The organism is Actinomadura rupiterrae, from assembly GCF_024172125.1.
In the GTDB taxonomy this organism is placed as follows: Bacteria; Actinomycetota; Actinomycetes; order Streptosporangiales; family Streptosporangiaceae; genus Spirillospora; species Spirillospora rupiterrae.
The window spans coordinates 628,790-744,132 of sequence record NZ_JAMZEA010000001.1; the positions used below are offsets into that span (position 1 = coordinate 628,790).

Annotated in this window: 87 protein-coding genes (1 of these 87 cut by a window edge); 29 read left to right on the forward strand and 58 right to left on the reverse strand. The window is 72.0% G+C overall.

Annotated features, from left to right (window positions below; genetic code table 11):
* Positions 1 to 585: 585 nt before the first annotated feature.
* Positions 586 to 2,238 carry a serine/threonine protein kinase gene (locus tag FHU30_RS02895; protein ID WP_253871104.1) on the reverse strand — a complete coding sequence of 551 codons (1,653 nt, stop codon included), beginning with the start codon at positions 2,236 to 2,238 and terminating at the stop codon, positions 586 to 588.
* A 389-nt stretch (positions 2,239 to 2,627) separates the two neighbouring features.
* Between FHU30_RS02895 and FHU30_RS02900 the strand changes: the two genes are divergently transcribed.
* Together FHU30_RS02900 and FHU30_RS02905 are read left to right on the forward strand one after the other, a co-directional pair.
* Positions 2,628 to 3,608 (forward strand): C40 family peptidase, encoded by a 981-nt coding sequence (locus FHU30_RS02900; protein ID WP_253871106.1) that lies wholly within the window; start codon positions 2,628 to 2,630, stop codon positions 3,606 to 3,608.
* A 79-nt stretch (positions 3,609 to 3,687) separates the two neighbouring features.
* A complete protein-coding gene (locus FHU30_RS02905; RefSeq protein WP_253871108.1) occupies positions 3,688 to 4,293 on the forward strand; it encodes a hypothetical protein in 606 nt (201 codons plus the stop codon).
* A 97-nt stretch (positions 4,294 to 4,390) separates the two neighbouring features.
* Here FHU30_RS02905 and FHU30_RS02910 read toward each other — a convergent pair whose 3' ends face one another.
* From FHU30_RS02910 to FHU30_RS02950, 9 genes are all read right to left on the reverse strand, one after another.
* Complete coding sequence (locus FHU30_RS02910; protein ID WP_253871110.1) at positions 4,391 to 6,349, reverse strand: acetoacetate--CoA ligase; 1,959 nt, start codon at positions 6,347 to 6,349, stop codon at positions 4,391 to 4,393.
* Between the two features lie 209 nt (positions 6,350 to 6,558).
* Positions 6,559 to 7,281 (reverse strand): HAD family hydrolase, encoded by a 723-nt coding sequence (locus FHU30_RS02915; protein WP_253871112.1) that lies wholly within the window; start codon positions 7,279 to 7,281, stop codon positions 6,559 to 6,561.
* A 10-nt stretch (positions 7,282 to 7,291) separates the two neighbouring features.
* Positions 7,292 to 7,825, reverse strand: a complete 534-nt coding sequence (locus tag FHU30_RS02920; RefSeq protein WP_253871114.1) for a hypothetical protein — start codon at positions 7,823 to 7,825, stop codon at positions 7,292 to 7,294.
* Between the two features lie 62 nt (positions 7,826 to 7,887).
* Complete coding sequence (gene pruA / locus FHU30_RS02925) at positions 7,888 to 9,519, reverse strand: L-glutamate gamma-semialdehyde dehydrogenase (protein WP_253871122.1); 1,632 nt, start codon at positions 9,517 to 9,519, stop codon at positions 7,888 to 7,890.
* Between the two features lie 140 nt (positions 9,520 to 9,659).
* Complete coding sequence (locus tag FHU30_RS02930; RefSeq protein WP_253871124.1) at positions 9,660 to 10,151, reverse strand: DUF6912 family protein; 492 nt, start codon at positions 10,149 to 10,151, stop codon at positions 9,660 to 9,662.
* A 57-nt stretch (positions 10,152 to 10,208) separates the two neighbouring features.
* A complete protein-coding gene (locus FHU30_RS02935) occupies positions 10,209 to 10,844 on the reverse strand; it encodes an HAD family hydrolase (protein WP_253871126.1) in 636 nt (211 codons plus the stop codon).
* Positions 10,841 to 12,349 (reverse strand): hypothetical protein, encoded by a 1,509-nt coding sequence (locus FHU30_RS02940; protein ID WP_253871136.1) that lies wholly within the window; start codon positions 12,347 to 12,349, stop codon positions 10,841 to 10,843. Before FHU30_RS02940 ends, FHU30_RS02935 begins: the two co-directional genes overlap by 4 nt.
* 920 nt (positions 12,350 to 13,269) lie before the next feature.
* Entirely contained in the window at positions 13,270 to 14,166 is an 897-nt protein-coding gene (locus FHU30_RS02945; RefSeq protein WP_253871138.1) for an N-acetylmuramic acid 6-phosphate etherase, read from the reverse strand.
* Positions 14,163 to 15,128 (reverse strand): MurR/RpiR family transcriptional regulator, encoded by a 966-nt coding sequence (locus FHU30_RS02950; RefSeq protein WP_301322540.1) that lies wholly within the window; start codon positions 15,126 to 15,128, stop codon positions 14,163 to 14,165. The genes FHU30_RS02945 and FHU30_RS02950 overlap by 4 nt, the downstream gene beginning before the upstream one ends.
* Positions 15,129 to 15,279: 151 nt before the next feature.
* Here FHU30_RS02950 and FHU30_RS02955 point away from each other — a divergent pair, with 151 nt between their 5' ends.
* Together FHU30_RS02955 and FHU30_RS45790 are read left to right on the forward strand one after the other, a co-directional pair.
* The gene (locus tag FHU30_RS02955; RefSeq protein ID WP_253871140.1) at positions 15,280 to 16,302 is read left to right on the forward strand and encodes an N-acetylglucosamine kinase; all 1,023 of its coding nucleotides are present in this window, start codon (positions 15,280 to 15,282) and stop codon (positions 16,300 to 16,302) included.
* 549 nt (positions 16,303 to 16,851) lie between these two features.
* Positions 16,852 to 18,453 (forward strand): glycoside hydrolase family 3 protein, encoded by a 1,602-nt coding sequence (locus tag FHU30_RS45790; RefSeq protein ID WP_308211162.1) that lies wholly within the window; start codon positions 16,852 to 16,854, stop codon positions 18,451 to 18,453.
* Positions 18,454 to 19,368: 915 nt separating this feature from the next.
* On the opposite strand, the gene ptsP is transcribed toward FHU30_RS45790, so the two are convergent.
* The 7 genes from ptsP to nagA form a co-directional block, all read right to left on the reverse strand.
* Positions 19,369 to 21,039, reverse strand: coding sequence for a phosphoenolpyruvate--protein phosphotransferase (ptsP, locus tag FHU30_RS02970; protein WP_253871872.1), 1,671 nt, complete (start codon positions 21,037 to 21,039; stop codon positions 19,369 to 19,371).
* A gap of 115 nt (positions 21,040 to 21,154) precedes the next feature.
* Positions 21,155 to 21,427: an HPr family phosphocarrier protein gene (locus FHU30_RS02975; protein ID WP_253871142.1), complete on the reverse strand. Its 273-nt coding sequence runs from the start codon at positions 21,425 to 21,427 to the stop codon at positions 21,155 to 21,157.
* 4 nt (positions 21,428 to 21,431) lie between these two features.
* Positions 21,432 to 22,115 (reverse strand): HAD family hydrolase, encoded by a 684-nt coding sequence (locus FHU30_RS02980; RefSeq protein WP_253871143.1) that lies wholly within the window; start codon positions 22,113 to 22,115, stop codon positions 21,432 to 21,434.
* The gene (locus FHU30_RS02985; RefSeq protein WP_253871145.1) at positions 22,106 to 22,555 is read right to left on the reverse strand and encodes a PTS sugar transporter subunit IIA; all 450 of its coding nucleotides are present in this window, start codon (positions 22,553 to 22,555) and stop codon (positions 22,106 to 22,108) included. Before FHU30_RS02985 ends, FHU30_RS02980 begins: the two co-directional genes overlap by 10 nt.
* Positions 22,556 to 22,572: 17 nt before the next feature.
* A complete protein-coding gene (locus FHU30_RS02990; protein ID WP_301322541.1) occupies positions 22,573 to 22,872 on the reverse strand; it encodes a PTS sugar transporter subunit IIB in 300 nt (99 codons plus the stop codon).
* A 100-nt stretch (positions 22,873 to 22,972) separates the two neighbouring features.
* Positions 22,973 to 24,016: an SIS domain-containing protein gene (locus FHU30_RS02995; RefSeq protein WP_253871148.1), complete on the reverse strand. Its 1,044-nt coding sequence runs from the start codon at positions 24,014 to 24,016 to the stop codon at positions 22,973 to 22,975.
* Positions 24,013 to 25,125 (reverse strand): N-acetylglucosamine-6-phosphate deacetylase, encoded by a 1,113-nt coding sequence (gene nagA, locus FHU30_RS03000; RefSeq protein WP_253871150.1) that lies wholly within the window; start codon positions 25,123 to 25,125, stop codon positions 24,013 to 24,015. Before nagA ends, FHU30_RS02995 begins: the two co-directional genes overlap by 4 nt.
* A gap of 192 nt (positions 25,126 to 25,317) precedes the next feature.
* Here nagA and FHU30_RS03005 point away from each other — a divergent pair, with 192 nt between their 5' ends.
* The 3 genes from FHU30_RS03005 (at position 25,318) to FHU30_RS03015 (ending at position 29,247) form a co-directional block, all read left to right on the forward strand.
* The gene (locus tag FHU30_RS03005; RefSeq protein ID WP_372503837.1) at positions 25,318 to 26,616 is read left to right on the forward strand and encodes a PTS transporter subunit EIIC; all 1,299 of its coding nucleotides are present in this window, start codon (positions 25,318 to 25,320) and stop codon (positions 26,614 to 26,616) included.
* Between the two features lie 343 nt (positions 26,617 to 26,959).
* Entirely contained in the window at positions 26,960 to 27,700 is a 741-nt protein-coding gene (locus tag FHU30_RS03010) for a GntR family transcriptional regulator (RefSeq protein WP_253871152.1), read from the forward strand.
* Between the two features lie 137 nt (positions 27,701 to 27,837).
* The gene (locus tag FHU30_RS03015; RefSeq protein ID WP_253871154.1) at positions 27,838 to 29,247 is read left to right on the forward strand and encodes a PTS transporter subunit EIIC; all 1,410 of its coding nucleotides are present in this window, start codon (positions 27,838 to 27,840) and stop codon (positions 29,245 to 29,247) included.
* Positions 29,248 to 29,877: 630 nt separating this feature from the next.
* Here the strand turns inward: FHU30_RS03015 and secA are convergent.
* On the reverse strand, positions 29,878 to 32,724 hold the full coding sequence (gene secA, locus FHU30_RS03020; protein ID WP_253871156.1) for a preprotein translocase subunit SecA: 2,847 nt from the start codon (positions 32,722 to 32,724) through the stop codon (positions 29,878 to 29,880).
* A gap of 188 nt (positions 32,725 to 32,912) precedes the next feature.
* On the opposite strand from secA, the gene FHU30_RS03025 reads away from it, so the two are divergent.
* Positions 32,913 to 33,248: an HGxxPAAW family protein gene (locus tag FHU30_RS03025; RefSeq protein WP_253871158.1), complete on the forward strand. Its 336-nt coding sequence runs from the start codon at positions 32,913 to 32,915 to the stop codon at positions 33,246 to 33,248.
* 344 nt (positions 33,249 to 33,592) lie between these two features.
* Here the strand turns inward: FHU30_RS03025 and FHU30_RS03030 are convergent, their stop codons facing one another.
* The 8 genes from FHU30_RS03030 to mtrA all read right to left on the reverse strand — a co-directional run bounded on the left by FHU30_RS03030 (position 33,593) and on the right by mtrA (position 45,775).
* Positions 33,593 to 34,111, reverse strand: coding sequence for a hypothetical protein (locus FHU30_RS03030; protein WP_253871160.1), 519 nt, complete (start codon positions 34,109 to 34,111; stop codon positions 33,593 to 33,595).
* 5 nt (positions 34,112 to 34,116) lie between these two features.
* Positions 34,117 to 35,352: a winged helix-turn-helix domain-containing protein gene (locus FHU30_RS03035; protein ID WP_253871162.1), complete on the reverse strand. Its 1,236-nt coding sequence runs from the start codon at positions 35,350 to 35,352 to the stop codon at positions 34,117 to 34,119.
* A gap of 413 nt (positions 35,353 to 35,765) precedes the next feature.
* Complete coding sequence (locus FHU30_RS03040; protein WP_122193060.1) at positions 35,766 to 36,434, reverse strand: response regulator; 669 nt, start codon at positions 36,432 to 36,434, stop codon at positions 35,766 to 35,768.
* Positions 36,435 to 38,256: 1,822 nt separating this feature from the next.
* Positions 38,257 to 38,934, reverse strand: a complete 678-nt coding sequence (gene hpf, locus FHU30_RS03045; protein ID WP_253871164.1) for a ribosome hibernation-promoting factor, HPF/YfiA family — start codon at positions 38,932 to 38,934, stop codon at positions 38,257 to 38,259.
* A 690-nt stretch (positions 38,935 to 39,624) separates the two neighbouring features.
* Positions 39,625 to 41,340 carry a phosphoribosyltransferase family protein gene (locus tag FHU30_RS45795; protein ID WP_301322543.1) on the reverse strand — a complete coding sequence of 572 codons (1,716 nt, stop codon included), beginning with the start codon at positions 41,338 to 41,340 and terminating at the stop codon, positions 39,625 to 39,627.
* Between the two features lie 115 nt (positions 41,341 to 41,455).
* On the reverse strand, positions 41,456 to 43,279 hold the full coding sequence (locus FHU30_RS03055; protein WP_253871166.1) for an LpqB family beta-propeller domain-containing protein: 1,824 nt from the start codon (positions 43,277 to 43,279) through the stop codon (positions 41,456 to 41,458).
* A 113-nt stretch (positions 43,280 to 43,392) separates the two neighbouring features.
* Positions 43,393 to 45,084, reverse strand: a complete 1,692-nt coding sequence (gene mtrB, locus FHU30_RS03060) for an MtrAB system histidine kinase MtrB (RefSeq protein ID WP_253871174.1) — start codon at positions 45,082 to 45,084, stop codon at positions 43,393 to 43,395.
* 13 nt (positions 45,085 to 45,097) lie between these two features.
* Positions 45,098 to 45,775, reverse strand: a complete 678-nt coding sequence (gene mtrA, locus FHU30_RS03065) for an MtrAB system response regulator MtrA (RefSeq protein WP_253871190.1) — start codon at positions 45,773 to 45,775, stop codon at positions 45,098 to 45,100.
* Between the two features lie 418 nt (positions 45,776 to 46,193).
* On the opposite strand from mtrA, the gene FHU30_RS03070 reads away from it, so the two are divergent.
* The 5 genes from FHU30_RS03070 to FHU30_RS03090 are packed head-to-tail and all read left to right on the forward strand — an operon-like array spanning position 46,194 to position 51,634.
* Positions 46,194 to 47,279 (forward strand): hypothetical protein, encoded by a 1,086-nt coding sequence (locus tag FHU30_RS03070; protein ID WP_253871192.1) that lies wholly within the window; start codon positions 46,194 to 46,196, stop codon positions 47,277 to 47,279.
* A 5-nt stretch (positions 47,280 to 47,284) separates the two neighbouring features.
* The gene (locus FHU30_RS03075) at positions 47,285 to 47,962 is read left to right on the forward strand and encodes a DUF4129 domain-containing protein (protein WP_253871876.1); all 678 of its coding nucleotides are present in this window, start codon (positions 47,285 to 47,287) and stop codon (positions 47,960 to 47,962) included.
* The gene (locus FHU30_RS03080) at positions 47,956 to 49,212 is read left to right on the forward strand and encodes a DUF4350 domain-containing protein (protein ID WP_253871194.1); all 1,257 of its coding nucleotides are present in this window, start codon (positions 47,956 to 47,958) and stop codon (positions 49,210 to 49,212) included. Before FHU30_RS03075 ends, FHU30_RS03080 begins: the two co-directional genes overlap by 7 nt.
* A complete protein-coding gene (locus FHU30_RS03085) occupies positions 49,209 to 50,342 on the forward strand; it encodes an AAA family ATPase (RefSeq protein ID WP_253871196.1) in 1,134 nt (377 codons plus the stop codon). The genes FHU30_RS03080 and FHU30_RS03085 overlap by 4 nt, the downstream gene beginning before the upstream one ends.
* Entirely contained in the window at positions 50,342 to 51,634 is a 1,293-nt protein-coding gene (locus FHU30_RS03090; RefSeq protein ID WP_253871198.1) for a DUF58 domain-containing protein, read from the forward strand. The genes FHU30_RS03085 and FHU30_RS03090 overlap by 1 nt, the downstream gene beginning before the upstream one ends.
* Positions 51,635 to 51,778: 144 nt before the next feature.
* Here FHU30_RS03090 and FHU30_RS03095 read toward each other — a convergent pair whose 3' ends face one another.
* Positions 51,779 to 52,774 carry a stage II sporulation protein M gene (locus FHU30_RS03095; RefSeq protein ID WP_253871200.1) on the reverse strand — a complete coding sequence of 332 codons (996 nt, stop codon included), beginning with the start codon at positions 52,772 to 52,774 and terminating at the stop codon, positions 51,779 to 51,781.
* Positions 52,775 to 52,866: 92 nt separating this feature from the next.
* On the opposite strand from FHU30_RS03095, the gene FHU30_RS03100 reads away from it, so the two are divergent.
* Positions 52,867 to 53,895 carry an RDD family protein gene (locus tag FHU30_RS03100; protein ID WP_253871202.1) on the forward strand — a complete coding sequence of 343 codons (1,029 nt, stop codon included), beginning with the start codon at positions 52,867 to 52,869 and terminating at the stop codon, positions 53,893 to 53,895.
* 258 nt (positions 53,896 to 54,153) lie between these two features.
* Positions 54,154 to 55,683, forward strand: coding sequence for a cellulase family glycosylhydrolase (locus FHU30_RS03105; protein WP_253871204.1), 1,530 nt, complete (start codon positions 54,154 to 54,156; stop codon positions 55,681 to 55,683).
* A gap of 12 nt (positions 55,684 to 55,695) precedes the next feature.
* On the opposite strand, the gene FHU30_RS03110 is transcribed toward FHU30_RS03105, so the two are convergent.
* From FHU30_RS03110 to ahcY (FHU30_RS03120), 3 genes are all read right to left on the reverse strand, one after another.
* On the reverse strand, positions 55,696 to 55,944 hold the full coding sequence (locus FHU30_RS03110) for a hypothetical protein (protein WP_253871206.1): 249 nt from the start codon (positions 55,942 to 55,944) through the stop codon (positions 55,696 to 55,698).
* Positions 55,945 to 57,783: 1,839 nt separating this feature from the next.
* Positions 57,784 to 59,043, reverse strand: coding sequence for an adenosylhomocysteinase (gene ahcY / locus FHU30_RS03115; protein WP_253871208.1), 1,260 nt, complete (start codon positions 59,041 to 59,043; stop codon positions 57,784 to 57,786).
* Positions 59,044 to 59,382: 339 nt separating this feature from the next.
* Positions 59,383 to 60,813, reverse strand: a complete 1,431-nt coding sequence (gene ahcY / locus FHU30_RS03120) for an adenosylhomocysteinase (RefSeq protein WP_253871210.1) — start codon at positions 60,811 to 60,813, stop codon at positions 59,383 to 59,385.
* A gap of 123 nt (positions 60,814 to 60,936) precedes the next feature.
* Between ahcY (FHU30_RS03120) and FHU30_RS03125 the strand changes: the two genes are divergently transcribed.
* On the forward strand, positions 60,937 to 61,302 hold the full coding sequence (locus FHU30_RS03125) for a MerR family transcriptional regulator (RefSeq protein WP_253871212.1): 366 nt from the start codon (positions 60,937 to 60,939) through the stop codon (positions 61,300 to 61,302).
* A gap of 324 nt (positions 61,303 to 61,626) precedes the next feature.
* Positions 61,627 to 61,947 (forward strand): hypothetical protein, encoded by a 321-nt coding sequence (locus FHU30_RS03130; protein WP_253871214.1) that lies wholly within the window; start codon positions 61,627 to 61,629, stop codon positions 61,945 to 61,947.
* A 626-nt stretch (positions 61,948 to 62,573) separates the two neighbouring features.
* Here the strand turns inward: FHU30_RS03130 and FHU30_RS03140 are convergent.
* Together FHU30_RS03140 and FHU30_RS46870 are read right to left on the reverse strand one after the other, a co-directional pair.
* Positions 62,574 to 63,251: a response regulator transcription factor gene (locus FHU30_RS03140; protein ID WP_253871878.1), complete on the reverse strand. Its 678-nt coding sequence runs from the start codon at positions 63,249 to 63,251 to the stop codon at positions 62,574 to 62,576.
* Positions 63,252 to 63,272: 21 nt separating this feature from the next.
* Positions 63,273 to 64,628: a sensor histidine kinase gene (locus FHU30_RS46870; protein ID WP_253871216.1), complete on the reverse strand. Its 1,356-nt coding sequence runs from the start codon at positions 64,626 to 64,628 to the stop codon at positions 63,273 to 63,275.
* A gap of 1,189 nt (positions 64,629 to 65,817) precedes the next feature.
* On the opposite strand from FHU30_RS46870, the gene FHU30_RS03150 reads away from it, so the two are divergent.
* Positions 65,818 to 67,365 (forward strand): hypothetical protein, encoded by a 1,548-nt coding sequence (locus FHU30_RS03150; protein WP_253871219.1) that lies wholly within the window; start codon positions 65,818 to 65,820, stop codon positions 67,363 to 67,365.
* A gap of 678 nt (positions 67,366 to 68,043) precedes the next feature.
* Here FHU30_RS03150 and FHU30_RS03155 read toward each other — a convergent pair.
* The 5 genes from FHU30_RS03155 to FHU30_RS03175 form a co-directional block, all read right to left on the reverse strand.
* Complete coding sequence (locus tag FHU30_RS03155) at positions 68,044 to 68,979, reverse strand: cation diffusion facilitator family transporter (RefSeq protein ID WP_253871221.1); 936 nt, start codon at positions 68,977 to 68,979, stop codon at positions 68,044 to 68,046.
* Entirely contained in the window at positions 68,976 to 70,154 is a 1,179-nt protein-coding gene (locus FHU30_RS03160) for a bifunctional phosphoglucose/phosphomannose isomerase (protein WP_253871224.1), read from the reverse strand. The genes FHU30_RS03155 and FHU30_RS03160 overlap by 4 nt, the downstream gene beginning before the upstream one ends.
* Entirely contained in the window at positions 70,151 to 70,333 is a 183-nt protein-coding gene (locus tag FHU30_RS03165; RefSeq protein WP_253871880.1) for a Trm112 family protein, read from the reverse strand. Before FHU30_RS03165 ends, FHU30_RS03160 begins: the two co-directional genes overlap by 4 nt.
* Positions 70,330 to 71,679 carry a phosphomannomutase/phosphoglucomutase gene (locus tag FHU30_RS03170; RefSeq protein ID WP_253871227.1) on the reverse strand — a complete coding sequence of 450 codons (1,350 nt, stop codon included), beginning with the start codon at positions 71,677 to 71,679 and terminating at the stop codon, positions 70,330 to 70,332. The genes FHU30_RS03165 and FHU30_RS03170 overlap by 4 nt, the downstream gene beginning before the upstream one ends.
* A 236-nt stretch (positions 71,680 to 71,915) precedes the next feature.
* On the reverse strand, positions 71,916 to 72,275 hold the full coding sequence (locus tag FHU30_RS03175; RefSeq protein WP_253871229.1) for a DUF3499 domain-containing protein: 360 nt from the start codon (positions 72,273 to 72,275) through the stop codon (positions 71,916 to 71,918).
* Between the two features lie 148 nt (positions 72,276 to 72,423).
* On the opposite strand from FHU30_RS03175, the gene FHU30_RS03180 reads away from it, so the two are divergent.
* Positions 72,424 to 72,870 carry a metallopeptidase family protein gene (locus tag FHU30_RS03180; protein ID WP_253871231.1) on the forward strand — a complete coding sequence of 149 codons (447 nt, stop codon included), beginning with the start codon at positions 72,424 to 72,426 and terminating at the stop codon, positions 72,868 to 72,870.
* A gap of 71 nt (positions 72,871 to 72,941) precedes the next feature.
* Here the strand turns inward: FHU30_RS03180 and FHU30_RS03185 are convergent, their stop codons facing one another.
* From FHU30_RS03185 to FHU30_RS03200, 4 genes are all read right to left on the reverse strand, one after another.
* Positions 72,942 to 74,402 carry a DUF5719 family protein gene (locus FHU30_RS03185; RefSeq protein WP_253871233.1) on the reverse strand — a complete coding sequence of 487 codons (1,461 nt, stop codon included), beginning with the start codon at positions 74,400 to 74,402 and terminating at the stop codon, positions 72,942 to 72,944.
* Positions 74,399 to 77,734 (reverse strand): glycosyltransferase family 2 protein, encoded by a 3,336-nt coding sequence (locus FHU30_RS03190; RefSeq protein ID WP_253871235.1) that lies wholly within the window; start codon positions 77,732 to 77,734, stop codon positions 74,399 to 74,401. Before FHU30_RS03190 ends, FHU30_RS03185 begins: the two co-directional genes overlap by 4 nt.
* Before the next feature lie 226 nt (positions 77,735 to 77,960).
* Positions 77,961 to 78,176 (reverse strand): WhiB family transcriptional regulator, encoded by a 216-nt coding sequence (locus FHU30_RS03195; RefSeq protein WP_253871882.1) that lies wholly within the window; start codon positions 78,174 to 78,176, stop codon positions 77,961 to 77,963.
* 306 nt (positions 78,177 to 78,482) lie between these two features.
* Positions 78,483 to 79,568: a hypothetical protein gene (locus tag FHU30_RS03200; protein ID WP_253871237.1), complete on the reverse strand. Its 1,086-nt coding sequence runs from the start codon at positions 79,566 to 79,568 to the stop codon at positions 78,483 to 78,485.
* Positions 79,569 to 79,754: 186 nt separating this feature from the next.
* On the opposite strand from FHU30_RS03200, the gene cofD reads away from it, so the two are divergent.
* Together cofD and FHU30_RS03210 are read left to right on the forward strand one after the other, a co-directional pair.
* A complete protein-coding gene (gene cofD / locus FHU30_RS03205; RefSeq protein ID WP_253871239.1) occupies positions 79,755 to 80,702 on the forward strand; it encodes a 2-phospho-L-lactate transferase in 948 nt (315 codons plus the stop codon).
* Positions 80,699 to 81,985 (forward strand): coenzyme F420-0:L-glutamate ligase, encoded by a 1,287-nt coding sequence (locus FHU30_RS03210; protein ID WP_308211169.1) that lies wholly within the window; start codon positions 80,699 to 80,701, stop codon positions 81,983 to 81,985. Before cofD ends, FHU30_RS03210 begins: the two co-directional genes overlap by 4 nt.
* A gap of 92 nt (positions 81,986 to 82,077) precedes the next feature.
* Here FHU30_RS03210 and FHU30_RS03215 read toward each other — a convergent pair whose 3' ends face one another.
* The 7 genes from FHU30_RS03215 to FHU30_RS03245 form a co-directional block, all read right to left on the reverse strand.
* The gene (locus tag FHU30_RS03215) at positions 82,078 to 84,660 is read right to left on the reverse strand and encodes a bifunctional FO biosynthesis protein CofGH (protein WP_253871241.1); all 2,583 of its coding nucleotides are present in this window, start codon (positions 84,658 to 84,660) and stop codon (positions 82,078 to 82,080) included.
* A 258-nt stretch (positions 84,661 to 84,918) separates the two neighbouring features.
* Positions 84,919 to 85,863, reverse strand: a complete 945-nt coding sequence (locus FHU30_RS03220; RefSeq protein WP_253871243.1) for a LysR family transcriptional regulator — start codon at positions 85,861 to 85,863, stop codon at positions 84,919 to 84,921.
* Positions 85,864 to 86,197: 334 nt separating this feature from the next.
* Positions 86,198 to 87,136 carry a DNA-3-methyladenine glycosylase family protein gene (locus FHU30_RS03225; RefSeq protein ID WP_253871245.1) on the reverse strand — a complete coding sequence of 313 codons (939 nt, stop codon included), beginning with the start codon at positions 87,134 to 87,136 and terminating at the stop codon, positions 86,198 to 86,200.
* Between the two features lie 106 nt (positions 87,137 to 87,242).
* On the reverse strand, positions 87,243 to 88,472 hold the full coding sequence (locus FHU30_RS03230; RefSeq protein WP_253871246.1) for a serine hydrolase domain-containing protein: 1,230 nt from the start codon (positions 88,470 to 88,472) through the stop codon (positions 87,243 to 87,245).
* A gap of 142 nt (positions 88,473 to 88,614) precedes the next feature.
* A complete protein-coding gene (gene manB, locus FHU30_RS03235; protein ID WP_253871249.1) occupies positions 88,615 to 89,682 on the reverse strand; it encodes a mannose-1-phosphate guanylyltransferase in 1,068 nt (355 codons plus the stop codon).
* Positions 89,683 to 89,822: 140 nt separating this feature from the next.
* Complete coding sequence (locus FHU30_RS03240) at positions 89,823 to 90,986, reverse strand: glycosyltransferase family 4 protein (protein WP_253871250.1); 1,164 nt, start codon at positions 90,984 to 90,986, stop codon at positions 89,823 to 89,825.
* Between the two features lie 269 nt (positions 90,987 to 91,255).
* On the reverse strand, positions 91,256 to 91,963 hold the full coding sequence (locus FHU30_RS03245; RefSeq protein WP_253871252.1) for a class I SAM-dependent methyltransferase: 708 nt from the start codon (positions 91,961 to 91,963) through the stop codon (positions 91,256 to 91,258).
* A 134-nt stretch (positions 91,964 to 92,097) separates the two neighbouring features.
* On the opposite strand from FHU30_RS03245, the gene FHU30_RS03250 reads away from it, so the two are divergent.
* Both FHU30_RS03250 and trxA read left to right on the forward strand, forming a co-directional pair.
* Positions 92,098 to 93,141: a lysylphosphatidylglycerol synthase transmembrane domain-containing protein gene (locus FHU30_RS03250; RefSeq protein ID WP_253871254.1), complete on the forward strand. Its 1,044-nt coding sequence runs from the start codon at positions 92,098 to 92,100 to the stop codon at positions 93,139 to 93,141.
* Positions 93,138 to 93,464, forward strand: a complete 327-nt coding sequence (gene trxA, locus FHU30_RS03255) for a thioredoxin (RefSeq protein WP_253871256.1) — start codon at positions 93,138 to 93,140, stop codon at positions 93,462 to 93,464. The genes FHU30_RS03250 and trxA overlap by 4 nt, the downstream gene beginning before the upstream one ends.
* A gap of 45 nt (positions 93,465 to 93,509) precedes the next feature.
* Here the strand turns inward: trxA and FHU30_RS03260 are convergent, their stop codons facing one another.
* From FHU30_RS03260 to FHU30_RS03270, 3 genes are all read right to left on the reverse strand, one after another.
* Positions 93,510 to 94,634 carry a glycosyltransferase family 4 protein gene (locus FHU30_RS03260; RefSeq protein ID WP_253871258.1) on the reverse strand — a complete coding sequence of 375 codons (1,125 nt, stop codon included), beginning with the start codon at positions 94,632 to 94,634 and terminating at the stop codon, positions 93,510 to 93,512.
* A gap of 3 nt (positions 94,635 to 94,637) precedes the next feature.
* Positions 94,638 to 95,516: a glycosyltransferase family 2 protein gene (locus FHU30_RS03265; protein WP_253871886.1), complete on the reverse strand. Its 879-nt coding sequence runs from the start codon at positions 95,514 to 95,516 to the stop codon at positions 94,638 to 94,640.
* Between the two features lie 262 nt (positions 95,517 to 95,778).
* Positions 95,779 to 97,863 (reverse strand): hypothetical protein, encoded by a 2,085-nt coding sequence (locus FHU30_RS03270; RefSeq protein ID WP_253871260.1) that lies wholly within the window; start codon positions 97,861 to 97,863, stop codon positions 95,779 to 95,781.
* 123 nt (positions 97,864 to 97,986) lie between these two features.
* On the opposite strand from FHU30_RS03270, the gene FHU30_RS03275 reads away from it, so the two are divergent.
* The 5 genes from FHU30_RS03275 (at position 97,987) to FHU30_RS03295 (ending at position 106,308) form a co-directional block, all read left to right on the forward strand.
* The gene (locus FHU30_RS03275; protein ID WP_253871262.1) at positions 97,987 to 98,787 is read left to right on the forward strand and encodes a TIGR03089 family protein; all 801 of its coding nucleotides are present in this window, start codon (positions 97,987 to 97,989) and stop codon (positions 98,785 to 98,787) included.
* Positions 98,788 to 98,847: 60 nt separating this feature from the next.
* A complete protein-coding gene (locus FHU30_RS03280; RefSeq protein WP_253871264.1) occupies positions 98,848 to 100,296 on the forward strand; it encodes an LCP family protein in 1,449 nt (482 codons plus the stop codon).
* 142 nt (positions 100,297 to 100,438) lie between these two features.
* A complete protein-coding gene (locus FHU30_RS03285) occupies positions 100,439 to 101,572 on the forward strand; it encodes an acyltransferase family protein (RefSeq protein WP_253871266.1) in 1,134 nt (377 codons plus the stop codon).
* Between the two features lie 60 nt (positions 101,573 to 101,632).
* Positions 101,633 to 105,130: a CDP-glycerol glycerophosphotransferase family protein gene (locus tag FHU30_RS03290; RefSeq protein WP_253871268.1), complete on the forward strand. Its 3,498-nt coding sequence runs from the start codon at positions 101,633 to 101,635 to the stop codon at positions 105,128 to 105,130.
* Between the two features lie 173 nt (positions 105,131 to 105,303).
* Complete coding sequence (locus tag FHU30_RS03295; protein WP_253871270.1) at positions 105,304 to 106,308, forward strand: CDP-alcohol phosphatidyltransferase family protein; 1,005 nt, start codon at positions 105,304 to 105,306, stop codon at positions 106,306 to 106,308.
* A 49-nt stretch (positions 106,309 to 106,357) separates the two neighbouring features.
* Here FHU30_RS03295 and FHU30_RS03300 read toward each other — a convergent pair whose 3' ends face one another.
* Together FHU30_RS03300 and FHU30_RS03305 are read right to left on the reverse strand one after the other, a co-directional pair.
* The gene (locus tag FHU30_RS03300) at positions 106,358 to 108,094 is read right to left on the reverse strand and encodes a hypothetical protein (RefSeq protein WP_253871272.1); all 1,737 of its coding nucleotides are present in this window, start codon (positions 108,092 to 108,094) and stop codon (positions 106,358 to 106,360) included.
* A gap of 100 nt (positions 108,095 to 108,194) precedes the next feature.
* Entirely contained in the window at positions 108,195 to 109,346 is a 1,152-nt protein-coding gene (locus FHU30_RS03305) for a hypothetical protein (RefSeq protein ID WP_253871274.1), read from the reverse strand.
* A gap of 136 nt (positions 109,347 to 109,482) precedes the next feature.
* Between FHU30_RS03305 and FHU30_RS03310 the strand changes: the two genes are divergently transcribed.
* Complete coding sequence (locus FHU30_RS03310; RefSeq protein WP_253871276.1) at positions 109,483 to 109,833, forward strand: VOC family protein; 351 nt, start codon at positions 109,483 to 109,485, stop codon at positions 109,831 to 109,833.
* A gap of 13 nt (positions 109,834 to 109,846) precedes the next feature.
* Here the strand turns inward: FHU30_RS03310 and FHU30_RS03315 are convergent, their stop codons facing one another.
* The 5 genes in view from FHU30_RS03315 to FHU30_RS03335 are tightly spaced (at most 55 nt apart) and all read right to left on the reverse strand, a layout consistent with a single transcriptional unit that may run on beyond the window.
* Positions 109,847 to 110,383, reverse strand: coding sequence for a hypothetical protein (locus FHU30_RS03315; protein ID WP_253871278.1), 537 nt, complete (start codon positions 110,381 to 110,383; stop codon positions 109,847 to 109,849).
* The gene (locus tag FHU30_RS03320; RefSeq protein WP_253871280.1) at positions 110,380 to 111,528 is read right to left on the reverse strand and encodes a glycosyltransferase family 4 protein; all 1,149 of its coding nucleotides are present in this window, start codon (positions 111,526 to 111,528) and stop codon (positions 110,380 to 110,382) included. Before FHU30_RS03320 ends, FHU30_RS03315 begins: the two co-directional genes overlap by 4 nt.
* A complete protein-coding gene (locus tag FHU30_RS03325) occupies positions 111,525 to 112,064 on the reverse strand; it encodes a hypothetical protein (RefSeq protein WP_253871282.1) in 540 nt (179 codons plus the stop codon). The genes FHU30_RS03320 and FHU30_RS03325 overlap by 4 nt, the downstream gene beginning before the upstream one ends.
* A gap of 55 nt (positions 112,065 to 112,119) precedes the next feature.
* Positions 112,120 to 113,649 carry a hypothetical protein gene (locus FHU30_RS03330; protein WP_253871284.1) on the reverse strand — a complete coding sequence of 510 codons (1,530 nt, stop codon included), beginning with the start codon at positions 113,647 to 113,649 and terminating at the stop codon, positions 112,120 to 112,122.
* Positions 113,650 to 113,700: 51 nt separating this feature from the next.
* Positions 113,701 to 115,343, reverse strand: the 3' portion of a protein-coding gene (locus FHU30_RS03335) for a glycosyltransferase (RefSeq protein ID WP_253871888.1). It continues 487 nt past the right edge of the window; the window shows 1,643 of its 2,130 coding nt (coding positions 488–2,130); its start codon lies beyond the right edge, outside the window; it ends in the stop codon at positions 113,701 to 113,703.

Sequence of the window (115,343 nt, forward strand, 5' to 3'; positions counted from 1 at the left end):
AAGAAGAGACCTCGCCACTCCGTTGTGGCGCTGCTCACTTGCGTCAGCGTAGCCAGGAATGACCAAAAAGCCGACTTGGGCGGCGCCGTTCTGACGCGCCGGTCACATGGCGGTCCCATGGCGGAGGTCACGGTGGTTTCCGGCCGGTTTCAGCCGGTCGGGAGAGGGCCCGCGAGGTCGTCGCGAACGCCGTCTCCAGCGGCTTCCAGCCTACGGCGCGGCGTCCCGGCGCGCGGCGGACACGGCCCAACACGCCGGTGCCGGACGGCGCTCCGCGGACCGTCCGGGGAGCGGTCTTCGCAGCGCATGGCCGGGTCCGGCCGGGGCGAACGTGGCGAAGATCACGTTTCGGTCGGCCCCGAACCCGTCACACCCCGCCGTCCCGTCCGCCCCGAACGCCGAAACACCCCGCCGTCCCCGTCCGGCCCGAACGCCGAAACACCCGCCGAGCCGCACTCGACGGGTGACATTCCGGGGTGTCCAGCCGCGGGCCGCAGGTGCCCGAGCTTTGGAGACGGACGGCGCCCGTTCGGAACCGGTCGGCATCCGTTCAGGCTCAGCCGGTGTCCGCGATTCGGAGGGCGGTCACGTTCCCGCGGGGGTGTGGCCGGTGCCGGTGGGCGGGGCGGTCGGGGAGGTGGGCGGGTCCGTCGGCGAGGTCGGCGGGGTGGTGGGGTGCGTCGGGGTGACGCTGTCGCTCGGCGTCGGGTGCGTCTTCGTGGGGGTGTCGGACGGCGTGGGCGAGTCGCTGCCGGACGGGGTGTCGCTGGGGGTGTCGGTCGGCGTCCCGGTGTCGGTCGGACGGTGCCGGGTGGGCGCGGTGGTCGGGCTGTCGGGCTGGGTGTCGGCCGGCAGGGAGGACGTGGGCTGCGGGTCGTTGTCGCCGACCTTCTGCGTCGCCGCGCCCTTGTTCCCTGAGCCCAGCGCGAGGACGGCCGAGACGATGACGACGGCGACCAGCGCGGCGACCGCGCCCGCGAGGGCGGCGGCGCGGCCGGTGCCGAGCCTGCCGACGAGCGAGGAGCGCCGCGGCGGGGCGCCCTTCGGCTGCGTGGTGCGCGCGTCGAGCGGCGAGATGCCGCGGGTGCGCGCGAAGGCGTCGTCGCCGCCCTGCTGCGCGGCGAACTCGGCCGGTGTCGGGAGCCGCCGGGGAGCCTGATCCTGCGCCGGGGAGTGGCCCTGCGCAGCGGCCTGGTTCTGCGCGGCGGCGGCCTGGTTCTGAGCGGCGGCCTGGTCCTGCGCCGCGGGCTGGACCGGGATCGGGGTGGGGTTCGTGCGGCGGCGGCCGAAGCGGCGCCGCTGGCGCTCGTTCTCCTCGACGAAGTCGGCGGCGACGACGCTGCCCGCGGCGAGGATCGAGGTCGCGTCCTCGGCGGGGGCCTGCACGGCCGCCGGGACGGGCGTGGCCTGGGTGCTGTAGTCCTCGTGCCCGAGCAGCCGCATCAGCACCTGGCGGGCGTGCGGCCGGGACGCCGGGTCCTTGGCGAGGCAGTCGGTGACCAGGTCGCGCAGCGGCCCGTCGAGCGCGCCTTCGAGCGCGCCGAGGTCCGGCTCCTCGTGCAGGATCCGGTTGATCACGGCGGGGATGGTGTCCTGGCCGAAGGGCGGCCGGCCGGTCGCGGCGAACACCACGGTCGCGGCCCAGCAGAACACGTCGGCCGGGGTGCCCGCGCCCTCCGCGCGGATCTGCTCGGGCGCCATGTAGGACGGCGTGCCGATCACCTTGCTGGTGAGCGTGGTGGAGCCGCTGATCGCGCGCGCCACCCCGAAGTCGATGACGCGCGGGCCGTCCGGGCCGATCAGCACGTTGTGCGGCTTGAAATCGCGGTGCACGATGTCGCCCTGGTGGATGGCGGCCAGCGCCGTCGCGGTGCCGACCGCGAGCCGCTCCAGCGCCGCGCCCGCGAGCGGGCCCTCGTCCAGGACGAGCTGGTTCAGCGACGGGCCGGGCACGTACTCGCTGACGATGTAGGGCCGGTCGCCGTTCGCGTCGGCGTCGATGACCTGCGCGGTGCAGAACGGCGCGACGCGCTTGGCGACGTCGAGCTCGCGCAGGAACCGCGCGCGGGCCCTGTCGTCGGAGGTGAGGTCGGAGTGCAGCAGCTTGACCGCCACCCGGCGGCCGTCGTCGCCGGCGGCGAGGTAGACGGTGCCCTGGCCGCCCTCGCCGAGCCGGCCGATCAGGGCGTACTGTCCCAGCCGCTCCGGGTCACCGGACCGCAGGGCCCCAACCTCCATGTCGCGCGACCGCCCCTCTCGTGTTGTCGTCGGACCGAACCGCCGCCGCGGCGCCGTCCCCCGCGGAGCCGTCGCGACGTCCCCGTCCGCCTCGGTCGATCACCGGCCGCGACCGCGCGGGGCGGTCCCGGTGACTGTGGGACGCACCAGCGCGCAGGGAGGTTCACCCGTCCCTGCGACCTTACGACGCGATCTGACCCGACACGCCGCATCGGACGGTTTCGGTCCGCTCAAGCCTAGTGGGACGGGCCGCTTCGCGATACCACACAATCCCGGCACTGCCCCACATAATCCCTGGTCAGAGCCTTGTTTTCGGAGAATTTCCGAGTGTGAGCGGTGCGTCGCGGGTATCGGTCCGCCTGACGATCTTGCAAGGAGGTACGACAGGCATGTCCATCCCCTTAAAGGCCGTGACCGGCGCGGTCCCGCTCACCGTGAGCCTGACGCTCGCGCTGGGGACCGGAGTGGCCGAGGCCCGGCCGCTTCCAGTGCGCAGCGCCGCAGGCAGCGGCGAGGCGACCGCGAGTCCGATGCAGGACCCGATGGGAGAAGGAGAGGTTCCGAAGCGAGCCGTCCGGGCGAGGTCCGCGCTGTCCGCGGACGTGGGCCGGGCGCGACGAGCGGAGGCGCAGACCAGGTACACGAAGGCGTCCAGCGCCGTGCGGCCGGCCCGGCCGGCCCGGCGGGCCGGGCGCGCCGAGCGCGGGCGGACGCTGCACACCCGGCTCGGACGAGCCGAGCTCAGCGACCGGATGCGCGCCGCCCAGCGGCAGGCCGTCCGGAGGCAGCGCACCCAGATGGTGCGCCGCTGGGAGGCGCGCGCCGCGCGCGCCGTCCGCTACGCGACGTGGCAGATCGGTACGCCCTACGTGTGGGGCGGGAACGGACGCGGCGGGTTCGACTGCTCGGGGCTGACCCAGCAGGCCTGGCGGCACGCCGGGATCAAGCTGCCGCGCGTCGCGGCCGACCAGTTCCAGCGCACCCGGCCGCACGTGCCGGTGAACCGGCTGCGCCCCGGGGACCTGGTGTTCTTCCACGGTCTCGGGCACGTCGGGATCTACGCCGGGAAGGGGCTGTTCATCCACTCGCCCCACACCGGCAGGACCGTGACGTTCGAGCGGCTGCGCGGCTGGTACCGGACGCATTACGTCGGGGCCGCGCGTCCCGGCTGGGTGCCGCTGCCGGAACTGCCGCCGGCGCCGCCGACCGCTACACGGTCGCAGCCGCGGTCCGAGCCGCCGCCTAGAGTGCGGCCCGGACCACCCGAGGCGCAGCCCGACACTACCGAGGGGCGCCCGAACACGAACGAGACCGGATACGACGCGTCCGAATCGGAGACCGCGTTGTCCGAGATGACCGACCAATCCTGATCGTCCGCCGGCCCGCGCGGGCGGCCGCCACCGAGGAGTCGGCGGCGCGGCGCGGGCCGGTGCTCCGATAATCGAGCCCATGACCTTCCTGGACGGACGACGCGTCTACACCCGCGCCGACCTGATGGCCGAGCGCGGCATCGGGCGCAGCACGCTGGAGAAGTGGTACCGGGAGCGCGCCGACAACGGCCATCCGGAACCCGTCGGGACGGTCGGCTCGCAGAAAGCATGGGACGCCGACGCCTGGGACGCGTGGTACGCCGCGCGCGAGGCCGAGGACATCCCGCCCGGCCTGCTCACCCGCGATGAGCTCGGCGCGAAGCACGGCCTGAGCCGCCACCGGCTGAAGCAGCTGTGGAGCGAACGCGTCGACAATGGGCATCCCGCTCCGGCGCGCCAGGTCGGCAAGGCCCTCTACTGGGACGACGCCGAATGGTCCGCCTGGTACAGCGCGTATGAGGCGAAGGCCGCCGCACCGGACGAGCGTCCGGACGACCTGGTGACGCTCGCCGAAGCGGCCCGCATACTCGGGCTCGCCCAGTCGAGCGCCACCGTCTACGCCAAGCGTCCTCCCGCGGGCTGGCCTACGCCCGCGCACGAGGAACCCCTAGGCGGCGGACGCGTCCGCCGCCTCTACCGCCGAGCCGACATCCTCGCCTACGGCAAGTCCCGCCAAGCCAACTGAGCCACCCGGCAACCCAACTCAGCCATACGCCAAGCCAACTCAGCCACCCGGCAAGCCAACTTCGCCACCCGGCAGGCCACTGAGCCCTACGCGCGGGTCAGTTTTCCGGGGTGTAGTACTTCAGCACTTCGGGGTTGGCCATGGCGCCCGTGTTGGCGGCCTTCTCGATCGGCGTGCCCTGGAGGATCTTCCGGACGGGCACTTCGAGCTTCTTCCCCGACAGCGTGCGCGGGACGCCCGGGACGACATGGAACTCGTCCGGGACGTGCCGGGGCGACAGCGCCGACCGCAGCTCGCGCTTCAACCGGTCGGCCAGCTCGTCGCTGAACTCCGCCCCCTCGGCCATCTGGACGTAGAGCAGGAGGCGGCCCTCCTCGCCGAGGCGCCCGGTGTCGATGACCAGGCTGTCGGCGATCTCGTCGAACGCCTCGACCACGCGGTAGAAGTCGGCGGTGCCCATCCGGATGCCGCCGCGGTTCAGCGTCGAGTCCGAACGGCCGTAGATGACGCAGCCGCCGTCCGGGCGGATCTTGATCCAGTCGCCGTGCCGCCACACGCCGGGGAACATCTCGAAGTAGGACTCGCGGTAGCGGTGCCCGCCCTCGTCCTTCCAGAAGAAGACCGGCATGCACGGCATCGGCTCGGTGAGCACCAGCTCGCCGACCTCGTCGACGACCGGCTCGCCCGCCTCGGAGAACGACTCGATCCTCGCGCCGAGGCCGCGGCACTGGAGCACGCCCGCGTACAGCGGCAGCAGCGGCGACGGCCCGAGGAAGGCGGTGCACACGTCCGTCCCGCCGGACATCGAGCCGACCAGCACGTCCTTGCTGACCGCGTCGTAGACCCAGGCGGCGCCCTCGGGCGGCAGCGGCGAGCCGGTCGAGCCGATCCCGCGCAGCCGGGACAGGTCGTACTTCGCGCCGGGACGGCGGCGCAGCTTCATCGACGCCGTGATGTAGGGCGCGCCGACGCCCATGTAGGTCACGCCGCTGTCGGCGACGAGCTGCCACAGGTCGCCGGGCGCGCCGTCGTACATCACCACCGTCGCGCCGACCAGCAGGCCGCCGACCAGGTAGTTCCACATCATCCAGCCGGTGGTGGTGTACCAGAAGAACACGTCGCCGGGACCGAGGTCCTGGTGGAAGGACAGGCCCTTGAGGTGCTCCAGGACGATCCCGCCGTGCCCGTGCACGATCGGCTTCGGCAGGCCGGTCGTCCCGGACGAGTAGACGACCCACAGCGGGTGCTCGAACGGGACGTCCTCGTACTCCATCGCGTCGGCCGAGCGGGGCAGGTCGGCATAGGAGATGCCGTGGCGCAGGCCGTCCGGCGCCGAGGCCGGGTCGAGGTAGGGGATCAGCACGGTCGTGGACACCGTGGGCAGCGCGGCCTCGATGTCCCGGACGACGTCGCGCCGGTCGAAGCGGCGGTCGTTGTAGGCGTAGCCGTCCACCGCGATCAGGACCTTCGGCTCGATCTGCGCGAACCGGTCGATCACCGAGGACGCCCCGAAGTCCGGCGAGCAGGACGACCAGATCGCGCCGAGCGAGGCCGTCGCGAGGAAGCAGACCAGCGCCTCGGGGATGTTCGGGATGTACGCCGCGACCCGGTCACCGCGTCCGACGCCGAGAGCGACCAGGCCCGCGCGGACCTCGGCGACGTGCGCGGCCAGCGCGCGGCGGCTGATCACGCGGTGCCCGCCCGCCTCCGAGCGGAAGACCACGGCCGCGTCCTCCGGATCGCCGTCCGCGAGCTCCAGGGCGTTGCGCGCGTAGTTCAGGGTCGCGCCCGGGTACCAGCGCAGCCCGTCCACCGGCATCGGCCCGCCCGAGCGGACCGGGCCGTCGCCGCGCTCGCCGAGCACGCCGAAGTACTCCCAGACCGAGTCCCAGAAGGCGTCGATCTCGGTCGTCGACCACTTCCAGAGGTCCGCGTAGGACTCGGTGAGGACGCCCCTGTCCATCAGCCAGTTCTGGTAGTGCGTCACGCGCGCGTTCGCCACCACCTCGTCGGACGGCTCCCACAGCGGAAGACCCTCGGGCACCTGCTGGGACATGCGCAAACTCCCCTTCCAGCCCCGCCACGTCGCGAAGCGTTCCCAGGATCGGACCCGGGAACCGTCCGGCGCAACCCTCGCGACCTCGGACGATCCCGGTCCGCACATGTGGACGGCCCACACATGCCTGCTCAGCCGGCGTCGGTCAGCTCCACGACCGCCCGCCGGCGTCGGTCAGCTCCGTGACCGCCCGCCGGCCTCGGTCAGCTCTACGATGGTCCGTCGGCGTCGGTCTGCTCCTTGACCGCCCGGACGACCGCGTCGGTGTCGGTCAGGTCGGACAGGACGGCGTCCGCGCCCGCCGCGCGCAGCTCGGCGACCGTGGCGCTGCCGGTCGCGACCGCGATGATCGGCGACCGGGCGATGTGCGCGGCCTGGACGTCCCGGGGGTGGTCGGCGATGTAGACGGTCTGCTTCTCGCCGTACACCGCGCTGTGCCGCTCGCCCGCACGCGACCGCGCGACCTCCAGCAGCGCCGCCTTGGAGTAGACGCCGTTCTCGTAGCCGCCCGCCTGGAGGTCCAGGTGCTCGGCGAGGCCCAGCTCGGTCAGCTTCAGCCCGGCGTTCGGCTGGAGCGAACCGGTCAGGACGGACTGCACCGTCCCCGGCAGCCGGGACAGTGCGTCCACGGCCTCGCGCGCGCCCGGCAGGACCCGCCCGTGCATGGCGAGGTCGCCGCGGCGCTCGGCGAACGCGTCGGTCAGGGCTTCCATGAATGCGGGCAGGTGGTCGTCGGTCGTGACGATGTCGTTGAACGCCAGCGTCTCGAAGATGATCTCCGACTCGGTGCGTCCGGGGGTGGGCGCGAGCCGGACCAGCCGGCGGCCCGTCGTCCGCAGGAACGCCTCGGCATAGGCGTCCCGGGTGACCCGCCCGACATCCACGAGGGTGTGGTCCACGTTCCAGAGCACCAGGCGGTTCTTCGTCGGCATGGGCGCGAGATTAGCTGAACGCGGTCACGGTCGGGACGGCCCGCCCCAGCACCTCGAACGACAGCTGGCCGTTCACCCCCGGCGAGACGGCAGCAAGGTAGGTGTTGATCTGCAGGAGGTCCCCGCGGTGCCGCTCCGCGGACGCGACGCCGACCACCTTCACCGAGCGCCGCTCCCCCGTCGCGAGGGCCGGGAAACTGCAGATCACCCGGTCCGTCCGGGCGCAGGACGGGTCGCTCACCGACTCGACGGACAGGCCTGTCCCGGCGCGTCCGCCGACGACCTTCTCGCTGCGCGCCACCAGCCCGCGGACGGGCCGCTTCCCGGCATTGGTCACCGTGAAGCCGTAGCTGAACCGTCCGCCGGGGACCAGCCGGTCGCCGCCGACCGGACGGACCGCCGGATCCGCGGACACCTTCAGATGCGAGGCCGCCTGCGCCGCGTCCACCGGACCGGACTCGTGCTTGCGCCAGGGAGCCGTGACGAGCGCGGCCGCGCCCGCGACCGCCAGCCCGGCGATCGCCGCCCCCACTGCACGCCGCACACGTCCCCCGATCGTGGTCCGGCAGTTCTTCGTGGTCGGTGGTTCTTCGTGGTCGGTGGTGGTCAGCCGGACATGTGCGGGTAGCGGTAGTCGGTCGGCGGCACGAAGGTCTCCTTGATCGCCCGGGCGTTCACCCAGCGGGTCAGGTTGAGCGGCGAGCCCGCCTTGTCGTCGGTGCCGCTCGCCCGCGCCCCGCCGAACGGCTGCTGCCCGACGACCGCTCCGGTCGGCTTGTCGTTGATGTAGAAGTTGCCCGCCGCGAACCGCAGCTTCTCGGTGGCGGCGGCGATCGCGGCGCGGTCCTCGGCGATCACGGCGCCGGTCAGCGCGTAGGGCGCGACGCCCTCCATCTGCCGCAGCATCGCGTCGTAGTCGGCGTCCTGGTACACGTGGACGCCGAGGATCGGGCCGAAGTACTCGGTCGTGAAGACCTCGTCCTCGGGATCGGTGCAGGTCAGGACGGTCGGCTGGACGAACCAGCCCTCCGAGTCGTCCGCCGTCCCGCCGGCCACGACGTCGATGGTGGACGTCGCGCGGGCGCGTTCGAGCGCGGCCTTGTGCTTGGCGAACGCCCGGTCGTCGATCACTGCGCCGAGGAAGAGGTTCAGGTCCTCGGCGACGTTGCCCATCGGCAGGGACTCGACCTCGGCCACCAGGTCGTCCCGCATCCGCGTCCAGAGCGACTGCGGGATGTAGGCGCGCGAGGCCGCCGAGCACTTCTGCCCCTGGTACTCGAACGCGCCCCTGACCAGCGCCGTCTTCAGGACGCCGATGTCGGCGGACGGGTGCGCGACGACGAAGTCCTTGCCGCCCGTCTCCCCGACGATCCGCGGGTAGCCGTGATAGTTCGTGAGATTCTCACCGACCGTCCGCCAGAGGTGCTGGAACGTCCGGGTGGAGCCGGTGAAGTGGATCCCGGCGAGGTCCGGATGGGCCAGCGCGACCTCCGACACGGCCGCGCCGTCCCCGGTGACCAGGTTGATCACGCCCGGCGGCAGCCCGGCCGCCTCCAGCAGCCGCATCGTGTGGTGCGCCGCGAGCTGCTGCGTCGGCGACGGCTTCCACACCACCGTGTTCCCCATCAGCGCGGGCGAGGTCGGCAGGTTCCCCGAGATCGAGGTGAAGTTGAACGGCGTGATCGCCAGGACGAAGCCCTCCAGCGGCCGGTAGTCCATCCGGTTCCACACGCCCGGCGAGCTGATCGGCTGCTGCTCGTACAGCCGCCGCGCGTAGGCCACGTTGAACCGCCAGAAGTCGATCAGCTCGACCGCCGCGTCGATCTCCGCCTGGTGCACCGACTTGGACTGGCCGAGGATCGACGCCGCGTTCAGCGTCGGCCGCCACGGCCCGGACAGCAGGTCGGCCGCCTTGAGGAAGATCGCCGCGCGGTCCTCGAACGCCATCGCCCGCCAGCCGGGCGCGGCCTCCCGCGCCGCGCTCACCGCCTCCCGGACGTCCAGCGGCGTCGCGTTCCCCATCGTGCCGAGCACGTGCGCGCGCCGGTGCGGCTCGACCACCTCGATCGGGTCGCCGCCGCCGAGCCGGCGCTCGCCGCCGATCGTCATGGTCAGCTCGACGGGCTCGCCGGCCAGCTCCTTGATCCTCGCCTCCAGCGCGGCCCGCTCGGGACTGCCCGGAGCATGCCCCTTCACCGGCTCGTTGACCGGATCCGGCACGTTGGTGACGGCGTCCATGGAAAGCTCCCCTGATCTCCGACATCGTCGTCAGGACCGGAGATCTACCCGCCCCAGAGGCCGCTACGCAGCCCCCGACCACACCGGACGTCCTGGGGCGGCTTCCGGCGCATCATCATTGGGGACGCCGGGCGGGTGGTTCAGAGGAGGTGGACGAGTTCCTGGGTGGCGTACCAGAGGAGCTCGTGGCCCTCGGCGCCGTCCACGGTGAAGAGCGCGTCGTCGTCGCCCGCATCGGCCGCGGGGACGGCCGCCACGGCGGCGCGCACGTCGGTCTCGGCCTCCGCGTCGTCCACGTGGCCGGACGCGATCCTCTTCCACGGGACGGCGGCGGTGATCTCCACGCGGGCGGGGTCGTCCTCGTCCCGCGCCGGGCGGACCGCCTCGTCCGGGACCTCGGCGGCCAGCACCACGCGGCGCGGCGCGGCCTCCGGATCGTCCGCCAGCAGCCGCAGCGAGGCGCGGGCCGCGGCCGTCAGCGCCGCGTACTCCAGCTCCTCGGTGTCGCCCGCGGCGTACCACTCGCGCAGCGCCGGCGTGACCGCGTACCCGGTCAGCGGGGCCGGGCCGGCCTCGCGGTCCTTCAGGACCCGCGCGAGGACGGTGAGCGTGGACGGCAGGTAGACGCGCATGATCCCGCCAGTCTGCCACAACCCCAGCTCAGCCCCGCCGACCGAGACGCGCCGGGGTCAGCGGAGGAGGCCGAGGCCGGCGAGGGCCTCGCGGGTCGCGGACGCGGTGGTGTGGTGGACGCCGTGCATGCCCAGAGCCTCGGCGGCGCGCGTGTTGTGGACGATGTCGTCGATGAACACGCATTCGGCGGGCGCGAGGCCGAGCAGGTCCACGGCGTGCCGGAAGATCGCCTCGTCGGGCTTTCGCATGCCGACCTCGCAGGAGATCACCACGGCGTCGAACAGGCCCGTCCAGCGGTCGCGCGGGTAGGCGTTCCCCCACGAGTTGGACAGCAGGGCCGTCCGCGTCCCGCCCGCCCGGACCTCCTTGAGCAGCGCGTACATCTCCTCGACCGGCGCGAACGCGGCGAACATCCGCTCGATGAGGCCGTCCGGGGCGACCGGGCCGCCGTCCACGGTGCGCAGCTCGGCGGCGAGGAGCCGCTCGAACTCGGCGGGCGCGAGCGAGCCGTCCTCCAGCCCGTGGATGGGGTTGGCGCCGGCGCCGTCGTAGGCCTGCTTCACCCAGGCGCGCATGACGGTCCGGTAGCGGTCGGCGTCGATCCGGTCCGCGTCCAGCCAGGCGTCGACGGCGTCGTTGAGGGGCGAGGTCAGCACGCCGCCCCAGTCGGTGATCACTGCGAGGGGGGTCACGGCTTCGATGCTAGGAGACGTCCGATCCGTCCGTTGCGGCGCGTCCCCTCGGCGTCCTCGACCACCTCGGGCGCCTCGGGTTCGGCGGGCTCCTCCGGGACGGGCGGACGCACGGCCAGGACGAACGCCAGGCACATCAACGGCACCGCGGGCAGGACGTACCGGTAGTCGAACTGCGCGGTCAGCGCCGGGACGACCAGCAGGACCGTCCCGATCAGCCCGGGCAGCAGGGCCTCCCAGCGCCGCAGCCGCACCATGAACACGGCCGCGCCGATGATGATCAGGCCCAGCAGCGTCCCCGGCAGGTACGCGACCTTCTGGTAGGCGCCGAGGAACCTCGCATACGGGTTGGACGCCACGGTCGGCTTGTAGTCCGGGTCGTAGGCGCGCACGTACGGCACGGCCTTCGGGTCCGGATTGAACGTCTCGGGGCCGAACAGGTAGTGCTTGTACGTCGTCCGGTCGGGGAAGGTCGGATGGTTCCAGCGGAACGTCCGGCCGAGGTCGGTCGCGGCGACCTTGGCGTAGTCACCGGGCTGCCGGGTGATCGCGCGGACGGCGAAGTCGAACGCGATCCGCTCCCCCTCGGGTGTGAACCCGGTCGCCTCGACGCGGTAGCGCGGCGCGCGCGGCCCCCAGATGTACGACTCGCGGACGGACCGGTGCTTCGGATCGCTCGACAGGCACAGCGGCATCTGCTCGACCGGGACGTCCATCTTCTGGCAGTCGGCGAACGGCGCGACCCGCCCGTACAGGAACACCCCGGTGCTGCGGGTCAGCGAGAACTGCCCGTGGTCGATGCCGAACCACGCCGAGTACGCCACGACCGGGACCGCGCCGGCCGCGAGCATGGCCAGGAGCGGCCGCCAGCCCGTCCGCCGGACGAGCATCACCAGCGCGGCGACCCCGAGCAGCGGCAGCCCCGCCGACCGGGTGATCGTCGCGAGCCCGAGCAGCAGCCCGCCCGCCGCCGCGAGCGCGAGCACCCTGCGCCCCGTCCCGCGCCACAGCAGGACCAGGACGGCCGCCATGACCAGGAAGCCGAACAGCGTGTCCGACATCAACATGTGTTCGAGCTGCACCTGGTTGGCGTCCAGCAGCACGGGGACGGTCGCGAGCGCCGCCAGCCACCGCGGCGCGCGCGCCCGGCGCACCAGCAGGTAGAGCATGACCGCCACCGCGAGCCCCATGAGGTGCTGCAACAGCGACACGACCGCCAGGCTGTGCACCGGCTTGACCAGCCAGAGGAACAGCGAGTACCCGCTGGGACGGACCAGGTTCGGGTTCAGGTTGACGGCCCCGGACAGGTAGTCGTCCGAATCCGGGAACCACATCACCCACCGGTACCCGAGCATCGCCGTCACCCGCAGCAGAGCCCCTGCCACCAGAAGCGACACGAAAACCCAGTGCACCCGGAGCATTCCCAACAGGGCGAGCGCCCGCGCCGAGCGCGCCACAGGCGGCCCGGTCTCCGGAACGCCTTCCCGGCCCGTCAGCTCGGTCATATCCGCCACAGTCTAGGCAGGATCCCCCCTGCCCCGACCCCCTTTCCCCCGAACCCCGTTCTACCAACCCCCCAACCCCCCACCCCCCAAAGGCCCCACACCCCCCAACCTCCACCCACTCCCCGGGCGCGCCGCCCCCACCAGGCCACAACAAACCCCCCAAACCACCACCCGCTCTCACCACGGTCATCCACGGCCCGGCGCAGCACAGCGCGCTCCCGAGGCAACACAGGACGGCACCGGAAGGCACGACCGACCGAAGCGCAGCGCGGCACAGAACGGCCGCGACAGCGGCGCACGGCCGGGGCAGCACGCGCAGAGCGCAACCCAGCACAGCGCGGGCGACGCCCCACCTCAGCCCGACAGAGCACAGCCCGCCGCTGGACGCAGCGCTGCGCGGCCCGGGGCAACGCAGCGCGGAAGCGCAGCGCGGCGCGGCACGGCGGAGCCTGGCACGGCACGGCGCAGCGCGACACGGCGCAGCGCGGCACGGCACGGCACGGCACGGGGCAGCACGCGCAGGCGCAGCACAGCGCGACGCGGGCGACGGGCCAGCTCACCGCGACACGGGCACAGCCCGCCGCTGGACGCAGCGCTACGCGCCCGGGGGAACGCTGCGCATAGCGGCGCGGCGCATAGCGGCGCAGAAGCGCAGCGCGGCGCGGCTCGGCTCGGCTCGGCTCGGCTCGGCTCGCGCAGGCGTAGGTCGGCGCGGCGCGGGCGATGGCCCGGCTCAGCGCGGCACTGGGCTGCGGAGGGCGATTTTGTGGGGGTTGGGTTGGGGTTGGCGGGGTGTGGGGGCGGCGGGCGGGCCGCCGGGCCGGGGGCGCTTGGGTGGCGCGTCCTCGGCCCGGGGCCTTTCGACAACACGGTGTCGCAGCGGGTGCGGGGTCTGCTGCGAACCTGCCCGCGGGGGTGGATCAGGCCGATCTGAGGCGTTGCAGAGCCTCGCGGACGCCGCCGTCGCTCTCCTCCAGGAGCACGGTGGCACGGTCGGCGGGCACCTCGCCGAGCAGGCTGACCAGGGCCACGCGGGTGTTGCCGCCGGCCTCGGCCAGCGCGGCGGCGCAGGAGCGGTCGTCCATTCCGGTCGCCTCGGTGAGGATGCGGACGAGGCGGGTCCGGAGCTTGGAGTTGAGGGCGTTCACGCTGACCATCAGGTTGGAATAGGTGCGCCCCAGCCTGATCATGAGCGTGGTGGAGAACGAGTTGAGCACCAGCTTGGTGGCGGTGCCCGCCTTCATCCTCGTCGAGCCGCTGATCACCTCGGGTCCGGTGGCCAGCGGGATGTGCACGGCGACCTCGTCGCCGTACGGCGCGTTGGGGTTGCAGGAGATGAGGGCGGTGTGCGCCCCGGCCGCCGCGGCCGCGCGGAGCGCGCCGATGACGTAGGGGGTGCGTCCGGACGCGGCGACGCCGATCGCGACGTCGCCGGGCTCGACCGCGGCGGCGTCGGACGCGCCGAGGTCCACGTCGTCCTCCACCTCGGAGACGGCCTGGGTGAACGCGCCGGGGCCGCCCGCGTGGTGGGCGACGACGCGGTTCCACATGCCGAACGTGGGCGGGAGCTCCGCCGCGTCCAGCACGGCCAGGCGCCCCGAGGTCCCGGCGCCGAAGTAGTGCACCCGGCCGCCGCGCCGCAGGGACTCCACGGCGAGGTCGACCAGCTCGGCGAGCTGGGGCAGGACGGCCGCGACGACGGCGGGGACGGTGGCGTCCTCGGCGTTGATCCGGCGCAGGACGTCCAGCGTGGGCAGCGTGTCGACGTCGAGGGTGCGCGGGTTGCGCCCCTCGGTGGGCAGATCACACTCGATCACCGACGCCTCCGGTCGGGTCGCACGGTCCGGCCGCGGACCGCCTCGAACGTGGCCTCAAGGGCTTTTCGGGTGGGGCCGAAGGTGCGCTGCGCGACCCCGACGAACACGCAGTCCACCACCGTCAGCTGCGCCAGCCGGCTGGCCGTCGCCCCCGATCTGAAGGTGGTCTCCCGCGCGGCCGTCGTCAGGATGAGGTCGGCGACGTCGGCGATGGGCGATTTCGGGAAGTTGGTCAGGGCAACCGTGGTGACCCCCTTGCTCTTGGCGACCTCCAGCGCGTCGATGGTCTCCACCGTCGCGCCCGTGTGCGAGATCCCGACCGCGACGTCCCCGGCGCCGAGCAGCGCGGCGCTGGTCAGCATGATGTGGGCGTCGGACCAGGCGTAGCAGACCCTCCCGATGCGATGGAGCTTCTGCTGGAAGTCCAGGGCGACGAAGGCGCTGGCGCCCACCCCGTACACGTCCACGCGGTCGGCGGCCACGATGACGTCGACGACCTGCTCCAGCATCTTGATGTCGAGCTGGGCGGCCGTCTCCTCGACGGCACGGGCGTCGGCGAAGGTGACCTTCTCCACGATCTGCTCAAGGGAGTCGTCCGGACTGATGTCGCTGCCGATGACCCGCCCGCCGGTGGCGCTCTGGGCCCTCCCCGCCTCCGTCGCGAGGGTCAACCGCAGCTCTGGATAACCATGAAACCCGATCGCCCGGCAGAACCTGATGACCGTGGTCTCGGAGGTGCCGCAGTTCTGGGCGAGTTCGGTGATGGTCGAGTTCGCGACCCCCTCGGGGTCGTCGATGACGCGTTGCGCGACTCTGCGCTCCGCCGGTGGAAGCGAGGGCAGCAGCGACCGCACCCGCACCACGGTGCTCAGCGGCGTCTGTGACGCCGCCTCCTCCCGTGCTGTCTCCCGGGTCGCCCCACCCCCACTACTCCCCGACTCTGAGCCGGTGGGTTTCCTCATGGAAGAAATTTTCTTACCCCCGCGATGTCACGTCAACGGTAGAAAAGGCTACGGTCGCCATGTGTTGACCCATTTGGCCGGTCCTTACGTGATCGGCATAGACGCGGGTGGCACGAAGACCCGCTGTGTAGTGCTGACTCTCGGGGGGGCGGTGGCCGGGACCGGAACCGGCCCCGGCGCCAACCCCAATTCCGGCGGCGACACCGCGGGTGCCCTCACCACGGCCTTGAGCGAGGCCCTCGGCGACGTGGACCGGTCGCTCGTCCTCACCGGCGTCTTCGGGATCGCGGGCGCGGGCTCGGCCGGACGTCCCGCGGCGGTCACGGCCGCCCGGCGCGCCTGGCACGCCTGCGGGCTGCGCGGATCCCCGGCCGTCGTGACCGACATCGCCGTGGCGTTCGCGGCCGGCACCAGCGCCCAGAAGGGCATCGTGGTGTTCTCCGGCACCGGCGCGGGCGCCGCGGTGATCAGCGACGGCACGATCGTGCGCCGGGCGGACGGCTACGGCTGGCTCGTCGGGGACGAGGGGTCGGCGGTGTGGCTCGGCCGCGAGGCGGTGCGCGCGGCGCTCGCCGCGCTGGACGGACGCAGCCGCCCGACGCTGCTCACCGAGTCGGTGCCGCGCGCGCTGCTCGGCCAGGCCGTGCTGTCCGAACTGGGCGCCGTGCCCACCCGCCATCCGTGCACCCAGCACCGCCCCGCCCCGGCCCCCGCACCCGCCCTGGCCTTCGCCGGGGCCTCGGTGAACGGGTCGTCGCTCGGCGCGGGCGGCACCACGACGCTGGCCCGCGAGGCGGTCCCGCGCGTCCCCCAGAACCCCGCCCTCGCGCAGGCCATCATCAAGGAGGTCTACGGTCGCCCGCCCGCGGCCCTCGGCAGGCTCGGCCCGGTGGTCGCGGCCGCGGCCGCCGCCGGGGACGCCGTGGCGCGCCGGATCACCGAGGAGGCGGCCGAGTGGCTGCTGCGCGACGTGGACGCGGTCCGCGCCGCGCTGACCGATCCCGCCGCGCCGGTCGTCATGCACGGTTCGGTGCTGCGGGACGGGCCGGTCGCCGACGCCGTCCGGGCGGGCCTGCGGCTGCGCTTCGACGCCGATCCGCGCCGCGCTGGCGACGGCGCCGTGGGAGCCGCGTCCCTGGCGATGCGCCGCCTGGGATTCCCACCGCCGGAATAGCCGTCGCCCCGGCCGCACCCGATCCCACCCCCTCGTCTGGAACGTGCCATCTCCTGCTCTCAGCCCGTGAGTGAATGCTCACTCATCGTCAGTGAGCATTCACTCACCCCTTCTGGCGTCGCGCGTCTCGCAGGCCGCGAAGCGGCGTTGGCGAAGGCCGAGCGGCGGGCTCGCGGGCCGGGGTGAATTTTTAGCGCGCAACGCCCTCCGGGGCGGATTCGAGTTACAAAAGTCTGGCCTCGGAGACAGGGCGGGGACGGTCGCCGGGGTGATCGTCCGGGCCCGCCGTACGGGTTCTGCCCCGCTTCGTCCGGTACGCCGCCCCCTGCGCCGCCTCGCGTCCCGACGCGTCCGCCCCTGTTTTGGACACCGCGCCACGCGCCGACTACCGTCGCCCGGGTCAGATCACGGCCAGGTCACGGCATCGGGAGCACAGTGCGCGCACTACGACCCACCTCCCCACCCGCGCCCCCATCCCCCCTCCCGTCCCCAGGTAGGAGGTCGGGGGTTTCGCGAGAGCTCGCTGGTGTCGGACGGCCGGTCGGGGTGGTGGCCGCGTTCGCGCTCGCGGCTTCGCTGGCCGGGTGCGGCGGCGGGGACGCCCGGGCCGGTCGGCGCAACGCGGAACCGACCCAGAGCTCGTCCGGATCGTCGTCGGCGCGGCCCGACTGGGTGCCCGGCTACGTGGCGAAGCTGAGCACGCCCGAAAAGGTCGGTCAGCTCTTCGTGCCCACGGTCGGCAGCGCGTCGCAGGGCACGGAGATGATCCGCAAGTACCACGTGGGCGGCGTCATCTACTTCCCGGAGAACCTGCGGTCGCCGCGCTCGACGGCCCGGCTGTCCAACGCGCTGCAGAAGGCGTCCAAGATCCCCATGCTGATCGGGGTGGACGAGGAGCAGGGCATCGTGTCGCGGACGCCGTTCGTGACCAGGTTCCCCGGGAACATGACGCTCGGCGCGTCCCGCCGCACGGAGGACGCGCGCGCCGCCGCGCAGGCGACCGGGGCCGAGCTGCGCGCCGTAGGGATCAACCAGGACTACGCCCCGGACGCCGACGTCAACGTCAACCCGGCGAACCCGGTGATCGGCATCCGCTCGTTCGGCGCCGATCCGGGGCTCGTCGCGCGGATGGTCCGCGCGGCCGTCAGCGGCTACCAGCAGGCCGGCGTCGCCGCGACGGCGAAGCATTTCCCCGGCCACGGCGACACCGACACCGACAGCCACACCGGCCTCCCGGTGATCAAGCACGACCGCGCCACCTGGGAGCGCCTGGACGCCCCGCCCTTCGAGACGGCGGGCGCGGACGCGGTGATGTCCGCGCACATCGTCGTCCCGAAACTGGACGGCAGCGGCGACCCGGCGACGCTCTCCAAGAACGTCCTGACCGGGCTGCTACGCAAGAAACTGGGCTTCCAGGGCGTGATCGTCACCGACTCGCTGCAGATGGACGGCGTCCGCGAGAAGTACAGCGACCGGGTCGTCCCGGTCCGCGCGATCAACGCTGGGGCCGACCAGTTGCTCATGCCGCCGAGCCTGCCGGTCGCCTACCAGGCGGTGCTGAACGCCGTGAACTCCGGCAAGATCCCCGCGTCCCGGCTGGACGACGCGGTGGCGCGCATCCTGCGCCTCAAGCAGAACCGCGGCCTTTTCCGCGGCACCCACGTGGACCCCGCCAAAGCCGACGCCCAGGTGGACACCGCGCAGCACCACACCCTGGCCCGTAGCGTCGCCGAACACGGCGTCACGGTCGTCCGCAACGTCGGCGACGTCCTCCCGCTGAAAGGCCGGACGGTCTACGTCACCGGCGCGAAAAGCTCTCAGGTCGGCGCCGCCCTCCGCGCCGCCGGCGTCAAAACGACCGGCACCCTGGGCCAGGCGGACGTCGCGCTGCTCACCACGCTGAACTCCGGCGCGTCCGGCACCGCCGCCCAGACCCGAAGCCTCGCCTCCAAGCCGACCGTCGTCGCCGCACTCGGCGCCCCCTACGACCTGGACAAGGCCGACCGCGCCAAGGCCTTGGTCGCCACTTACTCGTCCACCCCGCCCGCCATCACCGCCCTGGCCCGCATCCTCTCCGGCCAAGCCAAACCCACCGCCAAACTCCCCGTCCCCGTAGCCGGCCAACCCCTAGGCACCGGCCTCACCTACTAACCCTCACCTCCCACACCCCCAATCCCCCCGCCCCCCGGGCCCACTCAGCTCCCGTGCCAGCCCCACTGCTGTCGTGAGTCAGCGGACCATTCCCCCGCCTCCGAACTGGCACGTGCCGCAAACAACCATGGCCACGTCCACCTACCACAGGGCACTCGCCTCCCACAGCGCCCGCGCATGCGAGGGGCGCGCTTGCGTCCAACACCCCGCATGCGTGCGAAGGCACGCGCGTCCGAGGACACGCTGACGTTCGAGAGCGCGCTTGCGGGCGCGGACGCGCCTGGCCGCCGCCGTTCTCGCCGCCGATACCCGGCCGGTCATCCGCCTCTACGGCCCAGCGTGGCTGCCGCACGCGTTCGTGCTCGCCGCGCTCAGCTTGCGGCGCGGCGTACTGGGGGTGGCTGCGCCTCGGTCGGACGGCTCCGGCAGGTCAGACGGGCCCGTGCCGGGCCGCGAGTATGAGGGCCAGGCCCACTGACGTGCTCAGGCGCTTGCACCCAAGGCGCTGACGTGTGCGGACGCGCTTGCGTCCGAGGCGCTGACGTGTGCGGACGCGCTTGCGTCCGAGGCGCTGACGTACGCGGACACGCTCGCACCCGACCCGCTGACATACGCGGACACGCTCGCACCCGACCCGCTGACATACGCGGACACGCTCGTACCCGACGGCGCACTGACGTGCGCAGACGCGCTTGCACCCGAGGCGCTGACGTACGCGGACGCGCTTGCGTCCGAGGCGCTGACGTGCGCGGACGCGCTTGCGTCCGAGGCGCTGACGTGCGCGGGTGCGCTTGCGCCCGACGGCGCGCTGGTGTGCGCGGGTGCGCTTGTCTTGTTGTGGGGTGCGGGCGGGCTGGAGGAGGGGGTGCCCGGGGCGGGGGCGGGCGTGCAGCCGGCCCCCGCCCTTGGGGTGGGTTAGAGGCCCAGGTCGGGGAGGGCCGGGAGGGATTGGCGGGCGGCGTGCTTGGCGTCCGCCGCGGAGCGGGATGCTCGGGCTGCGGACGCGGCGGTCTGGCATTCGTCCAGGGTGTGGCGGGCCAGGGCGGCGCGGACCAGCGGGAGCGACGGCGCGCTCATCGACAGGGACGTGACGCCCAGACCGACCAGGACGCAGGCCAGCACGGGGTCGCCCGCGGCCTCGCCGCAGACGCCGCACGGGATTCCGGCGGACGCGGCGGAGGCGACCAGGTCCAGGACGGCGGGCTGCCACGCGTCCTGGAGGTGGGCGAGGCCGCCGATCTGGCGGTCGGCGGCGCAGGCGTACTGGGTGAGGTCGTTGGTGCCGAGGCTGAAGAACTCCACCTCGGACGCCAGGTCGCGGGCGCGCAGGGCGGCCGCGGGGACCTCGATCATGATCCCGGGGTGCTCGATCCCGGCGTCGCGGCAGGCGGCGGCGAAGTAGGCCGCCTCCTCGGCGTCGGTCACCATCGGGGCCATGACCTGCAGCTTCGCCGTCAGGCCGGACGCGGCCCGGGCCAGCGCGGACAGCTGGGCCGCCAGCACGTCCGGGTGCCGGCGCAGCATCCGCAGGCCGCGCTCGCCGAGGGCCGGGTTCGGCTCCTCGCCGGGAGGCGGCAGGAACGCCAGGGGCTTGTCGGCCCCGGCGTCGAGGGCGCGCACGACGACGCGCCCGTCGGGGAAGGCCTCCAGCACCTCGCGGTAGGCCTGCTCCTGCTCGGCGTCGGACGGCGGGGCGGCGCGGTCGAGGAACAGGAACTCGGTGCGGTACAGCCCGACGCCTTCCGCTCCGTTCGCGACCGCGGCCGGGACGTCCTTGGGCCCGCCGATGTTCGCCAGCAGCGGCACCGGGTGGGCGTCCTTGGTGCGTCCCGGACCGGACGCGCCGGCGAGCGCGGCGGCCCGTGCGGACGCGGCGTCGCGAGCGGCGAGCACCGCCGCGGCGGACGGGTCGACCACGACCGTCCCGGCCGCGCCGTCCACCAGGACGGGCGTGCCGTCGGCGAGTCCGGTCGCGCCGGGCAGCGCAACGACCGCGGGCACGCCCATCGTGCGGGCGAGGATCGCGGTGTGGCTGGTCGGGCCGCCTTCCTCGGTGACGAAGGCGACGACCTTGGCCGGGTCGAGCACGGCCGTGTCGGCGGGCGCGAGGTCCCGCGCGACCAGCACGAACGGCTCGTCCGACTCGGGCACGCCGGGCATCGGCAGGCCGAGCAGGCGCGCGACGGTGCGGTCGCGGATGTCGTCGAGGTCGGTGACGCGGGCGGCGAGGTACTCCCCCGCGCCCGCGAGCATCTCGCGGTACACGCCGAACGACTCGAACACGGCGCGGGCCGCCGAACGGCCCTCGGCCGTCTTGGCCCGGACGCCGTCGGCGAGACCGGGGTCGCGAGCCATGAGGGCCTGCGCGTTCAGCACGTCCTGGCCGTCGCGGTTGCCGACCTCGGCCGCGGCCGTACCGCGGGCCTCCAGGTCGTCGGCGACGGCGGCGAGCGCCTCAAGGGCGGCGGCGGTCTCGGCTTCCGCGTCCCCGGCAGGCGCCGAGTCGGCGGACGGCTCGGGAACGGCCCCCGCGATCCCCCGTACCGGCCCGAACCCGACCCCGGGGCTGACCCCGGCCCCGCGCATCTCGCCGACCACGCCCGTCCCCCCGGACGCGGACGACCCTCCGGACGCGGACGACCCTCCGGCCACCGGCGCAGCGGAGTCGGCGGTGGCGGGGTTTCCGGTGGTTTCGGCGGGCTCAGGCATTCTCGGGCTCGGGCGTGGACAGCAGCGCCTCCAGCTCGGCAAGGAGGGCGTCCGCGCCGTCGAAGTCGGCGGTGATCACGATCTCCTCGCCGTGCCTGGCGTCCAGGCCGAGGACGGCCAGGATGCTCTTGGCGTTCACCGGCTGACCGCCGGGCTTCGCCACGGTGACGTCGCCGGGCGCCTTGGCCGCGGTCTGCACGAACAGCGCGGCCGGGCGCGCGTGCAGCCCCACCTTCGACTCGATCCTGACGTTGCGCTCGCTCACTGGTTCAACTCTCCTCGGTGTCCCGGATCCGCAGCTCGGGTCCGGGAGTCACGGTCACTTGGCGCAGGTCGGCCACCACGTGGTGCGCGGCGCTCAGCGCGCCGGACGGCTGCGTGGTGGTGATCCCCACGACGGTCATACCCGCGTCCCGCGCGGCGGCCACGCCCGCGGGCGCGTCCTCGAAGGCCACGGCCTCGTGCGGCGGGACGCCCAGGCCGCGCGCGGCGGCCAGGAAGCCCTCGGGATCGGGCTTTCCGACGACCACGTCGTCGGCGGTGACGATCAGCTTCAGCAGTTCCCGGACGCCCAGGTCGGCCAGCAGGCCATGGGCGTATCCCCGCATTCCGGACGTCACAACGGCGGTCGGGACGCCGAGCGCGTGCAGCTCGCGGACGAGTTCCACCGCGCCGGGCACGGGGTCGGGAACGGGCAGGTCCGGGTCGTCGCCGTAGCCCAGCACCTCGTGGAACAGCTCCTCGGCCGTCCGGCCGGGGAACAGGTGCAGGTGGTCGACGAGGGCCTCGCGCCCGCGGCGGCCCGCGAAGGAGGCCAGCAGGGCCTCGTCGTGGGGCGCGCCGTGCGCGTCGAACAGCCGCGCCCACATCACGCGGTTGCGCGGTTCGGTGTCGATCAGCGTGCCGTCCAGGTCGAAGACGGCGGCGCGGGCCGGCAGCCGGATCAGCTCCATACGAACAGCTCGGCTCCCTGGACGACGCTGCCGGCCTCCACGACGTCCGACAGCGCCTCGGCGGGCGCGTCCAGCGCGACCACGGCGCAGATCGGCGAGCGTCCGCCCGCCTCCACCGCGGCCGGGTCCCAGGCGACTAGCGGCTGGCCCGCGGTCACCCGGTCGCCCTCGGCGGCCAGCAGCTCGAACCCCTCGCCCTTGAGCTGGACGGTGTCGATGCCGAGGTGCACCAGCACCCCGTGCCCCTCGTCGTCCACGACCACGTAGGCGTGCGGGTGCATCTTGACGATCTTCCCGGACACCGGGGCGATCGCGCGGCCCGGCTCGCGGGCCGGGTCGACGGCGGTGCCCGGGCCGACCATGGCCTGGGCGAACACCGGGTCGGGCACGCCCGCGAGCCCCACGACCCGCCCGCCGACCGGGGACAGTACGCGCGTCATCGGTCCTCCTTGCGAGGTCAGTCGAGGATGTCCTCGATGTCGGTGGCGATCGTGTCGGCCTCGGGGCCCACGACCACCTGGACGACGGTGCCCTGGCGCATGACGCCGAACGCGCCCGCGGCCTTGAGGGCGGGCTCGTTCACGGCGTCCCCGTCCTTGACCTGGGTGCGGAGCCGGGTCGCGCAGGGCTCGATCTCGATGATGTTGTCGGCGCCGCCCAGCGCGGCGACGATGGCCTCGGCCTTGTCCATAGCGGGGTTCCTCTCGTTCTCTTGTTCGCCTTCGGGCCGCTTCGCCTTCGGGCCGCGCCCCGGCAAGCGGGAGCCGGAGCTGGTGCTCCGTCGCGCCGCGTGGAGCGGCCCTGATGCTCTTGTCCGTCCGGGACGGGGCGCGCCGAAGCGGGTGGCCCGAGCCGGGTCAGTCGGTTTGGGTGACCTTGTTCAGGCCGCGCGGGACGTCGGGGTCGATGCCGAGGCGGCGCGCGAGGTTCTCGACCATGATCTGGCCGGGCACGATGAGGCCGAGCGGGGCGACCCACTCGGGCAGGTCCGGCCCGGGCAGGGCGGCGGTGCTGGCCTGGGCGAGGCCGCTGCCGCCGCCGAAGCCGAACGCCTCGGCGCCCGCGCCGCGGACCCGCTCGGCGAGCGCGATCGTGCCGGACAGCGTGGGACTGCCCTCGGCCGCGACGAGCAGCGCGGGGGTCTGGTCGTCCACGACGGCGATCGGGCCGTGCAGCAGGTCGGCGTAGGAGAGGCCCATGGCGTGCAGGTAGCACGCCTCCTTGATCTTCAGGGCCAGCTCCAGCGCGGTGCCGAACGCGATGCCGCGTCCGGACACGACCGCGCCGGGCACCTGCGCGAGCGCCTCGACGATCCGCCCGAGCGCCGGGGACGCCTCCGTCGCGCGGATCAGGCCCTCGACCTCGTCCGGGACGCGGCGCAGGTCGGCCGGGTCCTGCCCGATGCCGAGACCGAGGCCGAGTACCGCGAGCGCGGCGAGCTGGGTGGTGTAGGTCTTGGTCGCCGGGACGGCGAGCTCGTCGCCGGCGAGGGTGACCAGCGGCACCTCGGCGGCCTCGGCGAGCGGCGAGCCCTCGCCGTTGGTGACCGCGACCGTGCGGGCGCCGCAGTCCTTAGCCCAGGCCAGCGTCTCGACGATCTCCTCGGTCTTGCCGGACTGGCTGATCGCCACCGCCAGCACGCCGTCGAGGTCGAGCCGCCTGCCGTAGGTCGTGGCGATCGACGGCGCGGCGAGGGTGGCGAGCCGCCCGGCGTGCGACTCGATCAGGTACCGGCCGTACACGGCGGCGTTGTCGGACGAGCCGCGCGCGATGAACAGCACCTGCCGCGTCTCCGCGGCGAGCCGCTCGATCTCCGGGACGCGCGGCAGCAGCGCCTCGATGGTGCGCCGCAGCGCCTCGGGCTGCTCGCCGATCTCGGCGCGCATACGACTGGTGGTCATGATCCCCCTCCGAAGAGTTCCTGCCCGTTGATCCACGTCATACGCGCGCGGTGGCCCGGACCGAGCCAGACGAGGTCGGCCTTCGCACCGGGGGCGATGCGGCCGAGGTCGGGCCGTCCGATGAGGTCGGCGGGGACGCGGGTGGCGGCGTCCACGGCCGTCACCAGGTCCACGCCGATCGCCAGGGCGTTGCCGATCGCGTCGTCCAGCCGGAGCCCGGAGCCCGCGATGGTGCCGTCGGCGCGCAGCGGCGGCCCCTGCTCCGGCATGGTGATCGGCTCGCCGCCCAGCTCGTACACGCCGGGCGGCATGCCCGCGGCGGACGCGGCGTCGGTGACCAGCACGGCGCGTCCGGCGGCGGCGTTGAAGACGACCTTCGCCACGGTCGCGGACACGTGGTGCAGGTCCAGGATGAGGCCGGGGCTCAGCCGCTCGTCGGCGAGCGCCTGCGCCGCCACGCCCGGATCGCGATGGTTCATCCCGGACTGCGCGTTGAAGATGTGGGTGACCTTGCGGGCGCCCGCGTCCGCGGCGGCGGCGACCTGGGCGGCGGTCGCGTCGCTGTGCCCGACGCTGACCAGCACGCCGGCGCCGACGAGGGTGCGGATCGCGTCCAGCGCGTGGGCCCGCTCGGGAGCGAGGGTGACCAGCTTGACCAGCCCGGTCTCCAGCAGCGTCGCGACCTTCTCGGGCGTCGGGTCGGTCAGGAACGCGGGGTTGTGCGCGCCCTTGCGCTTCTCCGACAGGAACGGCCCCTCAAGGTGGACGCCCAGGACGCGCGTTCCGCGGCCGTCCAGCGTCGGGAGCAGCTCCCGCGTGCGACGCAGCGCGGCGGCCTGGACCTCGACGGGCGCGGTGATGAAGGTCGGCAGGAACGACGTCACGCCGGTCTCGGGGAGGCGCTCGACGACCGTCCGCCAGCCGGTCTCGTCGGCGTCCACCATGTCGTAGCCGAAGAAGCCGTTGACCTGCAGGTCGACCAGACCGGGGGCGAGCAGGCCATCGTCGAGGTGGAGGTCGGCGCCGTCCGGGCGGCCCTCGCCGGCCTCGGTGATCACGCCGTTCTCGATCCGGACGTATCCCGGCGAGACCACGCGGGTAGAACCCACCGCGGGGGAAGTGATCATGCGGTTCGCGGTGATCAGAAGTCTTGCCATCGCTGCGCACTCTCCGTGACGCCGGGATCGCCGGTCGTGCTCTGCCACGACTGGTCTAGTCCGGTCTGGACCAGTACGCAACATACCCGAATCACGCCGGAAAGCGATAGAGCGAGGATGTCGCTCGGGGGGAGTCATCCGCTCATGAGTTCCATGACCACGCAGGCCGACGGCGGGGGCGGCGCGCACCGCGCCTGGACCGCCACCTTCGCGGTGCTGCAGCGGATCGGCCGCAGCCTCATGCTGCCCATCGCGGTGCTGCCCGCCGCGGGCATCCTGCTCCGCCTGGGGCAGGACGACCTGCTCGGCAAGGACGGCCTCGGCTGGAACCGGATCGCCGAGGTGTTCGCCGCGGCGGGCGGCGCCCTGCTCGACAACCTCGCGATCCTCTTCGCGGTCGGTGTCGCGATCGGGTTCGCCAAGAAGTCCGACGGCTCGACCGCCCTCGCCGCCGTCGTCGGGTACCTGGTCTTCGACCGCGTCTCCAAGACGATGTTCGCCCACTCGTCCACGCTCAAGGACACGGTGGTGCAGAAGGTCCAGCAGGACGGCGCCCTCAAGGAGGTCATCGGGTACGGGCTCAAGAACCCGACCCAGGTGCTCGGCGGCATCGTCGTCGGCCTCGTCGTCGCGCTGCTGTACCAGCGCTTCTACCGGATCAAGCTGCCCTCGTGGCTGGCGTTCTTCGGCGGGCGGCGGTTCGTGCCGATCGTCAGCGCCGCCGCGTGCCTGCTGCTCGGCGTGCTGTTCGGGCTGATCTGGCCCACGCTCGGGCACTGGATCGACTCGTTCGGCGACTGGCTCACCGGCCTCGGCGCGCTCGGCGCGGGCATCTACGGCATCGCGAACCGGCTGCTGCTGCCGTTCGGCCTGCACCACATCCTCAACTCGCTGATCTGGTTCGTGTTCGGCACCTACAACGACCACGGGACGGCCGTGCACGGCGAGATCAACCGGTACCTGGCGGGCGACCCGCACGCCGGCACCTTCCTGTCCGGCTTCTTCCCGGTGCTGATGTTCGGGCTGCCCGGCGCGGCCTGCGCCATCTGGCGCGCGGCCCCGGCCGGGAAGCGCAGCGTCGTCGGCGGCCTGATGATCTCGTCCGCGCTCACCGCGTTCGTCACCGGCGTCACCGAGCCGATCGAGTTCTCGTTCATGTTCGTCGCGCCGCTGCTCTACGGCATCCACGTCGTGCTGACGGGCGTCTCGATGTACATCCTCGCCGCGATCCACGCGCAGCTCGGCTTCTCGTTCTCGGCGGGCCTCATCGACATGCTGCTGAACGCCACCAAGAGCAACACGAGGCACCTGCCGATCATCATCGGCATGGGCGTCGTCTACTTCTTCCTCTACTTCGCGATCTTCTACCTCGCCATCACGAAGCTGAAGCTGCCCACGCCGGGACGCGAACCCGAGGACACCACGACACCGAACGAATCCTGACCTCATCCGGACCACCACCCGCACCATCCGCCTCTCCTTCCAGAACGGCCCTGATCCCAGTCTCCGGCCCCGGTTTCCCGCGGACATACCGAACGCGGTTCTGTGGATAACCGGGTCCGCCGCCCGTCCACCGGCATCGGGGCGACCGCGGCCCGGACCAGCGAAAAGGGGCGCTGACCTGCGGGGATAAGCGATCTTGGTGTGGCCGGGGCGCGACCTGCGCGTTATGCATCTGTGAGTTGACACACGTCGAAAGCGTGTGGTCTAGTCCGGACTAGACCAGTACATACCGAGTCGATCCGGACTCGCGCCGCCATCGGCCCGGGTTCCCCCGAGGATCCCCGTGACGACCATTGACCCGAACAGCCCCGTCCCGAAGTACTTCCAGCTCAGGGCCATCCTGCTGGACATGATCGAGAGCACCGAGCTCCCGGTGGACGCCCCCATACCCTCCGAGCGCGAGCTGTGCGCACGGTACGGGCTGTCGCGCATGACCGTCCGGCAGGGCGTCGACCAGCTCGTCTCGGAGGGACGGCTGTACCGGGTGCCCGGCAAGGGCACCTTCGTGGCCCGCCCGAAGATCGAGATGCCGCTGCGGCTGGTCTCGTTCACCGAGGACATGCTGGCCCGCGGGATGCGTCCCGGCGCGATCGACCTCGACCGCCGCACGCTGCCCGCCGACGCCCGGCTGGCCCGCGCGTTCGAGGTCGAGCTCGGCACCCCGATCCACCTCATCGAGCGGCTGCGCACCGCCGACGGCGAGCCCATGGCACTCGAACGGGCGCATATCCTCGCATCGCTCGCGCCCGACCTGCTCGACCGGCGGCTCGCCGACCGGTCCCTGTACGGCGTCCTCGAAGCGGTGTACGGGCTGGTCTTCGACGCGGGCGACCAGACGATCGACGCCGGGCTGGCGGACGCGACCGACGCCCGCCACCTGCACATCCCGCGCGGCAGCGCCGTCCTGCTGCTGCGCCGGCGGTCGTTCACCAACGGCACGTGCGCCGAGCTCGGCGTGTCGACCTACCGGGCCGACCGCTACCAGGTCCACACGGCGCTGGGCCATCCCCCGACGCGTTCCTGACCTCCGGCAGTCCCCGACCCCTCACCCGCTTCCCGCTCCACCCCGTCCCTACCGGGCCCCTCTGTCCCCGCGGTTCCAGGCCATCTCCGTCCCGGAGCCGACACCCCATGCAGTGACCAAGGAGAGGAAAACCCCTGATGAGTGCCACCACCGCCGTCGGCGACGCTTCGGGACGAGGTTCCCGCGCGCTCGGCGTGCTGCAGCGGATCGGCCGCAGCCTGATGCTGCCGATCGCCGTCATGCCCGCCGCGGGCCTGCTGCTCCGGCTCGGCCAGCCCGACGTCATCGGCCAGAACAAGGACGCCTGGCTCAACTTCTCCGGCGCCGACCGGGTCGCCGAGATCTTCGCCGGCGCCGGCGGCGCGATCTTCGACTGGCTCCCGCTGCTGTTCGCCGTAGGCGTGGCGATCGGCTTCGCGCGCAAGTCGGACGGTTCGACCGCGCTCGCCGCCGTGGTGGGCTACCTGGTCTTCCACTACGTCAGCATGACGATGTTCTTCCACACCTTCGACAAGGACAGCAAGGTCTACGCGAAGATCACCAAGCAGCTGTTCGACCCGGACCACCCGGGCAAGCCGAAGGTGGCGCTGGACCTCGCCGCGGCCAACCCGACCAAGGTCCTCGGCGGCATCGTCATCGGCCTCACCGCCGCGCTGCTCTACCAGCGCTACTACCGCATCAAGCTGCCGACCTGGCTGGCCTTCTTCGGCGGGCGCCGGTTCGTCCCCATCATCACCTCCTTCGCCGCCGTCGTGATCGGCCTGGCCTTCGGCTTCGTCTGGCCGACCCTCGGTGACTGGATCGCCAGCTTCGGCGAGTGGATGGCCCGCAACAGCACCATCGGCGCCGGCGTGTACGGCGTCATCAACCGCCTGCTGCTGCCCTTCGGCCTGCACCACATCGCCAACAACGTCGTCTGGACGCAGATCCCCGACTGCACCGTCGGCGGCAAGACCTACAGCGGCGACCTGGTCTGCTACCTGAACGGCGCGGACGGCACCGGCTGGTCCATGACCGGCTACTTCCCCGTCCTGATGTTCGGCCTGCCCGCCGCGGCCATCGCCATGTGGCTGGCCGCGCCCAAGCACCGCCGCCCCGCGGTCGGCGGCATCATGATCTCCGCCGCCGTCACCGCGTTCGTCACCGGCATCACCGAGCCGATCGAGTTCGCGTTCGTGTTCATCGCGCCGGCCCTGTACGCGGTGCACGCGCTCCTGACCGGCATCTCGATGGCGCTCGCCGACGCGTTCGGCATGAAGCTCGGCTTCAGCTTCTCCGCGGGCGCGATCGACATGGCGATCAACGGGTCCAAGAGCAACACGCACAACCTGCTCGGGCTGATCGCCATGGGCCTGGTGTACGCGGTGATCTACTTCGTGCTCTTCTACTTCATCATCAAGAAGTTCAACCTGCCGACGCCGGGCCGCGAGCCGGAGAACACCGAGTCGGTCGTGGCCGACGCCGCCGCGTCCCCCGAACTCGCCGGCGCCACCGCCGGCGGCGGCGAGGGCAAGTCGCGCAAGCGCGGCAAGCAGGCCGCAGGCTAACCCCTCAAGGCCGGGCCCAGCCCGCCCGGCCACCCGAGGCGCTCCGGCCCCCTACCGGAGCCCGCCTCACCCCGCGACGGCGGGGCGCACCTCCCGCGCCCCGCCGTCGCCTCATTCCAACCCCGCCCCGAACCCCCACACACCAGCGCCACCCGCCCTACCTGCGTTGCATGCACCACGTGCGCTCCGTGCGCCACGTGCGCTGCCCACGCGCACCGCCCTAGCGCGCCGCGTGCGCTGCCTGCCTTCGCCCGCCCTACTGCAGCGCCCACCCCGCCCGTCCAACCTGCGCTGCCCGCACGCACCGTCCAACCGCGCCGCCTGTGCTGCCTGCCTTCGCCCGCCCTACGCGCAGCGCCCTCGCCGCCCGGCCCACCTGCACTGCCCTACCGCGCAGCGCTGCGTGCGCTGCCTGCATTTGCGTGCGCTGTGTGCAGCGCCCGCGCTGACCGTCCTACCTGCGCTTCCTGTGCTGCGTGCGCTGTCTGGGCTGCTCGCTGACTGCGGGGTGGCGGGCCTTTGTTGGGGCGGGTTCTAGGTCGGCTCTAGCGCGGGTAGGCGTCCGGCAGGACGGGGTGGGGGAAAGCGAACGGCCCCGGTCTTCAAAGACCGGGGCCGTTCTAGGTCGGGCTAGTTGTTGGTGGGGTCGCCGTGGCAGCGCTTGAACTTCTTGCCCGAGCCGCAGGGGCACGGGTCGTTGCGGCCCACGCCCTCGTACGGGTCGTCGACCTCCTCGCTGTGGTGCTCGACGCCGCCGTCACCGTCGACGGTCGGAGCGGTGTACTCCAGCTTCGTCGGACGCTGCGGCTCCTCAAGGCCCTTGGCCTTGATGGACGGGTGCTCGTCGGCGGCCTCGACCGGGGTGTCCTCGTCGCCGGGGACGGTGTCCTCCAGCGCGACGGGGTTGACGCCGACCTGCGGGGCCGCGGGCTGCTCCTCGACCTCGACCTCAAGGTTGAAGAGGTAGCCGACCGACTCCTCCTTGATGCCGTCCATCATGGCGTTGAACATGTCGTAGCCCTCGCGCTGGTACTCGACCAGCGGGTCGCGCTGCGCCATGGCGCGCAGGCCGATGCCCTCCTGGAGGTAGTCCATCTCGTAGAGGTGCTCGCGCCACTTGCGGTCCATCACCGAGAGGATGACGCGGCGCTCCAGCTCGCGCATGACCTCGGAGCCGAGCTCCTCCTCGCGCTTGTCGTAGGCGGCCTGCGCGTCCTCGCGCAGCTTCTCGGCCAGGGTCTCGGCGTCGAGGCTGGAGATCTCGCCGCCGACCTCCTCGACCAGGCCGTCCACGGTGAGAGTGATCGGGTACAGCTGCTGGAAGGCCTTCCAGAGCTTGTCCAGGTCCCACTCCTCGGCGAAGCCCTCGCCGGTGGCGCCCGCGACGTAGCCGTTCACGACCTCGTCGATCATGCGCCGGACCTGCTCGTGCAGGTCCTCGCCCTCCAGCACCTTGCGGCGCTCGGAGTAGATGACCACGCGCTGGCGGTTCATCACCTCGTCGTACTTCAGGACGTTCTTGCGCATCTCGAAGTTCTGCTGCTCGACCTGCGACTGGGCCGACTTGATCGCGTTGGAGACGATCTTCGACTCGATCGGCACGTCGTCCGGGATGTTGAGCCGGGTCATGATCGCCTCGACGCGGGCCGAGTTGAACAGCCGCATCAGGTCGTCCTCAAGGGACAGGTAGAACCGGGACTCGCCCGGGTCGCCCTGGCGCCCGGACCGTCCGCGCAGCTGGTTGTCGATGCGCCGGGACTCGTGCCGCTCGGTGCCGAGCACGTACAGGCCGCCCGCGTCGACGACCTCCTCGTGCTCGCCCTTCACCGCGTCCTTGGCCTTCTCCAGCGCCTCGGGCCACGCCGACTCGTACTCCTCCGGCGTCTCCAGCGGGGACAGCCCGCGCTGGTGCAGCTCCAGGTCGGCGCGGAAGTCGGGGTTGCCGCCGAGCATGATGTCGGTGCCTCGGCCGGCCATGTTCGTCGCGACGGTGACGGCGCCCTTGCGGCCCGCCTCGGCGACGATCGCCGACTCCGCGTCGTGGTGCTTGGCGTTCAGCACCTGGTGCGGGATGCCGCGCCGCTTGAGCATCTTGCTCAGCCGCTCGGACTTCTCGACCGAGGTGGTGCCGACCAGCACCGGCTGGCCGTTCTCATGCCGCTCGGCGATGTCGTCGACGCACGCCTCGAACTTGGCCTGCTCGGTCTTGTAGACCACGTCGGCCTTGTCCATGCGGACCATCGGCTTGTTGGTCGGGATCGGCACGACGCCGATCTTGTAGGTCTTGTTGAACTCCGCCGCCTCGGTGTCGGCGGTTCCGGTCATGCCGGACAGCTTGCTGTAGAGGCGGAAGTAGTTCTGCAGGGTGATCGTGGCGAGCGTCTGGTTCTCGTCCTTGATGGACACGCCCTCCTTGGCCTCGATGGCCTGGTGCATGCCCTCGTTGTACCGGCGGCCGTGCAGGATACGGCCGGTGAACTCGTCCACGATCAGGACCTCGCCGTTCATGACGACGTAGTCCTTGTCGCGCTTGTACAGCTCCTTGGCCTTCAGCGCGTTGTTCAGGAAGCTGACGAGCTGGGTGTTCTCGGCGGAGTAGAGGTTGTCGATGCCGAGCCAGTCCTCGACCTTCTCCACGCCCGACTCGGTGATGCCGACGGTGCGCTTCTTCTCGTTGACCTCGTAGTCGCCGGGGCCGTACTCGTCCACCTGGCCGGCGGTGCTGACCAGCTCGGCGCGCTTCAGCCGCGGGACGATCTTGGCGAACTCGCCGTACCACTTGGAGTTCTGCTCGCCGGGGCCGGAGATGATCAGCGGCGTGCGGGCCTCGTCGATGAGGATCGAGTCGACCTCGTCCACGATCGCGAAGTTGTGGCCGCGCTGGACGAGCTCGTCCAGGCTCCAGGCCATGTTGTCGCGCAGGTAGTCGAACCCGAACTCGTTGTTCGTGCCGTAGGTGATGTCGGCGCTGTAGGCCACCCGGCGCTCTTCGGGCGTCATCTGCGGGAGGATGACGCCGACCTCCAGGCCGAGGAACTGGTGCACGCGGCCCATCCACTCGGCGTCGCGCTTGGCCAGGTAGTCGTTCACCGTGACCACGTGCACGCCCTTGCCGGACAGCGCGTTCAGGTAGGCGGGCAGCACGCAGGTGAGGGTCTTGCCCTCACCGGTCTTCATCTCGGCGATGTTGCCGAGGTGCAGCGCAGCGCCGCCCATGACCTGGACGTCGTAGTGCCGCTGGCCCAGAACGCGCTTGGCCGCCTCGCGGGCGGTCGCGAACGCCTCGGGGAGCAGGTCATCGAGCGATTCGCCCTCTTCGAGGCGCTCGCGGTACTTGTCGGTGAGCTCGCGGAGTTCCGCGTCGCTCATGTCGACGAAGTCTTCCTCGATCGAGTTGACCTGATCCGCGAGCTTCTTGAGCTTGCGCAGGGTCTTGCCTTCGCCCGCGCGAAGGATCTTATCGATGACTACTGGCACTCTCGGAGGCTCCTTGCAGATCGTGGGTCACCGCCGACCGGCGGCACGCACACCACACGTACGATGCCATCGTAGGCGAGACTCAGAATGGTCTAGGTCACCCTGCGATCGCAATCCCGGCCCGCGTTACTCCCTGCGACGGGGGTCCGGGACAATCATCCTGAACACTCTGAGGGGAGGGGCCCAAATTGTCCGATGAGTACGGCTCGCACGCCGGTCGGCCGAGTTCCTGGCTGGCGGTCACCGTGATCTTCGTGGGATTCGCCGTGGGCGGGGTCGCGCTCTGCCTGGGACCGCAGTGGGTGCTGGTCTGGGTCGGAGCCGCGATCGTCGTGCTCGGCCTGGTGCTGAGCGCGCTCGTCCACGTCTTCTCCGACGTCGTGGTGGACGCGCCGCGCGTCATGCCGGAGATCGTGGACTACTCGGTCTTCGGCAGCCGCACCGACAAGCGCCGCGGCGGCCTGGCGGGCGAGACCAGCTCGAAGCCGGTCACGTCCGACACCCAGCACACCCCGCACGGCTGATCTCGCGCCGCGTCCGCCCTCCGGAGCGACGCGCCGCCCTCGCGGCATCCGCTCGCTCGTGGTGGCGTCCTCGTGGTGGTGCGTGTGCGGCGGTGCGCATGTGGCGATCGGCCTCCCAGCGACCGCCCGGTGCGATCGACGTCCGGCCCGCCGACCTGGATCCGCGTTCCCCTCTCTGACGGGGACGCCCTTCCAGGTCTGGCGGGCCGACGCATTTCGGCCGCCCTTTTCCGGCCGGGCCGAGCTTCCCCCCTGGGCCGCGAGCATTACTTTTAGTGCGCGCCTGTCACTAACCGTGCGTATCGGTCGATGGCCTGTTGGTCGGGGACGCGGGTTCGGACCGGTCAGCGGCGCGTGGCGCGCATTTCCTGGACGAGTTCGAACGCCTCGCCTTCCGCGTCGTTGGTGGACCGGGGGTCGGGCGTCTCGACGAGGCCGCGCCAGAGGAAGGACGTGTCGGTGATCTCAGTGAACGTCCAGCGCGTGCGCCGGCCGTCCGGGGCGCGGCCTTCCTGGACGATGTCCGGACCGTCCGCGCATCCGACTTGGCTGACGAACGAGCCGGAGAACGGGTCGTTCCAGGTGATCCGCCAGGTCCCGGGGGACGAGACGTAGTAGCTCCGCAGCGTGGTGCCGGGATACCGGTTGATACCCGGGCAGTACAGGACGTCCTGGATGGCCCGACCCCCCAGGACCCAGCCGAAGCACCAGCGTCCGAGGACGGTGCGCCACTCGCCGTCGGGGCCCGGGTGACGGTTCTCGATCTCCCACTCGCCGACGAACCGCCCGTAGAGCATCAGATCGGCGGCGTGGGCCGGGTCAGGGCCGTCCGCGGCGAGCATCCGGAGCATCGGGTCGTCCATGCGGTTCATCCTCTTTCGACGAGTTCCTTGATGTGCGGTTCGGCGCGTTCGACCCGGATCGCGTCGCAGCCGACCCATCCGGCGGCGGTGAGGAGCGCGGTGCGCAGGGCTTCGGCGCCCTCTTCCAGGCGCGCCGCCGACCTGGTCATGCGGGGTTCGAGCGAGGCCTGGCGCGCGACGAGCGTGGTCCCTTCGCGGGCGGGGTCGACGCGTCCGACCAGGCGTCCGCCGGAGAGCACCGGCATCGTGAAGTAGCCGTGGACGCGCTTCGCCTTCGGGACGTACGCCTCCAGCCGGTGATCGAAGTCGAAGACGCGGGACGTCCTCGCGCGGTCCCAGACCAGCGAGTCGAACGGGGACAGCAGCGTCGTGACGTGCCTGCCGCGCGGTGGCGCAGCGAGCGCCTCCGGATCGGCCCACGCCTGGTGCCGCCAGCCCTGGACCCGCACCGGCACCAGCCCGGACGCCTCGATCACGGCGTCCACCTGGTCCGCTTTGAGGCGGTAGTAGTCGGCGAGGTCCGCGCGTGTCGCCACGCCGAGCGCCCGCCCCGCCAGCCGGACGAGCCGGGTCAGGCAGGCAGCGTCGTCGGGCTCATGACCGAAAAGCTCGTCCGGGACGACCCGTTCCGCCAGGTCGTACACCCGCCGCCAGCCGACGCGCTGGACGCACGCGACCTCCCCGACGTCCCAGAGCCACTCGATGCCGATCTTGTGGTCGCTCCACTCCCACCAGTCGCCGCCGGCCTTCGCGCCGCCGAGCTCCTTGGTCGTCAGCGGGCCCTCGGCCTTGAGCTTCGCGCGGATCTCCTCGCACACGCCGTCCGGCACCTTGTGCCAGCGGAGGCCCTTCCGCCGGAACTGCCGCCGCCGGAACGCCATCGTCGGCCATTCCTCGATGGGCAGGATCGACGCCGCGTGCGCCCAGTACTCGAACGCGACCGGCCCGACCGCGCCTTTCGTGCGGACGGCCGACTCGTCGCGGACGGGCGGCGCCCAGTAGGCGTCCTCGATCTTCTCCTTGCGCACGGCTCCGAGCCGGGCATAAGGGACGAGCTCGTGCGAGCGCGCCAGCACCGAGATCGTGTCGAGCTGGACGGCGCCGAGCCGCGACAGCACGCCGGGCACGCCACCGCGCCTGGCGTCCGCGCCCAGCAGGCCCTGGGCCCGCAACGCCAGCCGCCGAGCCTCGTCCGCGCTCAGCTCCGCCTCAGCCCTGTCAGGAGTCCTCGTCTTGACCACGCCGCGATCGTAAGCCACGACACCGACAAAACGCATACGCCGGTGTCAACGAGACCCTCCGTCGGCCACGGCTCGCCCCAAAAAGCCCGGATGACCTCGGACGACCCGGACGCCCCGCCTCAATTCGGAAGCCCCAGCTCGCCTCGGACATCCCGGGACGGCCATGGCTCGCCCCGAAAGGCCCGGATCGCCACGGGCAACCCCGGACGACCTCGGCTCGCCCCTCCAAGCCCGAACGACCCGGCTCGCCTCAGAAGGCCGGGACCACCTCCGTCAACCCGGCTCGGCGTCGGCTCGGCGTCGGCTCGGCGTCGGCTCGGCGTCGGCTCGGCGTCGGCTCGGCCTCGGCTCGCGTCGAGGGCCCGGCGAGGCCGGATGGCCTCACCTGATCGGCCGGAGCGCGCCGCGCCCGATCAGGTGATCTCTAGAAGCTTCTCCCGGACGGCGTACACCACGGCCTCCATCCGGGAGTGGAGCTGCAGCTTCTCCAGGATGTTCCGGACGTGGTTCTTGACGGTGTTCTCGGAGATGAACAGCTCCCGGGCGATCTCCCGGTTGCCGAGCCCGCGCGCGACGAGCCGCAGAACCTCCATCTCGCGGTCGGTCAGCCGAGGCGCCGGAACCTGCTGCGTCCGCTCCTCGCTGCGCTTGGCGAGCGCGGCGAACTCGGTGATCAGCTTGGACGCCATGGACGGGCTGATCAGCGACTGCCCGCCGTGCACCGCGCGCACCGCCTGCGGGACCTCGTCGATAGAGATCTCCTTGAGCAGGTAGCCGCTGGCCCCGGCCTTGATCGCCTCGAAGAGGTCCTCCTCCTCGTCGCTGATCGTCAGCATCACGATCTTCGCGCTGGGCGCCGCGTCCTTGATCGCCGTGCAGGCCTCGATGCCGCTGCGGCGCGGCATCCGGATGTCCATGAGGACGACGTCGGGCAGCAGGTCGCCCGCCATCTGGACGGCCTCGTGCCCGTCCCCGCCCTCGCCGATCACCTCGATGTCGGGTTCGGCCTGGAGCACCATCTCCAGTCCCCGCCTGAACAGGGCGTGATCGTCCACGATCAGTACCCGGATCGGATCCCCCACCTGCGCATCCTCTCCCTGCGCACCACCGGCCGACGTCTCCGCGCGCGCGGACCCGCCTGCCGGACCGCCACTTGCGCCACCGGCCGGAACGCCACCGCTCCGGCCCGCGGCCCCACTTGCCGACCCCTCGGAAACCACGGCCCGCGGAACCTCACCGCCTCGGACCGCCGGCCCGGAGGAGCCACTGCCCGCACCGCCGACGCGAACCGCCCCGGACGCGCCGACCGTCACCCCGCGAAACCCGCCGCCCGCCGTACGCCCGTCATCGACCCGCGCCCGACCGGCCGCTCCACGACCGTCCACCACCCGCTCACGACCATTCAAGACAGGGCCAACGACCTCACGGCCGGCCAACGCCACACCCTCACCCAACGCACAAGCGCCCGGGTCGGATCCCGAATCCCCGAACCCGAATCCCCGAAACCCCCGACCAGAACGCCGATCCCCGACCCGGACCGGCCCCCTCAAAGACGCGCCGACGGAGCGAGCACCCGCGACCTCAGCCCGCCCACCTGCGAAACCGTCCCGCGCAGCCGGCCGTCCGCACCGTCCACCCGAACCATCGGGCCGCGCAGACTCCACTGCGCCACCCTCACCAGACGAGACGAACGCAGCCGTCCCGCCCACCTCAAGCCTTGCGTCCCTGCAACCGAACACCGAAGGCGCAACCCCACCAGGCCCGCCCTCAAACCAAGCAGCCGCCCCTCCCAAGGACCCCGCCCCACCAGGAGCCAGCCCCTCACCGAAACGCGAAGCGGCCCCTTGAAGGCCCCCAAACCCCAGCGCACCCTCAAATACCGCGGGCACCCCCGCCAAACGCGCCGCTGCAACAGCTCCCCGCACAGCCCCAGACCACCGAGACGCACGCTCCAGATCCGCGGCCGCCGCCAACGCACGCCCCCACCTGAAAACTTCCTGGGCAGGCCCAGAACACCGGGGCGCGACAGCGAAGCCCATGGGCGCCCCAGACGAGCACGCTGTCCCTACCGGCCCTTGCGCAGAGCCCGCGTGCCGGGGCACGACGGCGAAGCCTGTGGGCGTTCCGGATGGGCGCGCTGCCCCTGCGGGTTGCGCGGGGCCCGCGTGCCGGGGCCCGACGTCGAAGACCGCCGGCGTCCCAGACGGGCGCGTTGTCCCTGCGGGCCCTTGCGCGGAGCCCGGGTGCCGGGGCACGACGGCGAAGCCTGTGGGTGTTCCGGACGGGCGCGTTGCTCCTGCGGGCACTTGCGCAGGGCCCGCGTGCCGGGGGGTGACGGCGAAACCCGATGGCGGCCCGGATGGGCGCGTTGACTCTGCGGGCCCTTGCGTGGGGTCCGGGTGTCGGGGCGGGACCTCGGAATCGGCGGGCGTCCTGGGCGGGCGCGGGGATTCGGGGGTTACTTGTGCGGGGGCAGAGGGTCGGGACGGGGGGTTGGGGGCCGAGTGAGGTGGTGCAGGTACTGGGGGCGTAGTGGGGGGTGGGGGGTTCATTGCGGGCGGGTGGGAAGTGGACAAGGGGGACAGAGTGGGGGGCGGGGGCGCGGGGGCGCCGCGAGCCTCGGGGTTCTCGCTCACCAGAGTCGCGGCGTGGAGGTGAACGCCGCTTCCCCCCTTCACTGTCAGTGATCTGGGTCGGCCGGAGGAACCGGAGGCCGGTGTCGCCCCGGGGAACGCTTGGCGTGGCGGCGGCGGGGACCGGTGGCGCGGCACGGCCTCAAGGGGGTCGTGCCGCGCCACCGCCCCGAGCGCGGCGGGCGGTCCGTACCGCCGCCGTCACGGCTTGCTGGTAACGCCTTTCTAGATCATGACATGATCCGGGCGGTGACGTGACGCAAGTGCCACATCACTCTTCGACAAGACGGATGACTCCGTAGTCCCAACCCCTTCTGCGATACACCACCGTGGGGTGGCTGGTGGCCTTGTCACGGAACAGGTAGAAGTCGTGGCCCACGAGCTCCATCTCGAACAGGGCCTGCTCGATGCCCATGGGCTCGGCCTTGTGGAACTTCTCCCGGACGATGACGGGCCCGTCGCCGTCCATCGGGATCGGCACCAGGTTCTCGTCCATCGCGGTGGCCACGGCCTCGTAGCCGTCGGCCTCGGTCTCGGTGCCCGCGGCCGGCTCCGGCTCGTGGACCGGGACCGCCGCCACTTCGGCGGGCAGGTCCTCGGGCAGGGGCTCCATGGTGGCGAGCTTGGCCTTGTTCCGGCTGCCGTGGTGCACCTTGCGGCGGTCGGCGTCGCGGCGGAGTCTCGCCTCCAGCTTGTCGAGGGCCAGGTCGAGCGCGCCGTAGCGGTCGTCTGCGGCCGCCTCCGCGCGGATCACCGGGCCGCGCGACCGGATGGTGAGTTCCACGCGCTCGCGCTGGTCGGCGAGGCGCGGGTTGCGCTCCTGCGACACCTCCACATCCACGCGGATGACCTTGTGGTCCAGCCGCTCGATCTTGGCGAGCTTGGTGTCGACGTGCTGCCGGAACCGATCGCTGACGTCGGTGTGCCGGCCCCTGACGATGATGTCCACGCGGGACCCCCCTTCTCCCGGTTGCGAGGTCTGACCGGAAGGGGGCTGGACGCCCCCTCCGGACGCCACGGCTCGGTGGGTCGCACCCGCCCGGCCGACCTGGTCTTCGTCCCCACATCCGCCTGCTGAGGGGCTCGCGGCTCTATCGCCACTACTGCCCTTCTCCCGTTTCGGGAGATGTCTGATCTCCCGGCGGGGCAGGACTTACCTCTAAGGCGCACCGTGATCGGTCGACGAGAAGTCGCCTTACGTGGGCCGTTTCGCCTGCGCCTGGCATCGGCTTGCCGGACCGCATCCCGCGCTCGCGACGAGCGCTGCGATCCGACGCAACCACGGACCCGGGCGGGTGCCATGTCAGGAACGCTAACCCCTTACGCCACGAATGTCAGGGGGGTGAACGGAGGAAATACTCACTGACCGTCATCGGGACGCCCCCGATCGACCTCCCGGAGGGGCCTCTCAGGACCCTCCTCACGCCGTGCATCCCCCTGCCCACAGGGCCTCCCGTGGATCATCCCCGCGCAGGTCAGAGCGTTGTCGCCCGCAGGCCATCTTGACAAATATCTACCCCCTTCATGACTCACCGTGACTGTTGAATCCACAATCAATCCGGCGGGTCCCAACAAGCCGGACAGACCGCCGTCACGGTCGGTAACTACCTGACGTGCCGAGCATCTCCCGTGAAGAAAGTCACCCTCTCTCCAGAAGCCGCCGCGGGGTGGCCGCGACCGTCGCCGCCCCGACGACCTCGGCGCCCGCCTGCCGGAGCACCCGTACCGCCTCCGCCAACGTGGCCCCCGAGGTCACCACGTCGTCCACGACCACCACCCGCCACCCCACCAGCGGCCCCACCTGCCCAAGCCCCTCCCCCGCACACACCGAACCCCGCCCACCCCCACCACCCTCCCCACCGACACCAGCCCCGACCCCGGCCCCGGCCCCGGCTAACGATTCGCCCGCCGGCAGCCCCGACAAAGGCCGGTCGCGCCGATACGCCTCTTCCCCGCCATCCGCCTCTCCACCGCGCACCCAAGACGCCCCCGTCTGCGACGACACCTCGCCCCTCGCAGCAGCCCCACGCTCCCCCTGCGCCCCCGATGTCCCGAAGTCCCGGCCCACCGCCCGGGACCCGCGCGCCCCGGGCAAGGGCTCGGACCGGCGCTCCCCCGGCGCGGCGCAGCCCTGCGGCTCCGGCGCGCCGGAGCCCTGTGGGCGTGCCTGGTCGGCGATCCACACCCCGTCCTCGCCCTTGCCGTCGCGCGCGAACCTCATCCGGAACAGCGACGCGCGGCGCGGCTCCAGGCTTCGGGACGCATCCACCCTTCGAGGACCTTCTGGGCTTCGGGGCGCGTCTGGGCTTCGGCCGAGGGCGTGTCCCGTTGGGCGGGCCTGGGCGGTTGCGGAGTTCGCGTTGCGTTCGGGGGTCTGGGACGGGAGTGGCACTTGGTTTTGCTTGGGGGCGAGGTTGGGCGCTTGGCTCTGGTCCCGAGGTGCGTGCTGGTTCGCGGTCGGGTACGGGCTTGCGTCCCGAGGTGGAGGCAGGGGCGTAGGGGGTCGCTGGGGTGCGCGGGCCGAAGGCGCGGTTTCTGGAGGGAGGGCGTGGGCGCGGCAGGTGGGGGGTGGGGGTGTGCGGTCGCCGTGTTTGGCTCGGAGGGCGCGGATCTCGCGGCGGGACAGGGCCATGGCGCCGGTCACGTTGGCCTTGCGTTCGGCTTGGCGCAGTCCCGCCTGGTCGGCCACGGCGCGGCGATGGCGGAGCAGAGGCGCGCCGAGCACCGGAAAGCCCTCAGCCCGGAGCTCCCGCACGGCCACGGCCGCCATACGCCGAGTCGGATCGTGCCCGCGCTTGCGCACGGAACGAGCCGTCGAGGGCACCGGCACGACGATCACCGGCTCGTCGCTCTGCCACCAGAGCACCGCGCCCTCGGAGCGCCCGATGGACGTCTCGCCGCCGGAGTCCTGAAAACGATCACCGCGAAGGCGACCGACCTGGGAGGAATCGGCAGGGACGGGCGTACCCGGCATCCGAGGCGGCGGCGGGTCGAGCGTCCAGGCGGCGAGCGGGACGGGCGGGCGCTCGGCATACCAGGGCGCGTCGTCCAGCGGCGGCTGCTCAGCGCTCAGCGACAGGACGGCCTTGACCGCCGCCGCGAGGGCGCGGCCGAGCGGACGGGCCAGGGCCGTGCGCCCGAGCTCCTTGTGCGCGGCGATGAGAGCCCGCATGGCGCCCTCGTAGGACGCGACCGTCCAGATGGGCGGATTGAGGGCCGCGAGGCCCGCAGCGGGCACAGGACGGGCCGGAAGCGCCAGCGGGGCGGCGCAGGACGGGCAGAGCAGGCCGCGGGCCGTCCGGCAGCCGGCGCAGCGCTGCGGCAGCAGCAGGTCGAGAAGATCACGTGCGAACATGCATTCGACGATGCCGCCCCGCCCAGCACGATCGCCAGCGCGGCCGCGATCTGTGGATAACCTGGCCGCAGCCCTACCTCACAGGCTGCTGACCTGCACAAACACGGCGCCTTCGTCAGTAGGCGTAGGACGGGTCGCTTCCCGCGGTACCGCAGGTCCACTCGCTGTCCCGGTCCCGGAAGGCGGTCTGGTGGCAGACGAGGGGCTGGCCCGAACTCTGCGTGCCGATGAGGACGGGCGCGCCCGGCATGGCGGCGATGCTCTCGGGTTCGCCCAGGGCGCCGACGCCGAGGGAGGTGACCGCGGAGCCGTCCACCGGCACGAGGTAGGGCAGGACCTGGGCGTTCTGGTACTGGTCGGTGGTGCCCTTCCGCCCCAGGGCGACGAGGGTGTTGTAGTCGCGCCACGCAAGGTCGTCCGCCTCGGCGAGTTCGGAGCTGACCGGGACGAACGAGCCCGCGTCGATCTGGTCGCCGCTCCGCGCAATACGGCCGAGCTGGATCTGCTTGCGGCCGTCGATCTTGGCGACGACCGCGACGCGGACGCCGTCGCGGGCGACCTGGAGGGCGTAGATCTCGCGCCCGTCGAGGCCCCAGTGGGCGACCTGCTTCAGCGGTCCGCCCGGGTCCTGCCGCCAGAGCATGGATTTGCCCGGGCTCGTCTCGACCGTCCAGAGCGTGCCGTTCCGGTCCCAGCAGGGCGGTGTGAACCGGCCTTCCGGGTCCTTTGCCGCGCGCAGGAGGCGCGGGACGCTCATCGAGGTCATGTTGGTGACCAGCAGCTGCCTGCCGTCCGGGCTGAGCCCGGCGGCCTTGCGCAGGTCGGGGGAGACGGCCGGGCGGATCATGCGCCCGGGCGCGCGCGTGATGATCGGCATCGCCATGAAGTTGTTCAGGCTCAGGCTGGACAGATGCCCGGCCCCGCCCATCATGTATGCGCGGTGGTCGTCGCTGGTGATCCCGTCCGGCGAGTTGGCCTGCCAGTCGCGGAAGGACTGGATCTCGTTCTTGCCCGGCGGAGCCACGAAACCGCGGCCTTCGATCCGCAGCCGCCACTGCTTGATCTCGGAAAGCGGGCTGAGGCTCCAGGCGAGCTGCGCCGACATCTGGCCGACGTCGCCGTCCTTCGCCTCCTTGCTCAGCTCCACGGTCGCGACGTCCTTGTCCAGGGACAGGCTGACCAATTTGGTCCCGCGGGGGAAGGCGCTCGTGACGGCGCCGTTGAGCCAGGACGTGGGGCCGGCTATGACGGCCTGCACGAGACGCTGCGGCAGGTCCTCCCGGCTTACCAGGGGGAGGAAGACCCCGTTGGGGACGAGCGTCTGCTGTTGAGGCACGAAGTAGTACAGGTTGAACGTCCTGAAGACCTGCTGGACGTCGCTTTTCGTTAGCAGCATGGACTGGCCCAGGGCGTCCGGTAGCGCGGTGATACGCCACTGGTGCTGGGCGTTACGCGTCACCTGGTAATCGGCCTGGACGGTCTTCTGGAACGCCGTGTACTGGCCGTCGGGGGTGATGATCCCTAGCTGGGTGCCGGTGACCCTGACGGTCACCTGGTTCCCCGACCCGATCAGCTTGGGTTCCGGGCGATCGGCGAAAACCGCTACGGACGGCCTCGGTCCCGGTCGCCAGCCGTTGGGATTCGCCAGGTACTCCTTGGCGACCTTGTGGTCGTCCTCGAAACTGGCCGAGGCGGCCAGGAAGCCCGAAACGATGTCCTTTGCGGACCAGTTGTTCTGCGGCTCCACGGGGATCACGCGCACGTACGAGTCGTCCGCCTGCTCCGACCGCTCCTGCGCCTTGACGGACGTGACGCGCCCGCCGCCTGGCATCGCCGCGCAACCGGCCGCGCCAAGAGTCAGCATCGCGGCCGTGGCCATGGCCGCAGGGGCCTTCAGCCTGCCGCCGAACCGCCGCGCCTGGCCGCCGAGCCGCCGCATCTGGCCGCTGGGTCGGCGAACCGGGCGGTCGATCCGCCGAGCCTGACCGTCCGGGCACCTGCGCACAGCGGAAGCCTCCGAAGCGGCATGGGTGGTTCTCAGGCGTTCGGCCATCAGTCCCCCGCCTCCAGCTCTGCGAACAGCGGACGGCCGCCCGCGCCCGGGGGCACGAGCGGAAGGGGCGATCCCCTCAGTTCGTCCCCTGCGTTGCGCGGAAGCGACAGGCGGAACTGGGAGCCCTGACCGGGCTCGCCCCAAGCCTGGAGCCATCCGCCGTGCAGCTGAGCGTCCTCCTTGGAGATCGACAGGCCGAGGCCGGTCCCGCCCGTCGTGCGCGCACGAGCCGGGTCCGCGCGCCAGAAGCGGTCGAAGACCATCTGGCCCTCCCCCGGCTTCAGCCCCACACCGTGGTCGCGGACGGTGACGGCGACGGCGTCCCTGTCGGCGGCGACGGAAACCACGATGTCCTCGCCCTCGCCATGCTCGATGGCGTTGACCAGCAGGTTCCGCAGGATGCGCTCCACGCGCCGCCGGTCCACCTCCGCCATGCAGGGTTCGCCGGGCAGTTGCAGGACGACCTTGGAGCCCTTGCGTTCGGCAAGGCCCTGGACATCGCCGACCGTGCGCAGCACGAGGTCGCGCATATCGAGGGACTCGGCGTCCAGGGTCGCGGCCCCGGCGTCGTGCCGGGAGATCTCCAGCAGGTCGGCGAGCAGGGATTCGAAGCGCTCCAGTTGGCTCTGCAGGAGTTCCGCCGAGCGGCCTACAGCCGGATCGTCGAACGTGTCGCGATGCTCATAGAGCATGTCCGCGGCGATGCGGATCGTGGTCAGGGGCGTGCGCAGCTCATGCGAGACGTCCGAAACGAACTGGCGCTGGACCTGCGACAGGTCCTCCAGCTCGCGGATCTTCTCCTGGAGGTTCGCCGCCATGTCGTTGAACGATCGGGCCAGGCGCGCGAGGTCGTCCTCCCCGCGCACGCGCATGCGCTCTTCCAGGCGTCCGGCCGCAAGTCTCTGCGCGCCCTGCGCCGCCAGCCGAACCGGTATGACGACCTGGCGGGTCACCAGGGACGCGATGGCCGCCAGCAGCAGCACCAGGACGATCCCGACACCGGCCAGCGACCGGCTGACGATCGTGAGGGTGTGCTGCTCCTGCGTGAGCGGGAACAGGTAGTAGACCTCGTAGTGCCCGGTCTTGCCCGCGACGATCAGACCCCGCTCAGAGGGCCTGTGGCCGATGTAGGACAGCTTGCCGTACGTGTACGCCCGCGTACCCGTGGTGCCGCTTCTCAGCTCGTCTCGGAGCCTCTGAGGGACGCTCTGGGGCCGGAGCTCGTTGGTGGCGTACCCGTCGATGTAGACCTGCGTGGTGTCGCGGACGCAGACCTCGTAGAGCCCGGACGGCCCGCTGCGCGCCTTCAGCCCGTTGGCGGCGCTGCGGAGCCGGTCCCCGCTGTCGCTGGAGGCGCCCACGTCGTTCTGGAGGCTCCCCAGGCCCTCGTCGAGCTGCGCCAGGGCCGCCTTGGTCTTGCCGTCCATCAGCGCGGTGGTGATCTGCTGCATCAGGAAGAACCCGAGGATCGCCACCACGATCGCCGAGATGAACAGCGTGGAGGTGACCACCCGGACCTGGATGGACCGCCTCCAGCGCGCGTACGCGGCGCTCACCACCCGCCGCGTGATCCGCTTGACCCGGCCGAGCCAGCGCCTGACCGGCCGCCACACGGCACGCCGAACCCGCCCGGCCGTTCCGGGAACGGCGGCGGGCGGGGCTGCGGGGGCGGCGGGGGCCGGCTGGGTCATCGGCGGGGAGGCGTCAGGCCGGACCGGCCTTGTAGCCGACCCCGCGCACGGTCACCACGATCTCCGGCCGCTCCGGGTCCTTCTCGATCTTGGCGCGGAGCCGCTGGACGTGCACGTTCACCAGGCGGGTGTCGGCGGCGTGCCGGTAGCCCCAGACCTGTTCGAGCAGGACCTCGCGGGTGAAGACCTGGCGCGGCTTGCGCGCGAGCGCGACCAGGAGGTCGAACTCCAGCGGCGTGAGCGGGATGTGCTTGTCGCCCCGCTTCACCGAGTGGCCGGCCACGTCGATGCTGATGTCGCCGATCTGCAGGGTCTCGGGGGCGGGCTCGTCGGTCCGGCGCAGCCGCGCGCGCACACGAGCGACGAGCTCCTTCGGCTTGAAGGGCTTGACGATGTAGTCGTCGGCACCCGATTCCAGCCCGAGCACCACGTCCACCGTGTCGCTCTTGGCGGTGAGCATGACGATGGGCACGCCGGACTCGGCGCGGATCTGCCGGCAGACGTCGATGCCGTCCGCGCCCGGGAGCATCAGGTCGAGAAGGACCAGGTCGGGCCGGGTTTCCCGGAACGCCTCCAGGGCCTTGTCGCCATCGTGGACGAACGACGGCTCGAAGCCCTCGCCCCTCAGCACGATGCCGAGCATCTCGGCCAGCGCGAGGTCGTCGTCGACGACCAGTACACGTCCTCTCATGGCCCTCATCGCTACAAAGTCGGGGTCGGGTGGACTGCGCGGAGGCCGCGGAACGGCCACGCCACGCCAGGTAGAGGTATGTCCTGGCGTGCAAGGTTACCTGTCTTTGCCGAATACATGACCCCTCCCACGTCGCGCTTCGCCGCCCGGCACCGCCGGGCGGAGGACTTCTATGACGGGCTTTCCAGTCCGCCATACCCACTCCTCGCCCGGGCGCAGAGGCCGGATTTTAAACAGGGACTCCCGAGGCCCACTGGGGGTTGACCGATTTCGCATGGCCCTTGACGGCCGATTACCCGGCCTCATGCGCGCGATAGCACACGTATCGCCCGCGAAGGCGGCGTGTGATGACTCCTTGAGCCGGTATGGCCGCCTCATGGCAGGATGGCCCGACACACGGACGGGGCAGGGAGCGGGCATGTCGGGAGCGGGCGGCGGGGGACGTCTCGTGCCGCGCGGGGTCGAGGTGCCGTTCCGGCCCATGTCGATCTCCGAGATGCTGGACTGCGCCATCGCGGGCATCCGGTACCGGCCGCGGACCGTCCTCGGCCTGTCGGTGGCCATCTCCACGGTCGTCCAGGTCCTCGGATCGGTCCTCGCCTACTACTTCATCGGGCAGCAGGCCCGCGGGGAGGTCACCCCCCGGGTCCTGATCAGGTCCGTGGGGGCGCAGGCCACGCTGGGCGCGATCGACATGGTGCTCACGGCCTTCGGGATCCTGGTGCTCGCCGGGATCCTCGCGCCCGTCCTCGCGCGCACGATGTTCGGCCTGGACATCTCTCTAGGCCAGGCATGGCAGGACGCCCGGCCGAGGTTCTGGCGCCTCCTCCTTATGGCCTTCGTTGTGCTCGTGGTGTCGCTGGCAGCACTGGCCGTGCCGCTGCTTCCTTTCTCCTTGGCCCTGGCAGGCGGCGCTCATCCTGCTCTAGGGGTGCTCTCAGCCCTGTTCGGAATTCCGGTAGGGCTGCTCCTGATGGTGTGGGTCTACGTGATGCTCGTACAGAGCCTCCCCGCGCTGGTCCTGGAGCGGCAGGGAATCGGCGGGGCGCTCACGCGCGCGCGTCGGCTTTCCAAGGGGCGCTGGTGGCGGACGTTCGGAACGCTGCTGCTGGCCATGCTGGTGACGGTCTTCATGGGGTTCTTCGCACTGCGGATCCCGTTCCTGATCGCGCAGCTGGTGCTGTTCGGCGGCTCGGGCTCCGGCAGCGACCAACTGCTCCCGGCCCTGGCCCTGGACACGGTCGGACGGATCGTGAGCTGGTCCATAGTGCTGCCATTCGACGCAGGGGTGATCGCTCTGCTCTACATGGACCGGCGTATGCGCCGCGAGGGACTCGACCTCGATCTGGCCACACGCCCCACTCCTGAGAGCGACGACGGCTTTTTTGACCTTTGGCGTCCTACCGCGACGCCGTCCCGGCCTGTTTTCGTGCCTCCCCTAGCGCCTAACGCGCCTCCTGTAGGCCCGGCTCCAGGGACGCCATACAGGCAGGGGGCGCCGTGATCGGCATGCTGCTGGATCCGCCTCCTGTAGATCGGGACACCGCACGGGAACTGGCCAGGCGCGAGCTGGAGAAGCCCATTTACCAGCGGGACAAGCCGTCCTGGCTGGAACGGACGCTCAATCGTTTCGCCGAATGGCTCCAGGAGCTGTTCTCGCACGCGCAGACACCCAACGCCAAGGGCGGTGGCGCGTCCGGCTGGATTTCGGTCGGGGTCATCATCCTCATCCTGATCGTGGCTGTGGCCCTGGTGTTCTGGCTTATGCGCGGAGGGCGCAACCGGCGGTCCAAGGACGAGGCGCTACTGGACGACGAGCCGTCCACCTCGTCCGACCACAGGACGGAGGCGGAGAGGCTGGCGGCCGCCGGAGAGTGGCCCGGGGCCATCCGGGAGCGTCTCAGGGCCATGGCCCGCGACCTGGAGGAGCGAGCCATCCTCTCCCCGCGCCCCGGCAGGACGGCCGACGAGCTCGCGACGGAAGCCGGCATCGCGCTACCCGAGCTCGCGGGTGATCTCCGGACGGTCGTCCGGATCTTCGACGACGTCTGGTACGGCGACCGGCCCGGTAGTGCCGAGGAGTACGCGCGCGTCACGGCCGTTGACGACCGCTTGCGCGCGACCAAGCCGAAGTCGCTCGACGATGCCGAGCTGCTCACGGCCGACGGCTGGAGCTCGCGGTGGTGACCACGGCGGAGCCCACTGCCGGGCAGGTGGCCGGACGGCGCTTCCGGTCCGCTCGCGGGATCGTGCTCGTGCTGCTCTGCGTGATCGTCGTCGGCGTGGTCCTCGCCGCCCTCAAACCCTCCCGCAAGCCCGACGACCTGGACCCCGGATCACCCAAACCGGGCGGCACGCGGGCGCTGGCGGAGATCCTCAAGAGCCGCGGGGTCGACTTCCAGGCGTCCCGGAGCGCCGCGGACGCCGCGCCTCGCGCGGGCGCGGGCACGATCCTGGTCGTGACCCGGTCCGAGCGGCTGACCCGCACGGACCTGGAGCGGCTGCGCGGCTCGGTCGGCGACCTGCTGCTCGTCGAACCGGGCCGGGAGACGCTCGCGGCGCTGGCCCCCGGTGTCGAGCAGGACGGTCCGACCTTCGTCCTCCAGGCCGACCCCCAGTGCAATCTGCCGGCGGCGACGCTGGCCAGGACGGTCGAGTTCGGGCAATCGGAGACCTACACCGTGCCGTCGGGCGCTACCGGGTGTTACCCGGAATCCGGAAAGCCGCGCGTCGTCCAGTACCAGAGCGCTAACCGCACGGTTACCGTGCTGGGTGCGGCCCGGCCGCTCACCAACGGTGAGCTGACGACCGAAGGCAATGCCGCGCTCGCGATGAACCTGGTCGGAGCCCGTTCCCATGTGGTCTGGCTGATCCCGGACATCCACCATGAGAGCTCAGGCGATCGGGCCGGTGACCGCACGCTCACGGACCTGCTCCCCCGCGGCGTCAAGCTCTTCTTCCCCGGGTTGCTGGTCGCCATCATCCCCGTCGCGCTTTGGCGGGGGCGGCGGCTCGGACCGGTGGTCGCCGAGGTGCTTCCCGTAGTCGTTCGTTCCGCGGAGACGGTCACGGGCCGTTCCCGGCTCTACCGCGCGCATCGTGCGCGCGGACGTGCGGCAGAGGCGCTACGCGCGGGCGCACGAGACCGGATCGTCCCCCTCCTCGGCTTGCCGCGCACCCTCGCCCAGGTCCTGCCCGCGCAGGATCCGGGGGCCGCGCGCGAGGTCGTCACGGCCGTCGCCGCACGCACCGACCACGACGAGCGAACGGTCGCCGCCGCGCTGTACGGTCTTGCTCCCGGCGAGGCCCCCCAAGGCGGAGCGCCCGGACATCCCGGACAGCCCGCAACAGGCTGGGGTGAGCCCGCGGACGACGCCGGGCTGCTCGCGCTCGCCGACCTTCTCGACGACCTGGAAAGGCAGGTACGCCAGTCATGAGCCAATCGGCCCCGCTCGGCTGGGACGGGGAGCCCGCCGGGAACGCCCCGGGGGCGTCCTCCGCGCCGTCCAACGGGGAGCCCTCCGCGCAGCCCGCCGGAACTCCCGGCGCGCAGCCCGCCGGAGCCCCGGGCGCGGACGCCACGGCCGTGGACCACTCCGCCGCGCCGTCGGACACCCCTCCGACCGCGGACCCGCGAGCGGCGCTCACGGCCCTGCGCGGGGAGGTGGCCAAGACCGTCGTCGGGCAGGACCCGGTGGTCACCGGCCTGGTCATCGCGTTGCTGTGCCGTGGCCATGTGCTGCTGGAAGGCGTGCCCGGCACCGCCAAGACGCTGTTGGTGAAGACGCTTTCGCACGCGTTGGACCTGAGTTTCAAGCGCGTCCAGTTCACGCCCGACCTGATGCCGGGCGACGTGACCGGTTCCCTTGTCTACGACAACCGGACGGCCGAGTTCGAGTTCCGCGAGGGGCCGGTCTTCACCAACCTGCTGCTTGCGGACGAAATCAACCGGACGCCTCCGAAAACCCAGGCCTCCCTACTGGAAGCCATGGAGGAGCGGCAGGTTTCGGTAGAGGGGGCAGCGCGCGCCCTACCAAACCCGTTCGTCGTGTGCGCGACCCAGAACCCGATCGAGTACGAGGGCACCTATCCCCTGCCTGAAGCCCAACTCGACCGGTTCCTGCTGAAGCTGACCGTCCCGGTGCCTACGCGCGACGAGGAAATCGCGATGCTCCAGCGGCACGCGGCCGGATTCGACCCGCGCGACCTGTCGGCAGTGCGTCCTGTGGCAGGAGCCAGCGACCTTGCCGCCGGACAGGCCGCCGTAAGGACCGTCCACCTCGATCCGAAGATCGCCGCCTATGTCGTGGACCTGTGCCGGGCCACCCGGCAGGCTCCCTCACTGCAACTCGGAGTTTCCCCCCGAGGCGCGACGGCGCTGTTGGCGACCTCGCGCGCGTGGGCGTGGCTGATGGGCCGCGATTACGTCACCCCGGACGATGTGAAGGCGCTCGCCCGGCCGACCCTGCGGCACCGCGTCCAGCTCCGGCCCGAGGCCGAGCTGGAGGGCGCGACCGCCGACGGCGTGCTGGAGGGCATCCTCGCCCACGTCCCCGCTCCCCGCTGATGGCGCTGACCGGACGGCTCGGGCTGCTGACGCTCGTCGCGGCCTTCGTCCCCCTGCTCGTGCCCAGTGGCGGCCTGCTGCTGGGCCTGTGGGGGTTGCTGCTGCTCGGCGTCATCATCGATCTGGCCCTCGCCGGGAACGTGCGCGCGCTGCGCTTCCACCGCGAGGGCGACACGCGCGTCCGCCTAGGCGAGACCGCGAATGCCGCGCTGATCGTGGAGAACACAGGGCGGCGCCGTGTCAAAGCCATCCTGCGGGACGTGTGGCCGCCTTCTGCGGGAGTGGCCCCACGCAGGGCGAAAATCAACGTGCCTGCCGGTGAACGTCGCCGAATCGACCAGACCTTCACGCCTACGCGACGAGGCGACCGGGAAGCCGTGACGGTGGTCGTCCGTTCCGTAGGTCCGCTCGGTCTTGCCGCCCGGCAACTCTCGCGTCCGGCGCCGCGCACCTTGCGCGTTCTGCCCGCCTTCCCTTCCCGGCGTCATCTGCCATCCCGGCTCGCGCGCCTGCGCGAACTGACTGGGCTGCACTCGACGATGATCCGAGGGCAGGGCACCGAATTCGACTCCCTACGCGAGTACGTGGTCGGTGACGACGTCCGCTCCATCGACTGGCGCGCGACGGCACGCAGGGACGACGTGGTTGTCCGTACCTGGCGACCGGAGCGCGACCGGCGCCTGTACCTGGTCCTCGACACGGGCCGTACTTCGGCCGGACGCGTTGGCGACATCCCCCGTCTGGACTGCTCGATGGACGCGGCGCTACTGCTGGCGGCCCTCGCCTCGCGCGCGGGCGACCGCGTGGACCTGCTCGCCTACGACCGGACCGTACGCGCGCGCTGCGAGAACGCCTCCCGGACGGGTCTGCTGTCGGCGATGGTCGAGGCGATGGCTCCGCTGGAGCCCGCGCTGATCGAGTCCGACGCCGCCGGGATGGTCTCCGCGATCATGTCCCGGGTCCGCCGCCGCAGCCTGATCGTCCTGCTCACCGAGCTGAACCCGGCCGCCTTCGAGGAGGGCCTGCTGCCGCTGCTGCCGGGCCTCACCGCCCGCCACCTCGTCATGATCGCGGCGGTCTCCGACCCGCTGGTGGAGGAGATGGCCGAAGCGCGGGGCGACCTGGCCGCCGTCTACGACGCGGCCGCCGCCGAACGCGCACGCGCGGACCGCCGGCGCCTCATCGCCGAGCTCCGTTCCTACGGAGTGGAGGTTGTGGACGCTCCACCGGACCGCATCGCCCCGGCCCTAGCCGACGCATACCTCGCCCTAAAAGCCGCCGGCCGCCTCTAGCAGCCTGCCGTCTCTAGCAGCTGGCCGCCTCTAGCGGCTGGCCGCCTCTTGCAGTCGGCGGTCTCTAGCAGTCGGCCGTCTCTTGCAGCTGGCCGTCTTCAGCGGTCGGCCGTTTCTAGCGACTGCTTCTAGCAACTGAACCGTTTACCCAACGGAAGGTGCGACGGCCGGCTGGTCCAGCGCATCTCCGGTTTCGCCAGAGCGGGTCGCACGGCGCCCAAGGGTGATGACGTAGGCAAGGAAGACGCTCTCGGCGACGACGCCGATGCCTACACGAAGCCACGTCTCATGCACGTAGCCGGTAACGAAACCTTCGATCAGGCCGGAGACGAGCAGGACGCCGAACAGGCCTAGCGCGATGCTGGCGATCGAGCGGCCCTCCTCAGCCAATGCACGCGAACGTGTCCGCGGGCCCGGGTCGATGATGGTCCAGCCCAGTTTCAGGCCCGCCCCGCATGCGAGATAGACGGCTGTGAGCTCCAGCAAGCCGTGCGGAAGGATCAGCCCGAAGAAGACGTCGCCCTTGCCGTAGGCGAACATCAGGCCCGCGCTCACGCCCAGGTTGAGCTGGTTGCTCAGCAGCACGAAAAGCGTCGGGATCCCTAGAAGGATGCCGAAAATCAGAGCGGTCGCAGACACCCAGACGTTGTTGATCCAAACCTGGAACGCGAAGGACGCCGCCGAGTGCTCGGTGTAGTAGTTGGCGAAATCGTGGTCGACCAGCTCACGGATCTGATGCGGAGCCAGGAGCGTCGCCTGGACGGACGGGTTGTGCACGATCCAGATGGCCAAGGCCAGGGAAAGCAGGTTGCCCAGGACCGCGTTCCCGATCCACCACCAGCGCGTCCGGTAGGCGGCTGCGGGAAACGACACCGTGACGAAGCGCGTCATGTCACGCCACATGGGAGCCTGCGCGCCCGCGACAGCGGCTCGTGCGCGCGCGACAAGCGACGACAGACGGGCCACCAAGGCCGGATCCGGCGCACTGGAACGGATCGCCGACAGGTGCGTCGCGGTCCGCTGGTACAGCTCGACCAGCTCGTCGATCTCGGCGCCCGTGCGCTTGCGGGAGGAGTTGACCAGCTTCTCCAGCCGCTGCCATTCGGCGTTGTGCGCGGCCACGTACGCATCGACGTCCACCCGAGGGAGCCTAACGGTTAGGGTGTCCGAAACACGACGGGTGTCGCCCCGGCCTCCAGGCCGGATCCGGCGACCGGCGAAGTGAGGTCACGGTGGCACGCGCGGAGGCGGACGGGGAGCTCGTCGTCGGTGAAGCCGTCGCGCTCGACCTGCGCGTGGCCCGCCTGGCGAGCCGGGGCTGCGCCCTGCTGCTCGACCTGATGATCCAGGCCCTCGTCCTCGACTTCGCCCTCATCCTCGTCAGCCTCGTGGGGACGGTCGCCGACAACGCCTGGGCCGTGGGCCTGTCGATCCTGGTGACGGCGCTCGTGCTGGTCGGATACCCCTGCATCTTCGAGACGCTCACGCGCGGGCGCACGTTGGGCAAGCTCGCCGTCGGCCTGCGCGTGGTAGCCGACGACGGCGGCCCTGTGCGCTTCCGGCAGGCTTTCGTGCGCGCGCTGGCCGGAGTCATCGAGTTCTGGACGTTCTACGGCGCGCCCGCGCTGCTCACCTCGCTGTTCAACCGGCGTGGCAAGCGCCTCGGCGACCTGTTCGCCGGAACCCTGGTCATCCAGGAGCGAGTGTCCGCCGCCGGCATGTACGGGCCGGTGGCGTGGATGCCGCCGTTCCTCGCGGGCTGGGGACGGACGCTGGAGCTGTCCCGCCTCCCCGACGAACTCGCGATGACCGCACGTCAGTACCTCGCGCGCTTCTGGGAACTGCTGCCGGAAGTGCGCGATTCGCTAGGCGAACGCATCACCGAGCAGGTCTTCGCCGTTGTCGGCCCACCTCCTTCTCCGGGCATCCGTCCGGAAATCCTCCTGTCGGCAGTTCTGGCGGAGCGGCGCCACCGGGAAGAGCAGCGCCTCGCGCGCCAGCGCGAACAGCGCCTGCGTCGCGCGGCACGCGATCCCTTGGCTCCGCCACCTGTCCCCGTCGGCATGCCGGGCATGCCTATGGCTCCGCAGGGCCCGCCTCCTGCCGGGTGGTCCGCCGCTACTGGCGCTCCTATGGCCGACGCGTATCCCGTTGGGGCTCCTGCGCCGTCCGGTCCCTATGCCCATGTGCCGTCCGCTCCATATCCGGTCACGCCTGGCCCTGCTGCCCCGCCGACCGGTCCGTCCATCCACGGCCGCTGAGCCTCGGCTCGCCGCCTCCGCAGGTATTCACCCGTCCGTGGGCTGCGGCGTTTTCCGCGTGCTCGGCTGGCTGTTGAGCGACTTCGCTTTGGCGGAAGCTCAGTTGTGAGCGAGTTATCCACAGATCGTCGCCGGGTTGGCACGGCCCGTGACGATCACGGAATCCTTGAGGCGTCACCCCATGGACAGCGGTGATCCCACCGCCTAACCTCCGAGGAAATTTCATGTTTGGTCGGTCGCTTGCTCAGGGAGCCCGCCGTGCCTCGTCCCGCCGTTTCCCGGTCCGTCGCCGCCGCCCGGCTGGCCGTCACCGCGCTGCTCATCGCCGCGCCCGCCGCCGTCCCGACCGCTGGGACAGCCTCGGCCGACCAGGGCGACGGCCTGCGCCAGATCACGGACGCCCAGGGCCGCGCGCTCCTGCTGCACGGGATGAACACCGCCGGCAGCGCGAAGGGTCCGTCCGGCCTGCCCTGGATCGAACGCCGCAACGTCGCCGCCGAACGGCAGAAACTGGGCAGCAACGTCGTCCGGTACATCGTCCAGTGGAAGAACGTCGAACCGAGCCCGGGCCGCTACGACGACCGCTATCTCGACGAGGTCGCCCAGCGCGTCGCCTGGTACCGCGAGCAGGGGATCAACGTCGTCCTCGACATGCACCAGGACATCTACGGACCGAGCGCCTGCAAGGGGGCGGGCAACGGCGCGCCGGCCTGGGCGACGATCACCGACGGGCTGCCCTGCACGCCGCAGAGCCCCTGGGTGCTCACCTACCTCCAACCGGCCGTGCTCCGCGCGTACGACAACTTCTGGAACACCACGGGCAGGCACCCGGAGCTGATGCGGCACTACGTGGCGATGTGGAAGCACGTCGCAGCGCGGTTCGCGAACGATCCGGCCGTCCTCGGCTACGACCTGATGAACGAGCCGTTCGGCGGGACGAAGCAGTTCGGCTTCTTCGAGGCTCCCGTACTGACGCCCTTCTACCAGCGCATCGTGACGGCGATTCGCCAGGTCGACCGCAACAGGTGGATCTTCCTGGAACCGCAGGCGCTCGGCGTCAACGAGGGCCTCGGCACGTCACTCGGCCAGATCCGCGACCCGCGCGCACGCGCGGCGCTCACCAAGCTCCTCGGCCAGCGCGACCGGCTCGCGGGCACGGGCCTGACTCGCCTGACCGACCCGAGCTCCCGCCTCGTCCTCGCCGCCCACTTCTACCCGGGCGGCGTGGACATCGGCGGCGGCTACACGGGGATGCTCAAAACGCTCGTCCAAGCGGAGTTCGTCCTCTGGCGCCAGAACATGACCGACGCCGCCCGCCGCTTGAACACCCCGCTGTGGATCGGCGAGATCGGCGCGATGGCGTTCAACCAACCGGGAGCCGCCGACTACACCCGCGACTGGCTGTCGATGGCAGACGACCTGCGCGTCGGCTGGGCCTACTGGTCGAACGACCCGCAGGCGGACGGCTCGTCCGAGACCTTCGCACCCCTCGACCGCAACGGCGACCTGACCGAAGTCGGCAAGGTCGTGGCCCGCCCCTTTGCCCGGGCGGTCGCCGGCACCCCGACGAAGACCTCCTACACATCCGGAACCTTCACCCTGACGTGGCGAACCCGCCCCGGCACGTCAGGCCCCACCGAGATCTGGCTGCCGCCGACCGTCTACCCCGGCACGCCCAAAGTGACCGCATCCGACCACACCCGCCGCTGGGACCCGACCAACCACGTCCTCTCCATCTGGAACACCTCGGCGACCACTACCCACACCGTCACCATCACCCCGTCCTGAAGTCCGCGCAGCTCAGCCCGTCAGGAAGTGAGGAGGCCCATCAAGCTCGACCAGCTCGATACCGGGAGCATCCAGCACGACGTCCCCCGCCAGATGAACGTGCTGCACCTCGCCGGTCGCCAGATTCGCCACCTCGTACTGCTCAACAGGCAACGGACCTGACTCGGTCTCATGCCGCGTCACCGAAAGGAGCCGCCACCGCCATGCCTCGGTCAGAGTCGCCAACACAACGCCACTCACCCGAACCAGCCGCACGTCCACCCCCGCGCGAGGCAGCCCGTCCGGGGCCTCCCCGGGCCCGCCATCCGACACGTCGCCCCAAGCCGCAGCCTCAGCGGAGGTAGCGCCTTGGCCGCCCGCGTCGGCTCCCAAGCCAGTGGCACCTGCCGAGCCCGAATCCGACTGCTGCGCCCGGGCCCCAGCAAGAAATCGCGCCACAGCGACAAGAAAGGCCGGTGACTCACCAAGAAACCCCGCAGCCAGGCCGGAATACTCAACAGCCTCGCCGGGCACCCCATGCCCCGCCCCCACCGCACCGGCCGCAACGCCCTCACCAGCAGAAGCGCCTCCACCAAGCCCAGAACCCTCCGCGCCTACGAATGGAGTGCTACCCGCAGCCCCAACCGTCCCCGCCGATGCAAAGGCGTCCGCAGCCGCTGGGTATCCCACGCCAGCAGCATCGGCAAACCCGCCGTCCCCTGGCACACCGACCCCGCGAGCCGCGCCGCCGCCGCGAAGTGCACTGCCGTCGCGTGGCCCGGCGACATCGCGGAGCATGCCGACGCCGTGGGACGCGCTGCCGTCGCAGGGCGCGGTGGCATCGCAGGGCGCGGTGGCATCGCGGGCCCCGCTGACTTCGCGGGCCCCGCTGACTTCGCGGGCCCCGCTGACTTCGCGGGCCGCGCCCGCGCCGCTGGCTGTGCTGCCGTCGCGGGGGCCAGCGCCGTCGTGGGGCGCACTGGCACCGTGGACCGCGCTGCCGTCGCGGGGCACGCTGGCATCGCAGGGCGCGCCGATCTCGCGGGCCCCGGCGACCTCGCGGACCGCGCCCGCGCCGCTGGCTGTGCTGCCGTCGCGGGGCCCGGCGACGTCGTGGGGCGCACTGGCGCCGTGGGGCGCACTGGCGCCGTGGGGCACGCTGCCGTCGTGGGGCGCGGTGGCGTCGTGGGGCGCGGTGGCGTCGCGTGACGAGGCTGTCCCACTAGACGAGGCGCTCACCCTGGACGAGATGCCGTCGCTGGGCGAGGAGGTCTTGCCGGACGAGGTGGTGTTGCGTGGGGAGGTGGTGTTGCTTGGAGAGGAGGCTCGGACCCAGGCGACTTCGCGTCCGGTGACACCGCCGCGCAGCCACCAGTCCGGGGCGACGATCTCGACCCTGATCTGGCGCCAACGCGCGTCCACGACCAGGTCGAGGCGCGTCCCGTCCGTGCGGGTTGCGACGTAGCGCCAGCCGCCGGGCCCGGGAGCACACTGGAAGTGTTCCTCGGTCCCGTCCTCAAGGTGCAGGTAAGTTCCACGCGGCATCCGGCCGACGCTATCTCAGCCGCCCTGAGATGTCCTCGCCGGGCGTCCGCCCGTGCCCGGCGCACCACAGCGCAAGCGGTGCCTTGGATGCTCCCTCGCGTGCGGACGGGCAGCACAACGCGGTGGAGCATCACCACCCATTGAGGGCGCCGTCGCGGCTGGGCTCCTCGCGGTGCGTCAGCGTCGCGTGGTGGAGGCGCTCAGTGGTCGCGGGGGGCTTGCGCGGGGGACGCATCGGGTGGGGCGGCCTGGTTGGCAAGGCTCGCGCGGGAGCGTGCTTGTTGGGGTTGCGCGAGGGCGGCCCGCTCCGTGGGGCGCGGAGGCTGTGCCTTCGTCGGGGCGCACAGGGGGTCGGCACTGGGGGGTTGCTTGGTGGTGGGGCTTCGCGCGGAAGCGTGCTTGTCGGGGATGCGCCGGGGGTGAGGCGCTCGATGGGCGGGGGCTTTGGGGAGCAGGGTTGCCTGGTCAGGGCGGGCTTCGCTGGGGGGATTGGTGTGCTGGGGGTGGGGCCGCAGGTTGGGTTGGGGGTCTGTATGGGGCTGGTCCTGCTGCGGGTGGGGATGGTCTGGTGGGGGGTTAGGTGGTGCCTAGGCGCCAGGAGTGGAGGTAGTCCTCTTGGTCGGGGGTCAGGGAGTCGATGGCTATGGACATTGAGGCGAGTTTGAGGCGGGCCACCTCGGTGTCGATGGGCTTGGGGACCTCGTGGACGGCCGGGGCGAGGGTGGGGGTCGCTTCGGCCAGCCAGGCGCAGGTGAGGGCCTGGTCGGCGAAGGACATGTCCATCACGGCGGCGGGGTGGCCCTCGGCGGCGGCGAGGTTGACCAGGCGGCCTTCGGCGAGGAGGACCAGGCGGCGGCCGTCTGCGAGGACGTACTCGTCGGCCTGCGGGCGGACGCCCGGGTGGACGGCGACGGCCAGGTCGGCGAGGGCGCGGACGTCGATCTCGACGTCGAAGTGGCCGGAGTTGGCGAGGATGGCGCCGTCCTTCATGACCGCGAGGTGGTCGGCGGTGATCACGTCGCGGTTGCCGGTGACGGTGATGAAGACGTCGCCGACCCGGGCGGCCTCGGTCATCGGGAGGACGGTGTAGCCCTGGAGGGCGGCGTCCAGCGCCTTGACCGGGTCGATCTCGGTGACGACGACGCGGGCGCCGAGGCCGCGGGCGCGCTCGGCGAGACCGCGGCCGCAGTAGCCGAAGCCGGCGATGACGATCGTCTTGCCCGCGAGCAGGGTGTTCGTCGCGCGGACGATGCCGTCCAGGGTGGATTGGCCGGTGCCGTACCGGTTGTCGAACATGTGCTTGGTGTCGGTGTCGTTCACCGCCACCATCGGGAAGCGCAGCGCGCCCTCGCGGGCCATCTGGTGCAGCCGGATCACGCCGGTCGTGGTCTGCTCGCAGCCGCCGCGCACCGTGTCGATCAGGTCGACGCGTTCGGTGTGCAGCGTGTTGACCAGGTCGCAGCCGTCGTCCAGGACGAGGTCGGGTCCGGTTTCGAGGGCCTGGTGGATGTGCCGGTAGTAGCCCTCGCGGTCCGTCCCGGCGCGGGCGAAGACCTGCGCGCCGTACTCGTGCACGAGCGCGGCGGCGACGTCGTCCTGCGTGGAGAGGGGGTTGGACGCGGCGAGCGCGACGCTCGCGCCGCCCGCCTGGAGGGTCCGGATGAGCCCGGCGGTCTCGGTGGTGACGTGCATGCACGCCGCGATGCGCAGGCCGGAGAGGGGGAGGTCGGCCTCGAAGCGCTCCCGGATCTGGCGCAGCACCGGCATGCTCCGGTCGGCCCACTCGATCCGCTTGACGCCCTCGTACGCCAGCGAGGCGTCCGCGACGTCGCTCATCCTGCCCCCTCGATCGATCTTCGGACTTCCGCTGGATGCGACGGAGCCGCCGCTCGACCGGTTCCCCGGCCGTCGCGACGGCCCAGCTCAGTGCGGACACTACCCCGCGTCCCGCCGGATTCCCCTTTTCGGGCGGGTCGCCTTCAGGAAGTCCGAAGGCGAACCCGCCGCAGATGCAGACCGGTAAACCGCGCCGCAGTTGCCGACCGGTTACGTCGGTTCCGTTGGATGGTCTGTGGCGGGGCGTATGCGTCGCGCGCCGTGCTGCGCGGAGGCGGTGGGTGCGGGTGTTGAACGCCCGTACTCGCCTTGGGGACGAGTACGGGCGGGGTGGGTCGATCAGTAGCGGTAGTGGTCGGGCTTGTAGGGGCCCTCGACGTTGACGCCGATGTAGTCGGCCTGGTCCTTGGAGAGGGTGGTCAGCTTGACGCCGAGGGCGTCGAGGTGGAGGCGCGCGACCTTCTCGTCCAGGTGCTTGGGCAGGACGTAGACGCCGACCGGGTAGTCCTCGGTCTTGGTGAAGAGCTCGATCTGCGCGATGACCTGGTTCGTGAAGGAGTTGGACATCACGAAGGACGGGTGGCCGGTGGCGCAGCCCAGGTTCATCAGGCGGCCCTCGGCGAGGACGATGATCGAGTGGCCGTCGGCGAAGCGCCACTCGTGCACCTGCGGCTTGATCTCGATCTTCTCGATGCCGGGGGTGCGGGCCAGGCCGGCCATGTCGATCTCGTTGTCGAAGTGCCCGATGTTGGACACGATGGCCTGGTGCTTCATCTGCGCCATGTGGTCGGCGCGGATGATGTCCTTGTTGCCGGTCGTGGTGACGAAGATGTCGGCGATGCCGACGACGTCGTCGAGGGTGGCGACCTGGAAGCCGTCCATGGCGGCCTGCAGGGCGCAGATCGGGTCGATCTCGGTGACGATGACGCGCGCGCCCTGGCCCTTGAGGGCGTCGGCGCAGCCCTTGCCGACGTCGCCGTAGCCGCAGACGACCGCGACCTTGCCGCCGATGAGGACGTCGGTGGCGCGGTTCAGGCCGTCGATCACCGAGTGGCGGCAGCCGTACTTGTTGTCGAACTTGGACTTGGTGACCGAGTCGTTGACGTTGATCGCCGGGAAGGCCAGCGTGCCCGCCTTGGCCATCTCGTACAGGCGGTGGACGCCGGTCGTGGTCTCCTCGGTGACGCCCTTGACCGTCGCGGCCGTCTCGGTCCAGCGCTTGGGGCTGTCGGCGATGGTCCGGCGGAGCGTGTCGAGGATGATCTTCCACTCCTCGGGGTCGTCCTCCGCGGCGGACGGGACGGCGCCCGCGGCCTCGTACTCGGCGCCCTTGTGGACGAGGAGGGTGGCGTCGCCGCCGTCGTCCAGGATCATGTTCGGGTAGGAGCCGTCCGGCCAGCGCAGCGCCTGGTCGGTGCACCACCAGTACTCCTCCAGGGTCTCGCCCTTCCAGGCGAAGACCGGCACGCCCTTCGGGTCGTCGACGGTGCCGTCGCGGCCGACGACGACCGCGGCGGCGGCGTGGTCCTGGGTGGAGAAGATGTTGCAGGACACCCAGCGCACGTCGGCGCCGAGGTCGACCAGCGTCTCGATCAGGACGGCGGTCTGGATCGTCATGTGCAGGGAGCCCATGATCTTGGCGCCGCGCAGCGGCTTGGACTCGGCGTACTCCTTGCGGGTCGCCATGAGACCGGGCATCTCGTGCTCGGCGAGCCGGATCTCCCGGCGGCCGAACTCGGCGAGCGAAAGGTCCGCGACCTTGTAATCCATGCTTCCGTAGCTCCTCTGTTGCGATCCTCGGACACGCCGTACGCGAGCGAGTCTAGGGGCGGCGGCGCGAGCCGAGAACGCCCGACCGCGCCTTCCTGACACAAATTTGTCAGAATCGACTCCATGCGCATCACGGAGGCCGCCCGGCGGCTCGGCACCTCGCCCCGCATGCTCCGCTACCGCGAGCGGCTCGGCCTGCTGCCACCCACCCGCGACTCGGGCGCCGGGGGCGGGCACCGCAAGTTCGGCGACGCCGAGCTCCGCGCCGTCGCGCTCGCGCTGGCCCTGGAGAAGCGGTACGACGTCGGCCCGGCCGAACTGGCCTTCGGGCTGCGCGTCCTGGCCGAACCCGAGGTGCAGGCCCGCGTCCGTGAACTGGGCGAACGTATCGGACGGCTGTCCGCGCCGCCGACCCGCGCGCTGGACTTCGAGAAGGAGAAGGCGTTGCGCCTGCTCCGCCGGCCCGGACTACGCTCTCCCAGGACATAGCCCTGACAAGCCCCCGAACCCGCACTGACCGTCCACACGAACCGCATCCCGCACCGGCCGTCCCCACGGGGACCCACACTGACCCGTCCACACGAGTCCGCACTGACCGTCCCACACGAATTCGCGCCGGTCGTCCACATGAGACCGCACAGGCTTCCCGCGAGTCTGGACCGGACGTCCCGAGGCCGTACTGGGCAGGCCGGAAGCTGTAGTGGCCACGGCCGGCTCGTGCCGGGCGGCCGTGAGTCTGTACTGGCTGGTGGCCGGTCCTGGATTCGCACGGGTCGCCTTGAAGCTGTACCGAACGGAGCAGAACCGGCAGGTATGAGAACCAAGATCCCGCAGCTCGTTGGTGTCGTCGCCGGCGTCCTGCTGCTCTGCTGGGGCGCGTACAGGCTCACCGCCGCGCCCGGATGCGAGGGCACCCGGATGAATCCGGACGACCGCTGCACGACGTCCACGCGCGGCCGCGTCTACACGCAGACGTACGAGGAGCGGAAGCGGTCGCTTCACATGTGGGGTTACGTGCTGGTCGTGGGTGGTCCCGCGCTGTCCCTAAGCTGCCTGGCCGGTATGGCGGTCTCGTCCCGCCGCCGGTCCCGTCCGCCGTCGCGGCCTTCGTCGCCGCCGTCGTCCACCTGGTAGGTCCCCCGCCGAGGAGTCTCCCCATGCGCCATTTCCTGCACGCCTGGAGAATCGCGACCCGCACCTTCACCGTCATGCTGATGGCGCTCGCCGTCGGCCTGCTGCTTGCCGTGGCCTCACTCGGACGCGGGGACGCCAAGAACACGCTCACCGGACTCGGTATCACCACATTCGCCCTGTGCGGGCTGGCGTTCCTTTACTTTGCGACGTCCCCGAGCCGCTGTCCGTACTGCGCGCGTGTAAAGGCCAAGGCGGGGCAAAGCCCTATGCCGGGCGTCCAGACGGGGCCGGGCCAGCCCGCGCCGCCTAGCGGGCAGCCTCAGCCTCAGCAGTATGGGCAGCCTGTCGCTGGCCAGCCGTCCGCCTACGGGCAGGCGCCCTACGGTCAGCCGGTCTATGGCGGGCAGCCTCAAGAAGCCCAGCAGAGCGCCTATGGGCAGCCGCCTTACGGCGAGCAGGCTGCATATGGCGGGCCTGGTTCGCAGGGCGGACGGCCTGGGGCGTACGGCCAGGCGCCCTACGGGCAGCCGCCCTCTGGTGGACAGGCTCCGGCTTATGGGCAGCCGCCCTACGGGGACGGGCAGACGCCTCCGCAGCCGCCCGCCAATCGCTGACGGCTCAGGAAGTTACTCGGACGCAGTGTTCTCACCTGGGACGACCAGGCCCGACTCGTAGGCGAGCATCACGGCCTGAGCGCGGTCGCGCAAGTTCAGCTTGGTGAAGACCCTGGCGACGTGGGTCTTCACGGTGTGCTCGCTCACCACGAGGCGCTCGGCGATCTCGGAGTTGGACAGGCCCGCCGCCATCAGGACGAGGACCTCGGTCTCCCGCGCCGTCAGCGTGGACAGCTCGGCGGGCGGGGTCGGACGGGTCCGGCGCTGCTTGGTGAACTCGCGGATCAGGCGGCCCGTGACCTGCGGCGCGAGCAGGGAGTCGCCCCGCGCCACGACCCGGACGGCGGAGACCAGCTCGTCGGCCGTCGCGTCCTTCAGGAGGAAGCCGCTGGCGCCGACGGCGAGCGCCTCGTAGACGTACTCGTCCACGTCGAAGGTCGTCAGGACCAGGACGCGGGTCGCGTCGGTGGCCGGTCCGCCCAGGATGCGCCGGGTGGCCTCGATGCCGTCCATGCCCGGCATGCGGATGTCCATGACCACCACGTCGGGGGCGTGCTGCTCGGCCAGCCGGACCGCCTCGCGCCCGTCCCCGGCCTGCCCCGCGACCGTGATGTCGGGCTGCGCGTCCAGCAGGGCCGCGAACCCGGCGCGCACGATCGTCTGGTCGTCCACCACCAGCACCTTGATCACGAGCACGCTCCGGCGGTGGGGTCAGTGCGGCGTCCCGGGGTCACGGGCGGGGTCCTCCCTCGTCAGCGGAAGCTCGGCCTCCACGACGAACCCGCCGCTTTCGGCGTGTCCGGCGGAGAACCGTCCGCCCAGCATGGTCGCACGTTCCTTCATGCCGAGGAGGCCGTGTCCGCCCCCGGACGGCGCGTTCTCGGGCTCCAGGGCGGCCGTCCGGCCCGGCGTGTCGGCGCGGTTGAGGACCACCGTCCGGGCCTCGGCGCCCTCGTCGCGGACGCGGACGGCGAGCCGGTCGGGCAGGTAGGTCAGCTCGATGTGGACGTCCGCGCCGGGCGCGTGCCGCCGGGCGTTCGTCAGCGCCTCCTGGACGATCCGGTACGCCGACAGCTCGACCGTCGTGGACAGCGCGCGCGGCTGCCCCTGGACGACCAGGTCGGCGCGGCCGCCCGCGCCCTGGTGCTGGTCGACCAGCTCGGGCAGGCGGTCCAGGCGCGGCTGCGGCGCGGACTCGGCCTCGGCGCCCGCGTCCGCGCGCAGCACGCCGAGCAGCCGCCGCATCTCCACCAGCGCCTCGCGCGCGGTCCGGGCGATCTCGGTGTAGCCCTCGCGGGCCTCCGGCGACAGGCTCTCCATCGTGTACGGCGCGGTCTCCGCCTGGACGGCGATCATGGACACCGAGTGCGCCACGACATCGTGCAGCTCGCGCGCGATGCGGGCCCGCTCGCGCATCACGGCCTGCTCCCGCTGGACGGCGTTCAGCCTGGTCAGGGTCTCGTTGTTGCGCTCCTCCGCGGCCGCTTCGGTGCGTCCGGCCCGTTCGACGGTGCGGCGCGCGTCGCCGAGCCCGATCGCGGCGAGGACGGCCACGACGGCGGCGGGCCAGGGGACGTCGCCGAGCGTGTCGGTGGCCAGGTAGACGACCGCGACGGTCGCGACGCTGCCCACGGCCAGCGCCCCGGCGGACTGCCGCGGCAGCTGCCTGGCCAGCGCGTACAGCGTGTAGAGGGCCGCGAGGACGGTCGTGATCAGCACCTCCTGCCCGGTAAGGAGGCTCGCGGCGAAGGCGGCCAGCGCCACGGCCGCGACCGGGCGCAGGTACTCGCGGCGCCAGACCAGCGGCAGCGTCGAGGCGACCGCGAACCCGCCGGCGACGCTGATCGGCGTCCGGGTGCCGGGCGCGAGCTCCGCCAGCGCGGCGATCGTCAGGGCGAAGCCGGTCAGCGGCGCGAAGTACCAGGATTCGGTAAAGTCCCGCCAGCCGTTGATCCAGCGAGGCAGCGGCGCCGTGGCCGTAGTCGAGGCCCCGCCAGACGCGCCACCAGCGGACGCCCGTCCAGCGACCCCGGACGCGTCGCCAGCACCAGCAGCCCCACTGGGCACGCCAGAACCGCCCCCTCCAGCGCCAGGCGCGCCACCAGAGCCACCGACGGCAGGCGCGCTCTGGGGAACACCCGAAACGCCAGGACGGGCACCCGAGCCATCGGGCAGGCGGCCAGACGCGTTGCCACCCGAGGCGTTGTCCCCCGGACCGCCTGGTACGCCGCCGGAAGTAGCGCCGCGTGAGCCTCCAGGAGCGTTGCCGCCCCGGGCACCTGGCAGGCCACCGGATGCGTTACCGCCAGAGGCGCCTGGCAGGCCACCGAGAGCGGAGCTGTGCGAGGTTCCTGGGGCGGCGGCTGCCGGGCCTCCGGAAGCGGGGCCGCCGTAGGCGTTGGCGCCCGCGCTACCTGGCAGGCTGCCGGGAGCGGTGCCGCGCGAGCCTCCGGGGCCGTTGGCGCTCGGGGCGCCTGGCAGGCCTCCGGAGGCGGGGCCTCGGTAGGCATTGCCGCCCGGGGCGCCTGGCAAGCCACCGGAGGCGGGGGCGCCGGAGGCGTTGGCGCGCGTGGCGCCGGGGCCGGGTAGGCCGCTGATGGAGGCGCCGGGGTGTCCGCCGCCGGTAGGGGGCTTGGGGCGAGGGCCGTTGAGGCGCGCGGAGATGCGGCGTCCGAGGGGACGCACCAGCACGCCGAGGCCGGTCAGGATCCAGAGGAGGAGCTGACCGACGCCCGCGACGACGCGTCCGGACAGCAGCCAGGCGTGGCGCGCGAGGGCGGGTCCGAACGCGGTCGGCGGTGCGGGGTTCTCTGAGCGGTCGTCGCTGGTCACCCCTCCATAGTGACCGCACCCCGAAGTGGCCCACCTCACCGTGCGGAGCCATGCGGAGGACCCGTATCCCCCTGGAGGACGACATGGTTTCCCTCCCTGAGGGGGACGTCAGGGCGAGCGCCGCCGCCGTAATGTCTTAACCGTGACCAACGCGGCGCTTCCGCCGACATAGGGGGTTCGGAGGATCGCCGAGGTCACGCGGTGCCGTCCGGTTTTCAGGGGTCCGGTCGGCGTGCATGGAAGGCGCCCCGCGTCGGCCGGCCAGCCTCCCTCCGGGGGCATCGCCGATCTTGCCTGGGCTGGGGTCGATCCGGCATCCGGCCGGCCGACGAGGGGAGCTGCCTTCCCACGATCTGTACGCGGCCTTTGCCCGCCGTTCCCGCGTTCCGCGCCCCGCCCCACGGACAATCGGTCCGGGGGCATCATGACTTTTCAGCGACGCAGTGCACGCGCGATCACGATCACGGCATTCCTGCCGCCGCTGGCAGCGGCGGCGGTCACGTCCGCGCCGTACGCTCAGGCCGCAGAGGCAGCGACGGCCCGGTTCCACGAGACGACACCGTGCGGCACCGTGCCGGCCGGATCGTCCAGGACGTCCAGGCTCGACGTCCAGCAGAGCTGCGGCTCGCCTGATCGGACGACGCCGGGCGGCACAGGACGTGCCGAAACGCCCGGATCGGCCGAGGCGAAGCTCCCGGGCGCACCGGGAAGCGCATCCGCCGGAAGTGGGACGGCATGGACGGGCGTTGATGTGACCGTCCGCTCCGAGGGGGCCGCGCGTCCCGGATGGGCGGATGAGACCTGCTGCTGGCGGTATGTGCGGCCGGACGGGGTCACGGGCGAGTCCGTCCTGACGGGGATCAGCGCGCCGTCACCGAACGCCGGCTGGGCGGTCGGACGCGCCGGAAACGCCCCACTCGTCCTGAGCTGGACCGGAACCCGCTGGCGCCGGGAGGCGCCACCCCTGCGCGATCGGACACGTCTCAGCGCCGTTTCGAGCCGCTCGGCGGACGACGCGTGGATCGTCGGCTCGGGCGACAACGGCTACGCCCGCGCCGTCCACTGGAACGGCCGGAGCTGGGTCTCGTACGTCCTGCCCGCCGCGGGCGGGACGCCGATCATCGCCAAGAGCGTGTCCGAGCGCGCGCCCGGCGACGTCTGGGCGGTCGGCAGCGCCAACGGTTTCGCCGGAACCATGGCCGTGGCCTGGCATTTCGACGGACGGACCTGGAGGGTCACGCCCACGCACGCCGGTCCCGGCAGCGCGCTGAACGCCGTCTCGGCCGACGCGTCCGACGACGCCTGGGCGGTCGGCACCGAAGGGTCCCGGCAGCTCCTGCTGCATTGGGACGGCCACACCTGGAAGGCTACGAAGCCACCGGTATCGGCCGTGGACGCGACACCGTCCGCCGTCACCGCTCACGCCCGGAACAACGTGTGGGTCGTGGGCCGGACCCAGGCAGGCGCGCCCCTCGTCGAGCATTGGAACGGTCGCGTCTGGACCGTCGTCCCGTCACCCGTCCCCAAGCCGGGCCGAATTACAAAGGCCGCAAAACGCCCGCCAACCCCCCAGCCAGGCAAGAACCGGCGCTCCAACGAGGTGGTGACCGGAGCCACCGGAGTGGTATCCGACGGCGCAGGCGGCATCTGGATCTCCGGCACGGACGCCGACCTCATGCCCTACCTGGCGCACTACACCGGCAAGACCTGGCGGGTCTCACGCCCTCCGCTGCCAACCCCGGACGGCCCACGCATCCAGGCAGGCAACAGAACAGCCACCGCACCAAGCAACGAAACAGGCGACACGGCAGGAACCGGAGCGGGCTACCGATCGAGCGGAGCGTCCGGCACGGCCAGCGGGCTCGCGCTCGTCCCCGGCACCCGCGAGGTGCGCATCGCGGGCGCGTTCGGCGGCCTGGCGGACGCTCCCACGCACGCCCTCACCTGGACCAACGCCCCGCGCCCCCGCTAACCCTCCTCCCGCAGAGGAAGGAGGCCGGCACACCCGCGCCCAGGACGCCCAACCCTCAAGCCCCCAGGCCCAGAACACCGAGCCCCAAGCGATTCGGCCCGGGCTGCCCAGCTCAGGCAGCTCGGGCCAAGCAGTTCGGCTAAGCGGCCCGGCCCAGATCGCCCGGCCCAGGCAGCCAGGCGCTTCGCCCCAGCGGCCAGGCTCAGGCGGCTCGGCGCAGGCCGTCCAGCTCAGGCGGTTCGGCTCGGGCCGACCCAGCCCAGGCGGCTCGGACCAGAGGATCCGGGCCCAGCCCGTCCAGCTCAGCTGGCCGGCCCAGGCTGCCCAGCTCAGGCCGTTCAGCTCAGGCGGCCCGGCCTAGGCAGCCCGGCCTAGGCAGCTCGAACCAGACGGCTCGGACCAGAAGGTCGGGCCCAGACGATTCCACTCAGACGGTCCAGCTCAGACGGTCCGGCCCAAGCGGCCCAGCCCAGGAGGCTCGGAGCCAGGCGCTTCGGCCCAGGCGGCCAGGCTCAGACGGTCCGGCCCAGGCGGACCAGCCCAGGCGGCTCGGATCAGGCGGCTCGGAGTCAGGCGCTTCGGCTCAGGCGGCGGGCTCAGGGGCCCGGGCCGGGCGGTCCGGGCCTAGCGGTCCAGCTCGGGCGGTCCGGACCGGGTGGTGCAGCTTGGGTGGTCTGGTCAGGGGGCTGGGGTGGGTTGGGGGTCGGCTCGGTCTATGTCGGGTTCCAGGTAGATGAGGTGGGCCTCGGGGAAGCGGCCGCGGACTTTTTCCTCGGCGGCGTCGATGCCGCGGGCGACCTCGGCGGCGGTCTCGTCGTGGTGCACCGCGATCTTGGCGGCGATGAGGAGCTCCTCGGGGCCGACGTACTCGGTGCGGATGTGGATCACGCGGTCGACCTCGGGGACCGACTCCAGGGTCTCGATGATCTGGGCCTGGGTCTCCGGGTCGGCGCCCTCGCCGATCAGCAGGCTCTTGGTCTCGATCGACAGGATGGTCGCGACGGCGGCGAGCAGCAGGCCGATCGCGATGGTGCCGACGCCGTCCCAGACGCCGTCGCCGGTGGCGACCGCGAGGCCGACGCCGACCAGCGCGAGGATGAGGCCGATGAGGGCGGCGGCGTCCTCCAGCAGGACGACCGGGAGCTCGGGGGCCTTGGCGCGCCGGACGTACTCGACCCACGAGCGGGTGCCGCGGGTCTGGTTGGCCTCGGCGATCGCGGTCCGGAAGCTGAAGCTCTCCAGCCCGATCGCGATGATCAGGACGGCGAACGCCCAGATCGGCGACTCCACCTTCTCCGGGTGCTGGATCTTGTGCACGCCCTCGTACAGCGAGAACGCCGCGCCGACGGTGAACAGGACGACCGACACGATGAAGGCGTAGAAGAAGCGCTCGCGCCCGTAGCCGAAGGGGTGCCGCTCGGTGCGCTCGCGCTCGGAGCGCTTGCGCCCGACCAGCAGCAGCACCTGGTTGCCGGAGTCGGCGACCGAGTGGATCCCCTCGGCGAGCATCGAGGACGAGCCCGTGAAGGCGAACGCGACGAATTTCGACACCGCGATCCCGAGGTTCGCGCCCAGCGCGGCGATGATCGCCTTGCCTCCGCCTTCAGCACTCATACGTCCGCAATCCTCGCTTTGAGCTCCTGGATGGCCGCCACCGGGGTCGGGTCGACGCCCAGTGCGATCGCCAAGTAAACCGTGACGTAGTCCGCAACGGCTACAAGTGTCGCCATTCTCTCCAGCGGATGCTCGCCCTCGGCACGGATCTCGGTGACCGGGACGCCGCGCGCGGCGGCCATCTCGGCCGACACCTCGCGGCGCTTGGCGACCTGCGGGTGCTCGTCGGTGTCGCGCATCACGACCAGGTGCAGGCCGTGCTCGGCGTCGCCCGTGCGGTCGCGGAAGAAGTCGTCGGGGTCGCCGCCGCCGCCGGAGGCACGGCCGAAGAACCCGTCGAACGTGACGACCTGATTGTGGTCGGCCTCGGGCAGCCCGCCGAAGACGCCGGGGTACTTGGCGTTCTCGTTGAGCTGGCAGCACATCCGGTAGGCGGCGACGTCCGCGATCGTGGACGAGCCCCACACCATGGGGATGTCGCGCGCGAGGTCGGTCGCGATGCGCTTGGCCGGGTTGACGAAGGCCTCGCTGTCGGGACGGCAGCGGTGCGCGACGTCCTCCAGGCGGGACGCGGTGGATTCGAGCACCTCGTCAGGGACGTCGGCCAGCCGCAGCGCGCGGGCCGCCATCAGCAGCGGGACGGTCAGCCCCCACAGCGTCGCGCGCGGCTGCCCCGCCGAGCGGACCGGGACGAACAGGCCGCGGGTGTTCTCGGCCAGCTCGGCCAGCGGCGACTCCCGGCCGCCGACCAGCAGCAGCCGGCAGCCGCGCCGGGCCGCCTCGGCCGCGACGGCGAGCGTCTCCTCGGTGGAGCCGGAGCAGGACACGGCGATCACCAGGTCGGCGGCGCCGACCCAGCCGGGCAGCCGGTACCCGCGGACGGTCAGGACCGGCACCGGGCAGCCCGGGCCGCAGACCGCGGCCAGGACGTCGCCGGAGATGCCGGAGCCGCCCATGCCCGCGACGACGACGGCCCGGGGGCGGCCCTCGTCGGCGAGGCGGTCGAGCCCGGCCTCGGCGGCCAGCATCCGCGCCTCGCGGATCTGCGCGCCGGACGAGGCGACCTGGCGGAGCATGCCGCCCGGGTCGGCCGCCTCGATCGCGGCGGCGGACTCCAGCCGGGAGGTGTCGAGGCCCCCCGGGGAGCCCGGGTCGTCCACCGCTCCGGCGCTCACGAGGCAGGCGTCCGGGCCTCGTCGACGAGCAGGACGGGGATGTCGTCGCGGACCGGGTAGGCGTACTTGCACGTGCCCGTGCAGACGAGCTCACCGGCCTTGTCGTCCTGCTCCAGAGCGCCGCCGCAGTTCGGGCAGGCGAGGATCTCCAGCAGCCAGGAGTCGAGCTTCATCGTCAGTTCTCCCTCACGATCGCCAGGACCTCGTCGCGGACCTCGGCCATGGTCTTCTCGTCGTCGGCCTCCGCGTTCAGGCGGAGCAGCGGTTCGGTGTTGGACGGGCGCAGGTTGAACCACCAGGTGCCGGTGCCCACGGTCAGGCCGTCGAGCTCGTCGATGGTGACGCCGTCGCGGCCCTCGAACTCCTCGCGCACGCGCGCGGTGACGGCGTCCTGGTCGGCGACCTCGCTGTTGATCTCGCCGGACGCCGCGTACGGGCTGTACTCGGCGAGCATGGCCGAGAGCGGCCCGTCCTGCTGGCCGAGGGCGGCGAGCACGTGCAGCGCGGCCAGCATGCCGGAGTCGGCGAACCAGAAGTCCTTGAAGTAGAAGTGCGCGGAGTGCTCGCCGCCGAACACCGCGCCGGTCTCGGCCATCGTCTGCTTGATGAACGAGTGGCCGACCCGGGTGCGCACCGGCTTGCCGCCGTGCGCGGAGATGATCTCCGGCACGGCCTTGGAGGTGATCAGGTTGTGCACGATCGCCGCGCCCGGGTGCTTGGCCAGCTCGCGGACCGCGACCAGCGCGGTGATCGCGGACGGGGAGACGATCTCGCCGCGCTCGTCCACCACGAAGCAGCGGTCGGCGTCGCCGTCGAAGGCCAGGCCGATGTCGGCGCCGGTCTCGCGCACTTTGGCCTGCAGGTCGCGCAGGTTCGCGGGCTCGATCGGGTTGGCCTCGTGGTTGGGGAAGGTGCCGTCGAGCTCGAAGTACAGCGGCACCAGGTCGATCGGCAGGCCCTCGAACACGGTCGGGACGGTGTGCCCGCCCATGCCGTTGCCCGCGTCGGCGACGACCTTGAGCGGCCGGATGCCGGACAGGTCGACCAGCTTCTTCAGGTACTCCGCGTAGCCCGGGAGCATGTCCTTCTGCGTCACGGTGCCGGGCTCGCCGTCGTAGGCCGGGACGCCGTTCCCGACCATCTCGCGGATCTCGGTCAGGCCGGTGTCGCGGCCGACCGGGCGGGCCCCGGAACGGCACAGCTTGATGCCGTTGTACTTGGCCGGGTTGTGGCTCGCGGTGAACATGGCGCCGGGCACGTCGAGCGCGCCGGAGGCGTAGTAGAGCATGTCGGTCGAGCCGAGCCCGGCCTCGACGACGTCGGCGCCCTGGGACGTCGCGCCGCGCGCGAACGCCGCGGCCAGCGGCTCGGACGAGGTGCGCATGTCGTGGGCCGTGACGACCTTGTGCGCGCCGGTCACGCGGACGAAGGCCGCGCCCACGCGCTCCGCGGTCTCGGCGTCGAGCTCGTCCGGGACGATGCCCCGGATGTCGTACGCCTTGAAGATCTTGGCGAGGTCGCCCACTCCTGCTCCCCGGTCTGCCGACACTGACGAGATCCGAGCCTACCGGCGGCGGCCACCCCGGGCAGGCGCACACCCACCCTGTGGATAACTTCGGGAAACCCAGCCCCCGGCAAAGCGGCAACGCCCGCCGGGCTAGGCAGAGCCTCAGAAGGTCGCCTCATGGGCGGATGCAAGAGAACGTCAAGTGGCGGGTCGCCGCTGCGAAGGGCCGAGCCGCCGGGCCAAGGCCGCGGGCTCTAGTCGGTGCTGCGGAGGACGCGCAGGTGGCCCTTGCGGCCGACTTCGGTGGCCTGCCCTATGGGCTCGCCACCGGCGTTGCCGGGGGCGGGACGTCCGGCCTCGCGGACGGCGTCGGCGAGGGCCTCCAGGTCGTCCGCGCTGGGCTCGGTCTCGGTCTCGACGGGGAGCCGGACCAGCTCCCAGCCCATGGGGGCGGTGAGCCGCTCGGAGTGCTCCGCGCACAGGTCGTAGCAGTGCGGCTCGGCGTACGTGGCGAGCGGCCCCAGGACCGCGGTCGAATCGCGGTACACGTACGTGAGCGTGAAGACTGCGGGCGCCTTGCAGGCGGTGCGGGAGCAGATGCGGACGGGGCTCACGATGGCCGACCGTACCCCGCCGGGACGGCGTCCGCCACCACCGCGCGGTACGTGTCGCCGTTACCGGTCGATTTCCGCGATAACGATCACAATCCGTGAGGGCGCCGGACGGGCGGGGCGAAAGCGCGCGCGGGGGTACTCTGGACGTGTGCGATCCCGTGTGGCAGGCGCGGGCCGCCCTTCGGCGAGCCCTCAGACACGGCGCCGCGACCGGCACGGCCGCGGCCTCCGTGGTCCGCTGACGCCTCCGCAGAGCCCGATCTCGCGCACCCGCGCCGAGCGGTTCGACGACCTGGTGGCCGACGAGGTGCGCCGCATCGCCCAGCGCTGGGGCCGCGAGCTGGCCCAGGTCGAGTTCGCGGTCGAGGACGTCCCGGACGTCCCGCTCCCGGAGGAGGGCCCGGTGCCGCTGGGCGCGACCCTGCCCGGCGAGGGCGGACGGCCCGTCCGCGTGGTGATCTACCGGCGCCCGGTGGAGGCGCGGGCCACGACCGAGCGCGACCAGGCCCGCCTCGTGCGCGACCTGCTCGTGGAAGAGGTCGCCGACCTGCTGGGCATGTCCCCCGAGACCGTGGACCCCAGCTACGAGGAATAGCCCCCACGCGCGCACGAGGCCCGAGGGCCGACCAGGCGCGCACGAGGGCCGGGCACGCTGCGTAGTCGTGATCAGTCCAGCGTGTGGTGCGTGTCGTGCGCGGGCGGGAGCAGCTGGACGAGCGGCGACGGCGGCACGGGTTCCGCTGTGACCAGGCCGGACGTGACGAGCGTGCTGCCCGCGTAGAGCGGGCCGTCCGGCTCGATGCGGAGTCCGGTTGCGGCCAATCCGCGCGTACCGGGCAGGAAGTAGGACGTCTCGATCGTCCGGCCCGCCGGGACGGCCATCGTGCGGGGCTCGCCGCCGCCCACGGGCGTGAGGGTGACCGTGACGGTCCGCGTGAGGGCCGTCAGGACGAGGCCGCCGCCCAGGCGGGCGTCGGGGACCTCTCCAGGGCCGGTTCCGGGCCCCAGGGGCGCTGAGGACGTCCCGAAGGCCACGTCCGCGCCCCGGGTGGCCGTGAACCCGGCGACTACCGGCTTGTCCGAGTCGACCAGGACCGCCGCGGGGCGTCCGGCCAGGGTGGGGTGCAGGTCGAAGGTCGCCACGGTCCTCGGCTGCCCGGAGGCGCCGTCCTGGCCCTTCAGGGGGACGGTCCCGTCCGGCCCGACGAGGCGCACGCGGATCCTGGCGCCCTGCTCCCCCGGAACCGCCACCAGAAGCCGCCGATCGCCCGGCCCGCTGGGCACGCCGGGCAGGACCAGGGACTTCGCCGGGGCGGACGAGACGGGCTCCCAGTCGATGCCGTGCCCCGGGGAGACCCGGACGCGCAGGGCGGCGGCGACGCGTCCGGATGTGGCCCGCACGCGCAAAGCCAGGTCCCGCGCCGCCTGGACGACCGCGCCGAGCCCTTCCTTGGACGCGCCGATCCGCACGACGCGCGAGGAATGCGGGGCGACGGCGACGCCCTGCCCGTCGAGCGTGTCGAGGGGGCCTTCGCCGGAGAGCGCGGTCAGGTCCACGGACGCGGGCGTGCCGTCCACGTTGGTCAGGACGAGCTGAAGATCCTCGGCGGCGAGCGGCCCGGGCCCCAGGAACCACTGGTCGAAGCCCGGCTGGACGCAGCGGGTGGCGGCGGCGCCCCGGTCCCGTCCGTGCGGCCAGAGGGTCGTCCAGCGCGCGGAGAGGCCCGCTGCCAGGTCCCCGTCCGCGCGCACGATCACGGGGGCCTTGGCGCGGGGGCCGATGTCGGCCGTCCAGTGCTGTCCGGGGGACGTGATGAGGGCTGGACGCGGTCCCTCGATCGAGACTCGTCCGCGCGCGTGAGGGACCGAAGCCGTCTGGACGGCCACGCGCCCGGCTTCTCCCCCAGGGCAGGCCAGCACGGCGCTCCTGATGGCCTGCTGGACGGGTTTGCCTGCGTGCGGCTCCCCAGGACGAGTTACGGTCGCGGTTCCGTAGAGGGCGGCCAAGGCGACCGGGACCGTTGCCGCCACGACGTACCGGTTCCGGAGCAGTCCCGGCCCGACCTTGGGCAGCCTGGCCTCGGGCAATCCCAGCTTGATCTTGGGCAGGCCGAGCTTGATCTTCACGACCGCTCCTCCTCGGTAGCGCTCGCGACCTCGGTGGCGCTCCCTGCGTCAGCGGCGCTTGTGGCTGCCGACTCCTGCGCGTGCGGCGTTTCGGCCTCTGCGGGACGCTTGAAGTAGCGAAGGCGTGCGTGCGAGGCCGCGCGGTGGCGGCTGCCTACGGGCTCGTCCGGCTTCTGGCGGAACTGGCGTGTGGCGCGGCGCAACGCTGTGGCGGCGGTCGTCGGCGCCCGGCGCCCATGGGCTCGCGCCTGCTGCGCGGCCGTCGGCGCCGGTTCGTCCAGGCGAGCACCGGGAAGCGCCAGGAACAGCACCGCCAGCAGGGCCGCGCCCTGGAAAGCGATCCAGATGTGCCGCATCCGCATGCCATGCGAGAGGGCGAACGCCCCGCCTGTAGCCGGAACCTCGTACACGCGCGACCAGCCGTTCACCGAACGCCCCTTGAGGGGGTGTCCGTCGAGCGTGGCGTGCCAGCCTCCGTCATCCGGCTCGGCCAGCGTGAGCGTCCGGGGGCCGTTGCCCGGCGGGATGCGGACGTCGGTCCGCGCGGCGCTGCTCCCTCCTGGCAAGACCTTGACCGTCCGGCCATCGCCGTCCTGGACGGTGAGGCGCCCGGCGGGCGCGCGGACCTCCCAGGTGGCGAAGTCAGCCGACCGACTCAGTCGGCTCAGCTCCGGCGCGGCGTCCAGAACGGGTGTCAGCGGATCGTCTCCCGGGTGCCTGACCAGCACATACCGGACGCCAAGTGCGCCGAACCCCGGCGCTTCGTCGGTGTCCGTGCCACCCGCGAGCCCGGAAACCAGGGCGTCCAGACGGTTCCGCGCGGACGAGCCGTCCGGCACGGCGGTGTCGGCCAGCCCGGGGGCGGCACCGCGCAGGACGGTGTAGTCCACCCGCCCGGACGGCTCGTCCCGCAGGACGACCGTGCGCGGGCCTGTCGAGTCGTGCAAGAAGACCGGGATGGTGTCGGGGTCGAAGCGTCCCAACGGTCCGCTCGCGCCGTCCGCTATCCAGACGCACGCGGCTAGCACGGGCGTCGTGCAAGCGGCGCCGAGCAGCAGCGCTCCCCCTGCGCGCACGAGGCGCCGCTGCCCGGTCACCGCGAAGACGGCACGGCGCAGGCCGACGGAAGCGGCCATCACAGCACCGACCCCGGCGAACAGGAGCGGAACACCCGACCAGTAGGGCGCGCGGTCAGAACCGGACGAGGCCGTAAGCGAACTCAAAAGAATCGCCGTCACCAACCCGAACCCGACGAGCCCCCAACCCGTGAGCACCAGCCCTCGGCGCTCGCGCACGAGGAGAGCCACGAAGGCGGCCAGTCCGAGCCCGGCGACCGCCCACGGCACCGCCGGGCCGCCCGGCGCCAAGCCGAGCAGGTCAGCGGCAGTAGCCGGCGCGCGCCCGGTCGGCAGCACGCCCGCCTCCAGCAGGAACCGCGACGGATGCAGGAGCAGCCCGAGCGTCCACGGTCCGAGCAGCAGCGGCGGGACGGCCGCGACGATCAGCATGTTCCGGGCGCCGCGATCCACGGGCAGCCCCCGCGGGGCCGTGACCAGCGCAGCGGCGGCCACGACCAGAGGCCACGCGAGCGGCACGAACGCCATGGCGACGGTCAGGAAAAGTGCCGTCGCCCAAGCAGCACGTCCCGAGGCCCGGGAATCGACGACGTCCGTTAGGGCGCGGTAGGCCAGCAGCGCAATCAGCGGCAGCAGCACGATCACCATGGACGTGCCAAGGCGTCCGTCCGCGATAGCCCCTGTCGCAGCGGGCAGTAGGGCGTAAGTGCCCGCAACCCATAGGCGCAGTGCAGCTCTGTATGGCGTGCGCGGCGGAATCAGGCGGCGGGCGGCGACCAGCGCGGTGACACCGGCAAGCGGAACGCTGCCGAGCAGCAGGAGGTTCACCGCCACCCACGGCTTCCCGAACGTCAGCGTGGATACGAGCGCGAGCACACCGACCCATGGCGGCGTCCCCGGATCGCTACCGAGCCCTGTCGGATGCCAGGCCGCCGCATACGCGTGCCATAGGTCCGACGCACCGCCCGTAGGCGCGGCCAGCGCACCCCCTGCGAGACGCGTGCCCGTAGTGACCAGCGACCTTTCCGCCGCCACAGTGACGACGGTCAGCGCCAGCACGAGCAGTACGCCCGGGCGCGCGAGGAATCGACGAGCCACCGCGCGCCAGCCGTTGTCCTCCAGCGGAGCGTCCTCGCGTTCGGCGGCGCGACGCGCATCGCGCTCGGCAAGCCACACGTGCAGGGCCTCGTTCGCGCGCCGGCGTGCCAGCCCGTGCGCCATCAACCGCTGGACGTACCGGTGCGCGTGCGCACGGCCCTCCGCCCGCGCGGAACGCGCCCGCCACAGCCGCCTCGGCGAGCGCAGGACGGCCATGAGCGCGCCGAACTCCTGCTTGGCGGCGTCCGGGCGCTTCACCAGCAGCAGCCACGCGACGTGCAGGAACGTCGACCAGACGATGCGCGCGAACGTCCCGGGCAGCGCGCGGACGGGCCGGTTGGCGAGCAGCGCCAGCATCGCGTTCCGGCGGTCGAGGCGGCGGAGGGGCTCGTCGGTCAGCCCGATCTCCCGGATGCCGCGGCGCGCGGCCTCCGCGTGATGGACGACCGCGTCCGTCACCACGACGACGCGCAGCCCGGCGGCATGCACCCGGAAGCAGAAGTCCGCGTCGTCGCGGAACAGCCCGAACTGCGGGTCAAGGCCGCCCAAGCGGTCCCAGACGTCGCGCCGGACGAGCATCCCGGCGGTGCTCACCACCAGGACATCGCGGTCGCCGTCGTGCTGGCCCTGGTCGAAGTCGCCGGGGTCGAAGCCGAGGTCGCGGCGGCCCGCGCCGTCCATGGTCTCGCCGGCGGCGAGCAGGACGCGCCGGTCGTTCCAGCCGCGCAGCTTGGGGCCGAGGACGCCGATGCGCGGATCGGCGTCGGCGACCTTCAGCAGCCGCGCGAGCGCGTCGGGCGCGGGCGCCGAGTCGTCGTGCAGCAGCCAGATCCACTCGACCTCGGCACCGGACGCCCCGTCCGGAGAACGGTCGGGTCCGGCAGAGGCGTTGGGCAGGGTCGCACCTGGGTGACGCAGCGCCGCGGCGACGGCCTCACCGAAACCGGTCGTCCGCGAAAGGCGCACGACGGCGTCCGACCCGACCACCTCGGCGGCGACGTCGGGTCCGCGGTCGCGGCTTCCGGTGTCCGCGACGACCAGCCGCCGCACCGGGCGGGACTGGGTGAGCAGCGCCTTCAGCGCCTCCGGCAGCCAGCGCACCCCGTCATGCGTGACGAGGACGGCGGTGACGGCGTGCCGGTCGAGTGGGGAGGGCAAGCGGGGTCGCTCCGAGGTCGGCGGCGTTCGGCCGTGCCGGCGCCCCCGGCCGACACGGCAGCCCACTGTACGCGTGGACGGTCGACCCCGCCCGAGAACCCCCCATTTCGCCCATATCCAGGCGTTTCGCCACCGCTCCCCTCGCCGGGGCATGCGGAGGCCGGGTGCCCGCACCGTGCCGCCTGGGCGGCACAGGGAAGCGGTGCGCGAGCACCCGGCTTCGCGGTCAGACGGCCGCGCGCTTCAGCTTGCGCCGTTCACGCTCCGACAGTCCGCCCCAAATTCCGAATCGTTCGTCATGCTCTAGCGCGTACTCCAGGCACTCGGCCCGGACCTCGCATGCGCGGCACACCTTCTTGGCTTCGCGAGTGGAGCCGCCCTTCTCCGGAAAAAACGCCTCCGGATCCGTCTGCGCGCACAGGGCACGCTCCTGCCAGCCCATCTCTTCACCGTCTGTGCCGTGCGCCAGCGGGATCACTACCTCGCTCACAGCGCACCTCCTAGCCCGTGGAGCCCCCCTGGTCGATGCCTTCCCCCAGGCTCCATCCCCCGAGAAGGCATAGAACTACACCGACGAAATTACACGCGTGTAGCGCCCGCTCCGTCAAGCCGAACGAGTTTCCAAGTGGGCAAAGAGGGTTTTTTGGGAGATGGCGCACGCCGGTTCAACGCGGTTTTGCTCCTGCGTGGACGTGCGCCCACCACCCTGCCGACCTCTGCCAATGAAAGATCGGAAAATCTCAACGCATCACTGCGGCGGACGGTTGTCCCTGTACCAGTCGCCGCCCTCTTCCGAGCCGCCCTGCTGCTCGTGCTGGCCCGACTGCCCGGACTGCCCCCGCTGGCCCTCGTGGCCGCTCTGCGGGTGCTCGCCGCTCGCCCGGCCACCGCCGTAGGCGCGCGTCCACTCGCCCATCTCTTCCTCGTCGGCCTGCGTCTCGCCGCTCTGCTGCTCGGCGCCGGGCTGGCCGGGCTGGCCGGGCTGGCCGGGCTGGCCGGGCTGCTGCGCACCGGGCTGTCCCGGCTGCCCGGGCTGCGGCTGGTAGCCGGGCTGCTGGCCGTAGTAGCCCTGCTGCGCGCCGTACTGCTGCTGGGGCGCGGCGCCCGGCTGGCCCGGGGCGGGCTGCGTCGATCCAGGCTGCTGCCCGTACGTGGCCTGCTGGCCATACTGCTGTTGCCCGTGCTCCTGCCCGTACGCCTGCTGCTCCTGCCCGTACGCCTGCTGCTGCTCCTGGCCGTAGCCCGGCTGCGCCTGCTGCCCGTACGCCGCCTGCTGGCCGTAACCCTGCTGGCCGTACTGCTGGTACTGCTGCTGGTCGCCGACCTGGCCCTGCGCGCCGGGCGGCTGGTAGCCGAAGCCCGGGTACTGGCCGGGGGCGGGCGCGGCCGGACGGGCCGGCTGCATGCCCTGCAGGATGGTCAGGACGTACCAGGCGCCGACGCCGATCACCGCGAGCTTGGCCGCGCCGTACAGGAACGCCGACAGCTTGCCGACCGCCGAGGCGTAGTCGGATCCGGCGAACATGCTGGCCAGCCAGCAGATGACACCGATCAGGGCCATCCCGCCGAGCACCCCGAGCGCGCCGATCACGATCGTCCGGGACTGCGGCGTCGGGCCCTGCGGACGGGAGGTCACCAGCCAGACCGCGAACGCCAGCATCCCCGTGACGGCGACGTTGGTGAAGGTGCCGCTGTCGGTCTCGGTGAGCGCGTGGAAAGTGAAGGAGCCGCGCCCGAACAGCGCGACGATGCCCGCGAACAACTGGACTCCCGCCGAGGCAAGCAGGACCCAGGCGACCGGCTCGCGCAGGCGCTGGACGGCTTCCGTGTTCACGGTGGCATCTCCCGGTGGTGACGGTTGCGTTTCCGGATTCCAGAAAAAGCTTCGCACATCTCCTCACGCCATGCCCGCTCCGCCCTCGCCGATAAGAGGGGCGTGGCGTCCATTCACATCCCGATCACGTCCAGGTCACACCCCTGCGCGCACGAGCGGCACCTTCAGCGCCTCTAGGCTGGGAACATGAGGATCGTGGCGCTGGCGGGCGGCATCGGTGGGGCCCGCTTCCTGCGCGGACTGCGGGCGGCCGCCCCCGAGGCCGAGATCACCGTGATCGGCAACACCGGAGACGACATCTCCCTGTTCGGTCTCCGGGTCTGCCCCGACCTGGACACCGTGATGTACACGCTCGGCGGCGGCATCAACGAGGAGCAGGGCTGGGGGCGCCGGGACGAGAGTTTCACCGTCAAGGAGGAACTGCTCGAATACGGCGTCGGGCCGTCCTGGTTCGGGCTCGGCGACCGGGACTTCGCGACGCATATCGTGCGCACGCAGATGCTCGCGGCCGGGTACCGGCTGTCCGCGGTGACCGAGGCGCTGTGCGACCGGTGGAAGCCGGGCGTGCGGCTGGTCCCGATGACCGACGACCAGGTCGAGACGCACGTCGTCGTGGACGACCCGGAGCACGGCCGCCGCGCGATCCACTTCCAGGAGTGGTGGGTGCGGCTGCGCGCGTCGCTGCCCGCCGTGTCGATCGCGCCGGTCGGCGCGGACGAGGCGAAGCCCGCGCCGGGCGTGCTGAAGGCGATCGAGGCGGCGGACGCGGTGCTGTTCCCGCCGTCCAACCCGGTGGTGAGCATCGGGACGATCCTGTCGATCCCCGGCATCAAGGACGCGGTCGAGCGCAAGACCGTGGTCGGCGTCTCGCCGATCATCGGCGGCGCTCCCGTGCGCGGCATGGCCGACGCGTGCCTGACCGCGATCGGCGTCGAGACGTCCGCGCAGGCCGTCGCCGAGCACTACGGCGCCGACCTGCTGGACGGCTGGCTCGTGGACGAGGCCGACAAGGGCGTGGCCGTCGAGGGGATCGAGGTCCGTTCGAGGCCGCTGCTGATGAGCGACCCCGAGGCGACGCAGGCGATCGCGCAGGAGGCGCTCGACCTCGCGCGGGAGCTGGCGGGCGCCCGGTGAGCTTCCAGGTGTTCGGCGTCCCCGGGATGCCCGAGGTCAAGGACGGCGACGACATCGCCGCGCTGATCCCCGCCGATCTGGTGCAGGACGGCGACATCCTGGTCGTCACGTCCAAGATCGTGAGCAAGGCGGAGGGCCGGGTCCTGGTCGCGGACGACCGGGAGAAGGCGATCGAGGCCGAGACCGTCCGGGTCGTCGCGCGCCGCGTCCACGCGCGCGGCGAGACGCGCATCGTCGAGACGCGGCAGGGGCTCGTCCTGGCCGCCGCCGGCGTGGACGCGTCCAACACCGAGCCCGGAACCGTCCTGCTGCTGCCCTTGGACCCCGACGCGTCCGCCCGGCGCCTTCGCGCGCGCGTGCGCGAGCTGACCGGCGCGAACGTAGCGGTCATCCTGTCCGACACTCTGGGGCGCCCTTGGCGCGAGGGCCTGACCGACAACGCGATCGGTGTCGCCGGCATGTCCCCCTTGGACGACTTCCGCGGACGCACCGACGCCTATGGCAACGACCTGTTCGCCACCATCACGGCCGTCGCGGACGAGCTGGCCTCGGCGGCGGAGCTGGCCAAGGGCAAGCTCTCGGGCGTCCCCGTGGCGGTCGTGCGCGGCCTGGGCGACCTGGTCACGGACGAGGACGGCCCCGGCGCGCGCGCTCTGCTGCGCTCCCCCGACGAGGACATGTTCCGGTACGGCTCGGCGGACGTCCTGTACGCACGCCGGACGATCCGGGAGTTCTCCGACGAACCGGTCGATCCGCAGGCCGTCCGGCGCGCGGTCGCCGCGGCGATCACCGCCCCGGCGCCGCACCACACCACGCCGTGGCGGTTCGTCCTGCTGGAGTCGGAAGAGTCGCGCACCCGGCTGCTCGACGCGATGCGCGACACCTGGGAGGCCGACCTGCGCCGGGACGGCAAGACCGAGGAGTCGATCGCCAAGCGGCTGAAGCGCGGCGACGTGCTGCGCCGCGCGCCGTACCTGGTCGTCCCGTGCCTGGTGATGGACGGCTCGCACGACTACCCGGACGAGCGCCGCTCGACGGCCGAGCGCGAGATGTTCGTCGTCGCGACGGGCGCGGGCGTGCAGAACCTGCTGGTGCAGCTCGCCGTGCAGGGCCTCGGCTCGTGCTGGGTGTCGTCCACGATGTTCTGCCGGGACGTCGTGCGCGACGTCCTCGCCCTGCCGGACGACTGGGACCCGATGGGCGCCGTCGGTGTCGGCCATGCCGCCGCACCCCCGCGCCAGCGCCCGCCGCGCTCCCCCCAAGCGTTCATCGAAGTCCGCTAAGCACGCGGCACCGCGCGGCACCGCGCAGCGCAGCGACACGCAGCGATCCGTTAGGGCGGAGGGCCCGATAAGCCCTCCGCCCTAACGCATTCTCAGGTCGCGATAAGCGGAAGCGCGCGTCCTTGCCCGAAGTCGCCGATACCGTCCGTGCGGCGTGCCGCGGCAATACGTTCGGCGGTAGGGACGCCATAGAGCGTCGTGCGCTGCTTAGCCGGACGGCCCGCACGCTCGGCAATGGCCTCAAGCTCACTGATGGCCTTGAACGAGCCGTTCTCGGAGCCCGCCATGCGGCTGATGGTCTCTTCCATGAGCGTGCCGCCCAGGTCGTTCACACCGCCTTGCAGGACGCGCGTGCACAGTTCGTCGCCGAGCTTGACCCACGACGTCTGGATGTTGTCGATCGCGCCGTGCAGCAGGATGCGCGCGAGCGCGTGCACGGCGACGTTCTCCCGGACGGTCGGCCCCGGCCGCGCGAGTCCGGCCAGGTAGATGGGCGAGTTGTGGTGCACGAACGGCAGCAGCACGAACTCGCTGAAGCCGCCCGTCCGCTCCTGGATCGAACGCAGCAGTTTGATGTGCGCGACCCAGTGGGCGGGCGTGTCCACGTGCCCGTACATCATCGTGGACGTCGTCCGGATGCCGAGCTCGTGAGCCGTGGTGACGACCTCGACCCACTGGTCTGCGGGCAGCTTCCCCTTGGTCAGCACCCAGCGGACATCATCGTCGAGGATTTCGGCGGCCGTGCCGGGCAGCGAATCCACACCAGCCTCGCGCGCCGCGACGAGCCACTCGCGAATCGACAGGTCCGTGCGCGCGGCTCCGTTGACGACCTCCATCGGGCTGTAGGAGTGCAGGTGGATCTCCGGCGCGCGCTTCTTCACCTCGCGGGCGAGGTCGAAGTAGGCGGTACCGGGCAGGTCCGGATGGATGCCGCCCTGCATGCAGACCTCGGTCGCGCCCGCCGCCCACGCCTCGTCCACGCGGTCGCCGACCTGCTCCAGGGAGAGCGTGTAGGCGTCGGCGTCCGTGCGGCGCTGCGCGAACGCGCAGAACCGGCAGCCGGTGTAGCAGACGTTCGTGAAGTTGATGTTCCGCGTGACGACGTAGGTGACGTCGTCGCCGACCACCTCGCGGCGCAGGTCGTCCGCGAGCTTGGTGAGCGCGTCGAGTTCCGGTCCGTCCGCGTGGAGGAGCGCGAGCGCCGCATCGTCGGAAAGGCCGGCCGGATCGCTTTCGGCTGACGCCAAAGCGGCCTTGATGTCGGTATCGAAACGCTGCGGAGCCGTCGCGATGCGCTCGCGCGCCGCGTCCCAGTCGCCGTAGACCGAGTCGAAGTCCTCGCGCCGGTCGGACGTGCGGCCGGCGGTGTCGATGGAGACGTGCAGGTCGGTGCGCCCGGACGCGGTGAAGCCGCCGTCCGGCTCCTGCCACGGGCGGCCCTCCGGCACCGCGTCCTCGCGGGCGAGGCCGGTCTCCGGGTCGGCGAGCGCGGCGACGTGCCCGGCGAGGCGCGGGTCGAGCCACGGCTCGCCGCGCTTGAGGTACTCGGGGTAGATCGTGAGCCGCTCGCGCAGGGTGAAGCCGGCCTCGGCGGTGCGCGCGGCCAGCTCGTCGATGTGCGGCCACGGCCGCTCCGGGTTCACGTGGTCCGGGGTGAGCGGCGAGACGCCGCCCCAGTCGTCGATCCCGGCGCGCAGCAGCAGCCTGTACTGGTCGTCCACCAGGTTCGGCGGCGCCTGGATGCGCGCCTTCGGCCCGAGGACGAGCCGGGCCACCGCGATCGTCGCGGCCAGCTCCTCCAGCTCGGCGTCCGGGGTGTCGCGCATCTTGGTGTCCGGCTTGGCGCGGAAGTTCTGGACGATGACCTCCTGGACCGCGCCGTACTCGCGCATCGTCCGGCGGATCGCGAAGATCGCGTCCACCCGCTCCTCGACCGTCTCGCCGATACCGATCAGGATGCCGGTGGTGAACGGGACGTTGCTGCGGCCCGCGTCCTCCAGCACCCGCAGCCGGACGGCCGGGTCCTTGTCCGGCGAGCCGAAGTGCGGGCCGCCGCGCTCGCTGAACAGGCGCGTCGCGGTCGTCTCCAGCATCATCCCCATGGACGGCGCGACCGGCTTCAACCGCTGGAAGTCCTGCCACGTCATCACGCCGGGGTTGAGGTGCGGCAGCAGGCCGGTCTCCTCCAGTACGCGGACGGCCATCGCGCGCACGTACGAGAGCGTGTCGTCGTACCCGTGCGCGTCGAGCCACTCGCGGGCCGGCTTCCAGCGGTCCTCGGGCCGGTCGCCGAGGGTGAACAGCGCCTCCTTGCAGCCCATCGCCGCGCCCTGGCGGGCGATGTCGAGGACCTCGTCCGGGCTGAGGTAGGGCGACTCCAGCCGGTGCGGGACGGTCGCGAAGGTGCAGTAGCCGCAGCGGTCGCGGCACAGGCGGGTGAGCGGGATGAAGACCTTCCGGCTGTAGGTGATCACACCGGGGCGCCCGGCCGCGTCCAGGCCCGCGTCGCGGGTCCGGGCGGCGTGCGCCAGCAGGTCGTCGAGCTGCGCGCCCCGGGCGTGCAGCAGGATCGTGGCCTCGGTCGGGTCGAGCGTCTTGCCGTCGCGCGCCCGCGCGAGCGCCCGGCGGAGGGCGGCTTCTGAGGGAGCGGATGCACGCGTGCTCTCAACGTCCATGCGCGAACTCTATGCCAAGCGTCATATTCCGGCAGCGAGCGGGGCCCGCGATGTGCGTCACGTGGAGAACCGCCCGGCGAGGGCCACGCCATCGCCGCGGTCACGAAGGACAGCAACGGCTCGTCCCGTCCTGTTCCCGAATGCGCGCCGAATTCCCGCCGCCGAGCTCAAGCGCTCGGGTCACGCACTCATTTCCGGCGCTCGACTCGGCCGCTCCGCTCGGCCCAAGCGCTCAGCACAACCGTTCAGCACTGACGTTCAGCTCAGGCACTCGGGTTTGGGGACGTTCGGGCCGCGGACGAGGCTGGGACGGCGCGCGGCCAGCTCGCCCGCCGACGCGCGCAGGGCGTCCAGCAGGGCGCGGACGGACGGCCGGACGTCGGCGCCGACGCGCGTCCACATCACCATCCGGCGGCGCAGCGGCTCGCCGGCGAGCGGCCGGGTGACGACGCCGGGCTGCTGCTCGGCGAAGGCCAGGTCGGGCATCACGCTGACCGCGCCGCCGTGCGCGATCATCGCGAACATCACCATGATGTCGTTGGTGCGGTAGCGCACGTCCGGACGGTAGCCCGCCAGCTCCAGGCAGGCGCGTTCGAGCACGTCGGCGTGGTTGGTGCCGACGTGCCCGGCGACCCAGAGCTCGTTCGGCAGGGCGTCCAGGGGGACGGGCTCGCCGGACGCGGCGAGCGGATGCCCCTCCGGCAGCGCGACCCGGACCGGCTCGCTCAGCAGTTCCTCGGCGACCAGCTCGGGACGGCGCACGCGCGGCAGCTGCGAATGCTCGTCGGTCAGCGCGACGTCGATCTCCTGGAGCGCGAGCGCTTGGAGGACGCGGATGAACTCCTCGTCCAGGACGTCCACCGTGAGATCGGGGTAGCCGGACGCGAGCCCCGGCAGCGCGGGCGCGAGGACGTGCAGCAGCGCCGTCTGGAACGCGACGATCCGGACGGTCCCGGCGACCCGGCCGGACGCGGCGAGCGCCTCCTCCTCGGCGCGGCGGGCCTCGTCCAGCAGCGTCTTCGCGCGGGCGGCCAGCACCTCGCCCGCCGGGGTCAGCCGCAGCCGCCGCCCGACCTTCTCCACCAGCGGCACGCCGACCTCGCGCTGCAACTGCGCGAGCTGCTGCGACACCGCGGACGGGCTGTACCCGAGCGCCTCGGCGACCGCGCCCGCCGTGCCGCGCTGCTGAAGCTCGCGAAGCACCCGCAACCTGCCCAGATCCAACATAGTGAAGGGATTCTTACACGAACGCTGAAGAAACTGTCGCTGGACCTGAACATTGGACCGCGTCAAACTGTGAGTGCGGCCGGGGGGACGGCAAGGCGTCACCCCGGCCCGCACCACCCGCGCGGGAAGTCCGAGCCCAGGCCAGGGCTCACGAGCATCCGATGCGAAAGGACTTCTCAGATGTACCTCATCCTCGCCCTCATCGCCCTCGCCGTCCTCGGCCCGCTGTTCGGCCGCGACACCCGGGACGGGCTCGACTGGGCCCGCGGCAACTTCTGGCTGCCGCGCCGCACACGCCCGGACGCGCCGGTCAGAAGCTCCGGTAGTCGCGGACCGGAAGCCGCGGGCCGCGCCTCGGCGGACGCTCGCCGCTCAGTTCCAGCAGGCGCGTGACCCGATGCCGGTGGCCCCGGTACGGCTCCAGCAGCTCCAGCATCCCCGCGTCGTCGGTCTTGCTGCCGGTGAGCGCCCAGCCCACGACGCCGGACAGGTGGTAGTCGCCGACCGACACCGCGTCCGCGTCACCGACCGCCCGCTGCCGGGTCTCGGCCGCCGTCCACACCCCGATCCCGGGAAGTGAGCGGAGCCGGGACTCGGCCGCGTCGCGTTCCAGCCGGGACGCGACCCGGCACGCGCCGATGATCGTCCGCGCCCGGACCGCCTCGATCCCGGACCGGTGCCACTCCCACGACGGGATCAGCGCCCATTCCTCCGGCGCCGGCGGGACCCACAGGTCCAGCGGCCGCCGCCGGTCGGTGAGCACGCCGGACGGCGCCGGCGCCGGCGCGCCGAACCGGCGCAGCAGGTAGCGCCACGCCCGCCACGCCTCCGTGCTCAGCACCTTCTGCTCCAGGACGGCCGGGACGAGCGCCTCGAACACCCGGTTCGTCCGCGCGATGCGCAGGCCGGGGTGGCGCCGCGCCGTCTCGCGCAGCACGTCGTGGCGCGGCTCGAAACCGGACGGGTCGTCGGCCGCGCCGAGCATCTCCGGGACCGCGTCGAGCAGCCAGCCCGCGCCCGGCCCCCACGCCGACGCCTGGATCACGTCCGAACAGCGCCGCAGCCGGACGGTTCCTGGGCCGTCCGGCGTTCTGACGGCACGCCAGAACCCACCGCCCGCGTCGATCGCGAACGCCGGATCACCTGTGCCGCGCCGATGCGTCCTGAGAACCAGGCCCAGATCGACGTCCCACGGCGGCCGCCACTCCCGCTCCTGGATGACGCCTCCCCGCTCCGGAAACGCGTCCACGTTATGCGACCCCGGGGACAGAACGGCCGCTCGCGCACGGCGGACGGCCGGTGAGTGCCGGGCTCAGACCGGCCGCCCGCTCGCAGCGGGCGGCCGAACGTGCAGGTCAGTGGCCGGAGGTGAGGGTGGGGTCGAAGGTGGCGGCGGCGATCCTCACGACGTACGGCCCCTCGGAGCCGTCCTTGTTGCCGGTCGCGTTGAGCGAGTACGCGATGACGCGGCTCAGGTCGCGGGTCGCCATCAGGCCGGTGGTGTACCCGGGGCGCGAACCGCTCTTGCCCCACGCCACCACGCCGTTGGAGCTCTCGAACCGCGCCAGGCCGAGGCCGAAGCAGGCGCGCCCCGGGGTCTTGGAGATGACGCAGTTGTCGTGGCCCTTGTACGGCACGTCCGGGACGCGGAACATCTCCTTCAGCTCCGGCTTCGGCACGACGCGGCCGCGGAACAGCGCCGAGATGAACCTGGTCAGGTCGGACGTGCTGGAGATCAGGCCGCCCTCGGCGGCGGGCCAGGGGCTCTGCCGGGACACATCGCGCAGCACGGTCTTCCCGTTCTCCTGGACGGCAACGTACCCGTGCGCGTGCGGGCCGGGCAGGCGCGGGTCGCGCCGGTCGAGCGCGAAGGTGTCCTTCAGGTGCAGCGGGCGGATGATCCGGCGGGTCACCTCGTCCTGGTAGGTGCGGCCGGTGACCTTCTCGATCACGACGCCCGCGACCCAGTAGTTCAGCCCGTTGTACTGCTGGACGGTCCCCGGCGCGGCGGCCATCGGGTACCGGACGCCGTCGGCGACGATCTGCCGCATCGTCCAGGAGTCGAGGCGGTGCGCGACGAACCAGTCCGCGTCGCCGAAACCGAGGTTCCCGTCGGTCGGCAGCCCGCTGGTGTGGTTCAGCACCTGCCGGACGGTGATCGGCGGGTACGCCTTGGGCAGCAGGCCGGGCACGTAGTGCTGGACGGTCCGGTCCAGGTCCACCTTGCCGTCGTGGACGAGCTGCAGCATCAGGGCCGCCGTGAAGACCTTGCTGACCGAGCCGATCCGGAACCGGCCGTTCGCCGGGACGGGGGCCTTCGTCCGGACGTCCCGCACGCCGGACACGCCCTGCCAGTTCCCGGCCGATCCGGACACCTTCAGGATCGCGCCGGTCACGGTCGCGTTCGGCAGCCCGCCGATGGCCGCCTTCAGCGCGGCGGGGTCGAGCGGGGGCAGCGCGCCGGTCGGAGCCAGCGCGGCGGCCTTGCCGGCCGCGCCGGTCGTGCCGGCGGAGGCGACCGCGGGGACGGCCGCGAGAAGGGCGGTCACCGCGGCGGCCGCGGTGAACAGAGGGAGTTTGCGCATGGCCAAAAGCCTCTGACGAACCCGGCGCCGAAAGATCGACCCGGCGGATGAACCGAACGGGTCCGGCCCTTCCGGATGAACCCCGAGCCGTCCCTGAGACCGATCCCTGACGGACTCGCGCGGCGGGCCGCGTCCGGGCAGATCAGGCGTCGGTGGAGAAGCGGACGGCGGTAGGGGGCAGGGAGATCCCCGGCCACAGCCGCAGCCCGTCGCGCAGCTCGTTGCCCGGTCCGACGCTCGCGCCGTCCCCGAGGATGACGCCGTCGAGGACCGCGCCCGGGCCGACCCGCGCGCCGCGTCCGATCACCGAGTCGCGGACGGTCGCGCCCTCGGCGACGAACGCTCCGTCCTGCAGGACGCTGCCGAGCACCGTCGCGCCCGCCTCGATCTCCGCGCCGCGGCCGACCGTCGTGCCCTCCCGCACGACCGAGCCGTCGGACACCACCGCGCCCGGCAGGATCAGCCGGTCGCCCGCGGCGCCGGGCATCGCGGGCGAGGCGATCCGGCCGAGCACCAGGTCGCAGGAGCCGCGCACGAACGCCTCGGGGGTGCCGACGTCCAGCCAGTACGCGGACTCGACGTAGCCCATCACCGTCGCGCCGGACGAGATCATCGTCGGGAACGTCTCGCGCTCGACCGACACCACCTCGCCCTCCGGGATCGCGTCGATCGCGGAGCGCCGGAACACGTAGCAGCCCGCGTTGATCTGGTTGGTGACCGGCCGCGCCGCCTTCTCCAGGAACGCCGTCACCCGGCCGTTGTCGTCGGTCGGGACCACGCCGAACCGGGACGGGTCGTCCACGGTGGTGAGGTGCAGCGTCGCGGCGGCCTGCGACTGCTCGTGCAGCACCACCTGCGCCGGGACGTCGTGCCCGGACAGGATGTCGCCGTTGAGGATCAGCACCGGGTCGTCCGGGGCGGACGACAGCGCCGCCGCCGCGTTCCGGATCGCGCCGCCGGTGCCGAGCGGCTGGCTCTCGTGCACGTAGGTCAGCTCGACGCCCTGCGCCTTGCGCCCGAACGCCGCCTCGAACATCTCCGCGCGGTAGGACGTGGCGAAGACGATGCGCGTCACGCCGACCTCGTGCGCCCGCGCGAGCTGGTGGGCCAGGAACGCGACCCCGGCCGTGGGCAGCAGCGGCTTCGGCGTCGAGATCGTCAACGGGCGCAGCCGGGTTCCCTGTCCCCCGACCAGCAGGATCGCTTCCACTGGACTCCTTCAGCGCTGTCCGAAACCGCGGCCGTCCGAGGCGCTCCTGTCCGGAACGCGTCGTCCGGCGAGCCTAACGCGTTCCGGCGACGGCTCGTTCCGCACCGTGAGGACACCGCCACGGGCACGGCCGGGGCGCGTCAGGACGGGTGCGTCGCCGCGTAGCGGTCGATCGCGCGGGTGTAGGCGGCCATGTGGTCGCGGGCCGAGCCCTCCCAGGTGAACGCCTCGGCGCGGGCCGACGCGGCCTCGGCCAGCTCGACCCGGTGCTCGGGCGCGTCCAGGAGCGCCGACAGGGCCTGCGCGATCGCGGTCGGGTCGGGCTCGGTGTAGGCGACCGCCTCGCCGCCCACCTCCGGCAGCGGGCCGCGGCGCGTGGTGAGGACCGTCCCGCCGCAGGCCATGGCCTCCAGAACGGGCAGACCGAAACCCTCGCCGCGGCTCGGCAGCGCCACCACCAGCGCGCCGCCGAGGAACCCCGGCAGCAGCGACCACGGCAGGTACCCCGACCGGACGACCCGCAGGTGGTTCGGGACGACCGCGAGCGCCGCGTCGACCTCGTCGTCCCAGCCGCCGCTGCCCGCCAGGACGAGCGCGGGCGGGTCGGCGCGTCCGGAGCAGGCCCGCACCCAGCCGCGGATCAGGTTCGGCACGTTCTTGCGCGGCTCCAGCGCGCCCAGGTACGCCACGTAGGGGTGGCCGTGCAGGCCGAGCCGGTCCGAGACCCGCTTGACCTCCTCGGGCGTCGGGCGCCGGAACGCCCCGTGGTCGACGCCGTGGTAGGCGACGTCGATGTGGTCGGGCGGCGCGCCCAGCAGCCGGACCAGGTCGTCCCGGACGGCCTTGGACGGCACGACGATCCGGGTCGCGCGGCGCGCCGCCGTCCGGGTAGCCGACTTGATGTAGGACGTGCGGAGCGGGTCGTGCCGCTCGGGCTCGGCGAACAGCGTCACGTCGTGGATCGTCACGACCGTCGGCAGGCCCGCGTGGACGGGGATCGCGTAGCTCGGTAGATGCAGCACGTCCGCGCCGACCTGGTGGGCGACGCGCGGCAGGCCCGTCTGCTCCCAGGCGAGCCGGGCCGCGCGGTGGGCGAGCGCCGCCGGGCCCGGCACCACCTGCGCGTCCGGCGCGAGCGCGACGTACCGCTCCTGCTCCACCCGCTGGCACGCCACCGCCAGATCGGCCCCGAGCCCGTGCAGCGCGCGCAGCAGCCCCTCGGTGTAGCGGCTCAGCGCGCCCCGGTCGGCGGGCACGGCGGTGGCGTCCAGCAGGACGCGCGGCGGCCGCAGTTCGCTGGGCACGATCCCACCCCCGTGACGTAGATCACCCTTTACTCCCCGAGCCTACGCCGATCGGGCCCGACCCGAGGGTTTCATCCGCGTTTGGACCGCCTTGGACGGCATGGCGCGCCCGCCACCCGCCGGCCCGCCCCACCTGCGCTCGGACCCGGACGCCCCGACGCGAGCCCCGCGGCTGCGGGCCGCGCCGCGCAGCCCCACGATTGCAGGCCGTGTCGCGAGCCCCGCGGTTGCGAGCCCCGCAGTCGCGGGCCGTGCCGCGCAGCCCGCGGTCAGGCCCGCTTGCGAGCCTGGACGAGGACGATGCTGCCGCGCTCGTTCGGGGCCTTGGCGTCGGCCGCGGCGACCAGCGGCGCGAGCGGCGCGGCGGCGTTGAAGCCGACCTTGCCGCCGTACGCCGACAGCGACAGGTACAGCCGCTCGGCCGCCGCCGTCCGGAACTGGTAGGAGTGCCGGACCAGGTCCAGGCCGCGCGCGTCCATGAGCTTGGCCAGCGACTCGTGCGTGTAGGTGTGCTGCACGTGGTACTTCGCCTTGTGCGCGTCGCGCAGCTTCGGCCAGGAGTCGGCGCGGCTGAGCACGTCGGCGGACATGAAGATCTGCCCGCCGGGCTTCAGCACGCGCGACATCTCATCCAGCGAGGTCCCGCCGTCGTCGAAGTGCTCGATCGCGCAGACCGACAGGATCGCGTCGAAGGAGCCGTCGTGGAACGGCAGCTTCAGCGCGTCGCACTCGATCAGCGCGGGCGGGTACGCGAGCGTCTGCCCGTACTCCATCTTCCCGCGCGCCAGGTCGATCGAGACCGCGTGCGCGCCGCGCTTGCGCGTCTGCCCGGCCCAGTACCCGTCGCCGCCGGCGACGTCCAGCACCTTCTTGCCGCGCAGGTCACTGCCCATCCAACCGAGGAGCGTCCCGGCCTCGCGGTACCGGCACACGTGCACCTGATGCCCTACGAAGGCCACCACATCCGAGAGTTTCATCGGCCCCAGCCTATAGACGATGCCCCGTCCGGCGGGTGTCCTCCGCGTGTCACGCACGGAACGACCGGACGGAACGACCGCACCGTCCGTCCGCGTCACCGCGGCGGGTGCCGGGGGTCCCCTACCCTGGGGGCGTGACTCAGAAGGCCGTGGCCATGCGCGCGCTCCGCGTGGTGTTGTTGCTGCTCGCGCTCGGGTTCTGCGTCTGGTCGGTCGCCTCCAAGTGGGACGACACCGTGCACGCGTTCGAGCAGATGTCCTGGTACACGCTGCTCGGAGCCTTCGCGCTCGGCTTCGCCGGGCTCGTGGCGTGGATGCTGGCCTGGCGGACGTTCCTGGCCGGTCTCGGGTCCGAGCTGCCGCTCGGCGCGGCGTACCGGATCGCGTTCGTCTCCGGGCTCGGCAAGTACGTGCCGGGCATGGTCTGGGTCCTGGTGTCGCAGGTCGAGATGGCGCACGAGTACAAGGTGCCGAGGGCGCGGAGCTTCTCGGCGACGGTGCTGGCGATCGCCACGTCCACGGCCTGCGGGCTCGCGGTGGCCGCGGTCACGCTGCCGCTGACGTCCCCCGACGCGCGCGAGCGGTACTGGTGGCTGTTCCTGCTGGCCCCGGTGCTGCTGGCGTGCCTGCACCCGAAGATCGTGACGTGGGCCCTGAACCTGGTGCTCAGGACCCTGCGGCGGACGCCCCTGGAGCACCCGGTCAGCGTGGCCGCCACGCTCCGCGCGGTGCTGTGGACGGTCGCCGGATGGCTGCTGTTCGGCGGCCACCTGTGGCTGCTCAGCATGGCGGCCGGCGGGTCCGGCGCGGGCCTGCCGTTCCTGGCGACCGGCGCGTACGCGCTGGCGTTCGTCGTCGGGCTGCTGGTGTTCCTCGCGCCCGGCGGGCTGGGCGCGCGCGAGGCGGTGATGGTGCTGGTGCTGACGCCGGTCATGCCGACCGGCGCGCCGATCGTGGTGGCGCTGGCGTCCCGGGTGCTGCAGACGGCCGCCGACCTGGCCGGCGCGGGCAGCGCCGTCCTGCTCGGCCGGCGGGCCCGAAAAGATCGGACGACCGGGAATGAACCGGGACCGGCCGAACTTTCCACCAGTACGCAGCCGACCGGTACGCAGGCCGCCGGCACCCAGGCCCCGAGTACGCAGCCGACGGGCACCCGGCCCACCAAGGAGCAAGCATGAGCGCCCCCATCACCGTCACCGACGCGACCTTCGACGAGCTCGTCCTCAAGAGCGAGACCCCGGTCCTGGTGGACTTCTGGGCGGACTGGTGCGGCCCCTGCAAGATGATCGCGCCGGTGCTGGACGCCATCGCGGCCGAGCAGGACGGCAAGATCACGATCGCGAAGCTGAACTACGACCAGAACCCCAAGACGCCGAACGAGCACGGCGTGCTGGGCCTGCCGACCCTGCTGCTGTTCAAGGGCGGCGAGGTGGTCGAGCAGATCGTCGGCGCCAAGCCGAAGCGCGCGCTGCTCAAGATCCTCGAGCCGCACCTGGCCTGACCCGCCCCCGCGCCTGACGCGCCCGCGTCGGCGCGGCGCCCGCGTTCACGCCGCGTCCGGGGTGTCCGGCTCCTCCGGAGTTCCGGGCGGGGCCGCGGCGCCGGTGAGGGTGGTCAGGTAGGAGTCCCAGAGCGGGCCGTGGTCGGGAGCCTCGACCGCGGCCCGCAGCCGTTCCGGCTCCCCCGGCCCGTAGAAGCGCTTGAGCGCCGCCGCGAGCGAGGCGACGTCGTCCGGGTCGGCGAGCAGGCCGTCCTCGCCGTCGCGGACCTGGCCGGGGAACCCGCCGACGCGGGTCGCGATGACCGGGACGCCGTGCTCGAACGCCATCCAGACGTTCTGCGAGGCCGTCGCCGCCCGGTAGGGCAGGACGAGCGCGTCCGACGCCGCGAACAGCGCCGGGACCTCGGCCGCCGGGACGTACCCGGGCCGCAGCTCGACCCGGTCGGTGAGCCCCAGCGACGCGACCAGCGCCTTCGTGTCGTCCAGGCCGCCCCAGAACTCGCCGGCGACGGTGAGCGACACGTCCTGCGGGCCCTCGGCGAGCGCGTTCAGCAGCACGTCCAGGCCCTTGTACGGCCGGACGATCCCGAAGAACAGCAGCCGCCGCCGAACCTCGCCGTCCCGCTCCGCCGGAGCGGACGGGGTGGGCAGGTGCGCGGGCATCTCCGCCACCCGCACCGGACGCGTCGTGAGCGTCCGCGCGAGCGTCGCCTGCTGCTCGGAGTGCACGAGCACCCCGGACACCCGGTTCAGCAGCGCGGTCATCAGCGGACGGTCGTAGGCCCGCCGCTCGTGCGGCAGCACGTTGTGGCAGAGCGCCACGACCGGCGCGCGCCGCCCGATCCCCGCGAGGATGCCCAGGTAGGCGGGCACCTGGATGGGGCTCAGCACGGCGAGCACCACCAGGTCGCAGCCGCGCAGCGAGCGCCCGGCCCGCCACCAGCCGTCCGGACGCCGCCAGTCGAGCCGCCGCAGGGTGTCCGGGAACGGCTCGCCCTCCGGCTCGGTGATGGTCTGCTGCCCCGGGTACAGGAACCCCGGGTACTGCGACCGCCACGACTCGACGACGACCTCGTGCCCGGCGGCGGCGAGCCGGTGCGCCAGCTCGGTGGTGTGGTGCGCGCCGCCGCCCTTGTACGGGAAGGCGGGCCCGACGACCGCGATCCGCATCGGCTAGCCGTCCCCCCGGGAGCGCACGATCAGGTCCGCGAGCAGCGCCATGGACCCGATGATCAGCCCGGTGACGAAGATCAGGATGGTGTTGCTGGCGAAGTAGCCGAAGTGCCAGACCATGTCGAACACGCCCTTAGCCAGGCCGATCACGATCAGCCAGAGCGCCAGCGGCATCAGCACCTTCAGCGGGTTGAAGTACATCACCATGCGCAGCACCTGGAGGATGTACCGGTAGGCGTCCTTGACGAAGTGGAACTTCGAGGTGCCCGCGCGCTTGGCGTACTCGATCGGCACGTACGCGACGTGGTGCTGGTTCGACAGGAACGCGATGGTGATCGTGGTGACGCAGGAGAACCCGGGCGGCAGCAGCCGCAGGTAGGGCAGCGAGACCTCGCGCCGGAACGCGCGCAGCCCGGAGTTCAGGTCCGGGATCTTGGTGTTGGTGAGCCGCTCGGCGACCTTGCGGATGAACCACTTGGCCGGGACGCGCAGCAGCTTGTGCGTGCCCTCCTCGGAGGTGCGCGCGCCGACGACCTGGTCGATCGAGGGGTCCTGGTCGAGCATGGCGACCAGCTCGGGGATCCGCTCGTTCGGGTAGGTCATGTCGGCGTCGGTCCACACCACGATCTGGCCGCGGGCCTGCTGGGTGCCGATCCGGCGGACGGTCCCGGAGCCGCTGTTGTGCCGGAACGCGACGACCTTCATGCTCGGGAAGCGCGGCGCGGCCTCGCGCAGGCGGGCCAGCGTCTGGTCGGTGGAGCAGTCGTCCACCGCCAGGAGTTCATACGCCATTCCGCTGGCGTCCATCGCCTTGGTGATCCGCTCGACCTCGTCGAGCACGTGGTCCTGCTCGTTGTAGCAGGGCAGCACGATCGTCACGTGGACGGGCCGGTCGTCCTCGGCGGCGGGCTGCGGCGCGGCCTCCGCGAGGACCTCGTCGAGGGCCTCGTCGAGCGGCTCGGTACCGGCTGCCTGCGCCGATGCCGCCTCGGGCTCGGGTACGGGCTCGGCTTCGGGCGTGGTCACGGGGGCCGCATCGGAGGCCGGTTCCGGCGCCGGAGCCCCGTCGGGAGCGTGCTCCGGGGCGCGGGTGGTCGTGGACGCGGCGGGCTGGGTACTCACGCAGGGCGAGGATAGTCGCTCACGGGCGCGGCGGCTCGGTGATCCACACGTCGAGGTTCAGCGTCCAGGTGCCTTTGGGCGGTTTGACGAGGGTCCGCTCGTCCTGCCGGGTGCGCAGCGTCATGGCGTGCACCGGCTGCCCGTAAGGGGTCACCTCGCCTGCGGTCGCCCCCATGAGGACGGGGATGCGGCCCGCGTCGTAGACCTTGCCCGCGACACGCCAGACGTCGGCCGGCGTGGCGTCCGCGGCGATCCGCGCGGCGGGTTCGCCGCACATGCTGCGAATCACCTGAAGGAACTGGTCCGCGTAGTTCTGGTCGAGGATGACCACCGAGCGGCCGGGGCCGATCCGGGCGCACAGGTCGCGGACGGCGGCGACCTCGTCCTGGTGCGTCCGCACCATCATGAACGGCGCGGACGACAGCCCGATCGGGACGCCGAGGACGGCGCAGGACGCCAGCGCGGCGAGCGCGGTGGGCCGCCGTCCGTACCCGGTGCGGCGGATCCGGCGGACGAGCCAGGCCGCCGCCCAGACCGCGAGCAGCAGCAGGCCGGGGATGACGACGGCGATCAGCCGCCGGGACGCCCAGGGGTGGTCGGGCGTGATCCCGGGCCGGTAGAGCACCAGGACGGTCGTCCAGACGATCACCGCGTAGGGCAGCAGCCACTCGGGCGTGCGGCGCCGCAGCAGCCGCCGGACGAGCAGCGCCGCGCCGAACGTGGCGGCGAGCAGCGCGGGCACGCCGATGTACCAGATCACCCAGTGCATGGACAGCTCGGAGTACTGCCGGGTGCCGTCCAGCGGCAGGTGGTTGATCCGCTGGACCTCTTCGATGAAGTGAGCGTTCTGCGCGTCGTCGGGGTTCGCCGGGACGCGTCGGACGGTCTGGACCCACGGCCGCGCGACGAACAGCGCCACGACGACCAGCGTGAGCCACGCGGCGATGTCGGGGATGTGCCCGCGCGCGACCGAGGCGGACAGCGCGCGGAGCCGGGGCCCGGTGCGCTCCCACCTCAGCAGCAGGATCAGAACGCCGGTCAGACCGACCAGCGCGACCGTCATCGCGAGCAGCGGCACGAGCGATCCGCGCAGGTAGACCAGGTACGGCCGGGAGAGCAGGAAGCCTTCAGCGAGGCCGAGCGCGACCCCGGCGGTGAGGCCGAGCGCGAGCGGCACGCCGGTGGTGCGGCGGCGCGCGACGAGCAGCCCGGCGAACACCACGACGGGCAGCACGTCCCGCAGCCCGTCGATCCGGACGAGGACGATCAGCCCGAGCATGCCGCCGGCGAGGAACGCCTTCGCGCGCGCCGAGGTCGGCATCAGCCGCCAGTACCGCCCGGTGCGGCGCGGTTCGTCGGCGGCCTGCGCGCGCACGTCGTACAGGAGCGCGAGCCCGCCGAACAGCAGCACCATCGCGGGCAGCTCGCTGTAGGTGGACCGCGACACCCAGATCATCGGGAGCGTCAGCGCGAGCAGCAGCGCCCCGGCGGGGGCCCAGCGCGGCCCGACGAGCCGGGCGACCAGGCCGCCGAAGGCGAGCACGGCCGCCGCGCCGAGCACCGGCGCCATCAGCAGCATCGCCCGGACGCCGCCGACCCAGCCGCCGAAGCCCAGCACCAGCGGCAGCCCGGCCATGAACTGCGGGTCGATGTCGTCCCCGACCTGGTAGAAGGCCAGCGAGCCGAAGCCGAGCGCGTGGTCGGACCCGCCGAACGCGGCCCGGTCCTGCGGGATCGGCAGCGAGCCGTGGTCGTTCAGCCAGAGCGCGAACTGCACGTAGGACGCCGGGTCGCGGCGCACGATGATCTGCTCGGAGCACATCGCGACCTGGACGGCCAGGAAGGCCAGCGCCACCGCGAGCACGCCGAACGCCGACCAGCGCGGGACCGGGCCGATCGGGCCGGGCCGGGGCTCGCCGTCCGCGCGCGGCGCGTCCCGAAGACCGAGCCAGAGCACCACGACGGCGACCGGGACGAACAGCGCGAGCGCGGGTCCCATGTCGAGGACGCCGCCCAGCAGCAACGGCGCGGACACCGTCAGCCACGCCACCAGCAGAAGGGCGGGTGCGACGGTGATGCGGGCGAGCAGCCGCCCCGCGCTCATCGGTGGATTCCCCGGTCGTCCATCGAAGCGGAGCGTATCGGCATCCCTCCGTGCCGGGCGCCGCGCGACGCCGACGCGGCCGAGGTCAGCGGGACCCCGGGCCGAGGTCGTACGCTCCGTGGCATGACCGATCCCAAGATCGCGACGGACCCGGCCGGGCTCCTCGCGGCCCGCGTCGAGTCCGACCCGTCCCGTCCGTTTGTCACTTTCTACGACGACGCCAGGGGCGAGCGGATCGAGCTCTCGGCCAAGGTCTTCGCCAACTGGGTCGCGAAAACGGCCAATCTCCTCGTGGACGGCTTCGGCGCGCAGCCGGGCGACAAGGTCGTCCTGGCGCTGCCGGAGCACTGGCAGACGCTGGTCTGGCTGATGGCCTCATGGTCGGCGGGCCTGCACGTCCACCTGGATGAACCCGGCGACGTCGAGGGCCCGTACCTCCTCGCGGTGGCCGAGGAGAGGCTCGCGGACGTGGACGATTCCCAGGCGGACGAGCTGATCGGGCTCTCGCTGCATGCCCTCGGCGGGCCGATGGCGGACGTCCCGCCGGGCGTGACCGACTACGCGACCGAGGTCCGCGCGCACGGGGACCGGTTCCGGCCGCAGCGCTCCTTTGCCGACGAACCCCTGCTGACTGTGACAAAGACCACATACACCGGGGCGGATCTGGTCGGCGAGGGGCGGGCGGCGGCGTCGAGCGGGGCCTTGGACGCTCGCGATCGGCTCCTGGTTCACGTGCCCCTCACCACCCTCCAGGGGGTACTGATCACCCTGCTGGCACCGCTAGCCTCTGGATCTTCCGTCATAATCCAACGAAACTTTGACAAAGCGTCGCTAGATCGGCGACTGACCCTGGAGCATGTGACCGCAACGGCGGGGCTGTCCGGAGCTGATGGTGGATCCGGCCCCTTCCAGCGGCTTGGCTGACCTAACCTCTGACTGATTCCGCGACCCCCACGGGCGGGCCCGACCCCCACCACGGAGCCGATGAACGACAACCCCATGTACATGGAGTACGTCGATGACGCCGACCCACCGGGGTCGGCGCCCCGACGCGGCTGGCGCATCCTCGGCTGGGTATGCGTCGCGCTCTCCGCGGTGATGGTCGCCGGATCGCTCACGATGTACGGCTTCTACCGCGAGGCGTTCGGCAACATCGCGCACGAGGACACCAACAACCTCGTCGGCCCGAACCGGCCCAAGAAGCTGAACAACGCGATGAACATCCTGCTGCTCGGGTCCGACAGCCGGGCGGGCGCCAACGCCGAGTACGGCCGCTCCATGAAGAACGAGCCCCCGCGCTCCGACACGATCATCCTGCTGCACCTGTCGCCGGGCGGCGGCCAGGCGTTCGGGGTCAGCTTCCCCCGCGACCTCATGGTGCCGATCCCGTCCTGCAAGAAGCCGGACGGCAGCGGCAGCACCCCCGCGCAGGCCAAGGCGCAGATCAACTCCGCCTACACGCTCGCCGGGCCGTCCTGCACGCTGAAGACGATCGAGGGCATCACCAACCTGCGGATCGACCACTTCATGGAGGTCAACTTCGTCGGGTTCAAGTCGATCACCGACGCGATCGGCGGCGTGCCGATCTGCCTCCCCAAGGACGTGGACGACCCCAAGTCCAAGCTGCACCTGACCAAGGGCAAGCACGTCATCAAGGGCGAGCAGGCGCTGGCCTACGTGCGCGTCCGGCACGGCCTCGGCGACGGCTCCGACCTCGGCCGCATCAAGCGCCAGCAGAAGTTCATGGGCGCGCTCGCCAACAAGGCGATGAGCGCGGGCGTGCTGAGCAACCCCGGCAAGCTGATGGGCCTGATCAACGCGGGCACCAAGTCGCTGAAGACCGACAGCGAGCTGACCGGGCCGACGATGCTGAAGATCGGCCAGGGCATGCAGGGCATGACGTCCGGCAAGCTCCGGTTCATCACCGTCCCCTGGGGCCCGGACCCGGCCGACCACAACCGGGTCGTGCTGAGCGAGCCGAACGCCGACACCTTCTTCAACGCGCTGCGCAACGACCGCTCGGTGCCGGACGAGAAGAAGCCCGCGGGCGGCGGCGGCACGGCCGCGCCGAAGATCCCGGCGAGCCAGGTCAGGGTGCGGGTCTACAACGCCAGCGGTACCAGCGGCCAGGCCAACCGGGTCGCGGCCGCGCTGCGCGAGCAGGGCTTCCAGGTCGAGGTCGGCGGCAACAAGCCGATCAGCTCCACCACCAAGATCCAGTACGGACCGGGCGCCGACCAGCAGGCCAAGGTGCTCGCCGCGCAGGTGCCCGACGCGTCCGCCCCGTCAGCCGCCTCCTCGGGGCAGTCCGGCCTGGTAGACCTGGTGATCGGCACCAACTGGACGAACCTCAAGAACGCCAAGAGCGGCGGCCCGATCCCCAAGCAGCAGGGGGAGATCAAGGCCGACGACAACATCTGCGACGGCAACTAACCGCGCACCCCGCGGAGGCCGGACCAGGCGGCCCGACCAGCCCGAACCGGCACGGTCCGCCCCGGACCGGCCTCCGCGACCGGAGTCCTTCCGCGTATCCGACCGAAGTATCCGACCGAAGTCCCACCCCGCCAAGGACCTCATGACGTACACCGGCACCCCTCCCGCGCATCCGAGCACCGAGCGCGTCCCGCGGCAGGCGGGTCCCCCGGGAGAGGCGCCCGCCCCGCCGCCGAGCACGGAGGGGAACGTTCCACTCACTCCGGGCGACCGGCCGCGCAAGCAGCGCGACCCGTTCTTCGACAACGCCAAGTTCATGGCGATCCTGCTCGTGGTGATGGGGCACTGCCTGGCGCAGCTCGGGAACGTCCCGCTGGCCAAGACGCTGTACCTGGCCATCTACATGTTCCACATGCCGCTGTTCATCGTGATCACCGGCTACTTCTCGCGGAACTGGACGTTCTCCGCCAACCGGACGCGCAAGCTGATCACCGCCGTCGGCGTGCCCTACGTGGTGTTCCAGACCGGCTACACCGTCTTCGACTGGGCGGTCGGGCGGAACAAGCTGGAGATCAGCCTGCTCGACCCGTACTTCCTGACCTGGTTCCTGTGCGCGCTGTTCCTGTGGCGGCTGTCCACGCCGGTCTGGCAGCTGATCCGCTGGCCCGTCGCCGTGGCCGTCGGGTTCTCCCTGCTGTCCTACATGACCGATCTCGGCAGCACGCTGGACCTGCACCGGGTGATCGGGCTGCTCCCGTTCTACGTACTCGGCCTCACCCTGAAGCCCGCGCACTTCGAGCTGCTGAAGAAGCCGGTCGCGCGCCCCATCGGGGCGGCCGTGCTGATCGCGGCGGTCGGCGCCGCCTGGGTCGCCAAGGACCACATGGACCTCGACTGGGTCTACTGGAAGAACCCGCACAGCGACTTCGGCGTCGACAACATCACCGGCTCGGGCATGCGGCTGATCATGATGGTCTGCGCGCTCGTGCTGATCGCGGCGTTCCTCACCCTCGTCCCGCGCCGCCGGACCTGGTTCACCGGCCTCGGCGCCACCACCCTGTACGCCTACCTGCTGCACGGCTTCATCACCCGGTTGTTCGGGTACACCGGCTGGTGGGACGCGTCCTGGATGCACACCGTCCCCGGTGTGCTGGCCGTGATGGCGGGGGCCTGCGCCGTGGGCACGTTCCTCTGCTCCAAACCCGTGGTCCTCTGCTTCCGGTGGGCCATGGAACCGAAACTTGACTGGGCCTTCAGGAAACCGCCCGTCGGATAGCCTGCACACTGCCGGATCCGGGCTCGGGTCCGGCATCCCCATACCAGCCGTTGGAGTGCCGTGTCACCGCTGTTGAGCGTCGTCGTGCCGTTCTACAACGTCGAGGCCTACCTCGAACCCTGCCTGGAGTCCCTGGCCCGGCAGACGCTGAGCGACCTCGAAGTGATCATGGTGGACGACGGCTCCACCGACTCCAGCGCGACCATCGCCAAGAACTTCGCGGCCAAGGACGGCCGGTTCAGGCTCGTCCAGCAGCAGAACCAGGGCCTCGGGCCGGCGCGGAACGCGGGTGTACCGCCGTCCGCCGGCAAGTACCTGGCGTTCGCCGACAGCGACGACATCATCCCGCGCTACGCCTACGAGCTGATGGTCGCCTCCCTGGAGGAGACCGGCTCGGACATGGCCTGCGGCGGCGTCCGCCGGTTCGGCGTGAACGGCCTCCAGAAGTCGGCCATGCACGAGAAGATCTTCGAGGTCGACCGGAAGGGCACGCACGTCCGGGAGTTCCCCGAGCTGCTGCGCGACCGGACGGCCTGGAACAAGGTGTTCCGCCGCGCGTTCTGGGACAGGCACCAGTTCGCCTTCCCGCCCGGCCTCTACGAGGACGCGCCGGTCACGATCCCCGCGCACGTGCTGGCGTCCAAGGTGGACGTCCTGCACGAGCCCGTCTACCACTGGCGCATCCGCGAGACCGGCGCGCGCTCGATCACCCAGCGCCGCACCGAGCCGGGCAACCTCGGCGACCGCATGAAGTCGGTGCAGTCCGCCTCGGACTTCCTGGCCGCCAAGGCCGCCGACCTCAAGGACCGGTACGACGGGTTCGCCCTGTCCGACGACATCCGGATCTACGTCAACGTCGTCGACCAGGGCGACGACCAGTACCGCGAGACCTTCCTCGGCCTGGTCAACGCGTTCCTGGACGGTGTCGCGCCGCACCTCTACGAGGACCTCCCCTCGATCGACCGGCTGAAGTTCCACGCCGTCCGCAAGGGGCTCATGCCCGAGCTGGAGGAGATCGTCATGTTCTCCAAGAGCGCGCCGGAGCGGTTCAGCGCGATCCAGCGGCCCGGCCACCCGGGCAAGTGGTACGGCGACTACCCGTTCCTCGGCGACCCGCGCTTCCCGGACGACCTGTTCGAGCTGCGCGAGGAGCTCGAACTGATGACCGGCGTCGACGACTTCTCCTGGCGCGACGGGCGGCTCCGGATCGAGGGCCACGCCTACATCAACCGGCTGCACACGCCCGAGCAGGCCGACTCGACCATCGAGATCGAGCTGCGCAAGCGCCGCCTCGTGCTGATGTCGAAGACGCTGCGCCCGGCCGTCGAGCGCGTCCGCCGCCCGGACGTCACCGCCGACAGCAAGCAGGCCATGGCCGACCACTCGTGGTCCGGCTGGGCGATCGAGCTCGACCCGCGCGACCTCGGCACCTCCGACGGCACCTGGCACGCCTACGTCACCGTCACCGCGCACGGCGTGACCAAGCAGGGCCGGATCGCCGGGCCGAAGGGCTCGGGCCTGTGGCCGCCGCAGCGGGAGATCGCGCCGGGCCAGCTGATCAAGCCCAAGTACACCCAGGCGCGCGAGCTGGTGATCGGCATCCAGCCCGTCCGCGCCAAGGTCACCAGCGCCCGCGTGGACGGCGACCGGCTGCACCTGACCGGCTGGGTCCGCAAGGAGGACTCCGCCTACGCCAAGGGGCACGTCCAGATCGACTTCCGGCAGGGCATGACCTCGGTGAAGCAGCCGCTGACCGCGACCGGGAGCGGCGAGGGCGGGCGCGCCGAGTTCGCCGCCGACATCGACCTCACCAAGCTCGCCGAGCAGACCGGCGCCGGCGACGCCACCGAGGCGATCGACAGCATCGACTGGGACGTCTCGCTCAAGACCAGGGGCAAGCCGAAGCTCCGGCTGGCCGTCGAGGCCGACCTGGTCGACCTGCGCGCCTACGTGTCCGGCCACGAGTACGACGTGATCGCCACCAAGTACGGCAACCTCACGCTCGTCGAGCGCGCGCCGCGGCTGACCGTCACCGGCGTCCGCTGGCTGGACGGCACGACGATCGAGATCACCGGGTCGTCCGGCGACGACGCGACCCGACCCGACCGGCTGGTCATGCGGCGGCGGCGCTCCACCGAGGCGCACGAGGTCCCGCTGTCCTGGGACGGCCAGTACTTCACCGCGCTGCTGAACGGGCGGCGCGGCGAGCTGCCGCTGCCGAGCGGCCGCTGGGACCTGTACGCCCCCGGCGCGCACGGCGACCTGACCGTAGGCATCGACCGCGGCGCCCGCGCCCACCTGCCCGAGCCGCGGTTCGTCGGCGTGCACGAGCTGGAGCTGCGCGCGCACCGCGGCGACCTGCTGCACCTGTGGGTCCGGCCCGCGCTGACCGACGACGAGCGCGGCGCCTACGCGCAGCGCGAGCTGCAGAAGACGTTCTTCGGGCCGTCCAACACCGCGCCGCTGCGCGACATGGTGGTGTTCGAGAGCTACTTCGCGCGGCAGTACTCCGACAACCCGCAGGCGATCTACGAGGAGATGGTCCGCCGCGACCTGCCGTTCGAGCTGGTCTGGGCGACCGCCGACGGGCAGTTCCAGGTGCCGGTCGGCGACCCGCGGATCGTGCTGCGCGGCTCCCGCGAGTACTACGAGGCCCTGTCCTCGGCCCGGTTCGTCGTGGACAACGTCCTCAAGCTGCCCGGCTTCGCCAAGCGGCCCGGCCAGACCTACCTCCAGACATGGCACGGCACGCCGTTCAAGACCATCGGCTACGACCTGGTGCAGAGCGGCCGGATCGCGTCCGGTACGACCAAGCTCAGCCGGTTCGCCGAGGACGTCCCGCTCTGGGACCGGCTGCTGTCCCCCAGCCCGCACGTCACCGGCATGCTGCGCCGCGCGTTCCGGTACGAGGGCGAGGTGCTGGAGGTCGGCTACCCGCGCAACGACATGCTGTTCGCCGCCGACCGCGAGGAGCGGGCCCGGGTCGTCCGGGAGCGGCTCGGCGTCCCGCACGACCGGCCGGTGGCGCTGTACGTGCCGACCTGGCGCGAGGACATCTGGCTCACCGGCGGCCGGACGGCCGAGATGGTGCTGCCCGCCGACCAGGTCGCCGGCGCGCTCGGCGACTCGTGGTCGGTGCTCGTCCGGCAGCACCACATGGTCGCGGACCGGACGGTCGGGATCGGCTCGTCGGTGGTGGACGTCACCCGCTACCCCGACATCTCCGAGCTTTACCTGATCGCCGACGTCGTGATCACCGACTACTCGTCGGTGATGTTCGACTTCGCCGCGACCGGCAAGCCGCTGCTGTTCTACGTCCCCGACCTGGACTTCTACCAGGACGAGCTGCGCGGCACCTACTTCGACCTGACCGCGGAGGCGCCCGGCCCGCTGCTGCGCGAGCCGGACGAGGTCGTCGAGGCGCTGCGCGGGATCGACGCGACCCGCGGCGACCACGCCGCCGCCTACGCGGCGTTCCGGCAGAAGTACTGCGCGATGGACGACGGGCTCGCCTCGGCGCGGGTGGTCGACCACCTGCTGTCCCTGACGTCCGAATGATCACTTCCCGGTGACGACTGGGCGTCTTCGCGGAGACCGGCGGGTGGCGTGCCGGTAGCATCAGGTGGCGCGGGGTAGCGTCATTTCCTGGACGGAGTCATTTCCGGGGTCGCGACATATCCGAGGCACGGGGACCGGCCTCGATCCATTTTTCTCGAAAGGACAGGCTCTCCATGGCGAACTTCACGCTCGATGACGTTCGGCAACGGACGTACAAAGCGCGTGACGCATGGTGGACGGTCTTGCTGGTCGATCCGCTCGCCTCGCGGCTGGTCAAGTTCACCGCCAACAGGACCAACATCACCCCCAACCAGCTCACCGTCGGCGCGCTGATCCTCGGCCTCGGCGCGGGCGGCTGCTGGGCCGTGGGCACCTGGCCGATGCTGCTGGTCGGCGCGCTGCTCTACCACCTGTCGTTCACGCTCGACTGCATGGACGGCAAGATCGCGCGGCTCAAGGGCACCGGCTCGATCTTCGGCGCCTGGCTGGACTACATCTTCGACCGCGTCCGGGTGCTGGCCTGCGCGATCGCCCTGATGGGCGGCGCGTACGCGCGCACCGGCAACGTCGCCTACGTCTGGACCGCGGTCGCCGTGGTGTTCCTGGACATGCTCCGCTACATGGACGCCCTGGAGATCTACAAGGTCCGCTCGCAGATGCGCAACAAGCTGCGCGACCTCGGCGAGCAGGCCGCCGCGCTGGAGGCCGTCGCCCGCGCCGCCCGCGGCGAGGTCCCGGCCGTCCCGGTGGACGCCGAGCTGTCGTCGGCCGAGCGCGCGCTCGGCAACGACCCCGAGGCCGACATGGAGGACCGGGTCGTCGGCGACAACCCCAACGTCGCGCTCCAGGCCGAGTTCAACAAGAAGTTCCCCTGGTACGCGCGCATCCGCGACGCCCTGCTGCGCGGCCGGATCCGCCCGCACCTGATCTCCGGCATCGAGTTCCAGATGGGCGTGTTCATCGTCGCGCCGATCGTCGCCGCGGTCATCCCGGGCGCGATCATCCCGGTGACCGTGCTGTCGGGCATCGGGATGCTGGCCTTCGAGCTGGTGATCATCTACAAGTTCTGGCTGTCCAGCCGCACCTACACCAAGTCCCTCGGCAAGCTGGAGCGCCGCGTCGAGGAGGCCCGCGCCCAGCTCCCGCAGGAGGAGCTGGAGCGCCTCTCGCTCGCCTGACCTCCCCGGCCTCGCTGACCGACCCGCTTCATCGGACGCCCTCGGCCTCTCACCGGCCGGGGGCGTCCGCCTTTTCCGGCTCCTGCGGCTCTTCCGACTCCCTTTCCTCGGCCGTTTCGGCCGCCTCATCGGAAACGGCGTCGGGAGCCTTTTCGGGAGCCGCCGCTTCTGTCTCGTCCTCCGGGGCGTCCGCCACCGGCTCGGCGGGAGCGGGGACGGCCGGGACCGGATCGCGGCGCCCCTCGCGGGCGAAGGCCAGCCCGGCCGCCAGGGCGGCGAACGGCACCGACGGCAGGACGTACCGGTAGTCGAAGTCGGCCGTCGCCGCCGGGACGACCAGCAGCGCGAGCCCGACCCCGAACGGCAGCAGCACCGGGCCGCCGACCCGGCGGATCCTGATCACGATGCCGACCAGCCCAGCGCCGAGCAGGACGCCGATGAACGTGCCGGGCATGAAGTAGTGCCGCTGGTAGTCGCGCATGAAGCCGCCGTAGGGCTCCACGACCCGGGGCTGGGCGGTCCTGCCGCCGTAGTCGTAGGCGGCCATCGCGTTCCACGCCCGCAGCGCGCCGCCCTCGGGGAACTCGTACTCCTCGACCGTGCCCGGGTTCGGGTAGTCGACGCGCTTCCAGGCGAACGCGCGCCAGGTGTCGCGCCAGACGGTATGCGCGTAGTCGCCGGGCTGCTTCTTGATCGCCGCCATCGCGAACCGGCCGGCCAGCTCGTTGGTCTTCGGGTCGGACATGTTCCAGGGCAGCTGGTTGAACGGCGAGTCCTCGCTCCACATGGTCTGGAACGCGGCGGCGACGCTCGGGTCCCGGATCATGGCCTTGTTGCAGAAGATCACCAGCTCGGGCTCGGGCTTGATCCGGGCGCAGTCGGCGAAGTCGGAGACGCGCCCGTAGAGGAAGACCTGGTCGGTCGAGGTGAACGACCACTGCCCGTAGTACGAGTGGAACCACATCACGTAGCCGATCAGCGGGGCCATGCCCGCGACGGCCGCCGCGACGACCGTCCGCCAGCCCGTCCGGCGCACCGCGAGGCAGAACACCAGGACGATCAGCATCGGCAGGCCGACCGAGCGGACGTCCGCGGACGCGCCCACCACGAACCCAGCGAGTGCGCCGGCCCACCACGGCGTCTTGCGCCACCACATGGCGAGCGTGATCCCGCAGGTCAGCATGAACGTGAACGGCACGTCCGACATGAGCAGGTGTTCGAGCTCGATCTGGTAGCCGTCGTAGAGCACCGGCAGGACGAGCACGGACGCGATCACGCCCGGCACCCAGATCCACAGCCGCGGCCAGCCGCGGCGCAGCGCCCGCTGGAGCAGCGCGTAGATCATCACTCCGATCAGCACGCCCATCGCGTGCTGCATCACCAGCACGCCGGTGAACCCGTGGAACGGCCTCACCGCCGCCAGGATCAGCGAGTACCCGGACGGCCGCAGCGCCGAGGGCCGCAGGTCCAGCGCGCCCGCCAGGTACGTCCCCGAGTCGCCGAACCACAGCACGGACCGGAAGCCGAGCAGCGCGACGACCCGCAGCGCGATGGCGCCGCCGACGACGACCAGGAACACCGCGTGCGCCGCGAGGTACCGCCCGAACCCTTTCAGCGTGGGACGCCCCAGACCTTTGAACGAGGGCCGCCTCTTGAGCGAAGGCCGCCCCTTGAGCGAAGGCAGTCCGGGGCGCTTCAGCGCGGGCCGCGGCACCCGGACGCGCGGGAGGGCGGCCCACCTCGGCCTGGACGTGCGGACGGCATCGAGGGAGGTCCCGTCGGACAAACCGGCTCCGTGGTGCTAGGCGGGGACTGCGGAGTACGGCGGCCCGCGCCGCGGGGGGATCCGGCCGCCACCTCGAAGGATAGTGCCGCGGGCGGTTGCCTCACTGGGAACGGCGCGCGACGGTCCGGGTGATCCAGGCGACGAGGCCGTCCGCCGCGGCGTCTCCGGGCGTACCGTTCCAGTCGATGGTGGCGTCCACGTCGTCCCCGAGGCTCTCCAGCCCGGCGGCGAGGCTCCCGACGACCGTGAGCGGCACGCCGGCGCCGTCCGTCCCGGCGCGGAGCCACCAGTGCCGGGCGCGCGCCGGGTTCCGCTGCCGGACGAAGTCCATCGCGTTCCACAGCACCGGCTTCCGCTTCGCGCCGCCCAGCGCGCCCTGCGGCCCACCCAACGCGGCCTGCGGCCCGCCCGGCACAGCCTGCGGGGCGCCGACATGGCCGAGGAAGTCGCCGAAGCCGAACGAGATCCGGCCGCCCATCCAGGTGATCCAGGGATTGCGCTTCAGGTAGAGGGCCCGCGCGCCTTCGGGCAGGCCCTTCAGGAACCGGGTCGCCGACGGTTCGAGGTAGTTCGTCAGGAACCAGTGCCGGTCGAAGTCCAGATCGGCCTTCCCGATCTCGGTCACCGGCCCGGACGCGGCGACGGCGTGGACGCGGTCGGACTCCTCAGCGGCCCCGAGGCCGTCCAGCGCGTCGTCGTACTGGCCCCGCCCAGCGGACGCCCCGAGCAGCGCGGCCAGACCGCCTCCGGCGCCGCTTCCCGTGGCGACGATCCGATCGACGTCGCCGGGCAGCCTGCCCTTGTTGCGCCGGACGTACCGGACGGCGGCCTTGAGGTCGACGATCCCGTCCCAGGCGTCCCCGCGCACCGCCGAGGTCACCACCACGAACCCCGAGGCGAGGGCCTTCGCGTCCGCCGCCTCGGACGCCTCGCCGCTGCTGGAGTTGTCGAGCAGGATCGGCGCGCCGGCGGAATCCACCCGCTTCCCATCGACCGAGACCGGAACCCGGACGCTCAGGTTCTGGTGCCCGACGTCCACCGGTTTCGCGACGTAGGGAATCCCCGAGTAAAGCCGGTAGCGGACGGTCTTATGGACGCCCTTCACCTTCACCGAGGCGTCCTTCTGGGCGTACGCGGCATCGTCGAATTCGAGCGAACAGCTCCCCTTGGGCCGTCCCGCGCACCCGGCGAGCCCACCGGCCCCGACCGCCAGCACGACCCCCAGAACCGCGCAACGACCCACCTCAGCCATGGCTCCCTGCCTACCGGACTCCCCCCACCGGTATCCCTTCCCACACCGGCGCCAAAGATCCCCCAAGCCGAAACTTGGCCCGCCCCGGCCCGGCGCCCCGCCGCGCCCGACCCCTCGCCCCCGTATCGTCACGGCCATGATCAACGGAGCGCACGCCATCGTGTACAGCCGGGACGCCGGGGCGGACCGCGCCTTCCTCCGCGACGTCCTCGGCCTGCCGCACGTGGACGCCGGCGGCGGCTGGCTCATCTTCCGCCTGCCGCCCGCCGAGCTGGCAGCCCACCCCACCGACGGCGAGCCCGCCACCGAGCTCTACCTGAAGTGCGACGACGTGACCGCGACCGTCGACGACCTCACCGAGAAGGGCGTCGAGTTCACCCGGCCCATCACCGACGCGGGCTGGGGCCTCCGCACCAGCCTCCGCCTGCCCAGCGGCGCGGAGCTGGGCCTCTACGAACCCCGCCACCCCACGCCGCCACCCGCCTGATCAAGCAGGTCACTCAGCCGGGCTCGGGAGCGCGAACGAATAGGCACGCCCCTTGGCGCAGCCCTTGCAGGTGCCGACGAACCGCGGAACGGGACGTCCGCCTTCCTCGGCCAGGGCACAGCTTCCCGTTCACGGTGCTCCGGGTGTAGCTGGGCTGCCGCCAGCCCGGATCGTCGAACACCACCGGCGTCCAGGCGGCGAACGTCAGCAGCCCGCCGCCGTCCGCCTCGTTGATCATCAAGTGGCAGCCGTCGCGGGAGGCCGTGTCGTCACGCGGGTCCGCAGCGGGGTTCCAGCGCGAGTTCAGCCGCCATCCGGCGGCCTCCACCGCGTCGCGGACGTCCTCGAAGCCCGCGGTCCCGTCCCCCGCGACCGCGATCACCACCACCGGCCGCCGCCCGATCTCCTCCTCGCGGAACCGGACGAGGTCGTCCCACTCCCGCACGACGACCGGAGCCCGCTCCGGGAACAGCCCCGAGGCGATCTCCAGCAGGCCGTCCCGCAGGGCCGCCCCCTCCGCCCGGCCGAGATCGGGGGCCAGGGGTGTCACTTGGCGGCGGTGAGGGCTTCGTAGAGGTGTTCCCAGGTGTCGGTGACCGGGTCGGGCCCGTACTCGGCGGCCTTCTTGAGGGCGGCCTGGGAGAGGTCGCGGCGGAGCTCCTCGTCCTCGATCAGGCGGATGATGCCCGCGGCGAGGGCGTCCACGTCGCGTTCGGGGACGAGCAGGCCGTCCTGGCCGTCGGTGACCAGCTCGCGCGGGCCGACCGGGCAGTTAAAGCTGACGACCGGGAGGCCGCAGTTCATGGCCTCCAGCAGGACCATGCCGAAGCCCTCGGACTTGGAGCTCATCGCGAAGACCGAGCCCTTGGCCAGCTCGTCGTCCAGGCGGTTCGTGGAGCCCGTCAGGAAGACGTGGTTGTAGAGGTGCTTGGCGAGGATCAGCTTGCGGAGCTTGTTCTCGTCCGGGCCGCCGCCGTGAATGCGGAGCGTCCAGTCCGGGTGGGCCTCGACGACCTGGCCGAACGCCTCGATCAGCATGTCGAAGCCCTTGTTGCCGTCGAGCCGCCCGGCGCTGACGACCTGGTGCCGGGAGAAGTCGGTGCGCGGGACGTCCAGGGAGTGCAGCGCGTTCGGGATGCGCTCGACCCGGACGCCGGGGAACGCCTCGGCGTAGGCGGCGCGGTCCTCCTCGGTGAGGCAGACGATCGCGTCCATGCCCTGGTAGGCCGCGTCGATCGCCTCGCGCCACTCGCCCTTGTGCGTGGACAGGCCCGCGTGCTCCTGGACGACCCGGACCAGCGCCTCGTCCGCGAACTCGGCGATGACCAGGTTGATCGTGGGCCGGGTGCCGACCACGATCCGGCCCTCCAGGCCGCGCAGGAAGCGGATCATCGCGTTGATCCGGCGGCGCTTGTCGGCGTTCTCCGAGACGCCCGCGGGGAACCGGTCGTGCCAGGAGGTGTCCTCCTCGCCCTCGTACCGGTCCCAGTCGACGTAGGAGCCGGACCGGTTGTCGACCAGCGCGGTGACGCGGACCCGGTCGTCCAGCGGGAACGGCGGCTCCTCGTGGTAGCGCAGCATGGTCGCGATCTCGACGTCGTGCCCGCGCTCGACCATCGTGTTGGCCTGGTTGAACACCGTCCGGACGGTGCCGCCGACGCCGAACGCGTTGTAGATCAGGTAGGTCAGCTTCACGCGGACGCCCCCTTCGCGGAGTCGCGCCGCGCGCAGCGGACGGACAGGTGGTCGCCGTCGGTGTAGTACGGCAGGACGTCCACGCCCGCCTCGGTCTGTTCGGGGAACTTCACGATCTGCTTCTTACCCGGCAGGTCGTCGTGGTGACGCCCCACCCGCAGCACCAGCTTCTTGCCGCCGCGCGCCGAGACCAGGTGCAGGTCCCAGTGCTCGCGGGGCAGCGCGTCCCGGACGGCCAGGTCGCGGACGGGCACGACCGCCTCGAAGTGCGGGCCGTCGGTGACCACGGGGAAGAACAGCCGGGACGGCGTGCGCTCGGCGGACCGGGTCACGCTGCGCTTCAGCCGGTTCACGATCCGGTCGGCGACGGTGGGGGCGGGGGCCTTGCGGCGCTCGCGGGAGGTGAGCCGGAGCGTCCACGGCTCGTCGACGGGGGTCTCGTCCGGCGTTCCGCCGGTGACGACGGTGCCGAGGATGCGGATGTGGCCGTCGCGCGGCCAGACCTGTCCGATCTCGGCGTGGGAGCCCTCTCCCACGCTGGTCTCCGCCGCCATCCTCGCCCTTTCGTCGCCGTCCACGGACTCCGAAGTATCACAGATCGCGAGAAGTGCTCGAAACCGGTTCGGAGAACCAGCCGAGGGCGGCCGCCAGGGCCGCGAAGGGGACCACGGGCAGCAGGTAGCGGTAGTCGAAGTCGGCGCTGAACGGGGGCACGATGAGCAGCGCGAACCCGGTCGCCCAGGGCAGCAGGGCGACCCCTCCCCAGTCGCGGGCGCGGCGTGCGACACCGGCCAGGCCGACCAGCAGGAGGACGCCGAGCAGCGCCCCGGGAAGGAAGACGACCTTCTGGTACGCACGCATCCAGCCCGCGAAGGGCTCGACGATGCGCGGGGCCGCCGTGCCCCGGCCGTAGGCGCGGGCGGGCTTCACGGCGGACTTCGGCTGCCAGTGGCGGGACGGGAAGCGGTACTCGCGGACCGTCCAGGACGTCGGGTAGTCGGACCGTCCCCAGGAGAACGAGCGGGCGGTGTCGCGCAGGCCCCGGCTCAGGTAGTCGCCGGGCTGGGCGGCGATCGCGGCCTGGGCGAACCGGGACGCGCGGCGGTTGCCCTCCTCGTCGGCGACGCCGTCCGGCATCGTCCGGAAGGGCGAGCGCGGCCCCCAGAGGGCGGCGTATCCGGGCGCCACGCCCGGCATGTCGTGCTTCCAGTCGTGGCAGAGGCCGGCGAGGGACGGCGGCGGCTTGATCTTGGCGCAGTCGGCGAACGCGGCGGTCCGCCCGTAGAAGAAGAAGCCGTTGGTGGCGGACAGCTCGAACCGCCCGTGCGCCTCGTCGTACCAGCTCGCATAGCCGCAGAGGAGGACGGCGAAGATCGCGACCATCGCCCCCAGCGGCCGCCACCGCGCCAACCGCCCTGCCGCCTGCCGCTGCGTGCCTTCCGAGAGCTCGGCGCCGGCCGCCCTGCGCTCGGCGAGCCTGTCCGCCAGGTTCCGGACGGCGAGGTAGGCGACCGCGATGAACAGCAGCGGGATGCCGACCGTCCGGGTGAGGGCGGCGGCGGCGAGCAGGACGCCCGCGAGCAGGCCGAGCCGCCAGGTGACGCGCCGCCGCCACAGCAGGGCCGCGACGGCGGCGACGGCGAGGAACTCGAACAGCACGTCCGACATGAGCATGTGTTCGAGCTGGATCTGGTACGCGTCGAACAGGACGGGCACGGCGACGGCGGTGCTGAGCAGCCCGGCGGCCCACGGCCTGCCGGGCCACCGGCTGCTCGTCCAGCGCCAGGTGACGGCGTACAGCAGGACGGCCGTGCCGAGGCCCAGCAGGTTCTGCACCGCCACGACCAGCCGGAAGTCGTGGAACGGGTGCAGGAACCAGAGCATCAGCGAGTAGCCCGACGGCCGCAGCGGCGACGGGGTGAAGTGCAGCGCGCTCTTCAGGTAGGTGCCGGAGTCGCCGAACCAGAACACGGTCGGGTAGCCGAAGAGCGCGACCAGCCGGAGCAGCGCGCCCAGGACGAGCGCGGCGGCGAAGACCCAGTGCGCGCGGGCGGCCCCGGCGGGTGGCCGCGCCGCCCTGAGCCGTGCGCGCACACCGTCCCCGGCCGCCGTGGACACCACAGGTCGCTCCGTCCCCGTCTCACGGTCGCGGCCCGGACTGCGCCGCCCCGTCTAGCGATCAGCCTTCCCGCCGGACAGACGAACATGTCCGGACGAAAGTTCCACGTTTGCTGAATGAATGCCGAAAACCAGGTCCACCCAGGCGTCCTCGACGACACGGAGCCCGTAGGACGCGCGGACCTGGGCGCGCGCGGCCTGCCGGTCGTCCTCCCAGCGGCCCTCGGCGACGGACGAGGCGATCGCCGCGGCCATCTCCTGCGGGTTCTGGTGGATCCAGCGGGCGTCGTAGACCGTGTCCGCACCCGGCCAGGGCAGCACGGCCGGCACCGCGCCGGACGCCATGCCCTCGGCGGGCGCCAGGTGGAAGCTCTCGTCGTCGCTGGTGGACAGGACGAACCCGATCCGGCGCAGCCACGCGGGCACGTCCCGGCCGTACGCGTCGAACACGACGCCGCCCGCCAGCGCCTTCGAGCGCCGGACGCGCCGGAACACCTCCTCGTAGTGCTCGCGCTCCTCCGGACGCTCCCAGATCCACCAGTACTCCCAGGGGAGCTTGGACTTCACGAAGAGCGTGTAGCGCGGGTCGTCGCGGCGCAGCTCCTCCAGGACGTCCAGCGCGAGGTCGAAGCGCTTGCGGGACGGCGCGATCCCGATGATCCCGAGGTGGTGCTGGGCGCCGGGCAGCTTCACCCGGTCGAACTGCTCGTCGTCCACCCAGTTCGGGATGACCTGGACCTTGTGCGCGGGCCAGCCCGTCATTTGCAGCGTCAGGTCGGCGTAGTGCGGGCTGACGCAGATGACCTTGTCGACCAGGTCGATGTCGGCCTTCATGGGCCAGCCCGAGTACAGCTCGAACCGGTGCAGCCGGACGACGAGCTTCTGCCCCGGCTTCTTGTTCCGCGAGTACCAGAGCGCGTTCGGGCCGAACCACTCGCAGATGACGACGTCCGCCCACTGGGCGAGTTCGAGACTGCGTTCCGGGTCGTGCGTCTTCAGCGCGGGCCACTTGTCGACCCGGATCTCCATGTCCGGACGGTCGCGCAGGTGGTCGAGCAGTTTCGTGAAGAACTTGAGGTCGTGCCCAGCGACGACGACCTTCAGCTTGCCGTCGCGGCGCGCCTTGGGGAACGTCGTCTCCAGGTAGCCGCGCATACGGCGGACGGCGGCGTCCAGGCTGTAGTCGGCGGCGGCGGTACGGCAGCGCTCGGCAGCCAGCTCGTACAGCTCGGGGTTCTTGCCGATGAGCGTGAGCGCATCGACGACATCGCTCTCGGACGAGGCGAACAGCGGGTAGTCCTCGCCGAACAGCCGCTCGTGCATGGGGTTCCGGTTGAGAACCACCGGAACGCCCAGCGCGCCGCTCTCCAGCACCTTCGTGGAGAGTTCGAGGCTGGTGTCCATGGTGAGGTCGCGCCAGGACAGGGCGACGTCACCGCTCGCCGTGATGCGCATCGCCTCGGCACGCGGATGCCCGCCGTGCCAGACGACGCCGTCGCCGTTCTCCAGGGCGGCCTTCATCGGCGCGGCGAATCCCGCTTCCTGATGAATCTTGTCGCCGACCATGTGGAGTTCGGCCTCCACCCCACGCGCGCGCAGGAGGCGCGGCAGGCGCGTCATCTCCAGCGTGTTCCAGCGCGGCGCGAACTTGCCCGTGTAGACGAGCCGGAGCTTGCCGTCCGGCGCGCCCGATGCGC

Coding starts and splice junctions, on each gene's coding strand:
- FHU30_RS03085 (WP_253871196.1), top strand. CDS start 49,209: ATGAGCCAATCGGCCCCGCTCGGCTGGGACGGGGAGCCCGCCGGGAAC.
- FHU30_RS03275 (WP_253871262.1), top strand. CDS start 97,987: ATGACCGATCCCAAGATCGCGACGGACCCGGCCGGGCTCCTCGCGGCC.
- FHU30_RS03015 (WP_253871154.1), top strand. CDS start 27,838: ATGAGTGCCACCACCGCCGTCGGCGACGCTTCGGGACGAGGTTCCCGC.
- FHU30_RS03155 (WP_253871221.1), bottom strand. CDS start 68,979: ATGAGTGCTGAAGGCGGAGGCAAGGCGATCATCGCCGCGCTGGGCGCG.
- FHU30_RS02980 (WP_253871143.1), bottom strand. CDS start 22,115: ATGGAGCTGATCCGGCTGCCGGCCCGCGCCGCCGTCTTCGACCTGGAC.
- FHU30_RS45795 (WP_301322543.1), bottom strand. CDS start 41,340: ATGTTCGCACGTGATCTTCTCGACCTGCTGCTGCCGCAGCGCTGCGCC.
- FHU30_RS03030 (WP_253871160.1), bottom strand. CDS start 34,111: ATGGACGACCCGATGCTCCGGATGCTCGCCGCGGACGGCCCTGACCCG.
- FHU30_RS03230 (WP_253871246.1), bottom strand. CDS start 88,472: ATGCGCAAACTCCCTCTGTTCACCGCGGCCGCCGCGGTGACCGCCCTT.
- ahcY (WP_253871210.1), bottom strand. CDS start 60,813: ATGGATTACAAGGTCGCGGACCTTTCGCTCGCCGAGTTCGGCCGCCGG.
- FHU30_RS03260 (WP_253871258.1), bottom strand. CDS start 94,634: ATGCGGATCGCGGTCGTCGGGCCCGCCTTCCCGTACAAGGGCGGCGGC.
- FHU30_RS03295 (WP_253871270.1), top strand. CDS start 105,304: ATGGCGAACTTCACGCTCGATGACGTTCGGCAACGGACGTACAAAGCG.
- FHU30_RS03245 (WP_253871252.1), bottom strand. CDS start 91,963: ATGAAACTCTCGGATGTGGTGGCCTTCGTAGGGCATCAGGTGCACGTG.
- FHU30_RS03075 (WP_253871876.1), top strand. CDS start 47,285: ATGCTGCTGGATCCGCCTCCTGTAGATCGGGACACCGCACGGGAACTG.
- FHU30_RS02930 (WP_253871124.1), bottom strand. CDS start 10,151: ATGCGCGTCTACCTGCCGTCCACGCTCACCGTCCTCGCGCGGGTCCTG.
- cofD (WP_253871239.1), top strand. CDS start 79,755: ATGAGGATCGTGGCGCTGGCGGGCGGCATCGGTGGGGCCCGCTTCCTG.
- mtrA (WP_253871190.1), bottom strand. CDS start 45,775: ATGAGAGGACGTGTACTGGTCGTCGACGACGACCTCGCGCTGGCCGAG.
- FHU30_RS02995 (WP_253871148.1), bottom strand. CDS start 24,016: ATGACCACCAGTCGTATGCGCGCCGAGATCGGCGAGCAGCCCGAGGCG.
- FHU30_RS03125 (WP_253871212.1), top strand. CDS start 60,937: ATGCGCATCACGGAGGCCGCCCGGCGGCTCGGCACCTCGCCCCGCATG.
- FHU30_RS02950 (WP_301322540.1), bottom strand. CDS start 15,128: ATGAGGAAACCCACCGGCTCAGAGTCGGGGAGTAGTGGGGGTGGGGCG.
- pruA (WP_253871122.1), bottom strand. CDS start 9,519: ATGGACGCCGTCACCAACGTGCCGGATCCGGTCAACGAGCCGGTGAAG.
- FHU30_RS02910 (WP_253871110.1), bottom strand. CDS start 6,349: ATGTCCCAGCAGGTGCCCGAGGGTCTTCCGCTGTGGGAGCCGTCCGAC.
- FHU30_RS03270 (WP_253871260.1), bottom strand. CDS start 97,863: ATGAGCGCGGGGCGGCTGCTCGCCCGCATCACCGTCGCACCCGCCCTT.
- FHU30_RS03280 (WP_253871264.1), top strand. CDS start 98,848: ATGAACGACAACCCCATGTACATGGAGTACGTCGATGACGCCGACCCA.
- FHU30_RS02895 (WP_253871104.1), bottom strand. CDS start 2,238: ATGGAGGTTGGGGCCCTGCGGTCCGGTGACCCGGAGCGGCTGGGACAG.
- FHU30_RS03130 (WP_253871214.1), top strand. CDS start 61,627: ATGAGAACCAAGATCCCGCAGCTCGTTGGTGTCGTCGCCGGCGTCCTG.
- FHU30_RS02985 (WP_253871145.1), bottom strand. CDS start 22,555: ATGACGCGCGTACTGTCCCCGGTCGGCGGGCGGGTCGTGGGGCTCGCG.
- FHU30_RS03310 (WP_253871276.1), top strand. CDS start 109,483: ATGATCAACGGAGCGCACGCCATCGTGTACAGCCGGGACGCCGGGGCG.
- ptsP (WP_253871872.1), bottom strand. CDS start 21,039: ATGCGCGGGGCCGGGGTCAGCCCCGGGGTCGGGTTCGGGCCGGTACGG.
- FHU30_RS03305 (WP_253871274.1), bottom strand. CDS start 109,346: ATGGCTGAGGTGGGTCGTTGCGCGGTTCTGGGGGTCGTGCTGGCGGTC.
- FHU30_RS03005 (WP_372503837.1), top strand. CDS start 25,318: ATGAGTTCCATGACCACGCAGGCCGACGGCGGGGGCGGCGCGCACCGC.
- FHU30_RS02900 (WP_253871106.1), top strand. CDS start 2,628: ATGTCCATCCCCTTAAAGGCCGTGACCGGCGCGGTCCCGCTCACCGTG.
- mtrB (WP_253871174.1), bottom strand. CDS start 45,084: ATGACCCAGCCGGCCCCCGCCGCCCCCGCAGCCCCGCCCGCCGCCGTT.
- FHU30_RS03070 (WP_253871192.1), top strand. CDS start 46,194: ATGTCGGGAGCGGGCGGCGGGGGACGTCTCGTGCCGCGCGGGGTCGAG.
- FHU30_RS03195 (WP_253871882.1), bottom strand. CDS start 78,176: ATGGGCTGGCAGGAGCGTGCCCTGTGCGCGCAGACGGATCCGGAGGCG.
- FHU30_RS02905 (WP_253871108.1), top strand. CDS start 3,688: ATGACCTTCCTGGACGGACGACGCGTCTACACCCGCGCCGACCTGATG.
- FHU30_RS02915 (WP_253871112.1), bottom strand. CDS start 7,281: ATGCCGACGAAGAACCGCCTGGTGCTCTGGAACGTGGACCACACCCTC.
- FHU30_RS02940 (WP_253871136.1), bottom strand. CDS start 12,349: ATGACCGAGCTGACGGGCCGGGAAGGCGTTCCGGAGACCGGGCCGCCT.
- FHU30_RS03215 (WP_253871241.1), bottom strand. CDS start 84,660: ATGGACGTTGAGAGCACGCGTGCATCCGCTCCCTCAGAAGCCGCCCTC.
- FHU30_RS03285 (WP_253871266.1), top strand. CDS start 100,439: ATGACGTACACCGGCACCCCTCCCGCGCATCCGAGCACCGAGCGCGTC.
- ahcY (WP_253871208.1), bottom strand. CDS start 59,043: ATGAGCGACGTCGCGGACGCCTCGCTGGCGTACGAGGGCGTCAAGCGG.
- trxA (WP_253871256.1), top strand. CDS start 93,138: ATGAGCGCCCCCATCACCGTCACCGACGCGACCTTCGACGAGCTCGTC.
- FHU30_RS03090 (WP_253871198.1), top strand. CDS start 50,342: ATGGCGCTGACCGGACGGCTCGGGCTGCTGACGCTCGTCGCGGCCTTC.
- FHU30_RS03150 (WP_253871219.1), top strand. CDS start 65,818: ATGACTTTTCAGCGACGCAGTGCACGCGCGATCACGATCACGGCATTC.
- FHU30_RS03055 (WP_253871166.1), bottom strand. CDS start 43,279: ATGCGGCGGCTCGGCGGCCAGGCGCGGCGGTTCGGCGGCAGGCTGAAG.